The organism is Nocardioides sp. Root122 (genome assembly GCF_001425025.1).
GTDB lineage: Bacteria > Actinomycetota > Actinomycetes > Propionibacteriales > Nocardioidaceae > Nocardioides.
The window spans coordinates 187833-303175 of record NZ_LMDE01000010.1 but is presented as its reverse complement, the minus strand read 5'-3'; the positions used below and the strand labels follow the sequence as shown (position 1 = coordinate 303175).

Here is a 115343-nt window from a genome sequence, read left to right as displayed (position 1 = left end):
TCGACCGGCTCACCGGGCCGGGCGATGGCGCGGACCCTGTCGCCCCAGGTCTCCTTCTCCTCGACCAGGCTCACGCGGCCCGGGCGGCGCAGCTCGCGCCCCTCCAGCTCGTCGAGGTCCTCGTGCTCCACGAAGTCGCGCCGCACCTCGGAGCGGCGCGCCGACGTCGCCTCGCGCAGCGCGGCCGGCGTCGGGCTGGCCACGACGGTGTCCTCGACGTCGACGGCGGCGCCAGCCTCGACCACTTCGACGTCCACCTCGGCCTCGGCGACATCCACCGTGGCCTCGGCCGGCTCGTCGACGAGGCCCGCCAGGTCCGCTGCGTCCTGGTCGACCTCCGGCTCCAGCACCACGATCTGGCTGGCGTCGCGCGCCACCCGGCCCAGGGCCTCGGACAGGTCGCCGTCGGCGCCGACCACACGGGTCGACAGGCCGAGCGGGACGGCGAAGGAGGCGCCGTGCAGCAGGCGGGAGACGGTGGTGTGCCGCTTGCCGGCGCCCGTGAGCTCGGCCTCGATCAGCTCGAGGTTGTGCGGGACGACGACCAGTCGGCCGTCGCGCAGCAGGCCGCGGCGCGGCGTGTGCTCGACGTGGTGGACGGCCGTCCACGGCAGCCCGCGCCAGGTTCGGCCGAGACGGATCCGGATGCCCTGCGCGTCGGCGACCAGGAGCGGGGTGCGTGCGTCGACGAAGCCGGCCAGCCAGTAGGCGCCGAGCAGCCCCATCCCGATCGCGAACGCCCAGTCGAGCACCGCGCCGGTCTGGGTGGCCCGCGCCAGGTAGGCGATCGCGACCGCCGAGGCGGTCAGCCCCACGCCGGCAGCGATGCCGGCGTGACGGCGTACCTCGACGGCGTCGGGCGCGACGGTCAGGACCTCGCCGTTCCCCGCCGTGCGGTCCAGGTCGTGCGGGCCGTTCTCGTGCAGTGCTGCGGCGCCCATCAGGCTCCCCCCTCCAACGTGGCGATCACGGAATCGAGCTCGTCCGGCTTGACCAGGACGTCACGCGCCTTCGAGCCCTCGCTCGGGCCGACGACACCACGGCTCTCCATGATGTCCATCAGCCGGCCGGCCTTGGCGAAGCCGACGCGCAGCTTGCGCTGCAGCATCGACGTCGAGCCGAACTGCGTGGAGACGACCAGCTCGATGGCCTGCACCACGAGCTCCATGTCGTCGCCGATGTCGTCGTCGAGGTCGCGCTTGGACTCCTTCGGAGCCGTCACGTCCTCGACGTAGGTCGGCTCCAGCTGGTCCTTGCAGTGCTTGACCACGGCGTGGATCTCGGCCTCGGTGACCCAGGAGCCCTGCACGCGCACCGGCTTGGAGGCGCCCATCGGCAGGAACAGCCCGTCACCCTGGCCGACCAGCTTCTCGGCACCCGGCTGGTCGAGGATGACGCGGCTGTCGCCCAGCGAGCTGGTGGCGAACGCCAGTCGCGACGGCACGTTGGCCTTGATCAGGCCGGTGACCACGTCGACCGACGGACGCTGCGTGGCGAGCACCAGGTGGATGCCGGCCGCGCGGGCGAGCTGGGTGATGCGGACGACCGAGTCCTCGACGTCGCGCGGCGAGACCATCATCAGGTCGGCGAGCTCGTCGACGATGACCAGGAGGTAGGGGTACGGCGTGAGCGTGCGCTCGCTGCCCGCGGGCACCTCGACCTTGCCGGCCCGCACCGCCTTGTTGAAGTCGTCGATGTGGCGGAAGCCGAAGTTGGCCAGGTCGTCGTAGCGCATGTCCATCTCGCGCACGACCCAGGCCAGCGCCTCGGCGGCCTTCTTCGGGTTGGTGATGATCGGGGTGATGAGGTGCGGAACGCCCTCGTAGGCGTTGAGCTCCACCCGCTTCGGGTCGACCATGATCATCCGCACCTCGTCGGGCGTGGCCCGCATCAGGATCGAGGTGATCAGCGAGTTGATGAACGACGACTTTCCGGAGCCGGTGGCGCCGGCGACCAGCAGGTGCGGCATCTTCGCCATGTTGGCCACGACGAAGCCGCCCTCGACGTCCTTGCCGAGCCCGGCGACCATCGGGTGGTGGTCCGAGCGTGCGGTCGTCGACCGGAGCACGTCGCCGAGCGAGACGATCTCCTTGTCGGTGTTCGGGATCTCGATGCCGATCGCCGACTTGCCGGGGATCGGGCTGAGGATCCGCACGTCGGCCGAGGCGACCGCGTAGGCGATGTTCTTGGACAGCGCGGTGACCTTCTCGACCTTCACCGCGGGGCCGAGCTCGACCTCGTAGCGGGTGACCGTCGGGCCCCGCGTGTAGCCGGTGACGGTGGCGTCGATGCCGAACTCGTCCATGACCTGCATCAGCCGCTCGACGACCGCGTCGCTGGCCTTGGACCGCGCCTTGTGCACGGAGCCCGGCTTGAGCGCGGAGTTGTCGGGCAGCGAGTAGGTGATGTCGCCGGACAGCGCGAGCTGCTCCACGCGGGCCGGGAGCGGCGTGTGCGGAGGCGGCACGACCGCGCCGGTGTCGTCCTTGGCAGCGGCGGCGGCCGGCACGGCGGGCGTCACCTCGGTGGGTGCGTCGTCGGCGCCGTCGATCGGGTCGGCGAACAGGTCGATGCCGTAGTCCTCGACCGGCTCGACCTCCTTCTTCTTGCGGCGCTTGCGCAGCTCGCGGTCGGCCAGCACGGGGCTGTCGTAGGCCGGGTCGCCCATCCCGGGGTCGATCTCGTCGTCGAGCATCGAGCGGCGGCGCGTGCGGACCGGCTTGGTGGCCGCCTCTCCGTCGGAGGGCACCTCCTCGGCCGGCGTGCGGCCCAGGGCCTTGTCGCGCAGCTCGGCGAGCCTGACCGGGATCTGGTAGACAGGCGTGGCGGTGATGATCAGCACGCCGAAGGCGGCCAGCAGCACCAGCAGCGGCACCACGACGTACGACGTCTGCATGAGGTCGAGCAGCAGGCTCGAGGTGACGTAGCCGACCGCGCCGCCGGCGGACTGGAGGTTGGTGGCGTCGCCGAGGACCGGCTGCGGGTTGCCGTTGGCGATGTGCACGATGCCGAGCAGGCCCAGCGTGAACGCCGTCCAGCCGATCACCTGTCGGCCTGCGGGGCCGTTGCGCTCCGGGTCACGGAGCGTGCGCCAGCCCGCGTAGACGAGGAACAGCGGCACGAACCAGCCGACCTTGCCCACGGCCCCGGCGGTCACCGAGCGGGCGAAGTCCATCACTCCCCCGGGCAGCTGCCACCACACGGCGGCGGCCACGACCGTGGCCAGGCCGAAGAGGAAGAGCCCCACGCCGTCGCGGCGGTGATCGGGGTCGAGGTCGCGGGCGGACTGCCCGATCGACCGGGCGACCGCACCGACGGCGTGCGCGATGCCGAGCCAGACCGCGGCGACCCCCCGCCCCAGGGCTCCGAAGCCACGTGCGACCGGGCCCGGACCGTTGCGCACGGCACGCGGTGCCGGACGCGCCGCGGGACGGCGCGAGGACGCGCTCGAGCGGCTCCGGCTCTTCGAGGAGCTGGGGCGCTTGCTGGTACTCCGTGATCGGGTGCTCGAACCCTTGCTCCTGCTGGCAGAAGACGTGCTCGAGCTCCGCGACCCCGGCGGGGAAGACGTACGGGTCGCCATGCTGTGACCCTACGGCCAAGTCACACCAGCCACAGGGATCACAGCCGTGCGTGTCGTGCCGACGACGTCCCCCGGACCCACCGCCGCAGGCTCCGCCGGACGTCCTCCGCTCCCCGACCTCCGGAGTGGCGCGTGCGGCTCGCGCCCACCACCCCAAAGGCGGTGGAAGGGAACGAGGGCCGAAAAGTCTCCCGTGTGGCGCACGACTTACGGACAAAACCCCGCCCGTAGGTCTTCCCGGCGAACGCCCGGTGTCCTTAGGGTGGCCCAGATCACTCGGGAAGGGATTCCGGGTGCGAAGGAGAGGTCATTGCTTTGAAGCATCTCAACCGGGGCCAGGGGATCACCCTCGGCCTCGCTCTCATCGCCGCTGGGCTTGCCGCCCAGCCTGTGGTCGGCGCACAAGCCGCGCCGGCGAGCAAGACGGACCAGTCGGTCATCAGCCGACTCCGCGACGCCGCGTCGGGAACCGTCGACCTGCGGTCCAACCCGGCCACCGGCCGCGTCGGATTCGCCCGCGCCGAGGGCGCGAACGCCGACTTGATGCCCGCTGTCGCTGCGGAGGGTCAGCAGGGGGCCATCGACAAGGCGACCGCGTACCTCGCCGAGTTCGCACCTGCCTTCGGCGCCCGCGCTGCGGAGCTGAAGCAGACCGAGGTCTTCGCCAGCAAGTCCGGCTGGTCGGTGACCTTCACCCAGTCCTACAAGGGCGTCCCGGTCTTCGCCGGCGAGCTCAAGGCCCAGGTCGACCGCGAGGGTGACCTCACGGCCGTCAACGGCTTCGTCGCTCCCGCCCTCTCCCTCGACGTGACGCCCCGTGTGACCCAGGCACAGGCCTCGGCCCGCGCGATCGAGGCCGTCAAGGCCCGTCCCGCCGGCTACGAGGACGGCGGCCCGTCCGGCTACCAGAAGAACCTCGAGGTCCGCTCCGCCGACCTCGTCGTCTACCGCCAGGGCTCGCCGCGCGGCATCGACGGCAAGGCCACGCTGGCCTGGGCCGTCGAGGTGTGGAACAAGAAGACCGTCCGCGAGACCCTCATCCTCGACGCGTCGAGCGGCAAGCCGCTCAACCGCTGGTCGATGATGGCCGACGCCCTCGACCGTCGCCTCTACGAGGCCTACGTCGACGACAACGGCACTCCGGACAACCCGGACGACGACTTCGTCAACGCCGACCTCGTCTACTCCGAGGGCGACGACTTCCCGGGCACGCTCGACCAGGACCAGCAGAACGAGGTCCTCGGCACGGGTGAGGCCTACTGGCTGTTCCGCAACTCCTTCGGCTACAACGCCTGGGACGGCCAGGGCGGCCGGATGATCACGGTCAACAACGACCCGACCATCGACTGCCCCAACGCCAACTGGAACGGCGTCACCACCAACTACTGCTCCGGCGTCACCGGTGACGACACCGTCGCCCACGAGTGGGGCCACGCCTACACCGAGTCCACCTCGGGCCTGATCTACCAGTGGCAGGCGGGCGCGATGAACGAGGCCTACTCCGACATCTGGGGCGAGACCGTCGACATGCTCAACACCCGCATGAACGAGGTGGGCGAGACCAACTCGACCGACGGCCAGGTCAACCGCACCCCGGGCAACTGCTCGCAGTACACCCGGTCGCTCACCGACATGACGATCACCGCTCCGGCGTCGGTCGCCGGTCCGTGCGTCAACGTGCCCGCGTCGTTCGGCCCGGTCATCACCGAGACGCCGGTCAACGCGACCGCCGTCGTCGGCACCGACGCGGCCAACGAGGACGGCCCGACCACCACCGACGGCTGCAGCACCCTCACCAACGCCGCCGACATCGCCGGCAACTGGGTCTACGTCGACCGTGGCACCTGCCCCTTCGCCGACAAGATCGCCAACGCCGAGGACGCCGGCGCCGAGGGCATCGTGGTGGGCAACACCGCCACGGGCGCGCTCGGTTCCATCGCGGGCCAGTCCGACCTCTACGGCGTGATGGTCTCCTACGCCGACGGCCAGAAGTTCAAGTCCGCCGGCGCGCCGGTCGACTTCACCATCGCGGCCCAGGCCTCCGATGCGGACCCGACCCACCGCTGGCTCTCCGGCGAGTCGGACCCCGCCTTCGGCGGCGCGATCCGCGACATGTGGAACCCGAACTGCTACGGCGACCCGGGCAAGGTCTCGGACGAGGAGTACGTCTGCGGCTCGGAGGACTCCGGCGGCGTCCACACCAACTCCGGCGTGGTCAACCGCACCTTCGCGGTCATGGTCGACGGCATCGACGGCCAGGGCACCGGCATCGGTCTCGACAAGGCCGGGTGGCTGTTCTGGCACACCCAGACCAACTACCTCACGCCCACGTCGTACTTCCCCGACCTGGCCGACGGCCTCGAGGCCTCCTGCCAGGACCTGCGCGGCGTGACCCTGGACAAGCTGTCCCTGGGTGACCCCCAGCTGCCTGACGGCAGCGACGGCGGCGTCGTCGACCCCGAGGTCATCGTCGGCGGCATGACCGCGGCCGACTGCACCAAGGTCACGCAGGCCATCGCCGAGACCGAGCTGCGCCTCGACCCGACGGCCGAGTGCGACTGGCAGCCGCTGCTCCAGCAGGGTGCTCCCGAGCTGAAGTGTGGCGCGGGCACGACCACCACGACGACCTACTCGGAGGACTTCGAGGACGGTCTGGCCGGTTGGACCCAGGACGAGGAGCTCGGTTTCGACTTCTCCGAGGGCATCGCCTGGGAGGCCTCGACGTCGGCTCCCGAGCACACCGGTGGCGTGGCCTTCGGTCCCGACCCGGTCTCCGGCAACTGTGGTGCTCCCGGTGACCTGACCAGCCGCAACGGCCTGATCAGCCCGGCGATCACGGTGCCCAAGGGCACCACGCCGCGCATGCAGTTCGACCACTACATGGCCTCCGAGGCCACGTGGGACGGCGGCAACCTCAAGGTCAGCGTCAACGGCCAGCCGTTCGCGCTGGTCCCGAACGACGCCTACCTGTTCAACGCGCCTGCCGGCGAGATGGACCCCGACCAGGGCCCGATGGGCGGCGAGGCTGCCTGGACCGGCACCGACGGCGGCCAGCTGGGCGGCTCGTGGGGCACCTCCATCGTCGACCTGGCGAAGGTGGCCAAGGTCGGTGACTCGGTGAAGTTCCGCTTCGACATGGGCCGCGACGGCTGCAACGGCGTCGAGGGCTGGTACGTCGACAACGTGAAGGTCCAGGTCTGCGACACGCCGGCCCCGACCCCCACCCCGACCCCGACGCCGACCCCGGCGCCGGAGCCGGTCGAGTCGAAGACCCACATCAAGGTGAAGCCGAAGAAGCCCTCCTTCCGGGAGAACTTCAAGGTCGTCATCGACGTCGACGCCGAGGGGGCCGCGCCCACGGGCAAGGTCGTCATCCGGATCGACGGCAAGCTGATGGGCAAGGCCAAGGTCAAGGTCAAGAACGGCAAGGCCGTGTTCAAGATCAAGCGCGACTACAAGATCGGCAAGCACGTCATCCAGGCCAAGTACAAGGGCTCGGACACCGTGGACCACAGCAAGAAGCGCATCCGCTTCCGCGTGGTGCGTTGATCGACAGCTGAACAGCAGCACGACGAGGGCCCCGGCGGAGCGATCCGCCGGGGCCCTCCCGCATTCCGGGCCGCGGTCAGCGCAGTCCGGTGAGCCAGGGCAGCACGACCAGCACGGTCGGCAGCGCCAGGAGGGCCGCCGCCAGCGCGACGACCACGGCGGCCTGCACCGGGTGCGGCCGCTCGTCGCGCAGCACCTCGACCCGGGCCTGCAACGACCCCGCCGAGCCCAGTGCCCCGTGCGGCGCCGGCGACCCCGCCAGGGCGAGCAGGGCGGAGAGCAGGGCTCGCCGGTCCACGTGGCGTACGGCGGCCCGGTCGGCGAGGACCTCCACCAGCACCTCCACCTCGTCGCGGGCGGCGCCGCTGGCCACCCAGAGCGGGAAGGCGCGGTGCAGCACCGTGAACGCCTCGAGGACGAGGTCGTGGCGTGCGCGCAGGTGCGAGCGCTCGTGCTCGAGGACCGCGGCCAGCTCCGGCGGTGCGAGCCGCGTCAGCGTGGAGCGTGAGACCACGATGCGCGAGCCGGTCATCCCGGGGACGCAGTAGGCCACGGGCACGTCGTGCTCGAGGACGGACACCCCCTGGTCGAGGCTGGCGACCAGGTCGACCCGCTCGCGGTGGAGCCGGCGCATCCGGCGCAGCTCGGTGCCGGTCAGGTGCCCGCTCAGGAGCAGCCGGGCGGCGACCACGGCGGTGACGAGGCCGGCCGCGGCCGCCACCGCGACGTCGTACGCAGCCACGGGCGGCTGCCACAGCCGGTCCGTCGCGAGGGACAGGCCCGCGCCGAGGGCTGCCAGCACGGCGGCTGCGGCCGTGCTCTGCCACAGCAGCATCGAAGCGGCCGGCGTACGTCGCAGCTCGCGCCACCGCGACAGCGCCCAGGGCACCGGCCCCGCGAGCAGCACGGCGAGGGCCCCCAGCACGACAGGGGTCGGCACCGCGGGCGTCAGGAGAGGTCGGCCAGGGCGCGGCGCAGGGCGGCGAGATCGGCCTCGCTGGCCTCGCCCACGAAGGACACCAGCGCCTGGTCGCGGTCGGCCCCGGTCTCGTCGAGCGCCTCGCGCATGAGCTCGGCGGTCATCGCCGCGCGGGAGCGGCGCGGTGAGTAGCGGAAGGCGCGTCCCTCCCGCTCGCGCACCACGACGTCCTTGCGGGCCAGCCGGTCCAGGACCGTCATCACGGTCGTGTAGGCGAGGTCGCGGCCGGCCAGTCGGTCGTGGACCTCCCGGCCGTTGGCGGAGCCGAGGTCCCACAGCACCTCGAGCACCGCCTGCTCGAGCTCACCCATGCGGGACCTTGGACTCATGGACAGGAGTCTAGGGGCCCTGTCCGCGAAAGTACGACACGCCGTAGTATCTACTACGATCTGTAGTAACGGCTGCGCCGCGGCGCCGACCCCAAGCAAAGGTGTGCCCATGGACGTGCTCGACATCGCCCGCTGGCAGTTCGGGATCATCACCGTGTACCACTTCCTGTTCGTGCCGCTGACGATCGGGCTGACGGCCGTGATCGCCGGACTGGAGACGGCGTGGGTCCGCACCGGCAAGGAGGACTACCTCCGGCTGACGAAGTTCTTCGGCAGGCTCTTCCTCATCAACTTCGCCATCGGCGTGGTGACCGGCATCGTGCAGGAGTTCCAGTTCGGGATGAACTGGTCGGACTACTCCCGCTTCGTCGGCGACGTCTTCGGCGCCCCCCTGGCGATCGAAGGCCTGCTCGCGTTCTTCCTCGAGTCCACCTTCCTCGGCCTCTGGATCTTCGGCTGGGACAAGCTCCCTCGGGGACTGCACGCCGCCTGCATGTGGCTGGTGCACCTCGGCACGCTCGCCTCGTCCTACTTCATCCTGGCGGCCAACTCGTGGATGCAGCACCCCGTCGGCTACCGCTTCAACCCCGAGTCGGGCCGCGCCGAGCTGACCGACTTCTGGGCGGTGATGTTCAACAAGGTGCAGGTCGTGACGTTCCCGCACGTGATCTTCGCGGCGTACATGACCGCGGGTGCGTTCCTGCTCGGCGTCTCGGCCTACCTCTACATGAAGAAGAAGCACGAGGCCGACCGCCCGCTCTACCACCGCGCCATCCGCATCGGCGCGGTCGTCACGCTGCTGGCCGGGCTCGGCGTCGCGATCACCGGTGACCTCCAGGGCAAGGTGATGACCGAGGTGCAGCCGATGAAGATGGCGGCCGCCGAGGGCCTCTACGAGACCAGCTCGAGCTGCGCGCCGTTCTCGGTCTTCACCGTCGGCACCCCGGACGGGAAGGAGGAGAAGTTCTCGGTCACCATCCCCTGCCTGCTGTCCTTCCTCGGCACCGGCTCGGTCGACGGCACCGTCCAGGGCATCAACCCGCTCAAGGAGGAGTACGCCCAGAAGTACGGCACGCTCGACAGTGCGGACCCGGCCCAGCGCGACAGCGACTACGTGCCGGTCATCCCGGTCACCTACTGGTCCTTCCGCTTCATGATGGGCCTCGGGTTCTTCGCCGCCGGCGGTGCCGCGCTCATCCTGTGGCTGACCCGCAAGGGCCGCACACCCGGCGTGCGGTGGCTCGGTGTCCTCGGGCTGAGCCTGCCGATCGCGGCGACGCTCGCCTCCTCGTGGGGCTGGATCTTCACCGAGATGGGCCGGCAGCCGTGGGTGGTGTTCGGGCTGATGACCACCGAGTCGGGTGTCTCCCCCGGCGTCTCCACCTTCGAGGCGGCGACGTCGCTCGTCGTGCTGACCGCGCTCTACGCCGCGCTCGCCGTGGTCGAGGTGAAGCTGCTCGTGACCTACGTCAAGAAGGGTGCCGACCCCTACGTGGAGCCACCGGACGTCAAGGTCGGCGGCTCCGACGACCAGGACGCCCCGCTCACCTTCGCCTACTGACCCCACGCACCCCCTGGAGACACGAACACCATGGAACTCACCACCGTCTGGTTCGCACTCATCGCCGTGCTGTGGGTCGGCTACTTCTGCCTCGAGGGCTTCGACTTCGGCGTCGGCATGCTGCTCCCGGTCCTGGCCCGGGACGACACCGAGCGCCGGGTCATGATCAACACCATCGGCCCCGTCTGGGACGGCAACGAGGTGTGGGTGCTGGTCGCCGGCGGCGCCACCTTCGCCGCCTTCCCGGAGTGGTACGCCACCCTCTTCAGCGGCTTCTACCTCCCCCTCCTGCTGATCCTGGTCGGGCTGATCGTGCGGGGGCTGGCCTTCGAGTACCGCCACAAGCGCGAGGACGCGCAGTGGAAGCAGCGGTGGGACCTGGCGATCATCGTCGGCTCCGTCATCCCTGCGCTGCTGTGGGGCGTCGCGTTCGCCAACATCGTCGCGGGGGTGCCGATCGACGCCGACAAGGAGTTCACCGGCACCCTCTTCACCCTGCTCAACCCGTTCGGTCTGCTGGGCGGGCTGGTCACCCTGACCCTCTTCGCCACGCACGGCGCGATGTTCGTGGCGCTGAAGACCGACGGCGAGATCCGGCACCGGGCACGCGACCTCGCGGTGCGCATCGGCCTGGTGGCCGCCGTCCTCGCGGTCGTGTTCCTCGTGTGGACCCAGGTCCAGACCGGGACCGCCCTGACGGCCGTGGTCTTCGCAGCCGCCGCGGTGGCACTGCTGGCCGGCCTGGCCGCAGCGCGCGTCGGCCGCGAGGGCTGGGCATTCGTCGGCACGTTCGTCACGATCGCGCTCGCGGTCGTGGGCCTGTTCCTCGCGCTCTTCCCCGACGTGATGCCCTCGACGACGGACGCGGCGTACTCGCTGACCACGACCAACGCGGCGGCGACGGCGTACACGCTCAAGGTGATGACCTGGGTCGCGGTGATCTTCACCCCGATCGTGCTCGGCTACCAGGCGTGGACCTACTGGGTCTTCCGCAAGCGGATCTCGGTGCACCACATCCCCACCCCGGTCCTTGCGGACGCATCGCGGTGAAGCCCCTCGACCCGGCGGTGCTCACCCACCTCGAGCCCGCGAGGCGACCGCTCGCCGTGGTCGTCTCCGCGGGCGTCCTGGGCGGGTTGGCGACCGTGGCGCAGGCGTTCGCGCTCGGCGCGCTCGTGGTCGCGGCCGTCGGCTCGGGCGACTGGTCGTCCGCCGCGTGGTGGCTGGCCGGGTCGGTGCTGCTGCGCACTGCTGCGGCGTACGTCGGGCAGCGCGCCGCGGTCCGCGCGGCCGGTGACGTCTCGGGAGCGTTGCGCCAGCGGCTCCTCGACGCTGCCCGGCGCGTCGACGGCGTGGCCCCGGCCCGCCTGTCGGTGCTCGCGACCCGCGGCGTGGCCGGGGTCGAGCCCTACGTCACGCGCTACCTCCCCGCCCTCGTGCCGGCCGCCGTGCTGCCGGTCGTCACGCTCGCCGCGATCACCTGGCTCGACCCGCTGTCGGGCCTCGTCGTGGCGCTGACCCTGCCGCTCGTCCCGGTCTTCGCGATCCTCGTCGGGCTGACCACACGCGACCGCGCCCGCCACCAGTGGCGCTCGCTCGAGGCGTTGTCGGGCCACTTCCTCGACGTGGTGCGCGGGCTGCCGACGCTCGTCGCGCACCGCCGTGCCGAGGCGCAGGTGGACACCATCCGGTCGGTCACGCACCGGCACCGTCGCGCGACCGTCGACACGTTGAAGGTGGCCTTCGCCTCCTCGTCGGTGCTCGAGCTGGTGGCCACGCTGTCCGTGGCCCTGGTGGCGGTGACGGTCGGCCTGCGGCTCGCCTCCGGCACGGTCGACTTCCGCGTCGCGCTCACGGTTCTGCTGCTCGCACCCGAGGCCTACTGGCCGCTGCGCCGGGTCGGCGCGGAGTTCCACGCCGCTGCCGAGGGCACCGCCGCCCTGGCCGAGGCCGACGCCCTGCTCGCCCGCGCGTCCACCGGGCTCGCGGGCACCGGCCGCCCGCACTCCCCCGCCCTCACGCTGCGCGCCCTCGCCGTCGGGTACGACACCCCGCTGACCGCGCCGCTCGACCTCGACCTCCCCGCGCACGGACTGGTCGCGGTCGCCGGGCCGTCGGGGTGCGGCAAGTCCACGCTCCTCGCCACCCTGCGCGGCGAGCTGCCGGCGCGGTCCGGCGACGTGCTCGTCGGCGGCTCCCCCCTCGCTTCCGTCGACCCGTCGTGGTGGCGCTCCCAGGTGGCCTGGGCGCCGCAGCGGCCGTGGCTGATCGCCGACACCGTCGCCGCCAACGTGCGGCTCGGTCGGCCGGCGGCGAGCGACGACGAGGTGTGGGAGGCGCTGCGCAGCGTCAGCCTCGACGACGTCGTCCGTGCCCTGCCCCAGGACCTGCAGACGCCCCTCGGCGAGGACGGCGCCGGTCTCTCCGCCGGGCAGCGGGCCCGGGTCGCCCTGGCCCGCGTGGTGCTGGCCGACCGACCGGTCGTGCTGCTCGACGAGCCCAGCGCCCACCTCGACGAGGAGACCGAGCAGGTCCTGCTCGACACCGTCGCCCGGCTCGCGCGCACCAGCCTCGTCGTCGTGGTGGCGCACCGGGACGCGGTGCTCTCCGCGGCCGACCGCGTGGTCCGGCTCGCGCCGGCTGCCGCACTCGCCAGGGTGGCGGCACATGACGACGAATCGACCCGGGACGATGTCGTCCGCCGCCACCCTGCGCCGGCACCCGTCGCCGTGGCGGCCGAGGAGCCCCGTCCGCGGTGGGGCCTGCGGAGCGCGACCCTGCTCGGTGCGCTGTCCACCGCTTCCGGTGTCGCGCTCACCGCGACTGCCGGGTGGCTCATCACCCGCGCCAGCGAGCACCCGCCCGTGCTCCACCTGATGGTCGCGATCGTCGGCGTCCGGCTCTTCGGCCTGGCCCGACCGGTCCTGCGGCACGCGGAGCGGATCCTCAGCCACGACGTCGTCCTGCGCGAGCTCGCCGAGCGGCGCGCGCAGGTCTTCGCCGACCTGGTCCCCCTCGTGCCGGGCCGGCTGGGCCCGCGCCGGGGCGACCTGCTGACCCGGGTCGTCGACGACGTCGACGCGCTGCTCGACGAGCGGCTCCGCGTCCGCCAGCCGGTGGTCACCACGGCGCTCGTCGGCGGCGGCGCGGCACTGCTCACGGCGCTCGTGCAGCCTGCGGCGGGCGCCGTCGTGCTCGCCGTGGTCGCGACGGGTGCCGTCGCCTTCCTCCTCGGCCGCGCCGGCGCGGCCCGTGCGGAGGAGCGCGTGGTGGCCCGACGCGCCGCACTGGGCACCCGTGTCGAGGAGGTCGCCCACGGCCTGCGTGAGCTCGAGCAGTGGGCGGCGACGGACGACGCCCTGGCTGCCGTCCGCGCGGAGTCCACCGCCCTCTCCGAGGCCGTACGCCGCTCGGCGCGCGCGGTCGCGGGCGGCAACGCCCTCACCAGCGCGGCGGCGGGTCTCGGCGTCGTCGCCGTCGCAGCGCTCGTCCCGGCGGGCACGGTCTCCCCCGCGGTGCTCGCCCTCCTGCTGCTGGTGCCCCTGGCCCTGGCCGACGTGACCACCGGGCTGGCGGACGCCGGTGCCCTGTCGGTCCGCTCGCGCGCCGCGCGGCGCCGGCTGGACCAGCTGGTCGCGACGGCCCCAGCCGTCACCGATCCCACCGACCCGCAGCCCCTGCCCGCCGGGCACGGCCTCACCGTCACGGGTTCCATCGGCTGGGACGGGAGCCCTGTCCTCACGCTCGACGAGCTCACCGTGCGACCGGGCGAGCACCTCGGCATCACCGGCGCCTCGGGCACCGGCAAGTCGACGATCGCGGCGACGCTGGTGCGCTTCCTCGACCCCGTCGCGGGCGACGTACGCCTCGACGGCACCGACCTGCGCGACCTCGCGCTGCACGACGTACGCGGTGTGGTCGGGCTGGTCGACGACGACCCGCACGTGTTCGCCTCGACGGTGGCGGAGAACGTCCGCCTGGCCCGGCCGGGCGCCGACGACGCCGAGGTGCGCTCCGCGCTCGACCGTGCGTGCCTCGGGGCGTGGGTGGACGCCCTGCCCGACGGGCTGCACACGCACGTGGGCCCGGGGTCGCGCGAGGTGTCGGGCGGCGAGCGCGCCCGGCTCGCCCTCGCCCGAGCGCTCCTCGCCGACCCCCAGGTGCTGGTGCTCGACGAGCCGACCGCCCACCTCGACGGCGCGACCGCGCGCGAGGTGGCGACCGAGATGCTCGGCTCGGCGGCCCGTGCGGGCCGCTCGATCGTGTGGATCACCCACGGCACCGTGGGGCTGGACGAGATGGACCGGGTGGTGCGGCTCGAGGCCGGCGCGCCCGCGTCGGTCAGTCGACCGGCACTCGTGAGGACCTCAGCGGCAGGGTGAACCGGAAGGTGCTGCCCACCCCCAGCTGGGAGGTCAGCTCGAGCGTGCCGCCGTGCGACTCCGCGATGCGCTGGGCGATCGGCAGGCCGAGACCCGTGCCCGGGATGGACAGGGCGTTGGGGTTGGTGGAGCGGTGGAACGCCGAGAACACGTGGGCCTGGTCGGCCGACGAGATGCCGATGCCCGTGTCGGTGACCTCGACGCTCACCTCGTGGTCCGAGACCGCCATCGCCACGGTCACCGAGCCGTCCTCGGGGGTGTACTTCACGGCGTTGTCCACCATGTTGTCGATCACTCGCGCCAGCTCCTCCGGGTCGCCGAACACGACGACCGGGCCCAGCTCGGGCGTGGTGAAGGCGAGGCTGACGTTGGACTGCTTGGCGCGGATGCCGAGCAGGTCCACGCTGGCCTCGCAGAGCTCGGCGAGGTCCACCGCACGACGTACGGTCTCCCGGCGCCCCTGGATCCGGGAGTAGTGCAGCAGGTTGGAGACCAGCAGGCCGAGCCGTTGCGCGTTGCGGATGATCGCGTCGATCGAGCTCAGGTCGGGCTGGCGGTCGGCGATGAGCTCGGCGTGGCCGAGGATCGCGGTGAGCGGCGTCTTGAGCTCGTGGGAGATGGTGGCGATCAGCTCGCTGCGGTAGCGGGCGAGCTCGCGCAGCTCCTGCACCAGGCGCTGCTCGGTCTCCAGGACGCGCGAGGCGCGCACGATCTGGCCCAGCAGCCGGCCCACCTCCAGCACAGCGTCGGCCTCACCGGTCGTCATGGCCCGGGAGTGGCGGGCGAAGCCGAGGACGGCGTAGCCGACCAGCTCGTCCTGCGACACGAGCGGGCACACGACCATCCGGTCGGCGTGGATGGCACGCATCCGCTCCTGGAGCTGCTCGCGGCTGCGCGGCAGGTGCGGTGCGTCGGCGTCGTCGACGCCCAGCTCGATGAGGACGGGGAGCGTCTCCAGCGCCCGCAGGTCGTCACGCAGCTGCGGCACGTCGACCTCGGGCGTGAAGGGGCGCGGGGTGGCCGCCCCCAGCTCACGACCCTGCGCGTCGATCGGGAAGGTCCGGGCCCACACCTGTGCAGTGCCCAGGCACTCCGCCACGGCCGCGACGGCCTGGCCGAGCGCCTGGGCCAGGCCGTGCTGGGTGCCGGACCCGGCGACGGTGGTGAGCATCCGGTCCAGGCGCACCCGGTCGGTCAGCCGCTCGCGCTCACGCGCGTTGGACAGCGCCACCCCGGCCTGCACGGCGAACATCTCGAGCAGCTCGCGGTCGTCGATGCTGGGCACGCGGTTGTCGGCCGGCAGGTCGACGGCCATGTTGCCCAGCAGCTCGCCGCCAGCGGAGTAGAGCGGGGCATAGAGCGCGTGCTCGGGGTGCCACGCGTCGGGGTCCTGGGTGTCGGTCTCGAGCTCGGGGATCCACGCCGCGCGCAGTCGCTCCTCCGACATCCGTCCGGCCGGGACGAACCGCAGGATCCCCCACCGGTCGGCCTGACGGAACTCGTCGAGGATCTGCTCGGCCGGCGTGCGCCGGTTGAGGATCTGCGCGACCACCTCCGGCGGCCCGGCCACGTTGGTCATCACCAGCGTGTCGCCCTCCAGCCGGGCGATCGCGGCGACGCCGTAGCCGAGCACGTCGACGACTCCGTGGGCGATCTCCTCGAGGATGACCTCGGTGTCGGTGGAGGAGTTCACACGGCGCATCAGCTCTGCGAGGCGCCGCAGTGCTCCTTGGCTCGGCACCGACACCTCCTACCGCTGATGAAGATCTTCCGGGAGTCTAGGACCTCAGGCCTCGATCACCACAGGAATGATCATCGGACGCCGACGATGTGCCCGGCTGACCCAGCGACCCACGACACGTCGTACGGTCTGCTGCAGCTGGTAGCTGTCGTTGGCGCCGTCGGCCACTGCAGCGTCGATCGCGTCGATGATCGGCTGCTTGATCTCGTCGAAGGTGGTCTCGTCCTCGGCGAAGCCGCGCGCGTGGATCTCCGGCCCGGAGACGACCTTGCCGGTCACGGAGTCCACGACCACGATCACCGACAGGAAGCCCTCCTCGCCGAGGATCCGGCGGTCCTTCATCGAGGCCTCGGAGATGTCGCCGATCGTGGTGCCGTCGACGAAGACGTAGCCCACCTCGACCTTGCCCACGACCTTCGCGACCCCGTCGACGAGGTCGACGACGACGCCGTCCTCGGCCAGCACGACGTTCTGCACGCCGGTGGCGCGCGCCAGGTCGGCGTTGGCCCGCATGTGGCGGATCTCGCCGTGGACCGGCATCACGTTGCGCGGCTTGACGATGTTGTAGCAGTAGAGCAGCTCGCCCGCGCTGGCGTGGCCCGAGACGTGCACGAGCGCGTTGCCCTTGTGCACGACGTTGGCGCCGAGCCGCGACAGACCGTTGATCACGCGGTAGACGGCGTTCTCGTTGCCCGGGATCAGCGAGCTGGCGAGGACGACGGTGTCGCCCTCCTCGAGGTGCACGAAGTTGTGGCTGCGCTGGGCGATGCGGCTCAGCGCCGACATCGGCTCGCCCTGCGAGCCGGTGGAGATCAGCACCTGGCGCTCGGGCGGCAGGTCGGCGAGCTCCTTGGCCTCGACCATCACGCCCGGCGGCACCGTGAGGTAGCCGAGCTCCTGGGCGATCGCCATGTTGCGCACCATCGAGCGACCGACGTAGCCGACCTTGCGCCCGTGCGCGACGGCCGCGTCGAGCACCTGCTGCACACGGTGCACGTGGGAGGCGAAGCAGGCCACGATGATCCGCTGCGTGCTCTTGGCAAAGACCCGCTCGAGCACGGGCGAGATGTCGCGCTCCGACGTGGTGAAGCCGGGGACCTCGGCGTTGGTGGAGTCGGTGAGGAACAGGTCGACGCCCTCGTCGCCCAGCCGCGCGAACTCGTTGAGGTCGGTGATGCGACCGTCGAGCGGCAGCTGGTCCATCTTGAAGTCGCCGGTGTGCAGCACGACACCGGCGCCGGTGCGGATCACGACGGCGAGCGCGTCGGGGATCGAGTGGTTGACCGCGACGAACTCGAGCACGAACGGCCCGAAGGTGATCGTCTGGCCCTCGGCGACCTCGTACTGGGCGGTCTCCTTGAGGCGGTGCTCGCGCAGCTTCGAGCCGAGCAGGGCGAGGGTGAGCTTGGAGCCGACCAGCGGGATGTCGCCACGCTCACGCAGGAGGTACGGCGTCGCGCCGATGTGGTCCTCGTGGCCGTGGGTGAGCACCAGCGCCTCGACGGCGTCGAGGCGGTCCCGGATCGGGTCGAAGTCGGGCAGGATCAGGTCCACGCCCGGGTGGTGGTCCTCGGGGAACAGCACGCCGCAGTCGACGATCAGCAGCCTGCCGTCGTACTCGAAGACGGTCATGTTGCGACCGACCTCGCCGAGGCCGCCGAGCGGGATGACCCGGAGGCCGCCTGCGGGAAGGGGGCCGGGCGCGGTCAGGTCGGGATGGGGATGACTCAAGGAATTCCTCGGTTCGGTGTCGGGTACGTCGTTCAGATCAGGCCGGCAGCAGCCAGGCCGGTGCGCAGCGCGGCGACCTCGTCGTCGTCCAGCGCGACGAGGGGGCCGCGGACGCGGCGGTTGTCGATCACCCCGAGCAGCTCCAGGGCTGCCTTCGCGGTGGTCGCTCCGTAGTTGGGGACGCCCATCACGGCGTCGAAGGCCGGCAGCAGGCCGGTGTGGATGCGCAGCGCCTCGGCGTGGTCGCCGCGCACCCAGGCGTCGAGCATCGACGCCAGCTGGGTGCCGGCCGCGTGCGCGACGACGGAGACCAGGCCGACGCCGCCGTAGGCGAGGTAGCCCAGCGTGGCGACGTCGTCACCGGAGTAGACGGAGTAGCCCATCTCGACGAGCTGCGCGGTGCGCGGCAGCAGTCCCGAGGCCTCCTTGACCGAGACGACGTGGTCGTAGCCGCGCATCGCCTCGTAGGTCGGGAGCTCGATCAGGGTCGCGGTGCGGCCGGGCACGTCGTAGAGCATCACCGGCAGGTCGGTCGCCTCGATGACGGAGCTGAAGTGGTGGCGCAGCCCGACCTGACCGGGCTTGTTGTAGTAGGGGCTCACCAGCAGCACACCGTCGACGCCGACCTTGGCGGCCTGCCGGGCCAGCTCGACGGAGTGCGCCGTCGCGTTGGTGCCGACGCCCGCTATGACCGTGGCGCGGTCGCCCACCGCGTCGTGGACCGCGCGCAGGATCTCGGCGTCCTCGGCGACGGAGGTCGTGGGGCTCTCGCCCGTGGTGCCGCTGACGACCACGCCGTCGTTGCCGTTGTCGACGAGGTGCACGGCGATCCTCGCCGTCGCGTCGAGGTCGACGCTGCCGTCCTCGTGGAACGCGGTCGCCATCGCCGTGAGCAGGCGGCCGAACGGGGCGTTGGTACTCATGACCTGAAGGTTATCGCTCCTGCTCCGCCCCGTTGTCGGCGCCGAGCCGCATACTCTCGGCCATGGCGTACGACGAGGCGCTGGCGCGGCGCATCACGGACCTGCTCGACGGCGAGCCGGGGGTCACGTCGAGGAAGATGTTCGGCGGGCTCGGGTTCATGGTCGACGGCCACATGGCCGTGGCCGCCTCGCACTCCGGCGACCTGCTGGCGCGCGTCGATCCCGCGACCGGCGAGCAGTGGATCGACGGTGCGAGCGTCAATCCGATGGAGATGCGCGGGCGGCCCATGACAGGGTGGCTGCTCGTCGCCGCCGACGCGGTCGCCGACGACGCCTCGCTGGGGGTGTGGGTCGACCGCGGCGTCGCCTTCGTCCGGACCCTGCCGCCCAAGGAGACGTAGTGCCCGAGCTCGACCTCCCCGCCTGGCTCGACGACGACCAGCGGGGACGGTTGGCGGCGCTCGCCGAGCGCAACGCGGACGCGCACGGAGACGACCTCCTCGGGCTGGTGCTGAGCGGCTCCGCCGGGCGCGGCTACGCCACGGAGCACTCCGACCTCGACGTCGTGGTGGTGCTCACCGACGAGGCCGCCTCGACCCGGACGACCGTGCACGGCGCCGACCTCGACGAGGCCGTCGACTCCTGGACCGAGCTGGTCACCGTGCCGCCCTTCGGCTCCGAGGGCTGGTGGTTCCGCTGGTCCTACGCCTGGGCGCCGGTGCTGCTGGACCGCACCGGGGGCGAGCTGGCCGCCGCCGTGCACCGCCTGGCCACGCTGTCGGCCGAGGAGGCCGACGCGGTGCTGCTCGAGCACGACCGGCTCGACGGGTGGGTCAACTTCGCCTACCGCGCCCTGAAGAACGACCGCGACGGCCGGCCGCTCGAGACCCGGCTCGACGCCGCCGAGTCGGTGCCGTGGCTGCTGGACGTGGTGTTCGCGCTCGCCGGACGGGTCCGCCCCTACAACAAGTACCTCCCCTGGGAGCTGCGCACGCACCCGCTCGACGGGTGGCCCGCCGCCGAGCTGCTCGGCCTGGTCGAGCGGACCCTGGCCGGCGACGTCAGCGCGATCCGCGAGACCTTCGCGCGCGTGCGACCGGCGTTGGCGGCGTACGACGTCGGGCGGGGGCACACCCGCACGAGCGACATGGTCGCCGGCTGGGGCGAGGAGCTGGCGCTCTTCTCCTGACGGCGGTTCAGCGACCCCGGATGGCGGGGAGCACGTGGTGCTCGAGCATCGGGGCCAGGTCGTCGGGGTCGCCGTCGAGCGGCGTCCACCGCACCTCGGCGATCTCGGCCGCAGCGACCGGTTCGGCGTCCGACTCGATCCAGAAGACGGTCGAGTGCAGCGTGTGGCCCGGCTCGTTGGCCGCCTCGGAGTGGAACTCACCGAGCAGGTGCGCCTCCTGCACCGCGATCCCCACCTCCTCGAGGGTCTCGCGCAGCGCGGCGTCGCGCGCCGACTCCCCCGGCTCGAGCTTGCCGCCCACGAGCATGAACCGTTCGGTGCCGCGCTTGCGCACCGTCAGCACGCAGCCGTCGCGCACGAGCGCGACGGCGGCCACGACGATGTGGCGGTCCGCGGCAGGGGTCATGCGCCGAGCCTGCCACGCGGTCTCCGGACAGCACGCAGCCACCCTGACCGGGGCTTACCCGGCGGGCGGCTGCGTGGTGCTGCTCGCTGTCCCGTCAGCCGCCTCTCGGCGAAGGGCCGCTCGTAGCGGCAGGAATTGAGGCCCGGGGGCATGATGCGGGAACAGCTGCCCGTCCCAACGAGGTGGGCGCCCGGATCATTCCCGGCCCGGGCACGAGGACGCCACGCGCCCGCGACTACCGCCCCAGCGCGTGGCGTACGGCGTCGAGCGCGGCGTCGTCGGAGAGCCCGAGCGCGCGGACGGAGCCGACGTAGGCGGCCGCGGCCTCCCGCGCCGAGCGGTGCACCCCGCTGCCCGTGACGAAGGTGCCGGCGCGGCCCCGGGTCTCGACGACGCCCAGGGCCTCGAGCTCCTTGTAGGCGCGGGCGACGGTGTTGACGGCCAGGTCGAGCGACGCGGCGAGCGTGCGCACGGGTGGCAGCCGGAAGCCCGGCGCGAGGTCACCCGCGTCGACCTGTGCGCGGATCGCCTCGCGCACCTGCTCGAAGACGGGTGTGCCCGAGGCCGGGTCCACCGTGAGCGTCAGCGACGGGTCGGCGCTCATGCGGCGGGGGCCATCCGCTCGAGGAAGACCCGGTCGTAACCCTCGAGCTCCTCGCGAGCGGTCTCCACCCAGTCCCCGGCGGCGTACTGCGGGTAGTGCACGTCTCCCTCCGGCTCGAGGTCGACCTCCGTCAGCACCTGGTGCGTGGCGTGGGGCAGCAGGGCCGCGTAGACCTCTCCCCCGCCGGCGACCATCAGGTCGCCCTGCTGCTGCCCGGCGAGGTCGAGCGCCTCCTCGACGGTGTGGGCCACCAGCACACCCTCGTGCGCCCAGTCCGCGTGGCGGGTGAGCACGATCGTGGTGCGCCCCGGGAGCGGACGGCCGATGGACTCGAAGGTGGTGCGTCCCATCAGGAGCGTGTGGCCCCAGGTCAGCTCCTTGAACTGCGCCTGCTCGCCCGGGATCCGCCACGGGATGTCGGGGCCGTTGCCGATGACGCGGTTGCGGGCGTGGGCGGCGACGAGCACCACCCGCTGGTCGGGTCGGGTCACGGGACCGAGCCTACTGACGACCGGGTCTTCGGGCCCTGTTCCAGGAGCTCGCGCCGTGCCACGGTGGAGGACAGAACACGTCCCCTGGGAGGCTCCGATGAGCACAGAGCACGCGACATGCCCCGACTGCCACAGCCTCGTGGCCGACCTCACCGCCCACGAGAGGTGGCACACCCGGCTGGTGGCCGACGTCGCCAAGGCGGTGAGCCAAGCGCTCGAGCGCCACTAGCCGCGACCTACACCGCGATGGGGGCCTTGATGACGGGGTGCGGGTCGTAGCCCTCGACGGCGATGTCCTCGAGGTCGAACCCGTCGATCTCGGTGACACCGGGGTCGAGGACCAGCCTCGGCAGCGGGCGCGGCTCGCGGGTGAGCTGCAGCCTCGCCTGCTCGACGTGGTTGAGGTAGAGGTGCGCGTCGCCCATCGTGTGGACGAAGTCGCCGACCTCGAGGCCGGTGACCTGGGCGACCATGTGCGTGAGCAGGGCGTAGGACGCGATGTTGAACGGCACGCCTAGGAAGGTGTCGGCCGAGCGCTGGTAGAGCTGGCACGACAGCCTGCCGTCGGCGACGTAGAACTGGAAGAGCGTGTGGCACGGCGGGAGCGCCATGTCGTCGACGTCGGCGACGTTCCACGCCGAGACGATGTGGCGACGTGAGTCGGGGTTGGTGCGGATGCCCTCGACGAGGCGGCTGATCTGGTCGACGTGCCGGCCGTCGGGCGTGGGCCACGAGCGCCACTGGTAGCCGTAGACGGGTCCGAGGTCGCCGTCGTCGTCGGCCCACTCGTCCCAGATGGTGATGCCACGGTCCTGCAGCCACTTCACGTTGGTGTCGCCGCGCAGGAACCACAGCAGCTCGCCGAAGACCGAGCGGGTGTGCACCTTCTTGGTCGTCACCAGCGGGAAGCCCTCGGACAGGTCGAAGCGCATCTGGTGCCCGAACACGCTCAACGTGCCCGTGCCGGTCCGGTCGGTCTTCTCGACCCCCTCGTCGAGGATCCGCTGCAGCAGGTCGAGGTAGGCGCGCACGGGACGACTCTACGACGCCACGCCGGCGCCCCCTACGACCTGGGGACGCGCGCCTCGACGTACGCCGCCGTGGCGGGCAGCACGATCAGCCCGTCCTCCTGCAGGGGCTCGGAGAGGCGGTCGAGCTCGACGCGCATCCGGTCCCGCACCTCGGGGGTCTGGGCGGACCAGGCGACGCCGAGCCCGCCGACGCCGCCGGTCGGCGCGGCCCAGAAGTCGTCGGGGGCCACCCGCCACACCCAGTCGACCATCCGGGCGTCGGTGACGCGGGCGCCCGCGGCCGCCAGCAGCATCCCGAGACCGTCCGGGCTCCGCTCGAAGTCGACTCCGTCAGCCAGCCGGGGGAAGACGGGCTCGACGGCGCCGCTGGCCTCCAGCACCGAGCGGAAGAGCTGACCCTGCGCAGACGGCGCCGAGGTCCAGATGGTCGCGCGCACCAGACCACCGGGTGCCGCCATCCGGACGACCTCGTGCGCCGCGGCCGCGGGGTTGTCCACGTGGTTGAGCACGAAGTTGACGAGGACCGCCTCGAAGCCGCCGCTCGCCAGCGGCAGGTCGGGCAGGCCGGCCACGACCACGTCCTGGCCGAGCCGCCGGGAGGCGAGGGCAGCCATCTCCGGGTCGGGCTCGACCGCCACCACGTCCAGGGACGCGTCGCGGGCGGCTGCGGCGAGGGCGCCCGGCCCGCAGCCGATGTCCAGGACCCGCGAACCGGCGGGCAGGCCCGCCAGCATGGTCGGGATCGCCCCCGCGCACAGCCCCGCGAAGCTCCGCGCGTACGCCTGCGCCACACCTGTCCACAACGCTTCAGCCACGAGGCGCGACCCTACCCATGACCTGTCCCGCCCGTCTTTGCCGTTCCTGCACCCCGGAGCGCGTGCTCGGCATACGGTGGCCCCCGTTCGGACGCGCCGTGCGTCCGAACCGTGGGAGGGGGGCCTCGAGTGGGTGTTCCGGGTGTCGACGTGCCCGAGGTCAAGGACGTCGTCGACGTGATCGTCGCCGATCGTGGCTCGACCCTGGTCAGCTTCGTGGAGGCGGCGTCCGACCAGGAGGTCGTGCTCACCGTGGCGCGTGGCCGTGACGACCTGCGAGTGTCCCTCCCGGTCGGCGAGCGGTTCCAGATCCTGTGGCGCGGCGACGAGGAGCTGCGTTCGCTCCCCGTCGAGCTCGTCGCGCTCGAGCGCGGCGAGTCCCCCCTGTGGCGGGTCCGCCCGGTCGGGCCCGCGACGACGGGCCAGCGCCGGCACGCTGTGCGCGCACAGATGGACCGCACCGTCCAGGTGCGCGTCGAGGGCGTCCGCCTGATCGGCACCACCCTCGACGTGAGCGAGGGCGGCATGCGGGTGGTGTTCGGCGACGACGTCGACGCGCCGCCCAAGCCCGGCGTGGTCGCGGACGTGCAGCTGCAGCTCGGTCGCGGCGAGGTCGCCTGTGCCGCCGAGGCGCTCCAGCACTTCCACCGCGAGGACCGGCCGCCCGCCGTCAGCTTCCGGTTCATCGACCTGCCGAGCAAGACCGAGGACCTCATCCGCGGCGAGGTGTTCGAGGAGCTGCGCGTGCAGCAGCAGCGAGCTCGCGGGCTGATCTGAGGCGCCCCGACGAAGGCGTCGTGCTCCTGATCCCTCAGCGCAGTCGGATGGAGCCGTCGGCCTCGAGGATCGTGCGTGGCGCAGCGCACGCGCCGCCGGCCGTGCACAGCACCAGCGCCCGCCGGCCGGTCTCCGACTGCCGCACCTCGTCCTGCTGACCGGCCCGGCGGGAGGAGTCGAGCAGGTGCGCCCAGCCGCCGCCGGGGACCGGGGCGCTCTGCACCAGGACGTCGTACTCCCCCAGCGGGAGGTACGGCGGCGCGTCGGGGGGCTCGTCCAGCGTCCGCGGCGCGCGGTCGAGGTCGTGCACGTCGCCGTCGGCGTCGACGCGCACGACCTCCCCGGACCTGAGCACGGCGGCGGCGCCCGGTCCCCAGGCCACGAACGCCTCGACTCCGGGCAGCTCGACGACGACGTCCTCGAGGTGGAGCTGCCCCTCGGCGTACCAGACCACGGGGAAGGGGTTGGCCTCCTGCCGGACCTCGCGTGGCGGCGGGCGACCGGCCCACCAGGCCCAGCCGGCCACGAGCACCGCGACGCCGGCCAGCCAGGCCACGCCGAGTCGCGCGCGGCGGCGACGTCGTAGGCCACGCGCCTGCTCGGCCCGCTCCAGCCACGGCTCGGGCGGGTCGGTCGGGTCCGCTGGACGTACGCCGTGGGGCGCGGCCTCACGGGGGCGGGTCGGCAGCCCGGTGCGCTCGCGCAGCTCGGCCCACAGGGTGACGTCGACGTCCTCGTCGCGGGTGCGGCGCGCCCACGAGCGACGGCTCGCCAGCAGCACCTGCGCGACGGCCAGGCGGGCGGCGTCGGGGGCGACGCCCTCCTCCTCCAGCCCGGCGACGAGGTCGGGCCAGCGCGCGGCGAGGTAGAGCGAGAAGTCCGATCCGTCGGCCATGGCCACCTCCCTGCGTGCTCCCGATGTGCTTCGGAGCCGGGCCGCCGACGGATCGGGTCAGGCGCTGAGCGACATCGGGCCGTAGACCTGGCGGTCGTGCTCGAAGAGCGTCACCGCGGCGACGCCGTGCTCGGCCAGGTCGGCCCAGATCTCCCCGACCCACGACTCGGCGTCGCCCTGGTTGCCGAAGCGCTGGTCGGAGTAGGCGGCCACCTCGACCGCCTCACCGGAGGCGTCCTCGAGGCGCCACCACCACGGTCGCTCGGAGGAGGACGGCGGGCGGAACGTCGGGGGCTGGCCGGGCAGCACTCAGGACTCCTTCACCGACGGGTCGACGAACGGTGGCTTCACCAGCTGGAAGATCTCGCGTCGGCCGCGGATGTCGACGCCGACCTGGGCGTCCTCGGCGACCATGACCGGGATCAGCGCCAGGCCGATGCCCTTCTTCAAGGTCGGCGAGAAGGTGCCGGAGGTGATGTCGGCGAGCGGGACGTCCTGGGTGAGCGTCACGCCCATGCCGGGACGCGGGATGCCGCGCCCGACCGCGACGAGCCCGCGCAGCCGACGCTTCGGGCCCTCCTCCTTCACCTTCACGACCGCGTCGCGGCCCCAGAAGGCGTCCTTCTTCCAGCCGACCGCCCACGACAGGCCCGCCTCGACCGGGTTGGTGTCGAGGCCGATGTCCTGGCCGTGCAGGGGGTAGCCCATCTCGGTGCGCAGCGTGTCGCGCGCGCCCAGCCCGCAGGCGGTGATGCCGTGCTCCTCGCCGGCGGCCATCAACGCGTCCCACAACCGTCCGGCCGCGGCGTTCGCGACGACCAGCTCGTAGCCACGCTCCCCGGTGTAGCCGGTGCGGCAGACCACGACACCGACCGTCTCACCGGACTCGGTGCCGAAGTCGGCCTCCACGAACGACATGTAGTCGTGCCCGGTCGGCAGGCCGACCTTGTCCAGCACCTCGTCGGAGCGGGTGCCCTGGACGGCGAGCACGGCGTAGTCGTCGTGGTGGTCGACGACCTTCACCCCCTCGGGCGCCTCGGCCTGGAGCCGGCGCACGACCTCGGCGGTGTTGGCGGCGTTGGGGATGAGCAGGACGTGCTCGTCGTCGTGCCAGTAGGCGATCAGGTCGTCGACGATGCCGCCGGACTCGTCGAGGCACAGCGTGTACTGGGCCTTGCCGGGCTCGATCTTCGCGAGCTCGTTGGACAGCGTCGCGTTGACGAGGTCGACGGCACCGGGACCCGACACCATGGCCTTGCCGAGGTGGCTCACGTCGAAGATCCCGACCGACTCGCGCACGGCGGTGTGCTCCTTGACGACGCCCGTGGCGTACTCGAGCGGCATCGACCAGCCACCGAACTCGGCGAACTTCGCGCCCAGAGCCTCATGACGGTCGTGGAGCGGCGACTGCTTGAGCGTTCCTGCCATGGTGCGAAACCTACCGCAGCCGTCCTCCGCGGCAGCCTCCCCTAACATGCGGCGGGTGACCTCGTACGCACTCCGTGCCGCCAGCCCCGCCAAGACCCGCGCCGACGCCGTCGTGGTGGGAGTGGTCGCCGGTGACAAGGGCCCCCGACTCTGCGATGCCGCGGAGGAGGTGGCGAAGGCCTACGGCCGCCGGCTCCGGCCGTTCCTGTCGACGATGGGCGTGACCGGCAAGCCGGGCGAGGCCGTCAAGGCGCCGACGCGCGAGGAGGTCAACGCACCCCTGCTGGTGTTCGTCGGTCTCGGTGACGACCCGGCCGACCCGGTCGCCGTACGTCGTGCCGCCGGTGTCGCGGCCCGCAGCGTCTCCAACGCCGCGTCGGTCGCGCTCGCCCTGCCCGCCGACACCCCCGAGCTGGTCTCGGCAGTCGTGGAGGGCCACCGCCTCGGCGGCTACGCGTTCACCGCCTACAAGTCGCAGATGCCCGAGCCCGACGCGCCCAACGACGTCGTCGTGCTCACCTCCATCGCCCGGCGGGCCGAGGCGGTCGCCGCCCTCGAGAGCGCCCAGGTCCTGGCCGACGCCGTGACCCTGTGCCGCGACTGGGTCAACACCCCGCCCGGCGACTGCACCCCGCCGCTGCTGGCCGACCTCGTCACCGCTGCCCACAAGGAGGTCACCAAGGGCCGTGGCGCGCCGAAGGTGACGCTCGAGGTCTTCGACCACGAGCAGCTCGCCGACATGGGCTGCGGCGGCATCCTCAGCGTGGGCAACTCATCGGCCGCGCCGTCGCGGCTGGCCAAGCTGACCTGGGCACCCAAGGACGCGGTCGCCCACCTCGCGCTGGTCGGCAAGGGCGTCACCTTCGACTCCGGCGGCCTCACCATCAAGCCGAGCTCGAGCATGATGAACATGAAGGGCGACATGGCCGGCGCGGCCAGTGTCGTCGCAGCCACGCTGGCCATCGCCCGGCTCGGCCTGCCCGTGAAGGTCACCGCGTTCGCGCCCATGGCGGAGAACATGGTGTCCGGCACCTCCACGCGTCCCGGTGACGTGATCACCATGCGCAACGGCACCACGGTCGAGATCGCCAACACCGACGCCGAGGGCCGGATGCTGCTCGGCGACGCCCTCGCCCTCGCGGTCGAGGAGGAGCCCGACGTCGTCGTCGACATCGCCACCCTCACCGGCCACATGCAGCTCGCGCTCGGCGACAAGGTCGGCGCCGTGATGGGCACCGACGACGAGGTCGACGCCGTGCTGGCGGCCGGCTCCGCCGCCGGCGAGCAGCACTGGCCGATGCCGATCCCCGAGGAGATGAAGGAGCGGATCACCAGCTCGAAGGTCGCCGACCTGCTCCAGCACGACTGGGTGCGGTGGGGCGGCGGCCTCTACGCCTCGGCGTTCCTGCGCGAGTTCACCGGCGGGCTGCCGTGGGCGCACCTCGACATCGCCGGCAAGGAGATCAACACGGGCGGCCCCTACGGACACGTCCCCTCGGGCGCCACCGGCTTCGGGGTCACCACCCTCGTCGAGCTCGCGCGGACGCTGTCCGCGGGCCAGCAGGTGCAGCGGGGCTAGTAGCCCCGCGCCTTGCGCTCCGCCTTCTGGCGGGCGTTGTAGTCGCGCATCCGCTGCGGCACGCCGACGACCGCGGCGTCGTAGGACGGAACGCGGTGCTTGTTGGCGAAGTCGTGCGCCCACCTCACGCTGGGCACACGGCGTCGCGTCCACTCCCCGTCGTGCGCGACGAGCAGGAGCGTGACGTCGCTGACCGCGGTCCGCGGCTCCACGAAGCCCTCCACGCCCTGCCGGGTCGCGACGAACTTCTCCAGGTGGCGCAAGTCCTCGCCGTCGGAGGCCCGGACGGTCGTGGAGCCGGTGCGCGCAGCATCACGCGCCGGACGTCGGGTGCGCCCCTTGCGCCGGAATCGGTCGAACATGCCCATGGTGACCATTCTGCCGGGGCGGGCCCCACGACACCGGGAGTCACGCCGATCCGGCTCGGGATCCGGTCAGATCCACTCGGATCGACTCGGGACGGCCCGGTGTGGACAGGCGCGCGAAGAGTGCAAGGATGGGCGGCGCCGGAGATCAGCCGGGCATCGGCTGAGCGAACGACGTGTGTGGAGGGATATCTGTGGCGGACGGTGAGTTCGACGTACTCGTCCTCGGGGCTGGTTCGGGCGGTTACGCCTGTGCCTTGCGAGCGGCCCAGCTGGGGCTGAGTGTCGGACTGGTCGAGAAGGGCAACCTGGGCGGCACCTGCCTCCACGTCGGGTGCATCCCGACCAAGGCGCTGCTCCACGCCGCAGAGGTCGCCGACTCCGCCCGCGAGGCCGCCCAGTTCGGCGTCACCGCCACCCTCGACGGCATCGACATGGCCGGTGTCAACGCCTACAAGGACAAGGTCGTCGACCGGCTCTTCAAGGGCCTGACCGGCCTGATCAAGTCCCGCGGCATCACCGTCATCCAGGGCAGCGGCACGCTGACGGGCCCACGCGAGGTGACCGTCGACGGCACGGCCTACACCGGCAAGGCGGTCGTGCTCGCCTCCGGCTCCTACAGCAAGAGCCTCCCCGGGCTGGAGGTCGACGGCGAGAAGGTGCTGACCTCGGAGCACGCCCTGCGCCTTGACCGCGTGCCCGCCTCGGCCATCGTGCTCGGCGGCGGCGTCATCGGCTGCGAGTTCGCCAGCGTGTGGAAGTCCTTCGGCTCCGACGTCACCATCGTCGAGGCCCTCCCGCGGCTGGTCGCCGCGGAGGACGAGGCCTCCTCCAAGGCGCTCGAGCGCGCCTTCCGCAAGCGCAAGATCGACTTCCGCACCGCCACGTCCTTCAAGAGCGTCAAGGTCACCGACACCGGCGTGGCCGTGACGGTCGAGGGCGCCAAGGACGGCGAGAGCGTGATCGAGGCCGAGGTGCTCCTGGTCGCCGTCGGCCGTGGGCCGTCGACCGACGGCCTGGGCTACGCCGAGCAGGGCGTCGCGATGGACCGCGGCTTCGTGCTCGCCGACGAGCGCTGCCGCACCAACGTCGAGGACGTCTACGCCGTCGGCGACATCGTGCCGGGCCTGCAGCTGGCCCACCGCGGCTTCCAGCAGGGCATCTTCGTGGCCGAGGAGATCGCCGGGCTCGACCCGCGCCCGGTCGACGAGTCCGGCATCCCGCGGGTGACCTACTCCCACCCCGAGATCGCCTCGGTCGGCCTCGACGAGGCCACCGCGCGCGAGCGGCACGGCGACGCGGTCACCACGGTGACCTACGACCTCGGCGGCAACGGCAAGAGCCAGATCCTGCAGACCCAGGGCTTCGTCAAGCTCGTCGGCCTGACCGACGGTCCCGTCCTCGGCGTCCACATGGTGGGCGACCGGGTCGGTGAGCTCATCGGCGAGGCCCAGCTGATCTACAACTGGGAGGCGCACGCCGACGACGTCGCCCCCCTGGTGCACGCGCACCCCACCCAGAACGAGGCGCTCGGCGAGGCCCACCTGGCCCTGGCCGGCAAGCCGCTCCACGCACACTCCTGACCCCCAGCTACCCACACCCAGCGAGCGAAGGAACATTCATGGCCTCCGAAGTCACCCTCCCCGCCCTCGGCGAGTCCGTCACCGAGGGCACCGTCACCCGCTGGCTCAAGCAGGTCGGTGACACGGTTGCCGTCGACGAGCCGCTGCTGGAGGTCTCGACCGACAAGGTCGACACCGAGATCCCCTCCCCGGTCGCCGGCACCCTGCTGGAGATCAAGGCCAACGAGGACGACACCGTCGAGGTCGGCGCGGTCCTGGCCGTCGTCGGCGAGGAGGGCGAGTCCGCCGGCGACGCGTCCGGCTCCGCCGAGCCCGAGGCGCAGCCCGCCGACGAGCAGGAGTCGGAGAAGAAGGCCGAGCAGGAGGAGCAGCACGCCGAGGAGACCGGTGACCTGCCGGCCGGCGACGCCACGCCCGAGTCCGAGAAGGACGACGCCCCGGCCGAGTCCGAGCCCGCCGCCGAGCAGGCCGCGAGCTCCTCGGAGGGCTCCCCCGGCGGCTCCTCCGGTGGTGGCGGCGGTGGCGGCACCTCGGTGACGCTCCCCGCGCTCGGCGAGTCGGTCACCGAGGGCACCGTGACGCGCTGGCTCAAGCAGGTCGGCGACGAGGTCGCCGTCGACGAGCCCCTGCTCGAGGTGTCGACCGACAAGGTCGACACCGAGATCCCCTCCCCGGTCGCGGGCACCCTGCTCGAGATCAAGGCCGAGGAGGACGAGACCGTCGAGGTCGGCGCCGAGCTCGCCGTCATCGGCTCCGGCGACGCCGCGCCCGCCCAGCAGGACACCCAGCAGCAGGCCCCCGCCGAGGAGAAGGCCCCCGAGCCGGAGCCCGAGCCGGAGCCGGAGCCGGAGCCCCAGCAGGCCGAGCAGCAGCCCGAGCCCGAGGCCAAGGGCGAGGCGCCCAACGCCCCCGCCCCGCAGGGCGAGCCCGAGCCGCAGCGCACCGACGCTGCCGCGCAGCAGCCGGCCCCGTCGGCGCCCGCCGCGAGCGAGGGCGGCCGGGACCAGACGGCGTACGTCACCCCGCTGGTGCGCAAGATGGCCGACCAGCACGGTGTGGACCTGGGCTCCGTGCAGGGCACGGGCGTCGGCGGCCGCATCCGCAAGCAGGACGTCCTCGACGCCGCTGCCGCGGCCCAGCAGGCGGCGGCTCCTGCCTCGGCACCTGCCGCCGCTCCGGCTGCTGCGGGCGCTCCCCCGGCTGCCGCCGCCCCGACCTCGGCCGCACCGTCGCCGCTGCGCGGCACCACCGAGCCGCTGTCGCGCCTGCGCAAGGTCATCGCCTCGCGCATGGTCGAGTCCCTGCAGGGGTCGGCTCAGCTGACCCAGGTGATGGAGGTCGACGTCACCGCGATCGCCCGCCAGCGCGAGGCGGCCAAGGCCGACTTCCTGGCGCGAGAGGGCGTGAAGCTGACCTACCTGCCGTTCTTCGCCAAGGCCGCGATCGACGCGCTCAAGCTGCACCCCAAGCTCAACGCCGCGATCGACGCCGAGAAGGGCGAGGTGACCTACTACGACCGCGAGAACATCGCGTTCGCGGTGGACACCGAGAAGGGGCTGCTCACGCCGGTCGTCAAGGACGCCGGTGACCTCTCGATCGCCGGTCTGGCCAAGAAGATCGCCGACGTGGCCGAGCGCACCCGCATCAACAAGATCACCCCGGACGAGCTGTCCGGCGGCACCTTCACGATCACCAACCTCGGCAGCTTCGGGGCCCTGTTCGACACCCCGATCATCAACAGCCCGCAGGTGGCGATCCTCGGTCCCGGTGCCGTGGTCAAGCGGCCCGTCGTGATCGACGACCCCAACCTCGGCGAGACGATCGCGGTGCGCCACATGGTGCACCTGTCGCTGACCTACGACCACCGCCTGGTCGACGGCGCCGACGCCGGCCGGTTCCTGCAGGAGGTCAAGAAGCGCCTCGAGGCCGGCCAGTTCGAGGTCTGAGCCCAGCCTCGGTCCGCCGACCGTCCGTCATACGACCCCGCGCCCATGGGTGCGGGGTCGTATGACGTTCGGGGGGCCGGGAGGCGTACGGCGAGGTGCCCCGCACCACACGAAAACCGGAGGCGGGGCGTCGGACCCGACGTCTACGGTGGGGACCACCGTGACTGCCACAGACCTCACCGCGCACACCTCCGCGGCACACATCGATCCGTCACCCGCTCCGCCTCCCGGACGGGTCCCGGTCGACTGGCACCGCGTCCGTCGTCCACTGACGATCCTCTGCCTCGCACTGGCGCTCGTCGGTGCGGTCGCCGCGTCCCTGGGCACGGTGGTCGCCGGCCGCCTGGCCGACTCACCGACGTCGGACCTGGTGACCACGCTCGCGCTGTGCGTCGTCGGCGGGGCCGTCGTCGACACCGCCGCGCGCACCATCTGGGGCGTGGTCGTCGACCGCGCCGAGGGCCAGCTGCGCGCCGACCTGATCGACGCCGCGATGGCGCAGCCCCTCTCCGAGCTCTCGGAGCAGGCCGTCGGTGAGGTGCTCGACCGCATCGACGACGACACGTGGGAGGTCGGCCAGCTGATGCGCTGGGGCGTGTGGATGGCGATCCGCACCGTCCTGTCCACCGGACCGCTGTGGCTCGTCGCCGGCCTGACGTGGTGGCCGTCCGCCGTCCTGTTCCCGCTGTGCGGGGTCGCGGTGTGGGTCTTCATCCGCCACCTGCTCCCCCAGATCGCCGAGCGCAAGGTGCTGGAGGAGGCCGCCTGGACCGACCACGCCGCCTCGACCGAGGAGGGCATCGCCGCCCGCGACGACGTCCGCACGTCCCTCGGCCAGCCCCACGTGCTCCGCCGCAACGCCGAGCTGGCCGCCGAGATCCACCGCCGCCTGCGCCGGGTGCTGGCCATCGAGGTCAGCGTCACCCGCCGCAGCGGCAGCCTGCTCCACGCCGTGCTGGCCGCCACCGGGCTGATCGGAATCGCGCTGGTCCTCCACGGCGACCTGTCCACCGCACGGCTCGTGACGCTGTTCCTCGTCACCACGATGTTCGTCGGCCAGGTCGACATGCTCGCGCGCCACCTGCCCGACCTGCAGGAGGGCATGGGCGCGGTGCTGCGCCTGCGGGGGATGCTCGCCGTCCCCGCCGAGCCCGTCGGCGGTGCGTCGCTGCCGCACGGTCCGCTCGACGTGGAGTTCCGTCACCTGGCCTTCTCCTACGGCACCGGCACCTTCGCCCTCCGCGACGTCGACCTGACCGTCGCCGCGGGGCACACCTGCGCGCTCGTCGGACGCACCGGCTCGGGCAAGTCGACGCTCGCCTCGCTGCTCTCCCGTGCGGTCGAGCCGCCGCGCGGCACGGTCTTCCTCGGCGGCACCGACGTCTGCGACCTCGACCTGCAGCAGCTGCGTGCCGCCGTCGGCGTGGTCACCCAGCGCACCGAGGTCCTCGCCGGCAGCCTGGCCGACAACATCACGCTCTTCGGGGGCGCGCCCCGCAGCCAGGTCGAGGCGGCCGTCGACGAGCTCGGCCTGACCGACTGGGTCGCCGGGTTGCCCGAGGGGCTCGACACCCTGCTCGGTCCCGGCGGCACCAGCCTCTCGGCCGGCGAGGAGCAGCTGGTGGCGTTCGCCCGCCTGCTGGTGCGCGACGTCAGCGTCGTCGTGCTCGACGAGGCCACCGCCCGGATGGACCCCGTCACCGAGGCACGCGTCGTGCGCGCCGCCGACCGACTGATCCGCGGCCGCACCGGCATCCTCGTCGCCCACCGTCTCTCCACCACCGAGCGCGCCGAGCAGGTGGCCGTGCTCGAGTCCGGCCGGGTCGTGCAGCAGGGCACCCGCGCGCACCTCGCCACGGCGGACGGACCGTTCCGTCGCCTGCTCGAGGCAACCGCCCACGAGGTCGCCGTCGAGGAGCACCACACCGACGCTGCGATCGGCACCGTGCGCCGCAGCACCACTGCCCCGCCGGCACCCCACGTCGAGCCGCCGCTCGGCCTGATGCGGCAGGTGTGGCACTGCATCCGGCTCAAGCCCGAGTGGGGCCTCCTCGGCGCCGTGCTGTTCCTCCTCGCCTCCATCACCGGCGCCTATGGCGCGGTCACCGGGTTCGTGTGGGGCCACGTCGTCACGGGTCTCCAGCGGGGCGAGACGCCGGGGCTGATGGCGCTCGCCCTGGTCGCCTCGCTGATGATCGGCCCGCTGCTGCTCTCGCAGGCGTTCTGGACCTACCCGCACTGGTGGGTCGAGGTCCGGATGCGCGTCCGGGCGGCGGTGCTCGCCGGTCAGACCGACCAGCACCGCCTCGTCCGTACGCCTCCGGGCGAGGTGGTGGCCCGCGCCATGGACGCCGACCGCATCGCGCGCTACACCGATCGCTGGGTCGACTTCGTCAACGGTCTGCTCGTCGCCGCCCTGACCGCGATGATCGCCGGAACGTGGCTGGCCGGCGCCGTGCTGCTCACGGTGATGGTCGCCTCCGCGCTGGCCTCCTCCCTCGGTCGCCGCGTCGCCGGCCGCTCGGCGGCTGCGTCGTCGTCGGCGCGTGCGCGGTTCGGGCAATCGCTGGTCTCCACGCTCGAGTCCATCCGCACCGTCAAGCTCGCCGCAGCCACGCCCCACCTCCACCGGCACCTCCGCGAGGTCGACGGCGGGCGTGTCGACGCCGCGGTGCGTGAGCACCGGGTGCAGTCGCTGCTGGACGGCGTCCCCGTCGTGATGGTCCAGTGCGGCGTGGTGGCGGCCTGGGCCGGCCTGCTCACGGGCCGGTGGGAGCTGGCCACCGCACTGCTCGTGGCCAACGCGGTCAGCGGCTTCGACTGGTTCGGCCGGGTCGCCGGCGCCGTCGTCACCGAGGCGCCGGGCACGCGCGCGTGGATGCACGCCACCAGCGCCCTGGCCGGCGGCGGCGACCTGATGGAGCTGCCCGGCGGCATGGACCTGGTGGCCGGCACCGCGTCGGCACCGGCCCGCCCCGAGCCCGACCCGCTGCGCACGCTCGCCCTGCGCGACCTCGCCGCGGTCCACGACGACGGCACCCTCGGCGTCCAGGAGGTCGACCTCGAGGTCCGCGCGGGCGAGCTGCTCCTCCTGCTCGGCCAGGTCGGGTCGGGGAAGTCCAGCCTGCTCGGCGCCCTCGCCGGGCTGGTCAGCACGACCGGCGAGATCCGGTGGAACGACCACCTCGTCGACGACGCGCAGTCCGACCTGCGTCCCGCCCGGGTGGCCCACGTCGCCCAGGTGCCGCGCGTGCTGTCGGGCAGCTTCACCGGCAACGTCGGGCTCGACCACCCGACGCGACCGGTGATGCCCTCGCTCGAGGCCGCGCGCATGGGTCGCGACGTCCGCGAGGCCGGCGGTCCCGACTCGCTGGTGGGGCACCGCGGCGTACGCCTCTCCGGCGGCCAGGTGCAGCGGCTCGCCCTGGCGAGGGCCCTCGCCACCGAGGCCGACGTTCTGCTCGCCGACGACGTGTCGTCCGCGCTCGACGCGGCCACCGAGATCGAGCTGTGGGAGGCCCTGCGCTCGCGGGGCGCCACCGTGATCGGCGCGACGAGCAAGGCCGCCGCGCTCGCCCAGGCCGACCGGGTCGTCGTGCTCGACGCGGGTCGGGTGGTCGACCAGGGGCCGTGGGACGAGCTGTCCTCGCGGTGGGGCCACCTGGCCGGCTGACCCGTCCCCACGCCTCCCCACCCCGTCGGCGTCGTGCTGCTTGGTGCGCATGGTTGGGTGGTCCCATGCGTGTCGTGATTGCCGGAGCGTCGGGTTTCCTCGGCACCCACCTGACCGAGCACCTCCGGGTGCACGGCCACGAGGTCACCGCGCTCGTGCGCCGCGACCCGGCCTCGGCCCAGGAGTCGCGGTGGGACCCGCGTGCCGGGGAGGTCGACGCCGAGGTGGTCGGCCGTGCCGACGCCGTGGTCAACCTGGCCGGGGCGAGCATCGCCGGCAACCCGCACTCCGACAGGTGGGCAACCGAGGTGCGCGAGAGCCGGGTGTCGACGACCGGCCTGCTCGCCCGCACCATCGCCGCCGCGGAGCGGCCACCGGCGTTCATCGCCGGCAACGGCATCGGCTGGTACGGCGACCACGGCAGCGCCCCGGTCACCGAGGACTCCGACAGCCTCGGCGACGCGTTCCTCACCGGAGTCACCCGCGAATGGGCCGCCGCGACCGAGCCGGCGCGCGAGGCAGGCGCCCGCGTGTGCATCCTGCGCACCGCCCCGGTGATGGACCGCACCTCGCCGCCGCTCAAGCAGCTGAGGCTGCTGTTCAAGGCCGGATTGGGTGCGCGGCTGGGCTCGGGCGAGCAGTACTTCCCGATGATCTCGCTGCGCGACTGGATCGGTGCGGTGAGCTACCTGCTGGTGTCGCGCGACGTCAGCGGGGCGTTCAACCTGTGCTGCCCGACGACGCCCACCAACGCGGAGTTCACCCACGCGCTGGCCAAGGCCGTGGGCCGCAAGGCGTTCCTCGCCGCCCCGGCGCCGGTGCTCAAGGTCGCCGCGGGCGACCTGGCCTCCGAGCTGCTCGGCTCGGTCAACGCGCGCCCGGCGGCTCTCGAGCGGGCGGGCTACGACTTCGAGGACGAGGACGTCCGCGAGGTGCTGGCCTCCGCGCTGGCCTGACCGGCGCTCACCCCGTCCGGCCGAGCACCTCGGCCACCAGCCACCGCTCCCCCGGCCGGACGAGCACCACGCGTCGCGACGAGGCGCGGTCGGCAGGCAGCGCGACCGGCGTCGGCCCGCCGACCGCAGCGCCTCCGGAGACCCGGTCGGTCACGTCGAGCACGAGCCGTCGCGACGAGCGCCGCACCACCTCGAGCGCGAGCACCTGCGTCGTCAGGCCCTCCACCCGCAGCCCCCGGGAGACGTAGTGGCGCAGCAGCCGCACGTCGGCGTCGGCGGTGCGGGAGCCGGCGACGTACAGGCGGCGCAGCCTCCCGGGGTCGCCGGACGCCCAGGCGGCAGCGCGGCGCCCGTCCCACTGCGCGAGCACCGCTGCCGGCCCCGGGGCCGAGCCCGCCGCACCTGAGGTCGTACGCCGATCCGCGGACGCGCCTCGCGGCACCTCGGGTGCAGGGTCCGGGCGGGCCACCCCGACCACGAGGGTCGCCACCACGCACGCGGCAGCGACAGCGGCCAGGACGGGGAGCAGGCGTCGGGGATCCACCCCGCCACCCTCGCCGATCTCGCGGGACCGCGTCGTCGTCCATCCACAGGCTCGGGCCGTCAGGCGTGGGCGTAGGGTCGGTGGCATGCCGCTGGAGCACGAGCTGGAGTTCGAGGTCGCCGGTCTCGGCGACGCCGCCGTCGACTACCTCGCCGCCTGGGAGCTCCAGCGCCGCGTGCACGAGACGGTCGTCGACGGCACCCGCTCCGACACGGTCCTGCTGCTCGAGCACCCGCCAGTGTTCACCGCCGGCAAGCGCGCCGACCCGCACGAGCGCCCCCTCGACCCGGGCGGCGCCGACGTCATCGACGTCGACCGCGGCGGCAAGATCACCTTCCACGGCCCCGGCCAGCTGGTGGGCTACCCCATCGTGAGGCTGCCCGACCACGTGAAGGTCGTCGACTATGTACGCCGGGTGGAGGAGGCGCTGATCGCCGTGTGCGCCGACCTCGGCGTCACCACTGCGCGGGTCCCGGGTCGCAGCGGCGTGTGGCTGCGCGCCGACGAGCGCGGCCCCGAGCGCAAGATCGCCGCGATCGGCATCCGGGTCAGCCGGGGCGTGACGATGCACGGCTTCGCCCTCAACTGCGACGTCGACCTGGGGTGGTACGACCGGTTCGTCCCGTGCGGCATCGCCGACGCGGGCGTCACCTCGCTCAGCGAGGAGCTCGGCCGCGACGTCACCGTCGCCGACGTGATGCCGGACGTGCGCCGCCACCTGGCGACGTACCTCGCCTGGGATCCCTACGAGGCGACGCCCGACTACGAGGCACGACCCGAGCCCGGCCGCGCACCGCGCATCGAGCTGGTGCGCCCCGGCGCCTGACGCCGCCGGGACGTCAGTCCCTCTGGTCCTCGGCGAACCGCTCGTGCGAGTGGTGCTCCTCGGCGAGGCGGCGCAGCGTGGTGAGCACGCTCGCGAAGACCACCTGTCCCACGATCATCTCCTCGAGCAGCCCGACGCGGTCCTTGTGGTCGTCGAGGTTGGCGATCTCGTGCCGGGCGAGCCGGTCGGCCATCGCGACGTAGGGCGCGATCTCGGCGGGGTCGCGGGGGTGGGTGTCGAAGCTGCCCACCATCTCCAGCGTCGCTGCGAGGTTGTCGCGGTCGACGGAGTCCTCGCGGACCCGGTCCCAGCCCGCGTGCGCGATGATCGCGTCGGCCATCGCCCTCGTCTCCGCCCGTCCCGGCCCGGGAGCCGGTGGCGTGGGCGCGAGGGCGTCGGCCGCGACGGCGAACAGGTCGTGCACCGTCCCCCGGGTCTCCGCAGCGGCCACCAGGCGTTTCAGCCCCTCGACCGGTACGTCCCCCACGTCGCGCAGGACACGCAGCAGCCCGAGGCGGCGCACGTGCCGGTCGTCGTACTCCGTCAGGCGCGGGGTGCGCTTGTCACCCTCGGGCAGCAGCCCCTCCCGCAGGTAGTACTTGATCGTCGGCACCGGCACCCCGGTCCGCTCCGAGAGCTCGGAGATCCGCACGACTCAACCCCTTGACCGGCCTGTTGGATAGTGTCACTGTCGTCGAAGACAGTATAACTATCCAAGGAGTCGTCATGGCCGAACCTGTCTCCCGGCGTGTCCCCCGCGCCTATGCCTCCGCCCGCGGCCGCGCCCCGAAGGGCGTGCGCGACGGGCAGTACGTCGCCGACCCGCCGACAGGCGACGTCGTGGTCTTCATCATCGGGATGCGCATCAACCGCCTGCGCAGGGTCCGCAGCTGGTGGCCCTCGTTCGTCGGCATGCCCCGGATGCTCCGCGAGCTCGCGAAGGCGGACCGCGGCCTGCTCGGCGTCCACACCTTCTGGGCCGGACGGGTCTTCCTCACCGTCCAGTACTGGCGCAGCGCGGAGGAGCTCGGTGCCTACGCCCGAGACGCCTCGATGTCCCACGCCCCCGCGTGGGGCGCCTTCAACAAGCGCGCGGCCGCGACCGGCGACGTCGGGATCTTCCACGAGACCTACGTCGTCCCGAGCGCCCGGGTCGAGAGCCTCTACGGCAACATGCCCGCCTTCGGGCTGGCGAACGCGGTCGGTTCGGTGGAGCGCGGGCGGGGCCACCTGACGAGCGCCCACCAGCGGCTCGACACCACGCAGCCGGACTACGTCGAGACCCCCGCCTGAGCGGGACGGAGACCGGTCGGGGCTGATTGGGGGCCCTCGGCGCCGGGTCGTAGAGTGGCGGGGTGACGACCGCTCCCGCCCCTGAAGGACGCAAGCTCCTCCGACTCGAGGTCCGCAACGCCGAGACCCCGATCGAACGCAAGCCGGAGTGGATCAAGACCAAGGCGAAGATGGGCCCGGAGTACACCGCCCTGCAGAACCTGGTGAAGTCCGAGGGCCTCCACACCGTCTGCCAGTCAGCCGGGTGCCCCAACATCTTCGAGTGCTGGGAGGACCGGGAGGCCACCTTCCTCATCGGCGGCGACCAGTGCACCCGCCGCTGCGACTTCTGCCAGATCGACACCGGCAAGCCCCAGCCGCTCGACCGCGACGAGCCGCGCCGGGTGGCAGAGTCGGTGCAGCAGATGGAGCTGAAGTACGCCACCATCACCGGCGTCGCGCGCGACGACCTCCCTGACGGTGGCGCCTGGCTCTACGCCGAGACGGTCCGAGCGATCCACGAGCTCAACCCCGGCACCGGCGTGGAGAACCTGATCCCCGACTTCAACGGCAAGCCCGACCTCCTCCAGGAGGTCTTCGAGAGCCGCCCCGAGGTGCTCGCGCACAACGTCGAGACCGTCCCGCGGATCTTCAAGCGGATCCGTCCGGCGTTCCGCTACGACCGCTCGCTCGACGTGATCACCCAGGCGCGGGACTTCGGCCTGGTCACCAAGTCGAACCTGATCCTCGGCATGGGCGAGACCCGCGAGGAGGTCAGCCAGGCGCTGCGCGACCTGCACGAGGCCGGCTGCGAGCTGATCACCATCACCCAGTACCTCCGCCCCTCCCCGCGCCACCACCCCGTCGAGCGGTGGGTGAAGCCCGAGGAGTTCGTGGAGCTCAAGGCCGAGGCCGACGAGATCGGCTTCGCCGGAGCGCTCTCGGGTCCGCTGGTCCGCTCGTCCTACCGCGCTGGCCGGCTGTACGGTCAGGCCATGGACGCGCGCGCCGCTGCCGCCGTCTGACCCGCACCACCCTTCCTCCTCCACCACCGGATCCACTGGACAAGGCCACCTCATGTCGACCCCCGAATCCACGCCGACGTCGCGCCGCGCGCAGATCATGCAGACCTACCAGATGGCCAAGCGGTCCGACCCGCACCTGGGCCTGATCATCCTGGGCGTCTTCGTGCTCGGCGCCGCCGTCGGCTTCGGACTGATGTGGCTCCTGCCCGGCTCGGGCGTGCTGTCGCTGATCATCGCGATCGTCGGCGCACTGCTCATCGGCATGCTGTGCGCGCTGCTGGTCTTCGGCCGCCGCGCCCAGCGGGCCGCCTACCAGCAGATGGAGGGCCAGCCGGCCGCCGCCGCGGGCGCGCTGCAGATGCTGCGCCGCGGCTGGAAGGTCGACCCGGTCGTCGGGTTCACCAAGCAGCAGGACGTCGTGCACCGCGTCGTGGGTCCGCCCGGCATCGTCCTGGTCGGCGAGGGCTCGAGCCCCAGCCGCGTGAAGCAGCTGCTCGTCACCGAGCGCAAGAAGCACGAGCGCGTCGCCCACGGCGTGCCGATCCACGAGATCGTCGCCGGTCGGGGCGAGGGCGAGGTGCCGCTGCCCAAGCTGGTCCGCCACGTCCAGAAGCTCGGCCGCTCGGTCAAGCCGGCCGAGATGACCGACATCCTCCAGCGCCTCAAGGCGCTCGACGCCCAGCGCGGCAAGCTCCCGCTGCCCAAGGGCCCGGTCCCGACCTCGATGAAGGGCATGCGCTCCCAGCAGCGCGGCCGCTGACCTACACCGCCACCGTCCGCGTCCCCGCGGCGAGGTCGTGCAGGCCACGACCGTCGAAGGTGAGCAGCGGCGGGACGAGCAGCGCGACGAGCACGCTCCGCAGCACGGCCCGCAGCAGCGAGACCGGCCGCGACGGGTCGTCGTGGCGCACCACCCGGACGCCGGTCAGCAGCTTGCCGAACGAGCCGCCCTTGAGTGCGGTGAAGAACGCCGACTCGACCACGAAGAGCCCCATCGTGCCGAGTCCGTTGGGGTTGCCGGCAAAGACTCCGACGGCGACCAGGCCCTCGACCACGGCCAGGCAGGCCACCCAGTCGACGACCAACGCGAGGATGCGGCGTCCCCAGGTCGCGGGCGTCAGGTCGGCGGGCGCGTACGTCGGGTCGGTCTGTGGCACGCGCCCAGCGTAGGTGGCTCCTGCACGCCGGCCGTGGCCGACCGCTCGAGCCCGACTCTCGCAGCCCCCGTCGCCTCCCCCGCAGGCGACGAGGACCCCGGCCGTCGCGCCCCACAGCTCCGTCGGCCAGTACCCGAGTCGTGACCGACGGTAGAACGTCGTGGGGTTTCGCGCGAGTAACCCAAAGGGTGGATTTCGCACCCCTGGGGCGGGTCCGGACCCTCCACTCCCCGGACGACCTGTAACACGCCCGAAACAATCGGGATACGGTCAGGAAACTGCTCCCCTCTAGCGTGGGGGCACGGTGCAACGAGGCTCCGCTCCCGAACGCTGCAACTCGACGCGCGCTGGTCGCCGTCAAGGAGGAACCGAATGTTCAACAACTCCGATGAGCTCCTCAAGTTCGTCAAGGACGAGGGCGTCGAGATGATCGACGTCCGCTTCTGCGACCTGCCGGGCGTGATGCAGCACTTCACGGTGCCGGCGTCCTCGTTCGACCAGAGCGTCTTCGACGACGGCCTCGGCTTCGACGGTTCCTCCATCCGCGGCTTCCAGGCCATCAACGAGTCCGACATGTCGCTGTTCCCGGACCCGACCACGGCGTACCTCGACCCGTTCCGCCGCTCCAAGACCCTCAACGTCAACTTCTTCATCCACGACCCGATCACCGGCGAGGCCTACAGCCGCGACCCGCGCAACATCGCGCGCAAGGCGCTGGCGTACCTCGACTCGACCGGCATCGCGGACACCGCGTACTTCGCCCCCGAGGCCGAGTTCTACATCTTCGACAACGTCCGCTACAGCACGGGCGTCAACGAGGGCTACTACCACATCGACTCCGTCGAAGGCTGGTGGAACTCCGGCAAGGACGACGGCCAGAACAAGGGCTACAAGACCCGCCTCAAGGGCGGCTACTTCCCCGTCGAGCCCTACGACCACTACAGCGACCTGCGCGCCGACATGGTCAAGAACCTCGAGGCGTGCGGCCTGCTCGTCGAGCGCGCCCACCACGAGGTCGGCACCGCCGGCCAGGCCGAGATCAACTACCGCTTCGACACGCTGCTGCGCGCGGCCGACGACGTGATGAAGTTCAAGTACCTCATCAAGAACACCGCGTGGGAGCAGGGCAAGTCCGTCACCTTCATGCCGAAGCCGATCTTCGGCGACAACGGCTCGGGCATGCACGTGCACCAGTCGCTGTGGAAGGACGGCGAGCCGCTGTTCTTCGACGAGACCGGCTACGCCGGCCTGTCCGACATGGCCCGCTGGTACATCGGCGGCATCCTGGCGCACGCCCCGTCGCTGCTGGCCTTCACCAACCCGACGGTGAACTCCTACCACCGCCTGGTGCCCGGCTACGAGGCCCCGATCTCGCTGGTCTACTCCTCGCGCAACCGCTCCGCCTCGGTCCGCATCCCGATCACGGGCGCGAACCCCAAGGCCAAGCGTGTCGAGACCCGCTTCCCCGACCCCTCGGCGAACCCCTACCTCGCCTTCTCGGCCCTGATGCTCGCCGGTCTCGACGGCGTGCAGAACAAGATCGAGCCCGCCGCGCCGATCGACAAGGACATCTACGAGCTGCCGCCGGACGAGATGGCCGAGATCGACCAGGTGCCGACCAGCCTCGGCGCCGTGCTCGACGCGCTGGAGGAGGACCACGACTACCTCACGGCCGGCGGTGTCTTCACCGACGACCTGATCGAGACGTGGATCCACTTCAAGCGGACCCAGGAGATCGCCCCGGTCCAGCTGCGCCCGCACCCCCACGAGTTCGAGCTCTACTACGACATCTAGTTCCGCGTGGGTGACGCCCACCGGCTAGGCGCCTGAGAACGGCCCCTGACCTGCGAAGACACCTTCCAACGTCTTCCAGCGTCAGGGGTCGTTTCTCGTTCGTTTGCGGCCTCAGCGCGGCCCACGGCCGGCATGGGCTGCTCGCGAGCCAGCGTTCCGCGTTCGTCTGCTCGGGCAAGCAGCACCAGGTCGGCAACGAGCCGGTCGACGCGGTCCAGCTCGCCCAAGACCTCACGGTTCGCCTCGTCCCAGTCCTGGGTGCCCGGGTGCAGCGCCGCGATCTCGTGGACAGCTCGAATGGTGGCCAGCGGGCTGCGCAGCTCGTGGGAGGCGTCGGCCACGAACTGCCGCTGGCTGGCGCTGGCGGCGTCCAACCTGCTGAGCATGGCGTTCATGGTCTCGGCGAGGCGACTGATCTCGTCGTGCGATAGCCCACAGCGAGCAGCCCCCCGACGATCGCAGTCGACTCACTGACCAGTTCCAGACTCTGGGCGACCAGGATCGTTACTGGTCCGTCCGGGGTCGACGCACCTCGAGCGACTTCATGTCCCACACACTCTGCACGATCGCGGTCTTGGCCAGCACCTCACCCGGATGGCGCGTCGTCGGTGGCCTGGGCATCGGGGGGCTCGCCACGGCGAACGCCGACTCCGGCGAGACCAACTGAGTGATCGATCCCCCGTCGATCGCCATCGTCGAGCGACGGGGAGACGGTCGAGGATGCGGTCTCGTGCCTAAGCGGCCGTCGGCGAACCGGGGAGCTTCAACCGAAATGTTGCGCCAGGCTGCGTGACGACCAGGTCGAGGGTGCCGCCGTTCCGCTCGGCGAGCTCGCGGGCGATCGACAGACCCAGTCCGCTGCCGTGACGAGGCCGAGCGGTGTCGGCCCGATAGAAGCGGTCGAAGATCCGGTCCCGGTGCTCCGCCGCTACTCCAGCTCCGTCATCCGCGATGAGCAGCTCTGCCCACGGTCCGGAGCCGACATCGGCGACCTCTACGGACAGCTCTATCCGACTGCCAGCGTGGGCGAGAGCGTTCTCCAGCAGGTTGCGGGCGATGCGGCGGACATCACCCGGGTCCGCGTACGCCGGCGCGGCTGAGACGGCGGAGGTGTCCACCTCGACGGCCCCGCCCACCCGGGCGCGCGCTGCTTCCTCGAGGACCACGCTGTCCAGGTCCATCAACACGGCTGCGGGGCCTGTGCTGGCGTCCATGGAGGCGATGACCAGCAGGTCTCCTACCAGGCGCTCCATGTCGGCGGTTGCGCCCAGCACCTCGTCGCGCAGGCGAACGGTGTCGACAGTGTCCGGCGTCGTCAGGGCCACTTCGAGAGCGACCCGCTGCGCGGCCAGGGGGCTCTGCAGGTCATGAGACACATCGGCCACGAAGTCACGCTGCCGCCGCGCGGCCGTGTCGAGACGCTCGAGCATCGCGTTCATCGTCGCGGCAAGACGGCCGACCTCGTCGGGGACCCCGTCACCGGCCACGCGTGCGTCGAGGTTCTCCTCCGAGATGCGGTCGACCTCGGCCCGGATGCGGTCCAGGCGTCCGATCACCCGGCCCAGGACCAGCCAGATCGCCACCCCGAGCAGGGCCACGACGACGGGAACGCCGACACCCAGGGCCCAGCGGAGAGCTCGGGACGCCTCGGAGACCGTCTCGAGACTGTTGCCGGCATACACAGTGACCGTTCCGGCCGGGCTCGGGCCGGAGGCGTACCAGAACCGGTAGGTCTCGGTCTCCGTGTCGTCGGGCGCCGGGAACGTGCTGGTCTCGGCGCGTGCGCCGGGATGAAGCGCTGCTACCGCCGGCGCGCCCATGACATTGGGAGACGCGGCAACTACGGTCCCGTCCGCCAGGACGACCTGAGCCACACCGTTTTCGTCGACGTTGCGCAGCGTCGCCGGGAGGGCCCCGCGGCGAGCCAAGGTCAGCAGGTCGCCGACACGGGATCGGGACAGCTGGTCGGAGGTGGCGGTCATCCGGCTCTCCAGCGTCGAGACCAACAACACCGAGCCCAACGTGAGGAGCACGGCGAACACCACGGTGCCGAGCACCGTGGCGCGGGCTCGCAAGCTCAGTCTGCCCATCATCTCCCGCGTGCCGTTCCCGGCTGCGCCAGGTCGTCGACGACCCGGTAGCCGACCAAGCGGACCGTCTGAAGGGATGCTCGCTGGAACGGCTCGTCGATCCGCTGCCGCAGCTGGCGTACATAGACCTCGACGATGTTGGGATGTCCGTCGTAGGCGAAGTCCCAGACGTGCTCCAAGATGGTCGTCTTGGACAGGGTGTGGTCGGCGTGGCGCATCATGAACTCAAGCAGGGAGAACTGCTTGGGAGTCAGGTCGACCAGTGTGTCCCCTCGCCATACCCGGTGGAGCGCTGGATCGAGGCGCAGGTCTCCGACCTCCAGCACGGTGGGCCGCTCGCGGCTGTCGCGCCGCAGCAGCGCCCGTAGGCGTGCGGTGAGCACCATGAAGGAGAACGGCTTCGACAGGAAGTCGTCGGCCCCTGCGTCGAGCGCCCGCGCCTCCTGCTCCGGCCCACTGCGTGCAGTGAGCATCAGGATAGGAGTCCAGTCCCCTGACTCCCGACGCCGGGCACACAGGGCGTCACCTGTGAGGCCGGGCAGCATCACGTCCACCACCATCGCGTCGTAAGTGTTCTCGCTCGCGTACCACTCACCGTCGGTGCCGGTCAGAGCGACATCCACCGCGTGGCCCTCGGACTCGAGCCCACGCCGCAGCGCGGCCGCAAGCTGCTTGTCGTCCTCGACGACCAGTATGCGCACCCGGCCAGCATCTCAGCCGCCGCTGAAGCCCCGCTGAAGTCGGAGTCAGCCGGGCGCTTCAGGGTGGCTTCAGCACGAGTCGTGCAGGCTGGTCCCGACCTTGGAGGATCGAGAGAGGAGAGTCATGCGCAAGCGAACGATCGTTGCCGCGGCCGGAGTGGGTGCCGCCCTGGCGGTCACCGGTGGTGGTGTTGCTGTGGCGACCAACGGCGGGGACGACGGCCCGGTGAGCCACCAGTACACCCAGGAGCAGGCCGACGCCGCGACCTCGGCTGCGCTCGAGGCGACAGGTGGTGGTACGGCGAACAGCGTCGAGACCGACAACGAGAACGGCGCGACCTACGAGGTCGAGGTCACCAAGACCGACGGAACCACGGTCGACATCCGCCTCGACGAGAACTACCAGGTCGTCGTCATCGAGGGCGACAGCGAGTCCGGCAGCAACTGATCCACCCCGCCACAGCAGGGGTGCGGCCTCAGCCGCACCCTTGCGTCGTGGTGGTCCACACCCGCGGAGGTCCGTCCCATGAAGCTCTCGCCGCACCGCCTGCCGCAACTCTCGTCCCCGGTCGCGCCACCGCCGGCCAGGGGGCACCGGCGATCAAGACCCACTGCTGCGGTCTTCGCCGCGTGCCTCCTTGCGGTGTCCGCACCGCTCCCCGGGTGCGGAGGCTCGTCGTCGAACCCGGGCACGGACTCAGGATCGGGGACGGTGAAGGAGTACAGCCCAGCCGGCCGCCGTCGACCTGCGCGGACTCACTCGTGTCGAGCTCGCCCTAGCAGCCATCCTCGCGCTGGCGGCCGCGATCGGCCTGACCGCCGGAGCGCTCATCGGGTGGGCCATGAGCCTGATGCTGGTCAAGGTGCTCTCCGGGGTGTTCGACCCAGCCCCAGCAGCTCTCGCGATCCCCTGGACCTACCTGACATCCATGGCCATTGCGGCTCTCGCCGCCGTCGCGGCACCCAGCTTCGTTGGTTCACGACTCAGTGCCAGCGCCACTGTCGCGGATCTGCGCGAACGCGACTGAGGCCGGTCAGCGGGCCACGCGCGAGCACCGTTCACGCAGGGTTCAGCAACGGCCTTGGACCATGGGCCCATGCCTGTGATCGCGCGCCGTAGGCAGCAGAACGAGTGTGCTGTGCACCCTCGCGCACCGTGGCTGAGCAGCACGATGGGGGGCCGGGCTGGCGTTCAGGTTGGCCGGTTGCGCCAACTAGGACGGTCGGTGGGCCTGGCGACGGTGACCGCCCTGCTGGTTGCGGGCTGCGCAACGAACGCTGGCCCGCCCCAGCGGTCGGATGCGGCGAAGGACGCGCCATCCTCACGGGCGACCGGACAGGCGACGAAGGTCAGCAAGATCGTGGTGTTCATCGTGGAGAACCACTCACTGGACCAGATGCGTGACCAGATGCCGTTCACCTACGGTCTGGCATCGACCTATGGCCGGGCCACCGGCTACGCCGCGATGACCCACCCCTCGTTGCCCAACTACCTCGCGATCGTGAGCGGGTCGACTCAGGGCGTGACCGATGACCGCAACCCCGAAGTCCGCGCCCTGCACGGTCCTACCGTGCTCGGGCAGGCAGTGCGCGCGGGCCACACGGCAGCGGTGTACGCCGACGGCATGCCCGGGAAGTGTGCCTTGACCGACGGGGGGTCACGGTACGCCGTCAGGCACAATCCATGGACCTACTTCCTCGACGAGCGCAGCCTGTGCCGGCAGTACGACGTCCCTCTCGACGCCCTGTCGGCAGCGGCCAGCCGCGCCCGACTCCCGACGGTCTCGCTGGTGATCCCCAACCTGTGCAACGACGCCCACGACTGCTCCCTGGCCTCGGCAGACGCCTGGCTCTCCAACCAGGTCACGCGGCTGCTGAAGGGTCCTGACTGGAAGTCCGGCCACCTGACCATCGTGGTGACCGCCGACGAGGATGACCGCCACCACGGCAACCATGTCCTGACCATGGTGGCCAATCCCGCTCTCCACGGCGTGGTCGTGACCAAGCCGCTGAGCCACCTCTCGCTGTCCCGGTCGCTCTCGGAGGTCAGCGGCAGCGTCCCCTTGAACCGGGCGGACGGTGCCCCCTCCCTGCTCGGCGCTTTCGGGCTGAAGACGGCGTCCTGACGAGTCCTGGCGCCGGTTCCGAGTCCCGTGATTCAGGTGAGAGTCAGGACGTGACCGTCATGGTTGCCCGCATGAGTACCGACACCGCCACCCGCCGTCTGGCGAACAAGGTCCCCGAGGTCATCGTCTGGTTCTGGGTCATCAAGATCCTGTGCACCACCGTCGGGGAGAGCTTCGCCGACTACATCAACGAGACCCTCGGCTTCGGTCTGACCAACACCACACTGCTCTTCGGTGCCGCACTGGTCATCGCGCTGGTCCTCCAGTTCCGCAAGACGCGCTACGTGCCGTGGATCTACTGGCTCAGCGTGGTGCTGATCAGCGTGGTGGGCACCTTGCTCACCGACAACCTGACCGATGCGCGCGGTGTGCCGCTGTGGATCAGCTCGACCGTCTTCTCGGTCCTGCTCGCCGTGGTCTTCAGCGTCTGGTACGCCCGCGAGCGCACCCTGTCGATCCACTCCATCAACACAACCCAGCGTGAGGCCTGGTACTGGCTGGTGGTGCTCGTGACCTTTGCCTTGGGCACCGCCGTCGGCGACTGGACGCTAGAACTCACCGGCTGGGGTCCGGGGCCCTCGATCCTGCTCCCCGCGGGCCTCATCGCAGCCGTCTTCCTCGGCTGGCGAACGGGCCTGATGGGTCCGGTGCTGTCCTTCTGGCTGGCCTACATCCTCACCCGCCCGTTGGGTGCCAACATCGGCGACTTCCTCGCCGCGCCCCGCGCCGAGGGCGGACTCGGCCTCGGCACCTTGTGGACCTCGGTCCTGTTCCTGAGCGCCATCACTGCCACCGTGGCCTACCTCAGTGTCACCAACGTCGACCGTACGGAGGAAGAGCCTCGGCTCCTCGAGGCCCGACCCACCGCCTGACCACAAGGAGAAGACCCGTGAACGACACACACCCTCGCCGCGTACTGATCGTCACCGACACCGCTGAACCCACCCCCGAGCTGGTCGAGGCGATCGAACACCGGACGGCACAGACCCCTACGCAGTTCCGCGTCGTCGTCCCGAACCCCGCCCGCGCCGAGGTCCACCTCCTCCACCCCGAACGCCACGACAAGGCAGCCGCAGCCGAGCAGGTGCTGCGCGCCGCGCTCCCCGAGCTCGAACGAGCCGCCCGAGGCCACGTGGTCGGCTCCGTCTCCGTCCAGCACGACCCGATGGACACCGTAAAGCACGTCCTGCACGCCGAACCGATCGACGAGATCATGCTCGCGGTCCATGAGCACGCGCTCGCGGCCCGTCTGCACCAAGACCTCCCGCACCGTCTGGGCCACCTCGGCGTCCCGGTCACCGTGGTCGGCCGCGGGGTCAGCGGCGACGGAGCCCGCGCCGGAGCCAGCTGAGCGGACCCCGACACACGGGACGCCGATCGGCGCCCACGGCGAGTTCGTCCCAGCCGTCCCACTCGGCGCGGCGGGACTCGGCCCCTCAGCCGGCGGCGGGGAGCGTCACGGTGAACCTGGCTCCTCCGCCGGGGGCGTCATCGACTGCGACCGACCCGTGCACGCCCGTGACGACCCTCTCAACGATCGCCAGCCCCAGACCAGCGCCTCCTTCGTCGCGGGCACGTGCGTCGTCGAGGCGGACGAACCGGCTGAAGACCCGCTCGCGTTCGGAGACAGGGATGCCTGGGCCGTCGTCGGCGACCACGAGGCGCACCCTGCCCTCCACCTCGCCGAGGGACACCTGGACGCGTGTGCGGGCGTGGCGTACGGCGTTGCTGAGCAGGTTGCGGACCACCTGACCCAAGAGGACCTCCTCGCCGCGGACCTGTCCTGCCCCGACGCCGGTCGCATCGATCTCCGGCCCGTGGGTGGGTCGGGCGCGCTTCACCTCGGCCAGCACCACGTCATCGAGATCGACCAGATGGCCCGTGGCTGGATCCCGGTCCTCGAGCCTCGCCAACGTCAGGAGCGCAGCCACCAGCTCCTCCATGCGCCCTTCCTCCGCAAGGATCTCGTCGGTCAAGGTCACGACGTCGGCCTGGTCGGGGTGCCGGCGCGCGACCTCGGCGAGCTGCCGGATCACGGCAAGCGGCGAACGCAGCTCATGTGAGGCGTCGGAGGCGAACTGACGCTGGGCGCGTTGGGCCGAGCCGATGCGCTCCAGCATCTGGTTCAGCGTCGCGGCCAGGTGCGAGATCTCATCGCCCCCTTGCGGCACCGGTAGCCGTCGGTCCTGGTGCGCCGTGGTGATCTGGGCGGCCTCCCGACGCATCGACTCCACCGGCCTGAGTGCCTGTCCCACTGCCAGCCACACCGCAGCGGCCACCAGGGCAAGGCCCAGCGGCATGGCAACGGTCACCAGCGTCTCCGCCGTCCTCCTCGCCTGCGCAAGCTGCTCCTGGGAGTGCGCAACGGTGACGAGCTCACCGGACGGAGCGACGGCGGCGACCACGACATAGGTGTCGTCGAGCCCACGCACCCGGACGGAGGTGGACACTCCTGCTGAGGCCCGTAGGCGCGTCGAGACCTTCGGATGGTCACTCCCGATGATGTCGCCTGTCGGTGACAAGATCTGCGTGATCACGTCATCGCGGTCCGTGACAGCGGCCTGTGCCGGGGTGGAACCGTTCTCGAGCTGGGCGGTGATCGTCTCGACCTGTTGGCGGGCCGAAGCAACCAGCGCACGCTCGAGGTCGCGGTGCAGCGATGCCACGAAGAGCACCCCACCAACGACTCCGACGACCAGGGCGACGCTGGTCGCGGCAAGGGTGACGCGCACCCGCACCGGAGCCAGCACGCGTCGCCACCGGCGTCCCTGGAGCGCCTCCGGTTCCATGCGGTTCATATGACTTCCGGAACCCGGAGGCGATATCCGGTCCCCCGGAATGTCTCGATGTCGGCGCACGCGAACGGCTTGTCAACCTTGCGTCGCAGACGTCCGACGTAGACCTCGACGATGTTCGGATCGCCCTCGAACGCGAAGTCCCACACGTTCTCCAAGATCTCCGCCTTGGTCAGCACATCCCCTGCGCGGCGCATGAAGAAGGCCATCAGCGCGAGTTCGCGCGAGGTCAGGTCGATGGGCTGACCAGCCCGCGACACCGTCTTGCGGGCCGGGTCGTAACGCAGGTCGCCGACCTCGAGGATGGTCGGACGTTCTCCGGCCCCACGACGCACCAGCGACCGCATCCGAGCCAGCACGATGTCGAAGCTGAACGGTTTGGTGACATAGTCATCAGCGCCCTGGTCGAGGCCCTCGACCTCGTCGAGCTCCTCGTCTCGAGCGGTGAGCATGAGAATGGGCGTCCACACCTCCCGCTCGCGGAGACGCCGGCAGACCTCGTAGCCGTTGAGAACCGGCAGCATGACGTCGAGCAGGATCACGTCGTAGCTGGTCTCCTCGGCGTACCAGAGCGCCTCCCCGCCGTCCGCGGCCACGTCGACGGCGAAACCCTCGGCTTCCAGCCCCGCCCTGAGCGACGCCGCGAGCCGCACCTCGTCCTCGACGACCAGCACCCTCACCAGCCCGCTCCTTCCGTACGCCCCACACGATCCACTCCACACCTGGATCCTGTCAGCCTGCTGACAGGATCGCCCGACATGTGGGCGCCGACCGACGGCGGAAGGTCACTGACCTGAAGCTTGGACAGTCCGTCAGCGGTGATTGACCGAGACGAGGACGAAGGACTCGTTGCCGCCAGACATGTCCTTCTCGCGGACGATGCCGAGACCGCGAGCGTAGAGCTTCAAAGAGAGCACCTCCTTCTCCAGCCGGGGCCACTCGAAGCTGCGCACCAGGTGATGAAGCGAGCCATAGGGCACCGTGGTCGAGGCGGTGCGTTGCACGATCCACGCCTGGTCCTCGGCGTGGATCGTGCAGCGGGCGCAGCCGTTCCGCAGCCCTGACAGCGGCTGCCGTCATGGGGCGGTTCTCGCGCGTGCGGTCGTCGTGATCGGGCCGTTCCGGGGACCGCGCGATGTTCGCGAACACCGACGAGGTGTCTGCGCTGATGTCAGTCCGGCCGCTGGGCCAGCACGGCAGCGTGGTCGGAAGCAGTGCGGACGAGTGAGACCGCAGTGGCTGCGACCGCGCCGAAGACGTCGTCGACCTTGCGGCTCGACCCAAGCGTGCCGGCCGGGTCGTCGCGACGGCCGTACCACGCGGACACCAGCCCGGGGAGCTCGAAGCCGTCGAAGTTCGAGTCGCCCACGGCGATGACGACGTCACCGTCGGCCAGGCGTCGGGCGACCAGCGCGCCGAGGCGCCTGGTCTCGCTCCGGTGGCGGCCAACGAGCCGCGGACGGTCCGGACGGTAGGTGCCGCGCGACTGCACTCCGGGGACGAGGTGGTAATCGATCACGCTCGTCGCTGAGTCGGTAGCTCGGTCGAGGAGACGCACCAGCGTCGTCGCTCGTGGCGGCAGGATGCGGATGGGTCTGGCGTCGCGATCTGCGAGGCCCGCGTTGGCGACGAAGCGCAGACCGTGCCCGAGGAGCACGAAGCGGTCGCGACGGAATCCCACCGCGTTCCCGCCGTAGAGCGGCGCGACCCATCCGTAGGCGTCGTGGGCTGCAAGGACCGTGCGACGTGTGAGGCCCCATTCCTGCAGGCCGACGACATCGGGACCGTGGTCGAGGACCGAGGCGAGCGCCTCCGCCGCGCGGTCACGGTCCAGACGATCCAGGATGTTCGCAGTCGCGACGAGCACCCAGCCACAGTAGGGCGCTGGGCCACGTGCGATCACCGGCGTCCGCGGCGGCGCTTCACGCTCACTTCACGTGCATTTCTCTAGCGTCCGTCGCGCGAACGATCCGGTTCGCAGGATGGAGGTCGAGGTCGTGCTCGTCAGCTCAGGGCCCGTGGTGTGGGCGCGTGCTCAGGTGGAATGGTTCGTCGCGGTCAACCACCTGGCCCGCGCGACTCCGTGGTTGAACGCGCCGGCCCGGTGGTATGCCGAGTACGGCGTGGTCCTCTGGCGGTGGCGTTCGTCCGCGTGTACATCGGCGCGCACTTCCCCGTCGACGTAGCCGCCGGCCTGCTGGTCGGTGCGGGCATCTCGGTCACAGGCTTCCTGCTGCTCAGACCTGTCGGGACGAGGTCGGTCGGGCTCCTCTCCCGCACGTGGGCCCGGCCGCTGCTGACGGCGGCGCCAGCGGCAGACGCCTGACGAAGGGTTGCTGGCAAGGCGGTTGGTGACCGTCGGCGGGGTTGTGCGCAACACCCCTTCGTCGTTGACCAGACCCGACATGGCCCGCGACGGGGCTTCATCTGCCCTTCATCGAGGTCGTCCTACGGTCGGCCCGTGCCTGCCCCGCTCACCCACGCTGCCCGACCTTCACAGGTCAGCCAGGCCGCGCGAGGTATGCGTGACCCCGCTGGACGCGACTGGGCCACAGCGGGGCTGTTGGTCGCCGCGCTCCTCGCGATCGCCGCATGGCTGCCGTTCCTCGACCGCCCCTTGACCTCGGACGAGAGTGGGTTCCTGCTGCTGGCACGCCAGTGGCATCCCGGCAGCTCGTTGTACGGCGACTACTGGGTGGACCGACCGCCGCTGCTGTTGTGGTTGTTCTCGCTGGCCGACCACCTTGGTCACACACGCGCGACGACGCTGGGCGTGATCAGTCCGGGGGTCAAGGTCGTCGGCGCCGCCGCCAGCGGAGCCGCCGTCGCCCTCACGGGTGTGCTGACCAGCCTGATCGCGCCGCACGCGTCTCGGTCGCGTCACCTCGCCGTGGCACTGGCGGTCGCGCTCCTGTCGAGCCCCCTGCTCGGCATGCCGGAGACGGACGGCGAGCTGCTCGCGCTCCCCTTCGTGCTGCTCGGCATGGTGTGCTCGGTCCTCGCACTTCGCCGGCCGTACGAGCACCCGACTGTGGTGGTCGCCGCAGCGGCTGGCGCGTCGGCCATGGCGGCGGCCCTGGTCAAGCAGAACGTCGTCGATGTCTTCGTCTTCGCGGGTGTGGCGGTTGTGGTGCTGCGCGGTCGGGTCGAGCGGCCGGGCGCGCGGGTGGCGGGGTTCGCGGTAGGGGCCTTGGCTGTCCTCGGCACGGCACTCGCTGGCGCATGGATTCGGGGCACATCGGCCACTGGGTTGTGGGACGCCATCGTCGTGTTCCGCCTCGAGGCATCAGCGGCGATCGGCTCCTCAGCCTCTCCCGCGACCACCGAGCGTCTGACCCGGCTGGTGGAGGCTTTCGTCGCCAGTGGCGCGGCAGCGGTACTGGTCCTCGCCGCTGGAGCGGTCCTCGCGCACCTGCTGGGCAGCCGTCGCACCGAGCGAGCCGAAGGCACTCACCCGACCGCGCTCTTCGCGTACCCCGTCGCGGCCCTGGTCGGCTGGGAGCTGTTCGGAGTCATGGTCGGCGGCAGCTACTGGATGCACTATCTGGTCGGTCTGGTTCCCGGCCTGGTCGCGCTCGTTGCCATCGCTGCGGACATCGCCGTCGGACGGACGTCGCAGCGCGTGCTGCGGCTGGTCGTGGCGTACACAGCGGCCGCCACGGTGGCCGTGTGGGCGCACCACGCGACGGCCACCGTCACAGTGTCACCCGATGACCAGGTGATGGGATACCTGCGCGAGCACGCCCGAGCGACGGACGGTGTCGTCGTCGGGTTCGGGCACCCGGACATCGTGGCCGGCAGCGGACTTGCGAGCCCGTACGAGCAGCTGTGGAGCCTTCCGGTGCGCGTCCGTGACCCCCAGGTGGTTGAGCTGCGCCACGTCATGGCCGGGCCCGCCGCTCCTCGATGGGTCGTCGCGGCTGGGACCAGCCTCGACACCTGGGGGCTCGACGCGGCCGGCGCGACCGACGCACAGCACTACCTGCAGGAGCACTACGTTGACCGAGTGGAGTACGGCGACTGGCACGTCTGGCAGCGCCGGGAAGGGGGCACCCGATGAAGATCCTGGTTGCGGAGGACGACGTGCGACTCGCCGGACTGCTCGAGGAGTCGCTCGAGGAGGCGGGGTGGCAGGTCGAGGTCGTGCACAACGGCCGCGTCGCCTACGACCGGCTCCTCGGTGACACCAGCTTCGACGTCGTGCTGCTCGACTGGATGCTGCCCGGGATGGACGGCGTCACCGTGGCCAAGCGGCTGCGAGGCATCGGGCTGGCGACCCCGATCCTGATGCTCACGGCCCGCGGGGACGTGCGTGACCGGATCGACGGGCTCGATGCAGGAGCCGACGACTACCTCCCCAAGCCCTTCGACCTCGACGAGCTCCTGGCCCGGTTGCGCGCGCTCTACCGTCGCGGGGGGCTGGGACTCGAGGCACCGGTGCAGGTCGGGGACCTGGTGGTGGACCCCGGGGCCCGCCGTGTCGCGCGGGGCGGCGTCGAGGTCACCTTGTCCACCCGCGAGTTCGACATCCTCTACCTGCTCGTGTCACACCCCGGGCAGGTGGTGACCCGGCTGATGATCCTCGACGAGGTCTGGGACGGCGAGACCGACCTCCGCAGCAACGTCATCGACGTGCACCTCGGGGCCATCCGGGCGAAGATCGACAAGCCTTTCGGGACCGACACCATCACGACGCTCCGCGGGGTCGGGTATCGGCTCGAGGTCCCCGGCGGTTCCCGGTGAGCCGTCTCCGGGCCCGGTTGTCCCGCCTGCCGCTGCGCGTACGCCTGGTCGCCGGCTTCTCGGCCGCCAGCCTGGTCGTGCTCGTGGCCGCGGGAGCGTTCGTCTACTGGCGCGTCGAGTTCGCCCTCGACCGCGGCCTGGACACCGAGCTCGCCCAGGCCAGCCGCACGGTGGCCGCCCTCGTCACCCCCGACGGCCAGGTGAGCGACCGGGTGGCCGCCGACGCCACAGGAGTGGCGTGGCAGGTGATGGACGGCGACGGCACCGTGCTGGCCCACGGAGGGCCGGCCGGAGCCGCGAGCCTGCTCAGCTCCCGGCAGCTGGACCGCGTCACCTCGACCCCGCGCACCTTCGACGTCGGTGACTTCCTGCCCATCTCCCCGCAGCCGTACCGCCTGCACGTGGTGCGGCTACCGTCGACGCCACACCTCTACCTGCTCGTCGGTGTCCGACGAGACCATCGCGACGAGGCGCTGCGCGAGCTCCTCGGTCAGCTCGCCCTGGCTGGCATCGGCGCGCTGCTGGTGACGGCGCTGGTCGGTGAGCGACTCGCGCGAGCCGCCCTCCGTCCGGTCGAGCGGTACCGACGGCGTGCGGCGCAGATCGCCGACGGGGACATGTCGCTGCGGCTGGACGTACCCCCGATGCGCGACGACGAGATCACCCGCCTCGGTCACACCTTCAACGACATGCTCAGCACGCTGGAAGGTGCCCTGGACCGTGAGCGGCAGTTCGTCACCGAAGCCAGCCACGAGCTGCGGACCCCGATCACGCTGCTGACCAGCCGCGTCCAGCTCGCGCTACGACGGTCTCGCAGCCCCGAGGAGCACGAGCGCGTCCTGAGCGAGCTCAAGGTCGACCTCGACCGTCTTGCCGAGCTGTCCGAGCAGCTGCTGCAGGTCGGCCGGGCCAGCGGCCCACATCCCGCCGGACACTGCGACCTCGTGACCGTCACCAGTCGCACGATCAACGAGCGCCGTCTCGCAGACCCCGCGCACGCGGGCGATCTCACGGCGAGCCTGACCGACCGCCGACTGGCGGTCCCTCTCGCCGACTTCGAGGCGGAGCGGGTGATCACCAACCTCCTCGACAACGCGACGGCACATGGCTCACCGCCCGTCGCGGTGAGCCTCGACGAGCCGTCACCCGGCTGGGCTCGGCTGACCGTCACGGATGCCGGGTCCGGGATCCCGACCACCCTCCTCGCCACCGCGACCCACCGCTTCGCACGCGCCGAGGAGGCACGGGCACGCCCGGGCTCTGGACTCGGGCTGTCCCTCGTCGACGCCCTCGTCACCGAGGCCGACGGGGAGCTGCGCCTGTGCCATGACGGACGGCACGCCTCCACCGGTCGCCCGGCCGCGCCGAGATGTGCGCACGGCCCGGAGATGACCGTGACAGTGCTCCTGCCGACAGTGCTCCTGCCGACGGAGCCTGCCGGTGCCGAGCGCACGACTCGTGCCTCCGCGGTGGACCCGTGACCGCCCTGCAGGAGGCCAGCGCGCCTCCGCAGGCGACGCCGGCCCCGTGGTGGGGCGCGGCGCGGCTGTGGGTGGTCGTGGGCATCTTCGTCGGTGTCGGCGTCGTCCGATCGGTCCAGGTCGGCATCCCGTTCCGCGACCCGGACGGAGCCTTCCTGGCGAGCCGGATCGCGGTGACATCGCTCGTGCTCGTCGGTCTGGTCGCCCTCGACGGACTCCTGCGCACCGACCGCCGCCGGACCCTCCGACGGGTGTGGTCCACCGTCCGCGAGCGGTGGACGGCCGGCAGGATCGCCCTCGCCTGGACCGCACTGCTCGCGTACCACCTGACCTACTTCACCTACCACAACCTGAAGAGCTGGGACGTCCTGAACGCCCCGCGTGACGCGATGCTGACCGAGTGGGACCACAGGCTGTTCCTCGGGCACAGCCCGGCCGTGCTGCTGCACGACCTCCTCGGCCAGCACACGGCGGCGTGGGTGCTGGTGGCCTGGTACGAGGCCTTCGGGACCCTGGTCATCCTCGCCTTCCCGGCCGCCGTGGTGCTGGCCACGCGGATCCGCGACGCGATCGTCGGGATCGCGGCCTTCGTCTGGGTGTGGATCCTCGGCACGGCGACCTACTACCTGATCCCGTCACTGGGTCCGTTCCACGCGGAGCCCGGTGACTTCGCCGGCCTGCCACGCACGGTGGTCCAGAGCAACCAGGTGCGCTACCTCGCGCAGCGTGACCACCTGCTCGCGCACCCGCTCGCGTCCGACGCGTTCGCCCAGGTCTCGGCGTTCGCCAGCCTGCACGTCGGCGTCACGGCGACGATTCTGGGGCTCGCGTGGTGGCACCGTCGTCGTCGTACCACCATCGCGCTCGCCGTGTTCCTGGCCGGGACCATGGTCGCCACTGTCTACCTGGGCTGGCACTTCGCCGTCGACGTCCCCGCCGGGCTGGCGATCGCCGCCCTCGCGTGGTGGCTCGCGCCCCGTACGGTGGGCGTCCGCGGCCGCCCTCCGGTCCGGGGGCCGATCGGACCCTGAGCAGGCGCGATGCGCCGACGACGCCTTCACCTGCCCTTCATCGTGCGCTGCCTACGGTCGCGTCATGCGCTGCGCGATCGTCATTCCCGCCTACAACGAAGCACTTGCCGTCCCGAGGCTGCTGGCGGACCTCGAGGCTGTCCGGTCGGGCGTGCCGGAGGCGGCCGTCCTGGTGCTCCGGTGGAGAAGCGATGAGGTGTTCGGACGTGCCCGTGCGCGCATGACCGACGCCGCCCCGGTCACCACCTCGTCCATCTGGACGGCGGGTGACCGGTGATGGCTACGGACGACCCACCGGTATTGCCCGGGCGACGCGGCACGTGGCGCAGGTCCGCGTGGAGTCGACGCCTGCGCTTCCTCGCCACGTGGGCCGCGGCTCTTGCGCTCCTCGGCGTAGTGCTTCCTCGGACGCTCGACGTCTCGTGGCACGGGGTCGTCCCAGTGCTGAGGGCAGTGCACTGGCCGGGCATCCTCGCACTGTCGGCCGTGTGGCTCGTCGGACTCGTCGTGCACTCGTTCGTGCTGACCGCCGCCGCCCCGTCGCTGACCCACCGTCGAGCCCTCACCCTCAACATGACCGGCAGCGCCATCGCGAACGTCGTCCCTCTCGGAGGGGCGGCGGGCGTTGAGCTGAACCGGCGGATGATGAAGGCCTGGGGCATCGACACCCGCGGATTCACCGGCTTCACCTTCCTGACCAACGTGTGGGACACCGGGGCCAAGCTCCTCCTGCCCATCCTCGGCGTGGTCGTGCTCACGCGGGCAGGCGAGACCGTGACGCCGACTCTGCGGGACATGTCACTCGTTGCTGCTGCCGGCTTCCTGGCGCTGGCGCTCACCGCTGCCGTGGTCCTGCGCAGTCCCGGCGCCACACGACGTGTCGGACACGGAGTCGAACGGATCCTGCGCCGAGGGTTGCGCATGCTCGGACGGGACCGTCCGCTGAACGTCGCGACGGCCCTCGACGACATCCGCGCGCAAAGCGCAGACCTGGTGGCCCGGGGCTGGCTGAGGATGTCGCTCGGCATCGCGGGTTACGTCGCGCTGCAGGGCGTCCTCCTCGGCCTCTGCCTCCAGCTCACCGGCGCGGGCCTCACCTGGCCGGAGGTGCTCGCCGGCTTCGCGGTCGAGCGGCTGCTCACCGTCGTACCGGTCACGCCGGGCGGTGTCGGGACCGCTGACATCGGTCTGGTCGGCACGTTGCTCGCACTGGGCGGCGACCCGACGAGGGTCGCCGCGGCCGCCGTGCTCTACCGGCTGTTCGTCTTCGCCGTCGAGATCCCCGTCGGAGGCGGGGTCCTCGGGATGTGGCTCGTCGGCCAACGCCGGCACCACCCCCGGCAGGCGGACCCCGGACCGTTGTCGCCGCCACGGATGGTCGCGCACGTCACCGACGTCTTCCTCCCCCGCCTGGGCGGCATCGAGACGCACGTCGACGACCTCGTCCGACACCAGAGAGCGGTGGGCGTGGATGCACATGTCCTCACGGGCACGCGGTACACGGCACCCGACCCCGCCTGGGTGCACCGCACGACGGCCGCGGAAGCGCGGCGCGCCGTCGCCGGCTACGACGCCGTCCACGTCCACGTCTCCCTGTGGTCGCCGTACGCCGTCGCGGTTGCGAGAGCCGCGATGGCGGCGGGCATCCCCACCCTCGTCACGGTCCATTCCATGTGGACCGGTGCGGGCGTGCTGCTGCGCCTCGCCGCTCTCGCCTCCCTGCGTCGCTGGCCGGTGGTGTGGTCGGCCGTCAGCGTGGCTGCCGCCGAGACACTCCGCCGCTCGCTCGGCGGCGTGGACGTCGCCGTGCTCACCAATGCCGTGGAGGTCGCGGACTGGACCCTCGAGTCCTCCACCGTCGGCCACGAGCCGAGGACCGGGGTGCGCCCCCTCACGCTCCTCAGCGTCATGCGTCTGATGCCGCGCAAGCGCCCTCTCGCGCTCCTCAGGATGTTCGTGCAGCTCCGTCGGCTGGTGCCCCGTCAGGACCTCCGCCTCGTGATCGTGGGCGACGGGCCGCTGCGTCTGAAGGTCGAGCGCTACGTCCGTCGCCACGGGTTGTCGGACGCGGTGCGCGTCACGGGTCGCATCCCGCGGGAAAAGGTCATCTGGGAGCTGCGCGGCGCCGACGTCTACGTCGCTCCCGCGCCCAAGGAGTCGTTCGGCATCGCCGCGCTCGAGGCGAGATGCGCCGGGCTGCCCGTGGTCGCCCGTCGGAGCAGCGGCGTCACAGAGTTCATCAGGGACCGCATCGACGGCCTCCTCGTCGACGACGACACCCAGATGGTCGTCGCGCTCGCCGAGCTGACCAACGACGACGACCTACGAGCTCGGATCGCTACGCACAACGCCCGGGTCCAGCCGACTCACGACTGGAGCGAAGCCCTCGACCGGACCGACGTGCTCTACCTGCGTGCGGCTGAGCGCACGGCGCGAGGGGTTCGCGGTGCGACCCCACTGGACCACCCGGTCGCGGCCGGAGCGTGACGCCGTGACCACCATCGTGTCGCTGCACGCCCACCCCGACGACGAGGCACTGCTCACCGGCGGTTGGCTCGCCCAGCGCGCCGCTGCCGGGGACCGGGTGGTCATCATCTTCGCCACTGATGGGAATGCCGAGCTCGCCTCGACCGACTCGCGGTGCGTGGCGACGCTGGGGCACCGTCGTCGTGCCGAGGCCTCAGAGTCCGCTCGGGCGCTGGGCGTGGCACGGGTGAGGTGGCTCGGCCACGCGGACTCAGGCATGGCCGGATCGCCCTCTGCCCTGCCTGACCGGTTTGTCCACGTCCCCTTGGAGCGAGCCGCTCGCGCCGTCGCCGCGGTCCTCGATGAGGAGGACGCCGACGTGCTCACGGGGTACGACGCCAACGGCGGCTACGGGCATCCCGACCACGTCCACGTCCACCGGGTCGCGCGGCGGGCCCAGCAGCTCGCTGCCCGCCGCCCACGGCTCCTCGAGGCGACGATGGACCGCACGTGGCTGGTGCGACTCCTGCGGGTGGTCCGCCCCTTCCGGGGACTGCTCCCCGGGGTCAGCATCCCGGGAGACGACATCTTCACCGAGCCGTCGGCGCTGCTGATGCGCATCGATGTCCGCGACGATCTCGACGCCAAGCTGGCCGCACTCGCCGCCCACCACACTCAGGCCACCGGTGGCGTGCGGACGATCCGTCTGCTCCTCGCACTCCCCCGTCCCCTCGCACGGCAGGTGCTCGGCACCGAGTGGTTCACCGAGGTCCGACATGACTGATCGGGTCGCGACCATCGTGCTCTCACTGCCTGGTTGGGCCGCGCTCGTCGTGGTGTTCGCCCTCCCAGCACTGGAGTCCTCCGCCTTCGTGGGCTTCGTCTTCCCCGGCGAGATCGCGCTGCTCCTCGGCGGTCTGCTCGCCCAGCAGGGCCATGTCGCGCTCCCGGCCGTCCTGGCGGCTGGATTCGTCGGCGCCGTCGTCGGCGACAGTGTCGGCTACGCAGTGGGCCGCCACTACGGACGACGGCTCCTGGACGGCGTCCTGGGCCGGTTCGTCAGGCGCGACCACCTCGACCGGGCCGAGGGCCTGCTGACCCACCGGGGTGGCCGCGCCGTCTTCCTTGGTCGGTTCACCGCCGCGCTGCGGGTCGTGGTTCCGGGAGCGGCCGGGATGGCTCACATGCCGTACCGGACCTTCTTGTCCTGCAACGTCGCCGGAGCTGCGGGTTGGGTGACCTTGTCGGTACTCCTCGGCTATCTCGGCGGAAGCAGCTGGCAACACATGGCGCACACGGCGTCTCGCATCGGGCTCGTGGCACTCGCGGTGTTCGTACTGGTGATTGTCGGAGGCGCATTGTGGCGTCGCTCCCAGAACGCGTAGCCGATGTCGAGAAAGTGCTTTCACGCCCTCTTCATCGTCTGGGACTCGCGGTGGCTGTCCCGCGCCCACGTCGCGCGGGCAGAGGCCTTCTTCGAGCGGCACGGCGCGAAGGCAGTGCTCCTCGCGCGGTTCGTCCCCGTCATTCGCACGCTCGTCCCTGCAGTGGCGGGCATGGGACGGATGCCCGCTCGCCGGTTCACTGCCTACAACGTCGCGGGGGCACTGGCGTGGGCGGTCGGCATCATGGTCGCCGGCTTCTTCCTCGGTGGGGTGCCGCTGATCGCCGGCCACTTCGAGATCCTGGTGCTGGCAGTGGTCGCCGCGTCCCTTCTCCCGGCACTGATCGGGGCGCTACGTCGGATCCGTCCTCTGCGACGGCGAGCAAGCCACCAGGTCGCGTGCAGGTACGTCGCCGGAGAGTCCAGGACATGAGCACCGGAGAGGTGGTCGTCGTGTCGGGCAGCTACGGCGCCGGCCATGACGCCGCCGCAGATGCACTGGCCCACCAGCTGCGGGACGCGGGACACGTCGTACGCCGACTCGACATCGCGGAGGAGATGCCGTGGAAGATCGGCGGGCTGCTGCGGTGGGCGTACTTCAAGCAGCTGCGGTTCGCACCCCGAAGCTGGGGCGTGACGCTGCGTCGCCTCGAGCGTGACGGCCTCGTCCTCCGAGTCGTCCGGCTGGTGTTCGCGGTGCTGGGCCGCCCCCTCATCACCGAGGTGACGGGCGCGACGCTCGTGGTCTCCACCCACCCGTTCGCCAGCCAGGTCCTGGGCCAGGCACGCGCCGACGGCCGACTCACCGCGCTCCCGTTGACCGTCGCCACGCCCCGCTGCAGTCGGCGCCTGCCAGCGCAGCCACCCGTTGCGTCCGGCCGGATTGCATCATGGAGCCCGGAACAGGTCGGAAAGTAGGCATGTGCTGAGGCCCCCTTGCGATTGAGGTGTGATTGCGCCAGCCCCGCAGGGGCGCTCGGATCGCGGCAAATCAGTTGTTGCCCGCGGAACGGCCACGCAGACGTTCTAACCGCCGTGTCGTTGCCATGATTCGCGTGGTCTAGCAACAGTCGACGTCAGTGGCGGCTCCGGCCTGCGATCCTGCCGATCAGTGCCGTGAAGAGTGCGACGGCCGCCGCCGCGACGAATGCGGTGGGGAAACCAGAGCCGGAGTCCCGCAGCGCGATGGCCGTGAACGCGGCGGTGCCGAGTGCGGCGCCGACTTGGGTTGCGCTGCTGGCCAACCCCGAGGCCAGGCCGGCATGAGCGTCAGGGACGGCCGAGGCGATGACCATGGTGGTGGGGGTGAAGCTGAGCGCGACGCCGGTGGCGACCAGGAGGAGTCCCGGGAGCACGCCCACCAGGTAGCCGCCTCCCACGGGCGCGCAGGCAAGCCACAGATGTCCGCCCGCCAGGACCAGGAGGCCGGAGATGAGGCTGCGGCGGGCACCGAACCTGCGCAGGACGCGAGGCAGGAGGACGAGCGAGACGACGAAGCCGGTCAGGGATGTCGGCACCATGGCCAGTCCGCCGGCTTGGGGCGACATGGCGAGCGCCTGTTGCAGGTAGAGCGCGACGAGCACGAATGTGGAGGCTCGGGCAGCTCCGCCCAGGACTGCGAGGGCGACGCCGATCCTCAGCATCGGGGAGCTGAACAGGTCGAGCGGTACCAACGGCTCGGGGGCGCGGCGCTCGGCATGGATGAACACGGCCGTGAGCGCGACGGGGGCCAGCACTCCGACAATGACGAAGTCCGTCCAGTTGCCCGACGCGAGGCTGAGCGCCCCGTCGACAAGCGCGACGACCGCTGCGGTGATGCTGACGGCTCCGCGCAGGTCGACGTGGTGGCTCGCGCGTGGCTTGCTGTCGTCGAGGACACGTCCCGCCACAACGACGGCCAGCAAGGACACCGGGACGGTGACCAGGAAGACCGATGACCAGCCGAACGTACCGGCCAGAAGTCCGCCAGCGGCGACACCAGTGGCGCCACCCAGCGCCGACGCGGCACCCCACAGACTCATCGCCCGTGCCCGGTGCTCGCCCGGAAAGTTGACGAGGAGCAGCGCCATCGAGGCCGGGCTCAGACACGCTGCCCCGGCACCCTGCACGATCCTGCCGGTGATGAGCATCCACTCGCCGGCGGACGTCGCTGCGACGAGTGTGCCCCCGGCGAACAGGACCGAACCGATGGTGAACATGCGGCGCCTGCCGACCTGGTCAGCGACGCGCCCGCAGAGCAGGAGAAGCCCGCCGAAGGTGAGCACGTAAGCGTTCACCACCCAGCTCAAGCTGATCGCACTCAGCGAGAGCGATGCCTGGATCGAGGGCAGCGCCACGTTGACGATCGACGTGTCGAGCATGACCACGAACTGGGCGGAGACCAGCAACGCCAGGGCGAGCCCCCGGCGGGACCGGCTGGGCCCACCAGGCCGAGTGCTCGAACTGGCGCTCGCGATGCCGGTGGGAGGGACGGCTGGAGGGGTCGTACTCGTGGTCATGGCTGTCACCTCGGTCGTGGGTCGTCTCCGTCCACGGTCGGGGCGAGGTGCCTTGCCTCGCACCGGGGAGATCGCCGGGATTGCGCGACCTGACGTTTCGCGGCGCCCTCCCGCCAACGCTCCTCGCTGGGCTGCCAGCTCGCGTGAGGCACCGACTACCGGAGTCGATGCCGTCGCCCCGATCGGCAGGCAACCCGGCGGAACTCCCGGCGCGAGCCACCCGCCTCCGGACGGACGCTCGGGTCACCGGCATCACCGAGCCGGCATCACCCTTTCCGAGGAGAACGCCATGAGCCAGTCGCATCACTCCACGACGGCGTCGCCGCCCGTCGGGCACGCCGGGCACCACGGCCACCCACACCACGAGGCCCCGGGCCACGACGTACCAGCTGTGCGGCGTCCCTGGACGGTGCTCGCGCTCATGCTGGCCGCACAGATCATGGTCGTGCTCGACGTCAGCGTCGTGAACGTCGCCCTGCCCAGCATCGCCACCGACCTGCACCTGTCCTCGAGCAACTACCAGTGGCTGATCAGCGCCTACGTGCTGCTCAGCGGCGGGTTCCTCCTGCTCGGCGGACGCGTCGCCGACCTCTTCGACCGACGCCGGGTGTTCCTCACCGGCCTCACCCTGTTCACTGCCGGCTCCTTCACCGCCGGCTTCGCCGACACCGCGCTGACCCTCATCGCGGCTCGAGGCGCCCAGGGTGCCGGCGCAGCCCTGCTCACCCCGGCAGCCATGTCCGTCGTGATGGCCACCTACTCAGGCCGCCAGCGGGCCACCGCCCTCGCCATGTGGGGCACCGTGGCCAGCATGGGCATCGCCGCCGGCGTGCTGTTCGGCGGCATCCTCACCACCGCCTTCGACTGGCGCGCCGTGTTCTTCATCAACGTCCCCATCGGTGTCGCGGTCGCTGCGGGTGTCCTGGCCAAGGTCCGCTTCGCGCCCACCCGCGCCGCGGCCCGCCGCCAGCTCGATCTGTCCGGGGCAGCGCTCCTGGTGACGGGCCTGCTCACACTGGTGTATGCCGTGGAGTCCACCACCAGCCACGGCTGGACGGCACCCCACACGCTCGTCGCGGCTGGCCTGGCCACGATGCTGCTGACCGGGTTCATCCTCAACGAGCGCAAGGTTGAGAGCCCCATCGTCCCGCCCGGCACGTGGCGCATCCGGTCCCTGGTCTCGGCATCCACCGTGATGGCGGGCGTCACTGGAGCCGTCGTCGGTGCCATCTTTCTCAGCTCGTTGTACCTGCAGCAGGTGCTGGGCTCATCCGCGCTCGTCACCGGCCTGCAGTTCCTGCCGCTGGCTGCCTTCATCACCCTCAGCGCCGCCGTCGCATCGAAGGCTCTGCCGCACCTGGGCGCGAAGAAGCTCATCATGGTTGGGCTGCTGATCGCCACCGCCGGTGCGCTGGTGCTGTCGTTCGTCGACTCTGACCCCTCCTACCTGAGCGACGTGCTGCCTGGCTTCGCGCTGCTCGGCCTGGGCGTCGGTCCGATGTTCGTCGCCATCTCCGTTGCGGCGATGAGCGACGTCGCGTCCGAGCAGTCCGGTCTTGCATCGGGCCTGCTGATGACGGGCCACGAGATCGGTGCTGCCCTCGGCGTGGCCGCCCTCACGGCGGTCGCCGGCGACCTCACCACGCGCGCGGGCATCACTGCCGGCAGTCAGGACGCGTTCCTCGCCGTGGCCGTCGGGCTCCTCGCCCTGCTCGTGCCGACGTTCCTGCTGCCCGCTCACGACCCGACCCAGGCCCCGAGCGGCCACGGGCACGGCCGCGGCCACGGGCACTGACCCCTCGACCGGCCCCTCGCCGGTCCATGGACCCAGCGGTTTCCCGGCGCGACCAAGCGCCGGGGAGACCGAGGCTCAAACCCCGAACCCACGAAGCCCTCCCCCGACCACCACGCGACCACCACCCGGCCGGCGCACGGCCACTCGACCAAGGAGCCACCATGACGAACCTGCTCAACGACACCCCCGGCACCGCCGACACCCACGCTGTTGCGGCTCCGACCAAGCCCGTTGCGGTGCGCGCACGCGGCCTCGTCAAGTCCTACGGCACCGGGCCTGCGGCCGTGCAGGCCCTCGACGGAGCCGACCTCGACATCCACACCGGAACCTTCACCGCCATCATGGGCCCGTCCGGCTCCGGCAAGTCGACCCTGATGCACGCCCTCGCCGGCCTCGACGTCCTCGACGCCGGCCAGGTACTCATCGGAGACACCGACCTCACCGACCTCGGCGAGCGGCAGCGCACGTTGCTGCGCCGCGACCGCTTCGGGTTCGTCTTCCAGAGCTTCAACCTGCTTCCCGCGCTGACCGCGCAGGAGAACATCACCCTCCCGCTCGACCTCGCGGGACGTCGCCCGGACCCCGAATGGATGGCTCGACTGGTCGACACCCTCGGCTTGGGTCAGCGCCTGCAGCACCGCCCCTCCGAGCTGTCCGGTGGACAGCAGCAGCGAGTCGCGGTCGCCCGGGCCCTGGTCACCCGCCCGGAGATCGTGTTCGCCGACGAGCCGACCGGCAACCTCGACACCCGACACGGCCAGGCATTGCTGCGCTTCCTTCGCGACGCGTGCGACGACCTCGGCCAGACCATCGTCATGGTCACCCACGACCCGCTGGCAGCCGCGCACGCCGACCGGGTCGTGCTCCTCACCGACGGCCGCGTCATCGAGGAGATCGCCGACCCCACCGCCTCGGCCATCGCCGACCGGATGCTCCAGCTCGACACCGAGGCGGACGACCGCCCCCACACCGCTGCTTCCAGCACCGACACCCTCCAGGAGGGCTGACCCATGCTCCGCCTCGTCCTCAAGCAGACCATGGCCCACCGCGGCCGGCTGCTGCTCACCTTCGCCGCCATCACTCTCGGCGTCACGTTCGTCGTCGGCACCCTCGTGCTCACCGACACCTCCCGCAAGGTGTTCGACGACCAGTTCCGTGACGCCAGCACCGAGGTCGACATCGTCATCCGCGACGCCGTCGCCTTCGACGCCGCCATGGGTGTCGAGGTCGAACGCGACCCCCTCGACCCCCAGCTCGCAGCCCGCACCGCCACCCTGCCCGGCATCGATCAGGCCATCCCTGTCGTCAAGGGAACCGGACTCCTCATCAGCGACGACAAGGCGATCGTGCCCGCGGGCCCCTCCATGCTGAGCTCGTGGACCGGCGTCGACGGGTTCACCCTCCGCGAGGGTCACGCACCCGGCGGCGCGGACCAGGTCGTCATCGACGCCGCCACCGCAACCGCACACGACATCACCCTCGGCGACACGGTGCGCGTCCAGGCTGACCGTGAGGCCGACCTCCGGGTCGTCGGACTCGTCGGCTTCGGCGAGTCCGATGGCCTGCCCGACACCACCGTCGCCCTCACCAGCCTGCGCACCGCCCAGCGGCTCCTGCGACTCGGCGACGGCATCTCCCAGATCGACGTCATCGCAGCCGACGGGACCGCCACCTCGAGCGTCGCCGAGGACCTCCGCGCCGACCTCGGCGCCGACGTCGACGTGGCCGCCAGCCAGGACACGGCCGCCGCGAGCGCGGCAGCCGCCAAGTCCCAGCTCGGCTTCATCACCGGCGCACTGCTCGCGCTCGCCGGAGCGGCGCTGGTGATCGGTGCGTTCCTCATCGCCAACACCTTCTCCGTGCTGGTCACCCAGCGCACCCGCGAGCTCGCTGTCATGCGCGCAGCCGGAGCCACCGGCCGCCAGGTCATGACCTCCATCCTTGGCGAGGCGACCGTCCTCGGCATCGCCGGCGCCATCGCCGGCACCGGCACCGGACTCCTCGCAGCCACCGGGCTCCGCTCCCTGTTGGACGCCGCCGGCGCCACCGTCCCGGACGGCCCGACGGTCCTGTCGGCTCGCACGCTGATCGTGGCGCTGGCCGTCGGGATCGGCGTCACACTCATCGCCGCCTTCGGTGCCGCGCGTCGCGCGGCCCGCATCTCCCCGGTGATGGCCATGCGCGAAGGCGCTCTCGGCACAACCGGCGGTCGGGGTCGTCTCCGCTCCGGTGTCGGCGTCGCGTTCACGGCCGCGGGAGTCGCCGCGCTCAGCGTCGGCGGCGCCACCGAGTCGATGCCGGCACTCGGCGCCGGCACCGCCGCGCTGGTGGCCGGGATGGTCGCCCTCGCCCCGATGGTCGCACCCGCCGTGGTGAACCTGATCGGCCGCGGAATGATCGCCCTCACCGGCCGGAGCGTGCCTGCGGGTCTGGCTCGAGAGGCCGCCCGCCGGGCGCCGCGGCGCACCGGAGCGACCGTGATGGCGCTGGCGCTCAGCCTCGCACTGGTGGTCTTCGTCTCCGTCGTCGGTGCCTCGGTCCGCGCGGCTCTGCAGTCCGGGTTCGACGAGGCCATCACCGCCGAGCTCGTGGTGGAGAGCGCACGCGGTGAGATGCTCGGCGGCCTCGAACCCACGACCCTGAAGAAGGTCGAGGACCTGGACGAGGTCGGCACGGTCTCGCCCCTGCGGTTCGGTCACTGGAAGGACTCCGGTGCCACCCGCGCCCTCACCGCGTTCGACCCGACGACGATCGACGACGTGACCGACGTCGACATGGTCGAAGGCAACCTGACCGACCTGCGCGACGGGGTGGTCATCACTGAACGCCAGGCAGCCGAGCGCGGCCTCAACGTGGGCGACACCCTCGCCATGACGTTCGCCCGCACGGGCACGCTCAAGGTGCCCGTCGTCGGACTCATCGACGACGACGACGCGAGAGCGTTGAGCACCGACTACCTGGTCTCGCTCGCCAGCTACCGCGACTGGTTCACCGAGCGTGTCGACGCCACCCTCCTGGTGCGCCCCAGCTCCGGAACCAGCGTCCACGATGCCCAGGTCGCGCTTGAGGACGCCCTCGAGGGCATGCCGACGGTCGAGGTACGAGACCAGGCCAGCGCAGCCGAAGCCCGCACCGCATCCCTGGACGGCATTCTCACCATGATCACCGCCGTGCTGATGCTGACCGTGCTCATCGCCATGCTCGGCATCACCAACACGCTGGCACTGTCCATCATCGAACGCACCCGCGAGCTCGGCCTGCTCCGAGCCGTCGGGATGACACGGCGTCAGTTGCGCACCATGATCCGCACCGAGTCCCTGCTCATCGCCGTCGCCGGCCTGCTCGTCGGAACCACGATCGGCGTCGCAACCAGCGCCTTGTTCGTACGCGCCATCGCTCAGGGAGGCGACCTGCACCTGCGGGTCCCCACCACCGGACTCGCGCTCGTGGCTGCCGTGGGCCTCGTGGTCGGAGTCGTCGGCGGACTCGCGCCCGCCCGCCGCGCCGCTCGGCTGGAGGTGCTCACCGCCATCCGCGAGTGACCAGCGCCGCTCACACCGCAAGCCCCCAATGCAGCCGGGTTCTGCACCAACCCCACGCCCCCTCGGGTGCAGAACCCGGCGTTCTTCCCGGCGCGACAACAGAGTCGCAAGACCCAGAGTCGACACCACCCAGAGAGCCGCAACACCCAGAGCCACCACCGATCACAGGCCCGATAACAGTCGGGGACCCGAGAGAGGCGGCTCCGACCGAGACCCACCCAGGAGGACCCCATGACCGACCAGCTGAACGCCTACAGCACCGTCACCATCCGCCGCGCCAGCGAGAAGGACGCCGACGACGTCCGCACTCTGCTCATCGAGCTCGCCACGCACGAGAACTCCGCCGACGCCGTCCACGCCACCGTCGAGGACTGGCGCCGCATGCTCGCCGACCCGTCCGTGGTGGTCCTCCTCGCCGTCACCGCCGGACAGCCCGTCGGGTACGTCAGCGGCACCCGTCAGCTCAACCTGTGGCAGGGCCGTGACATCTTTGCCATGGACGACCTCTACGTCCGCCCCCAGGTCCGCGACCGCGGCATCGGCGGGCAGCTCATGGCCGCCCTGGCCCAGCACGTCAGCCCCGAGCAGTCCCTCATCACATGGGGCGTCAACCAGGACAACGACGCCGGCCAGCGCTTCTACCAGCGACTGGGAGCCACGCTCCGCACCAAGGTCGTCGCCGCCTGGCGACCCGACGCCTACACCCGCTACCTGCAGGGCCAGGCATGACTGCCACCGACGCACCCCGGCTACTTCTGCGCGAGCTCAGCCAACGCGACACCCACACCATCCAGGCGCTGCTCGAGGCTGACGCGGACTACGCACGCCGCGTCACCGGGGCCCCGGCAAGCCCGCACGCGGCGGTCGACCTGCTCGAGGAGCGGCCACCCGGTCTGCCGGCTGAGCACAAGGTGGTGCTCGGGGCGTACGACGACACCGGTGACCTGGTCGCTGTCATCGACGTGCTGCGCGGGTGGCCCGACGCGCACACGGCACACATCGGACTCCTCCAGACCCATCCCGACCACCAACGGCGCGGTATCGGCCGACGCACCCACGACCTGCTGCTCGACTGGGTCGCCCGCTGGCCCGAGATCCAACGTCTGCGGGCCACCATCGTCGCCACCAACGCCCCGTTCGCCGACCCGTTCTGGACCACGATGGGCTACCGACCGGGCGAGACAGCCACGCCCTACCTGGCCGGTGAGCAGCCGACCACCGCGCTGGCATGGACCCGTGACCTTCCCAACAGTCCGAGCCCGGAACGCTTCGCCGACGTCGGTGACGTGACGCTGTGCTACCAGACCTTCGGCGACCCGGCGTCACCCACGATGCTTCTCATCATGGGGCTGGGCTTCCAGCTGGTGCACTGGCCCGACGCGTTCTGCCGGCAGCTGGCAGATCAAGGACTTCACGTGGTCCGGTTCGACAACCGCGACGCGGGACGCTCCACCCACCTGCCCGGCGGGACGTACACGCTTGACGACATGGCTGACGACGCCGTGGGGCTCCTCGATCATCTCGGAGTTGCGACCGCGCACGTCGTCGGAGCCTCGCTCGGCGCCATGGTGGCGCAGTTGATGGCGATCCGACACCCGGACCGGGTGGCCTCGCTCGCATCACTGATGTCGACGTCCGGCCAGCGCGGGAAGGGCCGCACCTCACCGCTGATCTTCCGTCACCTCCTCGCCCGCCGCCCACGTACGGAGGAAGAAGCCGTCGAACGCCGGGTCCGGATCTTCCGGGCCGTCGGGTCCACCGGACTCGCCCAGGACCTCGACGAACTGCGACGGGCGACAGTCGAGGCGTTCCGACGCGACCCCGACGCCCGCGACGGCCGCCGAAGGCAGCACCGGGCCGTGCGGACCGCTTCGGACCGCACTCGCGCGCTCGCGCGCCTCGACGTGCCCACCGTGGTCATCCACGGCAGCGCCGACCCCATGTGCCACCCCTCCGGCGGGCGCGCGACCGCCGCCGCCATCCCCGGCGCTCGACTCGAGATCATCGAAGGCATGGGCCACGACCTGCCCCCTGCCGCCTGGCCGCGCATCATCACCGCGCTCGCCCACAACGCCCGGACGGCCGACCCCCAGCCCGGGGGATCCCGATGATGCGCAACACCCCGCGGGCCTTCGTCGGGACCGTGATGTTCCGCCTGGAAGACCCGCCCGACGTTGGGGTCTGTGAAGCAGTCGAGCGGCAAGTGGGCGACCTTCCCGGTGTCAGCTTCTGCGACGTCGACGAGGCGGCCGGGGTCCTCATCGTCACCGCTCGCGAGCCGGTGGAGCGCGCCGAGGTGCTGGCAGTCCTGGACCGGCTCGACTGCCGGGTGGCCCAGTGACCGACACACCCGCAAGAAACCTCACCGATCCAGGGGAAAGCTGCGGCAGCAATCCTGTTCCGGTGCCGGGCCGTCTCGGTAAAGTGCCGCCGTGCTGAGGGGACGGGAGGCCGAGCAGTCAGCATTGCGCGCGCTCATCGAACGTGCCGCAGCCGGCGACGGAGCCGCGCTGGTCCTCCGCGGCCAGCCGGGCGTCGGGAAATCCGCCCTGCTCGACGACGCGGTCACGGCCGCCCGGGACGCGGATGAGGGCACGGGTGTGACCGTCCTCCGCACGCGCGGTGTCGAGTCCGAAGCTCCTTTGCCCTTCGCTGCGCTGCACCGGCTGCTGCGTCCGGTGCTCGAGCGCCTCGACGACATCCCAGCCCCCCAGGCGCGCGCGCTGCGCGCCGCCCTCGGTGAAGAAGCCGAAGGTGCTGGCGACCGACGCCTGGTCTACCTCGCCACATTGAACCTGCTCTCCGAGGTCGGCGGAGACCGACCCGTACTCGGAGTCGTCGACGACGCCCACTGGCTCGACGACGCCTCCGCTGCAGCGCTGCTGTTCGTGGCACGACGACTCGAGGGCGAAGCGGTTGCCTTCATGTTCGCCATCCGTGACGACGAGGCCGGCGCCTTCGACACCCCGGAGCTCACGACCATCACCATCACTGGCGTCGCCGCCACCGCTGCCGGGGAGCTCATCGCCGACCAGGCCGCCGCTCCGATCGCTGCGCATGTACTCGAAGAGCTCCTCGAAGTCACCGACGGCAACCCTCTCGGTCTCATCGAGCTGAGCGGTGCGCTCACCCCAGACCAGCTCACCGGACACCAACGCCTCCCCGAACGCCTTCCGCTCACCGAACGGGTCGAGCGCGCGTTCCTGGACCGCTACCGCAAGCTCGATGCCGCAGCCCAGACCGTGCTGCTGGTCGTCGCCGCCGACGACTCCGGCCACCCCGCCATCGTCGCCCGAGCTGCGGCCGCCCTCGGCGCACCCGAGGAAGCGTTCGACACCGCCGAGGAGTCAGGACTGCTCCGCGTCAGCACCGAGGGGCTGATGCTCCGCCACCCGCTCGTACGCTCCGCCATCTACGGAGCCGCCACGAGCTCTCGGCGCCGTCAGACCCACCGGGCCCTTGCCGACGCCTTCGCAGGAACCGCTCACGAGGATCGTCGGGCCTGGCACCTGGCCGCGTCCGTCGATGGCCCGGACCCCGACGTCGTCGCAGCGCTCGACGAAGCCGCACAGCGCTCCAGTCGCCGTGGCGGCCACGAAGCCGCCGCCGCAGCATGGGCCCGGGCCGCGGAGCTCACCCTTGACCCCCACGAACGCGCCCAACGCCTGCTGAACGCCGCCGGAGCCAACCTCGCCGCCGGACGCCCGCTCGAGACCGACCTCCTCACCCGTGCTGCGCTCGTCGACGCCGACGACCCGCTCCTGCGAGCCGACCTCCTGCAGCTCCAGGGCCAGGTCGAGTGGAACACCCGCTCCCTGCACGACGGATACCGGATCGTGTGCCGCGCAGCGGCCACCGCCGCGCCCCACGACCCGGCCCACGCTCGCATCCTCGCGATGCTCGCCTCGGCGCTCGCCTCGTTCGGCGCCCACGCAGTCGACACCCCTTCCCCCTCCACCATCGTCACCGCGCCCGCGCCCGACGCGACCGTGGAGGAGCAGGCGGCCGATGCCCTACTCCGCGGGTTCACCGCCGTCATCGACAACGACTGGGCCAGCGCCGCCACGGCGTTGCGGCGCGCATGGGACCTCCCGCTGCCGGCCACAGCACCGGGCCTGATTCACGCCAACCTCGCCATCGCCACCATGCACCTGGGCGACGACGAACGAGCCATCCGGCTGCACGACCTACAACTCCAGCATGCGCGCGACGCTGGCGCCGTGAACATGATCGAGCACGCCCTGACTCGCGGCGTCGTGTTCCGCATCGCCACCGGGGCGTGGAGCGAGGCCTTCAAGGCCGCCCAGGAAGCTCTGCTTCTGGACCGCAACCTCGGACTCGACGAGCTCGCGGCGTTCCCGCTCGCCGAGCTCGCGGTCATCTCGGCGCTCCGCGGCGACCCGGCCGCCCCCCAGCACCTGCGCGACCTCGACGCCGAACTGGAACGACACCCGCCGCACGGCGCCACGACCGGCCTGGTGCGCGGCCTGGCTCACTGGGCCGCAGCCCGTCAGCTCGACGTCACACCCGCCACGGCCCTGCACCACCTGCAGCAGATCGACCTGCCCGTGGCCCGCTGGCTGACCGCGCTCGACCGCATCGAGACCGCCGTACGTGCCGAGCGCCGAGACCTCGCCGAGAAGTGGCTCGACGAGATCCGCTGCTTCGCCGAAGGAGCCGACATGGCGTGGGCCTGGGCCACCGTCCACCACGCCAGAGCCGTCCTCGGACACGGTGACGCCGAGGAGCACCTCACCAGAGCGTTGGACTGGCACGCCACGTCTCCTCGCCTGCCCGCACGCGCCCGCACCCAGCTCGCCCTTGGCGAGCACCTGCGCCGTCACCGCCGCCGTACCGCGGCTCGCGTCCCGCTGCGTGAAGCGCTCGACACGTTCGAGAGCCTCGGCGCTGCCAGCTGGGCCGAACGCGCACGCCAGGAACTGCGAGCCTCCGGTGAAACTGCCCGCCGCGGCACCAACCTCGTCGCCAGCGACCTCACCCCACAAGAGTCACAGATCGCCGCCCTCGTACGAGAAGGGCTCAGCAACAAGGACGTCGCGGCGCGGCTCTTCATCAGCCCCCGCACGGTCGACTTCCACCTCCGGAACGTCTACACGAAGCTGGGCATCACCTCACGTACTGAGCTCGCGGCACTCACCGGCGACCTCACCTGAAACGCACCGGTCCCCACCCCTCCTCGCGGCGCCACGTGCCGGTCCACGGTCGCGGACCGGGTCGGACCCGGCCCGCGCTCCGCGGATGCTCCCCGGCGAACTCCCCGGTGATTTCCCCGGCGCGACCGGCCCTGCCCGAAGAACACGATGGTGCCTCCACCAACCACCGAGGAGACCGTCATGACCGCCAACCTGCTCATGCACACCGCCGCCAACCACGAGATCCGCCGCCGGCTGCAGGAAGCGGACGAAGCTCGACAGTCCCGGCTGGCGCGGGGACCCCGCCGCTGGCCCACCCGCCCGCGCGGACGTCGCTGACCCCATCCCGGCCGACGCGGCCGCCTCACAGGAGCCCGACGTGACCCGCACCCGCCCACCTACCCCGACCGCCACGTCCTTGCCGCACACCACCGCACTGATCGTGGTCGACGCGCAGCGTGGCTTCGACGAGACCACGTACTGGGGCCCACGCAACAACCCCGACGCCGACCCGAACATCGCCGCCCTCATCACAGCCTTCGCCGCCGCCAGGGAGCCGATCGTCTACGTCCGGCACGCCTCCGCGGACCCGCACAGTCCAGTCCACCGCGATCACCCCGGACACGCGTTCAAGGACTACCTCGAGCAGGTCAGCCCCAGCCTGATCGTGACCAAGAGCGTCAACTCGAGCTTTCACGGCACCCCCGACCTGCACGCATGGCTTCAACGTGAACGCGTGACCGGGCTCGTGGTGTGCGGCATCACCACCAACCACTGCTGCGAGACAACCGCTCGCGTGGCCGGCAACCTCGGCTACGACACGATCTTCGCCTTCGACGCGACGCACACCTTCGATCGCGTCGGGCCGGACGGCCGCACTCTGACGGCCGACGCCCTCACGCACGCCACCTGCACCAACCTTCATGGGGAGTTCGCCACGGTGATGACCACCGCCGCCATCGTGGCGAGGTGCCGCTCGGTCGCGGCGTACCGCAGGGCACCCGCCTCGCGCGACACCGTCACGCCATACGACGAGGGACTGGCAGCGGTGCGGGACTCCGTCTGGATGTCGGTCGAATCGCCGACTGGGGCCCGAATCGCGTTGCAGCACGCGCGACCCCCGGCGACCATCAGCGTTGTGGCGGACGACAGCGACGTTGAAGTAGCCAGAGACAAAGGCCCTCTCAGCCAGTGGGAGGCAGCGCGGATCTGGGCGGCCTCCACTGCTCGGCGCGACGACAAGCCCGAACCCGCCCCCGTGGAGTCAGCATTGCCGATCATCGAGCGAGGTTTGCGTGCTCCCGGCTCGACGCTCCATCTGGCTCTCCGTGGCTCCGATGCGGTCGGCTTCGCTGTCGTGGTCCCGAGCGAGGACGGCCTGGAGATCCTCTACCTCGGGGTTGACCCCAACGCTTGGGGAGCCGGAGTGGCAGGCCACTTGCTGTGCGATGTCACGGACCACGCAGTGGAGACGGCGCGCAAAGCGGTGGACCTTTGGGTCTACGACGACAACACACGGGCCGTGGAGGTGTATCGGCGACATGGGTGGCTCGAAACGGACGAGGTCCGCATCCATGCGACGTCCGGACGACGCGAACAGCGTTTCGTCAGGAACGTGGCAGAGCATGTCGACGAGCTCGAGCACGGCTGAGCGGCAGAGCCCTGCTCCACAGCTTCAGTGACGATGCGGGTGTACCTGCTGCAGGGAGTATCAGATGTTCACCAAGAGGACAGGGCAATCACTCCGGCGGGTGCGTACCGCCTGCACCCCGCGGATGCCACTCATGGCAGTTCTCGCAGGTCAGGGCAGTGAAGCCGTCACTACTGCGACATCTGAGCGCGTCCGTCGTACGAAGAGGCCCCGGTCCCCCTGTGGGACCGGGGCCCCGGGCGTGTGTGCGACGACCACACCGCCTCACCCCGCCGGGACGTAGCGCCGGTACTCCACGGTGAACGTCGCCACGTCGTAGGAGTTCTCCGGTGACGTGATGAAGGTCCATGTCACCGGCAGGTCCATCGCCGGCAGGAAGGGGTCCCCCGTGAGCGACACCGACCTCCACTGGGCGGTCACGGTTGCGTCGCCGGGTCCGACATCGATGCCGTCGAGCCTGCCCTGATCGGGGGACCCCGGCACCGTCGGGCCGCCGGTCGCGGTCACCCGATAGGTGTCAGCAGGTGACTCGGCGAACGGGACGTCCATGCCGAAGTATCCCGCTGTACCCCACTGCCAGGACTCCGTGGCCGGGCGGAAGCTCAGACCATCGGGGAACCGCTCGCTGGGCACCGGCCCGGCACTCTCACCGCAGCCGTTGCATCCCCCGAACTCGGGGCTGTAACGACCGGCCCGGGCAGCAGCCACGGTGGCGCTCCAGATCTCTTCGGCGAGCTGTTCGTGGGAGACCCAGACGTCCTGGCGGTCCCGACTCCGGTTGCCGGCGGGGTCGGACACCACCACCTGGACGACGTATCCGCCGGGCGGCAGGAGTGCACCACCGTCGCGTCGTCCGTACCAGTCGAAGACCGGGGTGTACGAGTTCCGGATGACGCGACGCCACACCAGCTCACCCGCCTGCGTGCGGATCTCGAGGCGCGACCGCGCCAGCAGGCCGTCGTCCCAGAACAGCTCCTCGTCCCAGGCGTTCCACCCATCGCTGAGCCACATCAGCTGAACGCGATCAGTCACCACCGACGCCCGGGGATACACGGTCGGCCGAGTGGCGACCAGCCTGCCTGACAGCTGGGTGTCCACCTGGATGGCCGATCGAGCCGTTTCTCTCCGGGGCCCGGTCACTGCTGTCGACGTCGCCGAGAAGGTGTTGTCACGCACCCTCCTGCCGCCGTCGGTCCTGCCGTCCCAGGTCCAGGAGTGTCGACCTGCGGACAGCGTCCCCAGCCGGGCGCGCCGCACCAGGGCCCGCCGTGGATTGCGCACGGTGATCGTCACCCGCGCCGGGGCGTCCAGCCTGAAGCGAATGCGGCCTCGATCCTTCCGATGGTCGCCGTCGGGTGAGAAGGCGACGTGGTCCGTCGCCGTGATCAGTGTCGTCCCCGCGTCTGGACGCTGACGAGTAGACGACCTCGCGTCCGTGGCGTTCGCCGGCGACACCACGGCGAGTGCGAGACCCGTCGCGATGCTGCTCAGCACAGCGGCAACCCGTCGTCCCGGCCCCGTGCTCCGCATCATGCCCCACACCTCCGGTCCGTCCGACCCACGCGGGCGTCTGACCACTTCCAGCCAAGCGCGGCGGGCACCCTGGCAACAGGGCCGGACGGCTCCCCCTACCCCAGGTGGTCCCGGGACTCCGCCACGGAACGCTGATCCGCGCCGGAAGCGCTGCCCGCGGATCCGCGGCTGGCCAGGCGGCGTCCGGCGGGAGCAGCGAGTGCCCGTCGACCATCGGTCTCTTCCTGACCACCCCTCTCGGGACGGTCAGGAGCCGAGGAGCTCCTCCATGGTCGCGATCTCGGCCGTCTGGGTCGTGATGACCTGGCCGGCCAGCTCGACAGCGTCCTTGAACTGGCCGTCCGACTGCTCGGTCTGCGCCATCTCGACCGCGCCCTCGTGGTGCTCGATCATCATGTCCAACCACATGTCCTGGAACTCGGCGTCGGAGGAGTTCTCCAGTTCATCGAAGTCGTCGGCCGTCATCATGCCCGGCATGTCGTCGTGACCCATGTCGTCCATGTTGTCGGACATGTCGTCCATGTCGTGGCCGCCGTTGACGTGGTCGCGCATCGTCGCCGGCACGTCCTCGCCCCACGTGGTGAGCCAGTCCGCCATCGTCTCGATCTCGGGACCCTGGGCCTCCCGGATGTCCTCGGCGAGAGCCTGGACCTCCGGGTCGAGGTCACGGTCCAGGGTCAGGTCGACCATCGAGAGCGCCTGCGCGTGGTGGGTGATCATGTCGCTGGCGAAGGTGACGTCGGCATCGTTGTGCTCGGTCGTGCTGACCTCGGCCTTGGTGGCCGCATCCGAGCTGTCGTCGCCACAGGCAGTGAGGCCGACGCCGAGGGCGAGGGTCAACGCGAGGGCGCCGAGGGCGCGCGTACGGGTCGTGGTCTTGCTGTGCATGAGGTTCTCCTGGAAGGTCAGGTGGCGTGTTCGGGCAGGCAGGGGCGCGACACCCGACTGGAACGCCGAGCCGGACGTGCAGTTCAGGCTCAGCGGTGGCGGGTGGTCGCCGGGCCTGTCAGCACCTGATGACGGAGAACTGCCACTCGTGGGGCGGGCCGGTTCCGCGCACCCGCTGCAACGCCCGTTCGCGCACGGCAGCGGGCTTGAACGCGGCCGGCAGCAGCAGCCGGAGGACGCCGGCGGCGAGGACCACGAGCAGCGTGAGCGCGGCGGCGGCGAGCATGACGACGCACAGCATGACGGTGCTCACCATGTCGCGCCCCGAGCCGCCACCGCCGGCGGTGCTGGCGGCAGTGGTGTGACCCTCGTGGGAGTCCCCCACTTCCATCGCGGTGTCGTGGCCCGATGGCATGCCGCTCATCGGGCTCATCGCGATCATCGAGCTGGTGTGCGCGGCGCTCGCGGTCCTGTCGGTGGTCGCGGCGGGGGCGCCGTGGCTGGGCAGGGCGTGCATGCCGAGGATGCCGACGACCAGCGCGGCAACGAGCGCGGCCAGTCCCACACGGCTGGAGGGCCGCGCAGCCGTCGACACCCGCAGCTGCCTGCGGGTGACGGCGGTGGGAAGCACGGGCTTCATCGCTTCTGATGGTACGGAGCGGCTGGTGTCACGCAAGCCTCTGGGTCCGCAGTCGCAGCGCGTTGACGATCACACTCACCGACGACAGCGCCATCGCCGCCGCGGCGATGACCGGCGACAGCAACCACCCGAACACGGGGTACAGCACACCAGCCGCGATCGGGATGCCCGCGGAGTTGTAGCCGAAGGCGAGCCACAACCCGATGCGAACGTTCTGCATCACGGCGTGGGAGAGCTGACGTGCGTGGGCGATGCCGTTCAGGTCGCCTCGCAGCAGGGTCACCCCGGCCGACTCCATCGCCACGTCGGTGCCGGTGCCCATCGCCAAGCCGACGTCGGCGGCCGCGAGCGCGGGAGCGTCGTTGACGCCGTCCCCGGCGAACGCGACGACGCGGCCCTCGGCGCGCAGCTTGTTGACGACGTCGGCCTTGTGGTCGGGCAGCACCTCGGCCTCGACGCGGTCGATGCCCAGGTCGCCAGCGACCGCGGAGGCGGTGACCACGTTGTCGCCGGTGAGCATGATGACCTCGATGCCCTCCTTGCGCAGCGCCGCCAGCGCGGCCGGGGTGGTCTCCTTGACCTGGTCGGCGACACCGATGACACCAGCCGGGGTGCCGTCGACCGCGACAAGTACGGCGGTGGCCCCGGTGCGTCGCAGCCGGTCCGCGGACTCGGACAGGCTGGCCGGGTCGACGTCCCGGGACGTGAGGAAACCGGCGGTGCCGATGAGGACCTGGTGTCCCTCGACGGTGCCCAGGACGCCCTTGCCGGCGGGTGCGTCGAAGTCAGCCACCTCCGGCAGCCTCGTCACGCCCGTGGACTCGGCGGCCTGAGCCTTGTCGACGATGGCGCGGGCGAGCGGGTGCTCGGAGGCGTTCTCGACCGCGGCCGCGAGCCTCAGGAGCTCCGTCTCGGTGTGCCCGGTGTACCCGTCGGCCAGCTCGACGGCGGTCACAGCGGGCTTGCCTTCGGTCAGTGTGCCGGTCTTGTCGACGACGACGGTGTCGACCTTCTCCATCCGCTCCAACGCTTCGGCGTTCTTGATGAGGACACCCATCTGAGCCCCGCGACCGACCCCGACCATGATGGACATCGGTGTGGCCAGACCGAGGGCACACGGGCAGGCGATGATGAGGACGCTGACCGCGACCACGAGCGCGTGGGTGAGCCTCGGGTCGGGGCCGACGAGCGCCCAGACCGCGAACGCGAGCACGGCGATGCCGATGACAGTGGGCACGAACACGGCCGACACGCGGTCGACGGTGCGCTGGATGGGTGCGCGGGAGCGTTGGGCCTCGGCGACCATCTGCACGATGCGCGACAGCATCGTGTCGCGACCCACCGCGTCGGCTCGGATGAGGAGCGCACCGGTCTGGTTGAGGGTGCCGCCGATGGCGTTGTCACCCACCGCCTTGGTGACCGGCATCGACTCGCCGGTGACCAGGGACTCGTCGACGGCGGACCTGCCGGCCTCGACGAGACCGTCGACGGGGACCTTCTCGCCGGGGCGGACACGGAGCAGGTCACCCAGCTGCACCTGGTCGAGGGTGACCTCCTCGTCGGTGCCGTCGTCCCGGACGCGGCGGGCCGTCTTCGGGGAGAGGTCGAGGAGCGCCTTGATGGCACCCGACGTCGCCTCGCGCGCGCGGAGCTCGAGGACCTGACCCAGCAGGACGAGGGTCGTGATGACGGCAGCGGCCTCGAAGTACACGTCCACCGCGCCGTCCATGCGGAACGCCTCCGGGAAGATGCCCGGCGCCACCGTCGCGACGACGGAGAACAGCCACGCGACGCCGGTGCCCATCGCGATGAGCGTGAACATGTTCAGCTTCATCGTCCGGACGGAGGCCCAGCCGCGGGTGAAGAACGGCCAGCCGGCCCACAGCACGACCGGTGTGGCGAGCACGAGCTGGGTCCAGGCCGACTCCGTGGCGGTGACGTTGTCGTGGAGCCACGGGACGAGGTCGCGGCCCATGCCGAGGATGACGACCGGGATGGACAGCGCCACGCCGAACCAGAACCTGCGGGTCATGTCTCGCAGCTCCGGCGACGGACCGGAGTCGACGGTGACCATCACCGGCTCGAGCGCCATCCCGCAGATCGGGCACGACCCGGGCCCCGGCCTGCGGATCTCAGGATGCATCGGGCAGGTGTACTCGACGACCTCGCCCTCACCCGGCGTGGGCGGCTCTCCTCCAACCTGGCTGCCGTGCGCATGGTGCTCGGCGTGACCGTGGTCGTGACCGGCATCGTGCGACCGCCGACCCGCGTACTGGTCGGGGTTGGCGACGAACGTGTCCTTGCAGCCGGCCGAGCAGAAGGAGAACTGCTCACCGTGGTGGTCGACCGTGTGCTCGGTGGCACGAGGGTCGACGCTCATCCCACACACCGGGTCGTTGACCTGGTGCGTGGTGGTCATGTCCGGGCGCGGGTCGCTGGTCATGTCCACAGTGTACCCCCGGGGGGTATGGCTGGATCCCGACCGACGCCGGCCTCGGTCGCCTGAAGCAAGTCGACCACGTCCTGCGTGGCCACGAGGGTGGCCGCATGCTGGACGAACACCACGGGAAGGCGGGCGTTGCCGAACGCGTCGACGAGGTCCGCGATGTTCCGACCCGCGTCGCGGTTGTTGCGGCGCCCCCATCTCGGGTCGTCGAACGCATCCCGGGCGTCGATCACCACCGGTGCGGTGTCAGGGCGTCGTACGCCGTCCATGTCGGCTCCTCGCGCTCGGGTGGACGCTGGGTGGCGCCGTTCCCGTCACGATGGACAGGGTTGCTGTCGCGCTGCTGTCCGCTTCCTGTCGCCGTGGGCGCTGATGTCTTCAGGACGCCATGAGGGACAGCAATGCCGCCAGGTCACGACGCTCGTGCGGCGGCGCGGGCCGGGCCGCCGATGCACGGACGTCGGCCGCCTCCACGAGCAGCCGCCTCGCCTCGTCCTGCTCGCCCCCCGCCGACCTCAGGCGTGCCAGGCTCTCGAGCGAGGTGGCGACGAGCCCCGGCTCACCGACCGCCCGGCCGACAGCCAACGACTGCTCGAACCGGAGGACCGCGTTGTCCAGGTCGCCGTCGGCCTCGTCGCAGCGTGCGAGGCCGGCCAGGGACAACCCCTCAGGCACCGGCGTCCCCAGGACCGCGAACCCGGCCATCGCCGCGTCGTACGCGTCCCGTGCTGTCGGCCAGTCCTCGTGCACCTGGGCGACCAGCGCCCGGCCGTACGTCGCGAGCACCTCCCCCGCCCCGTCGCCGACCTGCCGTGAGGCGGCGGCAGCGCGGTCGAAGAGGTCGCTCGCAGCGGCGACGTTGCCCAGGTGCAGCTGTCCGACCCCGAGGTCGGCGAGCGCCCACTGCACGGTGTTCCACAGTCCGGCGTTGGCCGCGACGTCGATGGCCTCCTCCAGGACGCGGGCGCTCTCCTCGTAGCGGCCGAACTGACGCAGTCCCCAGCCCAGGTGGTAGAGCACGGCGGAGAGTCCCCACGGGTCGTCGAGGCGGCGGAAGGAGGAGGCCGTTGCCCGCCCGAGGGGCACGGCGCCGGCCTCGTCGCCGGTCTTGAGGGCCGTCTCCATGCGGACGAAGCCGATCACCGCGCTCCCCCATGGGTCGCCGTCCTCGTCGAACTGGGCCTCCGCCTCGCTCAGCAGTCGTTCGCGCTGCGCGGGCTCGGCGCCGGTCACCCACTGGACTGCGAGCAGCACACGAGACAGAGCTGCACGGGATGGCTCACCGAGCTCGTCGAACAGCAGGAGGCTCTCACGTGCCGTCTCCTCACAGCGCGGGCTGGGGTGCACGAGGCACGCGCGGGGGCGTTCGACGAGCGAGACCGCCTGCAGGGCGCTCGCTCGAGCCGATGGGCTGCCGTCATGGGCGGCGAGGAGCCGGCCGAGGACTTCCCGGCCCTCCATGTGCCGACCCAGGTGCCAGAACAGGCCCAACGAACCCGCCATCGACAGCGCCGCGTCCGGATCGCCGCCGGGGCCTCCGAGCCAGGACAGGGCGGCACGGATGTTGGGCTGGTCGGCGCGCAGCGCGTCGAGGGTCGAGCGCTGACCGTGGCCCCGCAGCGACATCTCCGAGTCCATGGCCAGGTCGCGGAAGTGCTCGGCATGTCGGCGAGCCAGGTCGTCGGTCCCGCCGCGGGCGACGAGCCGCTCGGCGGCGTAGTGCCGGATCGTCTCCAGCATCCGGTAGCGGGTGGTGGGACCGGGCTCGACGACCACCATCGACCGCTCGATCAGCCGGCCGACGACGTCGAGCACCTCGCCGGACCCCATCGCAGGGTCGGAGACGATCTCCTCGGCTGCGTGGAGGGTCCACCCTCCCTGGAAGACGGACAGGCGCTCGAAGACCTTCTGCTCGGCCTCTCCCAGGAGGTCGTAGCTCCAGTCGACCGTCGCTCGCAGCGTCTGCTGGCGCGCCTCGGCGGTCCGGGTGCCGGAGGTCAGGAGCGTGAAGCGCTGGTCCAGCCGACCGGCGATGTCGGCGGGTGACAGCGCCGACGTCCGCGCGGCAGCCAGCTCGATCGCGAGGGGGATCCCGTCCAGCGATCGGCAGATCCGTCCGATCGCCGCCAGGTCCCTCTCGTCGAAGACCGACCCGGGACGCACTGCCCGGGCCCGCTCCACGAAGAGCTGGGCCGCTGGGAAGTCGAGCACCCGGCCGGGAAGGACGTCGTCCGCCGGGGTCTCGAGGGGCCCGACGGAGACCTGCACCTCGTCGGGCACCGCGAGAGCCTCCCGGCTGGTGGCCATCACGGTGACGTGCGGGCAGCGGCCCAGGACGTCGTCGACGAACGACGCGACCGCATCGACGACGTGCTCGCAGTTGTCGACCATCAGCAGGAGCTGCTTGTGGCCCAGGAAGTTGATGACCCGCTGCCGGACGTCACGGTCGCCCGCCGCGCCGTCCATCGGCACTCCCAGCGCGTCCGCCACGGCCATCGGCACCTGGTCGGGATCGTTGATCGCCGCGAGACGGACCCCGAACGCGCCGTCCTCGAAGTCGCCGGCCACGCGTGCCGTGGTGGCCAGCGCGAGGCTGGTCTTGCCGGCCCCTCCCGGGCCGATGAGCGACAGGAGCCGGGTCTCCCCCACCAGCCCGGCGAGGGCGTCGAGCTGGGCATCTCGACCGATCAACGGCCGGACGACGGTCGGGAGGTTGGTGGCCCGAGCCGCCTCGGTCGAGCGCGGCCGCTGGGTCGGTACGACGACCGGTGCCGGCGGTGCCAGGTCGGTGGGGCCGCCCAGGGACGGCTCCTGCCGCAGCACCCGCTCGTGGAGGGAGCGGAGCGACAGCGACGGCTCGAGCCCCAGCTCCTCGTCGAGCTCGTCCCGGGTGCGGGCGAAGACCTCCAGCGCGTCCGCCTGCCGCCCACTGCGGTACAACGCGACCATCAGCAGGCCCGCCACCGCCTCCAGCGTCGGGTCCGAAGCCACGACGGGCTCGAGCTGGGCGACGACCTCGGCGTGCCGCCCGAGGGCCAGCGCCACCTGGGCCCTCTCGGTCATCGCCGCGATCTTCAGCTCGGACAGGCGCGCCGCCTCGGCGATCGCCCACTGCTCGGTCGAGAAGTCGCTCAGGGGGTCGCCGGACCAGAGCGACAGGGCGTCGTCGTAGCGCGCGAGCTGCTCTGAGGTGTGCCTGTCCGGAGCGCCGGTCGCGTTGCACGCCCGTGCCTCACGGAGCTGCTGCTCGAACACGTGAGCGTCGACCTGGGCCGGGTCCACGTCCGCCCGGTATCCCACGCCCTCACGTGCGACGACGTCCTCCAGGCCGACCGCCTTGAGCGCGCGGCGCAGCTTGGAGACCCGGATCTGCAGGGCGTTCATGGGGTCGACCGGCAACGTGGATTCCGACCACAGCCGATCGACCAGGAGGGTGGCCGGGACCGTCCGCCCGGGCGCCAGCAGGAGCTGCGCCATGAGCGCGCGCTCAGCAGCCCCCGGAAGCTTGGCCGCCTGGCCGTCGACGGTCATGCCCATCGGCCCGAGCAACCGGAACTGCGCCTGAGCCATGTCCCTCCCATCGTGACGTGCTCATGGTCCCGCTCGCCCGCCGTGCTCGCAATCGCGGCGGGGCCCCGGATGGCGCGGAGGGTGGTCGCGGTCGCTGGGCCCGCCTCCGACCTGACGGTCAGGATGCCTCGACGGTGAAGGGCACGGTCACCACGTCGCCGTCGGCGAGGCGGAACTGGCCCCACATCCGGTAGAGGCCCGGGGACTCGAACTCGGCGTGGACGTCGAGCTCGGGTCCGAACTCCTGACCGGGCACGGCGAACACCGGACGTCCGTCCTCGTCCTCGACCTCGGCGTGCTCGTGGGCGAAGGTGAGCGCGTCACCGCGCATCACCACCACGTGGCCCGCTGCCGCGAGGAACGGCCGGAGGTCGTCGACCGGGCGGCCGGTGCGCGCGTCGGTGAACGAGAAGTGCAGGTCGTTCCGCTCGCCCACCTCGGGCTCGCCCTCGAGCTCCACCCGTACGCCGTCGACCTCGACGACGCGCTCAGAGACCACGAGCGGCTCGGGAGCAGGAGCGGCCCCACCGACGGTCACGACCTGGCGCTGGTGGACGTCGGCCATCTCCCCACGCTGCCGGAACTCCGTGTTGACCACGTAGCGGCCCGGCGTCGGGAACGTGAGCTCGACGTCCAGCTCACCAGGACGGCCCGTCGGCTCGGGGTGGACGTGGGCGAAGGTGCCCAGGTCGTCCCTCGTCGCGATCAGGTGCATCCACGCCTCGTGACTGCGGGTCACGTCGGTGACGGGCTCCCCCGTGGTCGCGTCGACGACGGACGCCGTGACCGTGGTCGGCACGCCGGCGCGGACGTCGCTGGGAACCTGCAGCTGCACGGAGAGACCGGCTTCGATGGCCTCGGTGGGCGGGACCTCGGCGGTCATCATGGTGCTCATGGCCGGCCGCATCGGCATGCCGGTGCCCTGCATCCAGGCGAGGGTGCCGTTCATGCCGCGCTCGGCGAAGTCCATCCGACTGACCGCGGTCAGCCCACCGCCGATCGCCAGGGCCACCGTCGCGACCCCGGCGAGGTAGGCGTACTGGCCGACACGGTGGCGCAGCGGCGGCGACAGGATCTCGGCCACCGAGCCGGGCCGGCGGAAGCGTCGGAGCCGGAGTGCGTTGCTCAGCACGCTGACCGAGCTCATCACCATCGCGGCGGAGGCCAGCACCGGGTCGAGCAACAGTCCGTCCCAGGCGTACAACGCACCGGCCGCGACCGGGATGAGGAGCACGTTGTAGCCGAACGCCCAGACGAGTCCCTGGCGCATGGTGGTCACGGTGCGCCGCGAGAGGGCGATGGCCGAGACGATGCTGCGCAGGTCGCCGCCGATCAGGGTGATGTCCGAGGCGGCGATGGCGACATCGGCACCGGTGCCGATCGCGATCCCGACCTCGGCCTGGGCGAGGGCGCCGGCGTCGTTGATGCCGTCGCCGGCCATCGCGACGACGTGCCCCTCGGCCTGCAGCCGGGCCACCTGCGCGGCCTTGTCGGCCGGCAGCACCTCTGCCATGACGTGGCGGACTCCGACCTGAGCGGCGACCGCCTGCGCGGTGGCCGCGTTGTCCCCGGTGATCATCCACACCTCGAGGCCGAGTGCCTCGAGCTGGGCGATCGCCTCGGCGGACTCGGGCTTCACGGTGTCGGCGACGCTGATGACCGCCGCGGCCTCGTCGTCGACGGCGACGTACATCGGCGTCTCACCGCGCTCGGCGGCGCGGGCCGCGACCTCCTCCAGCTCGGCGACGTCCGTGCCGGCCAGCCCCATCAGTGCCAGGTTGCCGACGCGGACCCGACGTCCCTCGACGACGGCGTCGATGCCGTGCCCCGGGACGGCGTCGAACGACGTCACCTCGGCGAGCTCCGTCCCGGTGTCACGGGCGCGGTCGACGATCGCCTGTGCCAGAGGGTGCTCGCTGCCGGCCTCGGCGGACGCCACCAGACCGAGCACCTCGGCCTCGCTCCACCCCCCGCGGGTGGTGATCCCGGTGAGGGCGGGACGTCCGTGGGTGATGGTGCCGGTCTTGTCGAGCACGACAGCGGTCAGCCGGCGCGCCTGCTCGAGCGCCTCGCCGTTGGAGATGAGGATGCCGAGCTCGGCGGCACGGCCGGTGCCGACCATGATCGCGGTCGGCGTGGCCAGGCCGAGCGCGCACGGGCAGGCGATGATCAGCACGGCGATGGTGGTGCTGATGGCCATCGTCAGGTTCTCGGTCTCCGGGCCGAAGACGGCCCACAGGACGAAGGTGAGGGCGGCGCCGAGGATGACGGTCGGCACGAACACCGATGACACCTGGTCGGCGAGCCGCTGGAGCGGGACCTTGCTGCCCTGGGCGTCCTCGACCAGGCGGATGATCTGGGCCAGGGCGGTGTCCTCACCGACGGCGGTGGTGCGGATCAGCACGGACCCGGTGGTGTTGATCGTGGCGCCGATCATCGCGTCGCCCGTGGACTTGTCGACGGGAAGGCTCTCACCGGTCAGCATCGACTCGTCCACCGTGGTGGTGCCGCTGGTGACGACGCCGTCCACCGGGACCTTCTCCCCGGGCCGGATGCGTACGACGTCACCCACGACCACCTCCTCGACGGGGAGGTCGACCTCGACGTCGCCCCGCACGACGCGGGCGGTCTTGGGGGCCAGGCCCATCAGCGCGGAGACGGCCTCGGCCGTGCGCTTCTTGGCGCGCGCCTCCATCCACTTCCCCGCGAGCACGAGCGCGACGATGATCAGCGAGGTCTCGTAGTAGACGTGGAGCGGGAGGCCCCAGCTCTCGGCCAGTCCCGGCCAGAGCGTCACGAAGGTGCTGTAGCCGTAGGCCACGCCCGTTCCGAGCGCCACCAGGGTGGTCATGTTCGTGGTGCGGTGCCTGGCTGCCGCCCACGCCGACGCGTACAGGTCGCGGCCCGCCCAGAACTGCACCACGGTGGCGACGACGAAGATCGCCGGCATCAGCCAGTCCATGGTGTCGATGTAGAGCGGCACGTACATCAGGCCCATCAGCCCGAGCCCGGTGGTCAGTGCCACCTGCCACTTGCGCTTCAGGCGGTTCAGCGCGCGGTCCCGCTCCTCCGCAGCCTCGACGTCGCCACCACGCTGCTCGGGTGTGGCCGGCTGCTTCCCGGTGTGCCGAGGCGTGGCGGTGTACCCGGCCTTGGTGACAGCGGCGGTCAGGCCAGCCACGTCGATCGCGCCGGGGGCGAACCTGACTGATGCGACCTCGGTGGCGAGGTTGACCTTGGCCTCGGCCACGCCGTCGAGCTTCAGGAGCGACTTCTCGATCCGGCGTACGCAGGAGGCACAGGTCATCCCGCCGATGTCCAGCGTGCAGGTCTCGTAGGCCTCGTTCGGCTGAGGGCTCGCGGCCGGGCGTCGGCCCGCGTCTGCGGGTGTCGTGGCGTGGGTGGTGGTCATGGGTGCTCCAGGTGGTGGGAGGAGTGGTGCTCCGAGGTTCAGCGGCGGGGTTGTCGTCCCCCTGTCCAGCGGTTGTCCTGTGGGTCGGCGGGCGGCGGGCACTGGAAAGCCGCGCTCCGGAGGGGCAGGGGGCTCCGCCTCCGGAGCGCGGCGGCTCGTCAGACCAGCTGGTAGCCGGCCTCCGCCACTGCCTCACGCACCTGCTCGGTGGTGACCGGCTCGCGTGTGGTCACGTGGACCTTTCCCGAGGCGAGGTCGACGTCGACCGCGGACACGCCCTGCAGAGCGCTGACCTCCTCGGTCACGGAGCGAACGCAGTGGTCGCACGTCATGCCGACGACGTCGTAGGTCTCGGTGGTGCTCATGGTGGTTCTCCTTCTCTAGGTGGCGCCGGCCGTCGGGGCCGGACGTGGTGGGACCGTCAGACCGTCGCGGGCTGCTCGTCGGTCTCGGTGGTCGCGGGTGAGGCGGACCGCAGCCAAGCCCTCGCGACGAGAGCACCTGCGGCCGCGATCGCTGCAGCGCCGAGCAGGCCGGCGGAGAAGCCGTCCGTCTGTGCGGCCGCGTCACCGACGCGGTCGGCGCCGAACGCCGAGGCCAGGGCCGTCATGGCCGCGAGCCCGAGGGCAGACCCGACCTGGTAGTTCGTGCTCACGATGCCGGACGCCAGACCACCCTCCTCGGGCGCGGCCGAGGACAGCGCCAGGCCGAGCGACGGGATGAACGCCATCGCCATGCCAGCAGCCGTCACGAGCGACGCGGGCAGGATGTCGGAGACGAAGCTGCCGTCGGGCCCGATGAACGACAACCAGACGAGACCGATCGCGAGGACCGCGAGCCCGGCGACCGTCATGGTCTGCGGACCGAACCGGCCGATCAGGCGCGGTGCCACCGCGATCATCCCGACCATGATCGTGATCGTCAGGGGCAGCAGCGCGGCGCCGGAGGCGAAGGCACCCAGGCCGAGGACCTGCTGCAGGTAGAGGTTGACGAAGAAGAACATCGGGATCCAGGCGGCGCCCAGCATGAACTGGGCGAAGTTCGCTGCTGCGAGGTTGGGCGCACGGAAGATGCCCAACCGCATGAGCGGTTCACGCCGCTTGGCCTGCAGCAGGACGAAGACGCCCAGCAGGGCGATGCCCGCTGCTCCCGACAGGAGCGTCACCGGCGAGGTCCAGCCGGACTGCGGGGCAGTCACCACCCCGAACACCAGCGACGCCAGGCCGCCAGTCACGGTGACGGCGCCGGCCACGTCGAGCGATCCGGGCCGGGTCGCGCCCTGCGGCATCACCCCACGCATCGTGGCCAGGACGACCGCGGCAAGTGGCAGGTTGATGAAGAAGACCCACGGCCAGCTGGCGTACTCGGTGAGCACCCCGCCGAGGAAGACACCCGCGGTGCCGCCGGCAGGAGCCGCGGCGCCGTACAGGGCCAGGGCCTTGGTCAGCTCGCCCGGGCTCGCACCGAAGATCGTGAACAGCAGCGTGAGCGCGGCCGGCGCGATCAGCGCCGAGCCGGCGCCCTGGACGGCGCGGCCGACCAGCTCGGTGGTCGGGTCGGCGGCGAGGCCCGCCACCAGGGAGCCGGCGGCCAGGATCGCCCACCCGGCGCCGAAGACGCGGCGGGCGCCGAACAGGTCCGACAGGCGCCCGCCGAGGAGCAGGAGGCCACCGAAGGCGACGACGTAGGCGTTGAACACCCAGGTGAGGCCTTCGGGGCTGAAGCCGAGGTCGCGCTGCATCTCGGGCAGCGCGACCCCGATGATCGAGGTGTCCATGATGACCATGAACTGGGCCGCGGCGATGAGCCCCAGAGCCAGCCAGCGTCGGCTGCTCGGGGCCCCCGCGGGCGTGTGGGTGGAAGACATGCTGATGCCCTTCTGTGAAGTGGGTCGAATGGATGGCGTGCCCCCGCGGTGCGATCCCCGGCAGGGGTGCCGTGCAGGTGACGTTCGGTGCGAAGGTTGCCGGCGGGTCCTGTCCCGGTGCTGTCCCGCCGCTGTCGCGGTCACGGTGCTGGCCCCGCGGGAAGGTCAGGCCCTTCGCACGACCGGCCGGTAGGTCGTCCCCTCGAAGGCTGCGAGCACGTCGGCGTGGGTCATGGAGCCGACGAGGTGGACGGTCGAGTGCACGGGATCGGCCACCACCCGCTCGACGCCGGTCACGTCGCGCAGTCGCGCGGTGACCTCACGTACGCAGCGGCGGCACGACATGCCGCTCACGGTCAGCTCCATCTCGTCCATCTCGTTGCCAGCTCACTTCCCGAGGCATCAGTCCTGTCGTGGTGAGCCGAGCGTGCGCTCGGGCGCTGTCCACTCGCTGTCCGTGCGGACAGCGATCGAGCAGGGCTCCCCCCGGCCGGACGGCACTGCTGGATGCAGCCCACGTGCCCGCTGTCGCCTGGTCCGCTGCGCGGACAGCGCTCGGACAGAGAGGCGCAAGCCCGCGGTCGCAAGGTCGTCCCAGACACCACGACGTTTCTCGGATCACACGAAGGAAGTGGACGACATGGCTTCATCAATCACCATCGAGGAAGAGACCGGGACCTACCACGCCCGTCCCCGCCGACAGCACAACGGCTACTACGCCGGCGACTTCTCCGGACAGCCGCTCCGGCTGCTGACGTACAAGGACGGCCAGTACCAGACGGTCGTCGTCCGGTCGGCGTCGTGAGCGCGACCGGCCTGGAGGCCTCAGGAGTACGGCCCGGGCGCCGGTGCGAGAGCACGCACCCCGAACCACGACCCACCACCTCAGCCCGAAGGAGCACGGCCATGACCACGTACCACCTCCAGATCAACGGCTCGTCCGACGCGGCCCGAGCCCGCCGACTCGAGTCGCGCCTCCGCCGGCTGGGCGGCGTCACCGACGCAACGGCAGGCAGCACCGGAGACGTCGTCGTCCGTGGCGGAGGAGGACTCCTGCCGCTCATCACCCGCGCGCTCACCGGGGCCGGCTACGAGGTCGCCTCCGACCGGGCCGCACACCGGAACCCGTCCGTCACCCGCTGGTACCGCCAGGGCTGGCTGACCGACTCCATGCGCTGAGCCAGACCGAGAGAAGGCGAGACCGATGCGCGCGATGACCTCGACGACCCGGCCCCGGACCGCGAGCAGGACCCCCGGATCCGCTCCGGCCTGCTGGTGCGGACAGGAGCTCGACACCGTCCGCCACGGCCACTGCCCCCGGTGCGGGCGCAGGCGCCCCACCTTCCCGTCCTGACGTGGCCGCACCCGTCGACCGCACAGCAGCCGTGATCCCCGAGGAGACCCGATGAGAGCCGCAGTAGTCGGCACCGAGCCGAACGAACCACCCGTGCGTGTCACGGACGTGCCCCGCCCCCACGCCAGGGACGACTGGGCCGTCGTACGCCTGGAGCGCGCCAGCCTCAACCGTCTCGACGCCATGATGCTGGACCAACGGACCTCCGAGGCCCCTGGCGCCGTCTTCGGCTCGGACGGCGCGGGAGTCATCCACGAGCTCGGCGCCGATGTCCCCCCTTCTGCCGGCTGGTCCGTCGGTGACCAGGTCGTCATCTCGCCCTCGCTGCACTGGGGGCGGGACGAGCGCGTCCCGTCCTCCGAGTACGAGATCCTCGGCTCCCCCACCCACGGCACCCACGCCGAGTACGTCGCGGTCCCGGCCGCCAACCTGCACCCCAAGCCCCAGCACCTCAGCTGGGAGGAGGCAGCAGCGCTGCCCATGGCCGGCCTCACGGCGTGGCGGGCGCTCGTCAGCCGCGGTCGCCTCACGGAGGGCGAGACCGTGCTGGTGGGGGCCGCTTCGTCGGGCGTCGGCACGGCAGCCGTCCAGATCGCCGCCGCGGCCGGCGCCCGGGTCGTGGCCGTCACCGCCTCGCGCGCCAAGTCCGACGAGGCTCTCGAGCTCGGCGCTGCCGTGACGGTCGACCGCACGGCCGGCGACGTCGTCGCGCAGCTCCGGGCCGCCACGGGCGGCCGCGCCGACCTGGCGCTGGACCCGACCGGCAACCTGTGGGGCCCGTTCGTCGAGAACCTCCGGCCCGCCGGGCGGCTCGTGGTGGTGGGCAAGATGGCCGCAGCCGTCGCGACCCTCGACGTCCAGTCGGTCTACTGGAAGCAGCTGGACGTCCTCGGCTCCTCGATGGGCAGTCCCCAGGACTTCGCGTCGCTGCTCGCCCAGGTGACGACCCACCGCTGGGCGCCCCGCGTGGACAGCGTCCACCCGCTCACCGACATCGACGCCGCCTACGCGCGCCTCGATGCGGCCGACCGCGTCGGCAAGGTCGTCCTGGACGTCCGCGCCTGATGCACGGCACGCACACCACACACCCGGGACCACCTGACCACCCGTTGCGCCCGCACGCCCTGGGCCCCGAGACCGACTGACCAGACAGGAAGCCACCATGACCACCTCCAGCAGCCCCGGCTCGTGGGGCGCCGCGATCACCACGGCGGTCGCTCCCGTCGCGTGGGGGACGACGTACGTCGTCACGGCGCACCTCCTGCCCGACGGACGTCCGCTCTTCGCAGCCGTCACCCGCGCCCTCCCGGCCGGGCTCATCCTGCTGGCCGTGTCCCGACAGCTCCCGCACGGCCGGTGGTGGTGGCGTGCCCTGGTCCTCGGACTGCTGAACTTCGCAGCGTTCTTCCCGCTGCTCTTCCTGTCCGCCTACCGGCTTCCCGGCGGCGTCGCGTCCACCGTCCAGGCCGCATCCCCTCTGGTGGTCATGGCTCTCGCGTGGCTCGTCCTGCGGGAGATCCCGGGCCGACTCCGCGTGCTCGGTGGAATCGTGGGGCTGGTCGGAGTCGGGTTGCTCGTCCTGCGATCCACCTCCTCTATCGACACCCTCGGGCTGCTGGCCGCCGGTGGTTCGGTCCTCAGCTCTGCACTCGGCTTCGTCCTGGTCCGACGATGGCCAGCCCCTGTCGACACCCTGACTCTCGTCAGCTGGCAGCTCGTCGTCGGCGGGGTCGCACTCGTGCCGCTCACCCTGGTCGTCGAAGGACCGCCGCCCGCACTCGACCTCTCCGCAGTCGGCGGGCTCCTCTGGCTCGCAGGGGTCGGCACGGTCCTCGCCTACGCGTGCTGGTTCCGCGGCTTGGCGCGCCTCACCGCAGGGACCGTGTCGCTGATCGGCCTGCTCAACCCCGTCGTCGCCACGTCACTCGGGATCGTCGTCTCGGGAGAGCCGTTCGGTGCGGTGACCATCGTGGGCATGTCCCTCATCGCAGCGGGTGTGCTGCTGGGTCAGCCGGCCCTCGTGAACCGTCGGCGCGCCACCCGTGACCGCGTGCCCCCCCTCCCCTGCGCGGGCGACGACGGCCACGCGGCCGCCGCGCACGTCCCTGCCGCCACGCCCGCGACCCGCGCCGCGTGACCCCTTTGAGAAACGAGTCCCCGTGATGATCGAGATCGAGCACCTCACCAAGCGCTTCGGCAGCACGCTTGCCGTCGACGACATCAGCTTCACCGTCCGTCCCGGCCTCGTCACCGGGTTCCTCGGACCCAACGGCGCCGGCAAGTCCACCACCATGCGGATGATCCTCGGCCTGGACCGCCCGACCGGCGGCACCGCGCGCGTCGATGGTCGGTCGTTCGTCGACCTTCCCTCCCCTGTTCGGGCCGTCGGTGCCATGCTCGACGCCGGGCAGGTCCACCCCCGTCGTACGGCGCAGGCTCACCTGACCGCGATCGCCGAGACCATCGGTGAGGGGCGCGTCCGGGTGCACCAGGTGCTCGACCTGGTCGGCCTCACCGACCAGGCGCGACGTCGAGTCGGAGCGTTCTCCCTCGGCATGCGCCAGCGGCTGGGGATCGCCGCCGCGCTCATCGGCGATCCCGGGATCATCGTGCTGGACGAACCGATGAACGGGCTCGACCCTGACGGGATCATCTGGGTCCGGTCGCTCCTGCGGCGGCTGGCCGACGAGGGCCGCACGGTCTTCGTCTCCTCCCACCTCATGGGCGAGATGGCGCAGACGGCTGACCACCTCGTCGTCGTCGGCAGGGGGCGGCTCGTCGCCGACGTACCGACCCAGCGGCTGCTGGGCGGCCAGGCGTGCGTCGTCCGCGTCCGAGGCCCGGAACCGGCGCGCCTCGCACGGGTGCTCACGGACGCTGGAGCAACCGTGGAGCCCGCCGGCGACTCCGCGCTCCACGTGTCGGACCTCGAGCCCGCACAGATCGCCCGCCTCACGCTCGACCACCGGCTCGAGGTGCATGAGCTCGTCACCGAGCGCCGCTCCCTCGAGGACGCCTTCCTCGAGCTCACGCACGACGCCACCGACTACCGCGCTGACCACACCACCGAGAGGACGGTGACCCGATGAGCGACTCGATGCTCACCCCGGCCCCGACGCCCACCCGACACATCCAAGGCCCCTCGATCGGGCGGGTCACCAGGAGCGAGACCGTCAAGCTCAGGACCATTCGCTCCCACATCGTCCTGCTCACCACGGCCGCTCTGTTCCTGCTCGTCCTGGGACCCGTCCAGGCGCTCGGGCAGGTGATCGCACCCCAGGGCGCCCAACCCATCACCGACCTCGGGGCCGCCACGTCCGTAGCACTCAACGGCGGAGTCACCGCGGCGTTGCTCCTGGGGGTGCTCGGAGTCCTCAGCGTCACCTCGGAGTTCCCCACCGCACTCGTACGGACCACCTTCTGGGCCGTCCCGAGACGGGGCCTGGTGGTCCGCGGGAAGGCCGTGGCGTTCTCGGGGCTGGTCCTCCCGCTCGTCCTCGTCGGCGCCGCCGTCGCCCTCGAGGTGTCACGAGTGATCCTCGGGCGCATCGGCTCCCCCCTGACCTGGGCCGAGCCGGGCACGTGGTGGGCCGCTGTCGCCATGTCCCTGTACGCCGTCGGCTGGGGCCTGCTCGGCCAGGCACTGGGATGGATCCTGAGGTCCGCCGTCGGTGCCGCGTTCGCGCTGCTCGGCCTGATGTTCGTGCTACCGATGCTCGTGTCGCTGCTCCCAGGGCCGGCGGCGGACGCCGTGCTGCCGCTGCTGGCCTCAGAAGTCGGCTCCGCGATGATGCGTGTCGACCAGACCGGCCCCGGGCTGGCCCCACCGGTCGCGGCTCTCGTCTGGGTCGGCTGGATCGCGGCCGGCCTGGCGCTGGCGACCGTGACCGTCCGTCGGCAAGACGCGTGAGGCCGCCGCCATGACCTCGACCCGCTCACCCCTCACCGACCGGACCACTCCGCGTCCCGGCCAGTCCCTGCTGAGGTTCTCGGCCGTCGCACTCCCCGCGGGGTGGGCCTTCCTCAGCGTCCCCCTCCTCACCGGCTGGCCGGTCGCCCCCTTCGTCCTCGCGACGCTCTTCCTCGGCATGGTGCCGGTCGCGTTGCTGCTGACACGTCGCGGGCAGCACACCACCGTCCGCAGCCTCTTGCGCGACTGCGTGCGCCTGCCCCGCCCCGTCGCCTGGCTCGTCCCGGCCGCGCTGCTCGTCCCGGTCGGCACCCGGCTCGGGGCGTCCCTGACCGGCGGTGGCGAGCCGCTCACCACGGAGCTCCTGGTGGACCTGACCGTCAACGTCCTGTCCAGCCTCATCATCGTCAACCTCTGGGAGGAGATGGTGTGGGCGGGCTTCGTCCAGCGCACCGCAGCCCGTGCATTCGGCTTCGTGCGCGGGGCCCTGATCACCGCGGCGTTGTTCGTGGCGATCCACCTGCCCCTCGCGCTCTACGGCGTCGACGACGCGGCGGATCTCGGCCGCAACCTCGCCGTCATGGTGGCCGCCGGTGTCGGCATGCGGCTCCTTGTCGGAGCCCTCGACGTGTGGGGCAGCGGCAGCATCCTGGCGATCGCCGTACTGCACGCGACGTTCAACGCGACCTCGGACCTCGTCGACGCGAGCCACGACTGGATCAGGTACGTCGTCACGCTCGGCTTCGGCCTGATGGTCCTGCTCGCGCCGGCGCTCCGTCGCAGCGACACGGGGACGGAGGGGCTCCGATGACCGTCGAGGTCCTGCGCTACGCCGCGTTCCCCGAGGACGGTGCGGGAGGCAACCCTGCCGGCGTCGTCCTGGGCGCCGCGTCCCTGAGCGACCCTCAGATGCTCGCGATCGCGAAGGCCATCGGCTACTCGGAGACCGCCTTCCTCAGCCCCACGTCAGGATCCGACCCGTCGCGAAGGCGGGTGCGGTACTTCAGCCCGCAGGCCGAGGTCGACTTCTGCGGCCACGCCACGATCGCGTCCGCAGTGGCCATCGCGGAGAGGTATGGCGCGGGGCCGCTCACCCTGGAGACGAACGTCGGCGTCGTGCCGGTCTCCACGCGCCGTGACGGCGTGGAGGTGACCGCCACGCTGACGTCGCCGCCGACCTGGACCCGTCCCGCTGGGCAACCGACGGACGAGGCCATGGGCGCCCTACGCCTGGGCTCCGACGACCTCGACCCCACCTACCCGGTGCACGTCGCGTTCGCGGGCAACACACACCTGATGGTGGGCGTTCGGGACCGATCCGTGCTCGATGCGCTCGACTACGACTACGGCGCGCTCGAGGGGCTGATGGCTCGCGAAGGCTGGACGACGGTGCACGTCTTCTGGGCCGAGGACCGCCACCTCTTCCACGCCCGCAACGCCTTCCCGCCGGGCGGCGTCCGCGAGGACCCCGCGACCGGAGCTGCCGCCGCGGCCTTCGGCGGCTACCTCCGCCACCTCGCCCTGGTCGACCTCCCGTCGAGGGTCGTCGTGCTGCAGGGTCGCCAGATGGGCGCGCCGAGCCGGCTCCTCGTCGACCTGAGGAGCGACACGGACACGGTCGAGGTCACCGGAACGGCACGACGCCTCGGCCTGACGCCGTACGACGACCAGGACCTGCCATGAGGACCTTCACCGTCCTCCCCGGCCGGCCGCACACCTGGCCCGGCATGCCTCCGGCCGCCCGCACCGTCACCGAGTTCCTCTCGCGGGTGCGCGTCACAGGCGACGCCGCGGCCGCCGAACAGCTGATGGGCACGTCCGTCCCGGCCCACCAGCACCTCGCCGAGCGCGACGAGACCGTGGTGCGCACACCGCGTGAGTACGCCGCCCACGTGCGGGACATGCTCGAGGACCACGGCCCGTTCCGGTTCGAGGTCGACGAGCTGCTCGTCGAGCAGGACCACGTCTTCGTCCGCTGGCTCCAGCACGGACGCCTGACCACCGGCGGCCCAGACGCCCCCGGGCGCCCGCTGCGCGAGGCAGGCTCCGCCGTCTACCACGTCGCCCACGGACGCATCCAGGAGTACTGGATCCAGCTCGACCGCCTCGGCGATCAGCTCCAGCGCTGAGTTCCCGCTACACCCACCCATCACCGACAGGAGAACAACCATGACGCACGACCAGGTCCAGCAGTCCCCCACCCGCTCCATCGACGGCCACGTGCTGCCGGCCGCGGGCGTCTGGGAGATCGACCCCGGACACACCGACCTCGCCTTCGTGGGCCGCCACTTCATGGTCACGAAGGTCCGCGGCCGCTTCACCGACGTGACGGGCCGCGTCGTCATCGCTCCGCAGATGGCCGACTCGTCCGTCGAGGTGACGATCGGCATGGCAAGCGTGGAGTCCGGGTCCAGCGACCGGGACGACCACATCCGGTCCGCAGACCTGTTCGACGTCGAGCGCCACCCCACGGCGACCTTCGTCAGCCGGAGCGTCGAGTGGAGCGGTACCTCCGGCACCGTCCACGGTGACCTGACCATCCACGGCGTCACCCGCCGCGTCCCCCTCACCGTCTCCTTCGAGGGCCACGTCAGCGACCCGTGGGGTGGCGACCGCGCCATCTTCTCCGCGCGCACGGCGGTCAACCGCGAGGACTTCGGCATCACCTGGAACATGGCGCTGGAGGCAGGCGGCCTCCTCGTGTCCAAGGACGTCCGGATCGAGATCGAGCTCGAGACGGTCCTCGCCTCCCAGTGACCAACGACGGGTGCGAGGCGTCGACCTCGACGCCTCGCACCGCAAGCCCCTCCTCACGCGACCCGAGGACCGCCATGACTTCTGCCCCCGTCATGAACGAGCGCGAGGTACCCCCGGCACGCCGCGGCCACCACGAAGACCCCAAGCCTGACCCGACAACGCCCGCGGACAGTCGCACCCACAGAACAACCGAAGGAGCAGCCATGACCCGCACCACGACCCGGCACTGCCCGCTGGACGCCGCCGTACGTCTTCGACCGGTGCACCTGTCCGACTGGCCCACCATCCATGAGTGGGCCCGCCGACCCGACGTGACCCAGTACCAGATGTGGGGACCCAATCGGGCCGTCGAGACACGCGAGTACGTCCTCGCGGCGATCAGGGCTGCGAGTGAGCTGCCGCAGGTGCGTCACGTCCTGAGCGTCGTCGCGCGCGACCGCACCGTGGGCCTGGTCGAGCTCACGGTCACCGATCAGGGGCGAGGGATCGCCGACCTCGGCTACGCCGTGCACCCCCGTGCTTGGGGACGTGGTGTCGCCACCGCTGCCGCACGACTCGCGGTCCGGTTCGCCTTCGACCAGCTCGGGTTGCGCATCGTGCATGCGACGTGCGACACCACCAACGCCGCATCCGTCCGGGTCCTGGAGAAGCTGGGGATGCGGCTCGAGCAGACCATTCCGCACCACATCTGGCTCGGCAGCCGCTGGCGTGACACGTACGTCTTCTCACTCCGTGCAGAGGACGCCATGGCCGCTGCGCCCGCGAGGCACCGGACGACGCCTGAGCTGGTCGCCTGATGACCAGCAGCAAGGTGCGCGCCACGGCCGCCCCATCGTGGATGGCGCAGCATGCGACCATCGTCTTCAGCCTCACCGCCCTGGTGGCCTCCTACACCGCCCTGGGCCTGATGATCCTGGTGGACCGTGGCGTCCTGCCGGGCAGGTCCATCCCCTCGCTGATCGGCTGGGACATGGAGGAGGCATCCAGCCTGGTGCTGGTGCTCGTCCTCGTCGCCACGACGTTCTCCATCACGCGCCTCGCCGAAGGAACCGCTGGCGTCAGGGCGCTGGCCGCGCGGATGACCCGCTGGCGCCTCGGATGGCGGTGGTGGCTGACAGGTGTGGCGGCCGTGCCAGCAGCCACGGTCGGCCTGGCGGTCGCGCTGGGAGACCACGTGGTCGCTCCGACACCCATGACCTTGCTCAGCGAGCTCGGCGCCGCAGCGGTGGGCCTCGTGCTGATCAACGTCGCAGAGGAGACGACGTGGGCGGGATTCCTCCAGACCCGGCTCGAACGCGCACACAGCCTCCTGGTCGCGGCGGTGCTCACCGCCGTGCCGTTCGCGCTGGTGCACATCCCCATCCGCGTGGTGGCGCGAGAGATCGACAGCCCCACCGAGCTCGTGCCGCAGCTCGCGGTGCTCATGGTGCTGTGCACCATCATCCGGGTGCTGCTCGGCGGAGTGATGCGCGGCGCCGGCAACAGCATTCTCGTCGTTGCGGCGACCCACACGTCCTTCAACCGCTCCAACAATGTGGACGGAATCGCCGCCGATCTCCTGGTCGGGCAGGCGCGGCCCTTGGCCGCGCTCGCAGCGGCGATCGTGGTCGCGGCACTCATCCTGGTTGCACTCAGAGGACGGCTGGGCATGACCGAGCGCCTTCGGCTCGACGCGTCCGAGGTCGCCGCCCCCCGAAGCTCGAGGCGGGGCACCGCTGAGCCGACATCTGAGCCACACCTCGATCGGGGCCCTGCCCGCCGTTGAACTGCGGCGGAGCGGGGGTGTCTTCGCCGCGTCGAGCTGCGCGTGGACACGTGGGGCCCAGAGGCCCGTGCGGGTCCCGAGCAGTCGAGGTCCAAAGACCCTGTGCGGCCCCATCGCGGACGCGTAGATTGATTCCTACGAACCCCCACGGGGATCGTGACGATTCGGAGAAGAACGTCCACACGGAGGGAGACCTCCGCGGCGACAGGGTGACGCTGACGCCGGGACGGGACCGACGTGTCGCCGATCGGCACCGTCACCGCTACCGGTCACCAGAAGGGCCCTTGTGACTCATACCCACGAGGGCCCTTCGCCTGTCCATCGACAGCCGGTCCGCAAGAGAAGAAGGTCCGTCACCCGTCGATCCGTCGGACCCTGCCGCCCGACCGGGGTGGGCCGCACGCTGGAGCGATGGATCCCGTGACGCCTCCTGTGCACCCGTCCGCCGACGAGCTGCTCGGCGCGCTCGGCCACGCCGTGATCGCGACGGACGTCCACGGGACGGTCCTGTTCTGGAACGACGCGGCCGAGCAGCTCTACGGCTGGCCCGCGGCCGACGCAGTGGGGCGCGACATCACCGAGGTCACCGTCCCCACGGTCTCCCGCCAGGCAGCGGTGGAGATCATGACGGCCCTGCGGGAGGGACGCCCGTGGTCCGGCGGGTTCCCGGTGCAGCGTCGCGGCGGCGGCGTGCTGCACGCACTGGTCACCGACAGCGGCGTGTACCGGGACGGTGAGCTGATCGGCATCGTGGGCGCCTCGCTCAACCTCGCCGACGCCGTCCGGCACCTGATGGAGCGCTCGAGCGATGCCGCGGTCCTCATCGACGGCCAGCACGTCGTGACCTACGCCAGCCCGGCGGTCGCGAACCTCTTCGGCTGGGCGGTCGACGGTGTCGTGGGCACGCCCCTCGCGGACCGCATCCATCCAGAGGACCGCGACGACTTCGAGGAGCTGCTGGCCGCCCGCCCGACGCACGCCGAACGGGTCGGCGAGCTCCGGGTCCGCACTGACGAGACCTGGTCCTGGGTGGAGGTGGCGGTGACCGACCTGTACACCGAGCCCGGGTCGCACAGCGTGGTCTGCAACATCCGGCGCAGCGAGCGGCTGGCTCGGATCGAGGAGCGCGAGCGCATCCTCGAGGCAGTCCACTCGGAGGTGCTCCAGGACCTGTTCGCGGCCGAGCTCGAGCTTGATCGCGCCCTGACCCGCGCGGCGCCTCCGGTGGCGCCGCGCATCGCGGCCGCCCGCGACGACGTGGCACGGGCCATGTCGATCCTCCGCGAGGTCGTCAAGCCGTAGCCGCCGGAGGATGGCAGCCGCGGGGCGTCACTCGGCCCGGACGAGCAGCGACCGCCAGGCGTCGCCGACCGACGATGCGAGGACGTCGACGTCGGGAGTGCTGGTCGCGTCGGCCGTGATGCCGAACGCCAGACGGTCGCCGTAGCTGAGCACGGCGAATCCCAGCCGCACCCGGTCCGCGATCGGCACGACCGGCAGCAGTTGACGGACCGGACGGCCGAGACAGGTCAACGGGGTCCGCGGGCCCGGCACGTTGGTCGTCACCGTCGAGATCTGCTGCTGGGGCAGTCGAAGACCCCACCGCAGGCCGCGGTCCAGGACGGGGAACGGCACCAGGCCGGCCAGTGCCTGCAGCACGACTCCGGCCTCGGGCTCGTGGGCCCGACGCAGGCCGGCCACGCGCTCGTGCACCGCCAGCACGCGCGCGACCGGGTCGTCGTGCTCGACCGGCAGCATCGACAGCATGAGCGTCACCTCGTTGCCGGGACGACCGGCGGTGCCCGGTGCTCGCGACGACACCGGCAGCAGGGTGCGGAGGGCGTGTGCGTCGGGCTGCCGTCCGCGCTCGAGCAGCAGCTCGCGCAGGCCGCCGCTGATCGCCGAGAGCACGAGGTCGTTGACCGTGACGCCGAGCTCGCGTCGTACGGCCTCGCTCTCGGCGATGCCCACCTCGGTCCAGGCGTAGCGTCGCGCTCCGTCGAGCGGACCGAGCAGGCCCTCGCGCGTGACCGGCAGCAGTGCGGTGCCGAGGGCGAGGGCCCCCCGGGCCGCGGCCACCAGGTTCCGTCCGGGCACCCCGGGCGCCGTCCCGGGCGAGGTCGGCGGCGGCTCGTCGGCCGGCCCCTCGAAGTCGAACACGACGCGGTAGAGACCCGTGCCGGACACCCCGTCCGCGAGGGTGTGGTGCACGCGGGAGAGCAGTCCCCAGCGCCCGTCGGGCAGCCCAGTGCACACCGTGACGTCCCAGAGCGGTCGGTCGCGATCCATCCGCTCCGCCATGGCCGCGGCCATCAGTGCCGCGACCTCCGCCCGGCCGCCCGGGGTCGGGACCTGTCGCACCGTCACGTGCCGGGCGAGGTCGACGTCGGGGACGTCCTGCCACGACGGCGCCCGCAACCCGAGGCGGCTGGGCACGATCCGCTGCTGGTAGCGCGGCACCGTCGGCAGCCGTGAGGCGACGAGGGCACGGACCTCGTCGGCGTCGGGCACCGGTCCGTCGATCACCGCCAGTGAGCCGATGACGAGGCAGGAGGTCGGGTCGACGTCCTCGGCAGCGAGAAAGGCGTACGACAGTGGGCTCAGTCGTTCCATCGCGACCTCCTTGTGCTCACCAGTCTGGTGCTCGCGCGGGCGTCGGGCCGCGGCCAACCGTCCCTGATCGGGTGGGACCTACGACCCTCACGCTGCCGAGCCCGCAGCCGGGAACATGGGGGCATGAGCGGTGGACGGCACGTGGTGCGTCCCGTGGACGACGTCTGGCTGGCGATGGACCAGCCGGACAACCTCATGGTGGTCGAGGGACTGATGGTCGTCGACGGCGAGCTCGACCGCGACACCTACGTCCGGCTCCTGAGCGAGCGCGTGCTGGACAGGTTCCCCCGCTTCCGCCAACGCGCCAGGCACGCCTGGCTGCCGTGGCCGGGCCAGTGGTGGGAGGACGACCCCGACTTCGACCTCGACCGCCACGTCCAGGAGGTCCGGCTACCGGCACCGGGCGACGACGCAGCCCTGGAGGACCACGTCGCGTCCCGCCTCTCCCGCGCCCTCGACCGGCAGCACCCGCCGTGGGAGGTGCACCTCATCCAGGGGTACGCCGGTGGCACGGTGATCTACACCCGGTTGCACCATGCGCTGGCCGACGGCACCGCCCTGTTCCGGGTCGTGCTCGCCCTCGCGGACGAGGAGCCGGCGGAGGACCAGACCGAGGAGCCGGACGGCGATGGCCCGGACCTCCTGCACGTCGCGCGGTCGGCGCTCCACGCCCTCCCCGGGGCCGGCCGGCTGCTGAGGACCCCGGTGGTCGCGGAGCACCTGCTCCTCGCACGCCGGCCGGCATCACCGCTCTCGCTGCCGCCGCACCACGGCAAGCGGGCCGTGTGGACCCCGTCGATCGACGTGACCGACCTGGCCGGGGTGCGCCGTGCGACCGGCACGACGGTCACCGACATCGTCATGTCTGCCCTGGCCGGCGCGCTGCGCCGGTGGCTGCTCGCCCACGGCACCGCTCCCATGATCGACGACCTACCGACGATGGTGCCGGTCGACCTGCGCGGCTCGGCAGCGCTGCGGGCCGACGACCTGGGCAACCAGTTCGCGCTGGTGCTGCTCGACCTGCCCGTCGGGATCGACAGCGCGCTCGGACGGCTGAACGAGACCTCAGCGCGGATGCGCGCCATCAAGGACTCGCCCGAGGCGTGGCTGACCTACGGCCTGCTGGAGGGAATGGGCCTGATGCACCCGCGGCTGCGCGTCCTCGCCACCGACTTCTTCGCCCGCAAGGCCACCGGTGTCACCACGAGCGTGCGCGGCCCCGACCAGCCGCTGCACCTGGCCGGACTGCCCGTCACGCGGCTGTGGGCGTGGGCGCCGATGTCGGCCGACCAGAGCCTGTCGACCTCCATCGTGGGCTACGCCGGCAGGATCCACGTCGGCTTCAAGGTCGACGCCGCCACCGTGCCCGACCCGGAGGCGCTGGTCGCCGGCCTGCAGGCGGAGCTCGCGGAGCTGATCGCGCTCGCGCCCCCGCAGTGAGCGTGGCGGAGCCGGCTGGCCCGGGTGACTGGCTTCACCGACGTCCCGACGCTCGCAGGTCGCCGGCTCGAGCCGCCAGGAGCCATGCCAGGAGGTGGCTGCGGGTGTTGCCGTCGTCGATCGCGGAGTCGGGAAGCCTGCGACCGATCGCCAGTGCCCGCTGTGGATCGGCGAGCCCGAGGTACATGGTGAGGTAGTCGCCGAACATCGTGTCGAACCCGTGGGCAGACGCCTCCGCCACGTTGGCGCGCACGCGCTTCGGAGAGATCCGAGCCTGCGCGAGCGTCGAGGGCATGGGCAGCAGCTGGATGCCGAGGATCGCCGACGGCTCACCGCTGAACCAGGTGGCCCACTCGCGCTTGCCGCCCCAGTTGAGCGAGACCATCGAGTGCTCGAAACCCTTCGGAAGGTGTCGCGGCTCCAGCCAGTACGCGCTCGCGGAGGCCGTCTCGAGGCTGAGCTGCCACGTGGCCTGGCGCGCGAGCCCACGGTGGCCGTCCGCCGCGGCCCAGGCCGCCAACCCGTTCCAGGCGTTGACGGCCTCGGAGCTGGACTCCTGGTTGTTGCCGTCGGCGAACTCCGACCTCCCGGCTGCCCACGAGTGGCCGGCGTACGGGTCGAAGCTGCGCAGTGCGGGGATCGCGCCGTTCGTCGCCGGCGAGGCGATGTCCTCCGCGAGCGCAGTGAGGGTCGGGCGCCACCGGTCCAGCAGCCGCGGCTCCCCCTCCCCCAGCAGCGCCGCCGCCGTGAGGAAGTAGCCGTAGTGGAAGTGGTGGTCGTTGAACTCCTCGGACCCGAACGAGGCACTGCGGCCCACCACGCCCTTCCAGGCGCTGTCGTAGGCGAAGCACCGGGTCCCGCTCGCCGGGCAGTCGTCGTCGCCGCTCAGCCAGTCGTCCAGCTCGGAGACCGCACGCTCGCGCATGGAGCGCGCGGCGCCGTCGGCGCCGACGTCCTCGGCGAGCCTGGTGAGCTGCGCCATCCGTTGGACGTCCTTGCCACCGAAGTAGGTGTCCTCACGCGACTCGCCGCGGGCGAGCTCCTGCGCCACGTCCGCGACCACCTGCGTACGCAGCTCCTCGCGTGCCGCGCCTCCGAGGCCGCCCAGCGGCAGGGTCGCCCGGGGTCGCACCGCCGGCACGCCGGACACCAGGGTCCGGGACCGGACCAGCCGGAGCGGTCCGTAGACCGAGTCGGTGCGACCCACGACCGCCGGACGGTGGAGCACATGGTGCGGCATGGCCGCCAGCACGGTGCGCTGGCCGCCGGGTGTGTCGTAGCCGATCCGGGTCCGGGCCTGTCCCCCGCGGACCTGGTGGTCCACGGTCGTCCCGTGGACCGGCACGGCCCCGCGAGCGAGCTCGGCGAGCGTGCCGTCCTCGCGGGCGGCGAACACCAACAGGGTCTCCCCCCGCCCGATGCTCACTGTGCCGTCGGGGGCCGTGACCGACCGACGGCTGCCGTCGGCGCGGGCAACGGCGAGTCCGTACGTCGTGTCGCCGACGGCCGTGGCCAGCCATCGGCCCCCGTCGCGCGCCTGCAACCCCGGAGGGACGGTGACGTCCTGGTCCTCGAGCGCCGTGTAGCCGGCGTAGGGCCAGCCCTCGGCCAGGTCGAGCTCACCGACCGGGGCGCCCGACGACGTGTAGGTCGACGTCACCGAGACGGGGTCGGCGCGCGTCGCGGTGAAGGCGTCGGCGGGCAGGCCGATCCGCACCTCGGGGGCGAACGGAGCGGTGATGGTGCGCGCCGAGGCCGACACCCGGGGCAGCCCGAGGGCGACACCGGTGTCGTCCGCCTGCACGGCCAGCGGCATCGCGAAGACCGGCTGCGGATCGGCACCGAGGAACATCCCCGAGTACCACCTGTTGGTCGGCGGCGGGAGGTCGTCGTCGACGCGCAGCGAACCGGTCGACCCCTCCGAGTGGGGCAGACGCGCCGCCGCCGGGGTCCACGAGGACGGCGCCTGGTCCCCCACGCGGGTCCATCCCGACGTCGAGCTCGACGAGAACGGCCGGAAGGAGACGTCGGCGGCAGAGGAGCCACCGCGGAAGAGGGCAGTCGTCCCGGCCACGACGAGCGCGATCACGCCGACGACCGCGGCGACGGAGATCCAGGCACGGTTCCTCATCCGGCACCTCCCGGGGTGAGCAGGCCGGCCACGAGCGTGCGCAGCGACTCGCCCAAGCCGTCGCGGCGAAGCGTCACGTCGACGTCGACCGGCGTGCCAGAGGCGAACATGCCACGGTTGTCGAGGTCCGGGGACACGACGCGCAGCCGGGTCGCGGCGCTCTCGCCGTCGGTGCGGACGCCGACACGGTCGATGTCGGCCGTCATGGCCCGGTCGTCCGGAAGACGAACGGTCACCTCGTCGGCACCGCGAACCAGCGCGTACTGCTTCGGGGTGAGCCGGAAGTCGGCCTGGACGTAGCTGGTGCCCTGCTCCTGCACCTGGGCGAGCGTCGAGTTGGCGGCCACGTAGGCGCCCTCGATCGGCTGGACGTCCGAGACCTTCCCCGCCGACGTCGCGCGGATGACGACCTTGCTCCTGCCGCGGATGTCATAGGGCGACTTCGCGGGGTCGACGGCGTCCTTCTCGATCTCGCGGGCCAGCTCGGTGCTCCGGACCACGAACAGGGTGTCGCCCTTGCCGACCTGGTCCCCGACGTCGACCTTGCGCGCGACCACGGTGCCCGCGTAGGGCGTCCCGACGGTGTAGTCATCAGTCTTGACGGTGGCGCTGACGTCGTGGACGGTGCTGATGCGGTGGTTCATGCTCAGCGCCAGCGCGGCGACCGCGCCGACGACGAGCAGGATGCCGAACAGGTACTTCAGACGGGTGAGGAAGTTCATCGGGGGCCTCCAACGAGGGTCGTGGACGGGTCGGACGTGCGGGCGACGGACGCGGGCGCGGGGGCGGCGACGGGCGTACGCCGCCGACGACCACGTGCCTCCCGGCGTTCCTGGCGCTCCTCGCGTCGAGCGGTACGGCGGGTGGCTCGAGCGGTGCGCGCCTCGCGATAGGTGATGACGAGGAAGATGCCGAGGACGATCGTGTTGAGTGCGTTCCAGGCCAGCGCGACGTTGAACGAGCCGGTCACCTGCGTCTTCCACGCGCCCACGACGGTGGTGAGCAGCAGGAAGACGAACACCAGCACCTGGGGGAAGGTGTAGGTGAACGGCGACCGGGCGCCGCCGGCACTGCCGGTGACGTGCCACTGCCGCTCGCGCCGGGTGATGGCGTTCCACATCGCCTGCACGTAGATCGGGAACGACGCCGAGGCCAGCATCAGGGTCTCCCAGCGGAAGGAGCCCATCGTGTAGAGCGCCACCACGACCTGCATGAAGTAGAAGCCCGCGTAGTACATCAGCCAGGTGCTCGTCGGCACGCCCAGCGCGACCGGGGTGAGGTCGAAGTAGATCTGCAGCGGCGGCACCGCGAGCAGCAGCGCCGGGGCGATGCCGTTCAGGTAGAACGTGGCGGTCGTGAGGTACTGGATGCGCTGGTCGGTGGTGAGGTTGCGCTTGCGGCTCAGCGGGTTGTGGCGCAGCAGGATCTCGAAGGCGCCGGTCGCCCAGCGCAGCTGCTGCTTGCTGTAGGCCTCGACGGACTCGGGGGTGTCCCCCACCGCGAGCACCGCGCCGGTGTAGATGGAGCGCCAGCCGCGCTCGTGCAGGTGGATCGAGGTCCAGATGTCCTCGGATTTGGACTTCTGGTAGATCCCGCCGATGTCGGCGACGGCGTTGCGCCGGAAGACCACGTTCGTGCCCACGCAGAACGCGGCGTTGAAGCGGTTCTTGCCCGACTGGATGAGGGAGTAGAACACCGACTGCATGTAGCCCGAGCCTCGGGACAGCACGGTGTGCAGGTTGCCGTAGGTCTGCGGGGTCTGGACGAAGGCGACCTTGTCGGTGGCGAAGTAGGGCAGGGTCTCGTGGAGGAACTCCGGCCGCGGCGCGAAGTCGGCGTCGAACACCGCGAAGAACTCGCCGTCGGTGATGGACAGCGCGTGGTTGATGTTCCCGGCCTTCGCGCCGCTGTTGTCGGGACGGCGCACGTACTCCGCGCCGAGCTCGTGGGCGAGGTCGCGCACGTCGTCGGAACGGCCGTCGTCGAGCACCAGCGTCCGGTGGCGTCCGCGGATCGCGAGCGCTGCTGAGACGGTGCGCCGGATGACGTCGAGGTCCTCGCCGTAGGTCGTGACGAAGACGTCGACCGACGTCGGCGCCTCGTTGACCCGCATCGGCCACTGGCTCGGGGTGTCCTCCGTCCCCTGCGCCAGGATCTGGCCGGGGTCGAAGAGATTGCGCTTGGCCTGGTGGTAGGCGAAGTCCCGGGCGTCGTAGCCGCTGGACAGGATGGTCCACAGAGCGAGCAGCGCCTGGGCGATCAGCCAGGTCTCGGCGGTCACGACGAGCGCGAACGGCAGCAGGTCGCCGTGGTGCGAGGGCCGGAAGATGAAGCTGGCATAGGCCAGCACCCCGATGGTGGCCAGCAGGACCAGCATCATCAGCGAGGGCGAGCTGGACCTGGTGGCGTCGCGGGTGTGGTCGGAGCTGAGTCCTTCGGTGCCGGGCGCGGGCCTCAGCAGTCGTTCGAATTCGGCGGTGGTGATGATGATCTCCTTCGGGGGGACACTGCCCGAGCGCAGCGAAGGGTGTCGGCCGTGAAGGCCGGATGTCGGGTGGTGGCAGGGATGCCACGAGCGCCCGACTGCGTGAGCGGGCGCAGGCCGAGACGGGCGCACGTCGGATGACCGACCCTGTCTCGACACTCGCATTGGATCGTTCCAAACGAGCGCGAACCGGCCACTATGCGCGGTCGCGCCGTGCCACGCAAATCGGCCCGTCGACAGCCGGCTGAGCCTCTCGTCCCCCGTCGCTACCTCGTCGTCTCACCGCTGGTCAGCGGGAGCGAGCCGCTCCGAGCTCCCGCTCGTCATCAGGTCGACGACGGCCCGCTGGTCCAGCTCGCCGACGGGCCTGACCCCGACCAGGCGGCCGAGGCGGAGCACCGCGATCCGGTCCGCCACCTCGAACACGTCGTTCATGTTGTGGGAGATCACGATGACGGCCAGGCCGCGGTCGGCCAGGCGGCGGATCAGGTCGAGCACGACCGTGGTCTGGGCGACGCCCAGCGCCGCGGTCGGCTCGTCCATGATGACGAGCTTGGAGTTCCACAGCACGGACTTCGCGATCGCGACCGACTGTCGCTGCCCTCCTGAGAGCGACGCGACCGGCTGCCGGATGGAGCGCACGGTCGTCACCGCCAGCCCCCGGAGCGTGTCCGTGGCAGCGGCCTCCATGTCCTCCTCCTCGAGCAGCCCGTGCCGCAACCGCTCGCGCCCGAGGAACATGTTCTGGACGATGTCGAGGTTGTCGCACAGCGCCAGGTCCTGGTAGACCGTCTCGATGCCGAGTGCGGCCGCTTCCCTGGGGTTGTGCAGCTCGACCTTCCGACCCTGCCACAGGATCCGGCCGCGGTCCGGGCGGTGGATCCCAGCGATGCACTTGATCAGCACCGACTTGCCTGCCCCGTTGTCGCCCGCGAGGGCGGTCACGGCGCCGGCAGGGATGTCGAGCGTCACGTCGTCCAGCGCCACGACCGGGCCGAACGACTTGCCGAGGTGCTCGAGGCGCAGCAACGGCGTGCTCCCTGGGGACAGCGCCCCAGACGCTCCGATGGTGTGCTGTTCCGTGGTGGTCATGGCGTCCTCCTGGTGGTGGGTCCGGGCACCGCTGGTCAGACCCGCGGCACCGCGCGCGGTCCGACGCCGTCGGCCTTGCCCACCATCGGCTCGTCGGTCGCGGCGCGCATCTCGCGCCGCAAGAACGCGCCGAGGTCGCCGATGGTGCTCATGAGGGGTGCGGGGAACACGACCGTCGTGTTCTTGTCCACACCGATCTCCACGAGGCTCTGCAGGTTGCGCAGCTGGAGTGCCAGGGGGTGGGCCACCATGGTGTCCGACGCCTCGCCAAGCGCGGCGGCCGCAGCCGACTCGCCCTCTGCCGCGATGATCTTCGCGCGCTTCTCGCGCTCCGCCTCGGCCTGGCGCGCCATCGCCCGCTTCATGCTCTCGGGCAGCTGGATGTCCTTCAGCTCGACGAGGGTGACCATGACGCCCCACTCGGTGGTGGTCCGGTCGAGGATCTCCCGGATGCTGACGTTGATCCCGTCGGTCTCGGCCAGCGCCTGGTCGAGGCTGTGCTGGCCCACGACGTTGCGCAAGGTGGTCTGGGCGATCTGGTCGACCGCCACCGCGACGTTCTCGATGGCCAGCACGGCCTTCTCGGCGTCCGTCACGTGGTAGTACGCCACGCCTGCGACGTCGATGCTGACGTTGTCCCGCGTGATGATCCCCTGCGACTGGATCGGCATCGTGATCGTGCGGAGCGACACCTTCCTCAGCACGTCGACGAACGGGATGATGAAGCGCAGCCCGGGCTCGCGGACGCCGCGGAGGCGGCCGAACCGGAGGAGCACCCCCCGCTCGTACTGCTTGACCACGCGGATCGACATCCCGAGCACGGTCAGGGCGAGGACCGCCACGACGACCAGGACGGCAAGGACGATGTCCATGATGAAGCCTCCACTCCTCGGTCCTCAGACCGACACCTACCTGCACCAGTCCCACCACGGCGACGACGGACAGCACGCCGACGAGTGCGACCAGGGACTTCTCCAGGAGGCATGACCTCCTGACTCCTACTCTGCTCCCCGCCACCCGTCCGGGGTCAGGGCCGCGGGGCACCGGGGAGCGGGTCCTTCGTCCCGTCCCGCCTGCGGACCGCTGTCGACCTGCCCGGACCCGAGGGACCTTCGGCGCTGTCGTCCGGCGCACCCGACGCGGAGGCTGGGGTCATGGCAGCAGGGTCGACGTCCGACTCGTGGGCCGCGGTGCGCGAGACGCACTCCGGCTGCGTCGTCCTCCTCGGCGATCGGGCCTTCAAGCTCAAGAAGCCGGTCGCGCTCGGGTTCCTGGACTTCACCGACCGCACCACGAGGCGACGCGTGTGCGAGCACGAGGTGTCGCTGAACCGACGTCTCGCGCCCGACGTCTACCTCGGGGTCGGGAACCTGGTCACCCCGGACGGGGTGGCCGAGCCGGTGGTCGTGATGCGACGGCTGCCGGAGTCGGCGCGCCTGTCACGGCTGGTCCGCGAGGGTGCGGACCTGACCACGGACGTCCGGCGGATCGCCCGCGTGCTGGCCGCGTTCCACAGCGGCGCCGCCCGGAGCCCCGAGATCGCGAAGAACGGGAGCCGTCAGGCGATCCTGTCGCGCTGGGACGCCAGCTTCGAGCAGACCCGTCCCCACGCCGGCACCATGCTCCCAGCCGCACTGCTGGACGAGGTCGAGACGCTCGTCCACCGCTTCCTGGCCGGCCGCGACGAGCTGTTCGCCGACCGGATCCGCCGGGGCGCCGTGGTCGACGGGCACGGCGACCTCACCGCCGACGACATCTTCTGCATGGCCGACGGCCCCCGCCTGCTCGACTGCCTCGAGTTCGACGACACGCTGCGCCATCTCGACCGGCTCGACGACGTCGCCTTCCTCGCGATGGGTCTGGAGGCCCTGGGTGCTCCGGAGCTGGGGCAGGTCCTGCTCGACGACTGGGCGGAGCTGGTCGGCGATCCCGCCCCTCCCGCGCTCGTCCACCACTTCGTCGCCTACCGGGCATTCGTGCGGGCGAAGGTCGCCTGCTTCACCGGCGCGCAGCTCGATCGTCCGGCGTCCGACCAGGTGACGACCTACGCCACCATGGCGCGCGACCACCTGCGCAGCGGCGCGGTCACCCTGGTGCTGGTCGGCGGCCCTCCCGGCGTCGGCAAGACGACACTCGCCGTGCACGTCGCCGAACGCCTCGGCATGGTCGCGATCAGCAGTGACCGCCTGCGCAAGGAGGCCGCCGGCATCGATCCGCAGACCCCTGCGGCAGCTGCCTTCGCCTCCGGCATCTACAGCCCGGTGCACACGCGCGCGACGTACGCCGAGATGCTCCGCCGTGCCGGATTGCTCCTGCACCGTGGCGAGTCCGTGGTGCTCGACGCGTCGTGGACCGATGATGCCGAACGCCGTCTGGCAGCGACGACCGCGGAGCTCGCCCACGCCGACCTGGTCTCGTTCCGCTGCCACCTCGACCGTGCAGTCGCCGCAGCGCGCATCCGCGGCAGGGCCGGCGCCGGGGCCTCGCACCGCTCCGACGCGGACGAGGCGACTGCCGAGCAGCTGCGGCGGCTCGACGACCCGTGGCCGGACAGCATTGCGATCGACATGCGCCCGTCGCCGGCCGCCTGCGCCGACGAGGCATGCGCCCGGCTGCGGCCGACCCGCGCTCCCGCCACGCTCCTGCGACGCCGTCCGCGCCTGGCGCCCGGCTGACGCGTGACCCGGGCCGTCGTGGGACCAAGGTCCCACCCGACCGAGCCGCATGCCCGGTGCGGGCGCCGGTCCCGCGGAGGCACCATGCTCGTGGGTCGGCGCACGGGCGCGGGCCGTCTCGAAGGAGCCACCATGCACACGCGCACGTGGAACGTCACCGTCAACCTCTACGAGCACGAGGACTCGACCCGCGCCGAGGCCATCCTCCACACCGACGCCGGCCCCGACCTGCGGCACGAGGCGACGGCCCGGCGGCACCCTGGCGACCGGGACGTGCCCGAGATCGGCGACGAGCTCGCCGCGTGCCGGGCGCTCTCCGGACTCGCCCACGCCCTGCTGGACGCGACCATCGCGGACGTCGCGGCGAACGACCCGTCCGGCGGTGAGCCGCACATCAGCGCCGTGTCGGCCGACCCCGCTCCCGCAGCGGACGCGTCGTAGGTCCACTCGCTCGGAAGCGGCGCCCGAGCGAGGACCATCGTCCCCCTGCTGCAGGCCCTTCGACCGGACCGCGCACCCGGTCGGTGCGCGACGCTCGAGACATGAGCACATCATCGTTCCCGAACCACCTCACGGGTTCCGTCGTGGTCGGCATCGACGGGTCCCCGCACGCCGCACGCGCGCTCCGGTGGGCGGCGGACCAGGCAGCCCTGGAAGGCCGCAGTCTCGCAGTGGTCGCCGTGGGCGAGACGGCGACACGGTCCGTGGACGACGCCATCGTCGTTGCGCACGCGCTGCACCGCGACCTGCCCGTCCTTCCCGTGGTCGAGTCCGGCGACCCGCGACAGGTCCTGCTGGAGGCCTCGGACCGGGCGCACCTGCTGGTCATGGGATCGCGAGGGCGCGGCGCCGTGGCGAGCCTGCTCCTGGGCTCGGTGAGCTCCGCGGTGAGCGCGCACGCGGGCTGCCCCGTCGTCGTCTGCCGACCGGAGGCCGAGGGCGACCGGCGGCTCGGCATCGTCGTCGGGGCCGACGGCACGCGAGAGTCGTTGCCGGTCCTCGAGTTCGCCTACCGGCAAGCCTCCCTGCGTGGGCTTCCCCTGACGGTGCTCCACTCGTTCTGGGACGCAGCCGTCGCCGTCGCGCAGTACGAGGAGTCGCGCGGCCGCGTCGCCGTCCAGCCCGACCTCGAGCACCTGCGGGCCTCCCTGTCGGCATCAGCCGCTGGTCTCGCCGAGACCTACCCCGACGTGTCCGCCACCTTCACGCTGCGCCACGGGTTCGCCGACGAGGCGCTCAGCCCCCGTCACGGCGGATGGGACATGGTCGTGGTGGGTCGCCACCCGATGACCTCGATGGACCGGCTGCTGACCGGGTCCGTCGCGACCGCCGTGCTAGAGCGCGCCCACGCGACCGTGGCAGTGGTGCCGGAGGCAGCCCCCGACGCGGAGACCGATTGATGCGGGCCGGGTCAGGTCTGCGGCGAGATCTCGTCCGCGTCCAGTCCCCAGTCCTGATCGCCGCGGTGCCGCTCGACCGGGACCACCATGACCGGCCCCTGCGCCTCCCGCAGCAGGGTCCGGGCCACCGATCCGAGGTGCTCACCGGCCCAGCCATGTGCGTGCCGCCCCACCACCACCAGCGACGCCCGACGCGAGTGGTCGACCAGCGCCTCGGTGGGCCACTGGTGGGCGACCTCGAGCTCGACGTGGACGTCGGGGTGCAGCGCGCGCAGCCCGAGCACCGCCGTCGCCAGCTCACGGAGCTGGCGCTCGCGCCACTCCGCAGCGACCCGCGCGCTGATGATGTCGTCGTAGGCGGGGTCGAGGCGCCACGAGTGGAGGACCCGCAGCGGTGCGCCGCTCGCGGCTGCCCACTCGAACGCTGCGACGAGGGCCTGCGGGGGTGTCCCACCCTCGTGCACCCCGACCACCACCTCGCCGATCGACGCGCCCGCTGCAGGACGCTCCCAGTCCTCGGGGACCGAGATCACAGGACACGCGCAGTGGGCAGCGGCACCGTTGGCGGTCGATCCGACGAAGAGCCGGTCCATCAGGTGTGCTCGCCGGTGCTGGACCACGACGAAGCGAGCCTCCCGCGCCAGGTCGACCAGGACGCGGGACGGAGGGCCGGCCACGACGAGGGTGCGGAACGCCACGCTTCCCCGGGTCAGCGCGTCGGACTCCTGTCCCGGTCCGGCACGACGGCGACCACGCAGGGCGATCGCTCCACCAC

Annotated in this window: 105 protein-coding genes and 2 pseudogenes (2 of these 107 cut by a window edge); 61 read left to right on the top strand and 46 right to left on the bottom strand. The window is 71.6% G+C overall.

The features are described 5' to 3' along the window. Positions 1-941: the 5' portion of a helix-turn-helix domain-containing protein gene (locus ASC64_RS10575; RefSeq protein ID WP_056907500.1), read on the bottom strand. 754 nt of this gene lie to the left of the window's left edge; 941 of the gene's 1695 nt are visible here — the first part of the coding sequence; the start codon lies at positions 939-941; its stop codon lies beyond the left edge, outside the window. Then, positions 941-3583 carry a DNA translocase FtsK gene (locus ASC64_RS10570; RefSeq protein WP_082550373.1) on the bottom strand — a complete coding sequence of 881 codons (2643 nt, stop codon included), beginning with the start codon at positions 3581-3583 and terminating at the stop codon, positions 941-943. The genes ASC64_RS10575 and ASC64_RS10570 overlap by 1 nt, the downstream gene beginning before the upstream one ends. 315 nt (positions 3584-3898) lie before the next feature. Between ASC64_RS10570 and ASC64_RS10560 the strand changes: the two genes are divergently transcribed. Continuing rightward, positions 3899-7132 (top strand): M4 family metallopeptidase, encoded by a 3234-nt coding sequence (locus ASC64_RS10560; protein ID WP_056907497.1) that lies wholly within the window; start codon positions 3899-3901, stop codon positions 7130-7132. A gap of 76 nt (positions 7133-7208) precedes the next feature. Here ASC64_RS10560 and ASC64_RS10555 read toward each other — a convergent pair whose 3' ends face one another. Together ASC64_RS10555 and ASC64_RS10550 are read right to left on the bottom strand one after the other, a co-directional pair. Next, positions 7209-8072 (bottom strand): M56 family metallopeptidase, encoded by an 864-nt coding sequence (locus ASC64_RS10555; RefSeq protein WP_082550372.1) that lies wholly within the window; start codon positions 8070-8072, stop codon positions 7209-7211. A gap of 8 nt (positions 8073-8080) precedes the next feature. Further along, a complete protein-coding gene (locus tag ASC64_RS10550) occupies positions 8081-8440 on the bottom strand; it encodes a BlaI/MecI/CopY family transcriptional regulator (protein ID WP_056907495.1) in 360 nt (119 codons plus the stop codon). A 109-nt stretch (positions 8441-8549) separates the two neighbouring features. On the opposite strand from ASC64_RS10550, the gene ASC64_RS10545 reads away from it, so the two are divergent. Genes ASC64_RS10545 through cydD form a run of 3 tightly spaced genes read left to right on the top strand, consistent with a single transcriptional unit; the run spans position 8550 to position 14383 of the window. Continuing rightward, entirely contained in the window at positions 8550-10001 is a 1452-nt protein-coding gene (locus ASC64_RS10545) for a cytochrome ubiquinol oxidase subunit I (protein ID WP_056907494.1), read from the top strand. Between the two features lie 30 nt (positions 10002-10031). Beyond that, positions 10032-11051, top strand: a complete 1020-nt coding sequence (gene cydB / locus ASC64_RS10540) for a cytochrome d ubiquinol oxidase subunit II (protein ID WP_056907493.1) — start codon at positions 10032-10034, stop codon at positions 11049-11051. Beyond that, positions 11048-14383: a thiol reductant ABC exporter subunit CydD gene (cydD, locus tag ASC64_RS10535; RefSeq protein ID WP_056907492.1), complete on the top strand. Its 3336-nt coding sequence runs from the start codon at positions 11048-11050 to the stop codon at positions 14381-14383. Before cydB ends, cydD begins: the two co-directional genes overlap by 4 nt. Here the strand turns inward: cydD and ASC64_RS10530 are convergent. The 3 genes from ASC64_RS10530 to dapA are packed head-to-tail and all read right to left on the bottom strand — an operon-like array spanning position 14343 to position 18778. Next, the gene (locus ASC64_RS10530; RefSeq protein WP_156385128.1) at positions 14343-16124 is read right to left on the bottom strand and encodes a GAF domain-containing sensor histidine kinase; all 1782 of its coding nucleotides are present in this window, start codon (positions 16122-16124) and stop codon (positions 14343-14345) included. The genes cydD and ASC64_RS10530 overlap by 41 nt on opposite strands. Positions 16125-16169: 45 nt before the next feature. Beyond that, a complete protein-coding gene (locus tag ASC64_RS10525; protein ID WP_056907490.1) occupies positions 16170-17855 on the bottom strand; it encodes a ribonuclease J in 1686 nt (561 codons plus the stop codon). 32 nt (positions 17856-17887) lie between these two features. After that, on the bottom strand, positions 17888-18778 hold the full coding sequence (gene dapA / locus ASC64_RS10520; RefSeq protein WP_056907489.1) for a 4-hydroxy-tetrahydrodipicolinate synthase: 891 nt from the start codon (positions 18776-18778) through the stop codon (positions 17888-17890). A 62-nt stretch (positions 18779-18840) separates the two neighbouring features. Between dapA and ASC64_RS10515 the strand changes: the two genes are divergently transcribed. After that, on the top strand, positions 18841-19179 hold the full coding sequence (locus ASC64_RS10515) for a TfoX/Sxy family protein (RefSeq protein ID WP_056907488.1): 339 nt from the start codon (positions 18841-18843) through the stop codon (positions 19177-19179). Next, the gene (locus ASC64_RS10510) at positions 19179-19967 is read left to right on the top strand and encodes a nucleotidyltransferase domain-containing protein (RefSeq protein ID WP_056907487.1); all 789 of its coding nucleotides are present in this window, start codon (positions 19179-19181) and stop codon (positions 19965-19967) included. Before ASC64_RS10515 ends, ASC64_RS10510 begins: the two co-directional genes overlap by 1 nt. A 7-nt stretch (positions 19968-19974) precedes the next feature. On the opposite strand, the gene ASC64_RS10505 is transcribed toward ASC64_RS10510, so the two are convergent. The 3 genes from ASC64_RS10505 to ASC64_RS10495 form a co-directional block, all read right to left on the bottom strand. After that, entirely contained in the window at positions 19975-20373 is a 399-nt protein-coding gene (locus ASC64_RS10505; protein ID WP_056907486.1) for an NUDIX hydrolase, read from the bottom strand. 235 nt (positions 20374-20608) lie between these two features. Next, on the bottom strand, positions 20609-20977 hold the full coding sequence (locus ASC64_RS10500; RefSeq protein ID WP_200937670.1) for a GntR family transcriptional regulator: 369 nt from the start codon (positions 20975-20977) through the stop codon (positions 20609-20611). After that, a complete protein-coding gene (locus ASC64_RS10495; RefSeq protein ID WP_056907485.1) occupies positions 20974-21468 on the bottom strand; it encodes a dihydrofolate reductase in 495 nt (164 codons plus the stop codon). Before ASC64_RS10495 ends, ASC64_RS10500 begins: the two co-directional genes overlap by 4 nt. 97 nt (positions 21469-21565) lie before the next feature. Here ASC64_RS10495 and ASC64_RS22995 point away from each other — a divergent pair, with 97 nt between their 5' ends. Continuing rightward, complete coding sequence (locus ASC64_RS22995; RefSeq protein WP_268788235.1) at positions 21566-21697, top strand: hypothetical protein; 132 nt, start codon at positions 21566-21568, stop codon at positions 21695-21697. A gap of 7 nt (positions 21698-21704) precedes the next feature. On the opposite strand, the gene ASC64_RS10490 is transcribed toward ASC64_RS22995, so the two are convergent. Continuing rightward, complete coding sequence (locus ASC64_RS10490) at positions 21705-22499, bottom strand: thymidylate synthase (protein WP_056907484.1); 795 nt, start codon at positions 22497-22499, stop codon at positions 21705-21707. 32 nt (positions 22500-22531) lie between these two features. Beyond that, complete coding sequence (locus ASC64_RS10485) at positions 22532-23314, bottom strand: class I SAM-dependent methyltransferase (protein ID WP_156385126.1); 783 nt, start codon at positions 23312-23314, stop codon at positions 22532-22534. 150 nt (positions 23315-23464) lie between these two features. On the opposite strand from ASC64_RS10485, the gene ASC64_RS10480 reads away from it, so the two are divergent. Continuing rightward, complete coding sequence (locus ASC64_RS10480) at positions 23465-24091, top strand: PilZ domain-containing protein (protein WP_056907482.1); 627 nt, start codon at positions 23465-23467, stop codon at positions 24089-24091. A gap of 34 nt (positions 24092-24125) precedes the next feature. On the opposite strand, the gene ASC64_RS10475 is transcribed toward ASC64_RS10480, so the two are convergent. Genes ASC64_RS10475 through gcvT form a run of 3 tightly spaced genes read right to left on the bottom strand, consistent with a single transcriptional unit; the run spans position 24126 to position 26414 of the window. Beyond that, positions 24126-24986 carry a hypothetical protein gene (locus tag ASC64_RS10475; protein ID WP_056907481.1) on the bottom strand — a complete coding sequence of 287 codons (861 nt, stop codon included), beginning with the start codon at positions 24984-24986 and terminating at the stop codon, positions 24126-24128. 57 nt (positions 24987-25043) lie between these two features. Beyond that, positions 25044-25295, bottom strand: coding sequence for a hypothetical protein (locus tag ASC64_RS10470; RefSeq protein WP_235563659.1), 252 nt, complete (start codon positions 25293-25295; stop codon positions 25044-25046). After that, positions 25296-26414, bottom strand: coding sequence for a glycine cleavage system aminomethyltransferase GcvT (gcvT, locus tag ASC64_RS10465; protein ID WP_056907480.1), 1119 nt, complete (start codon positions 26412-26414; stop codon positions 25296-25298). 55 nt (positions 26415-26469) lie between these two features. Here gcvT and ASC64_RS10460 point away from each other — a divergent pair, with 55 nt between their 5' ends. Continuing rightward, positions 26470-27993: a leucyl aminopeptidase gene (locus tag ASC64_RS10460; protein ID WP_056907880.1), complete on the top strand. Its 1524-nt coding sequence runs from the start codon at positions 26470-26472 to the stop codon at positions 27991-27993. Here the strand turns inward: ASC64_RS10460 and ASC64_RS10455 are convergent. After that, entirely contained in the window at positions 27990-28361 is a 372-nt protein-coding gene (locus ASC64_RS10455; RefSeq protein ID WP_056907879.1) for a hypothetical protein, read from the bottom strand. The genes ASC64_RS10460 and ASC64_RS10455 overlap by 4 nt on opposite strands. 173 nt (positions 28362-28534) lie before the next feature. On the opposite strand from ASC64_RS10455, the gene lpdA reads away from it, so the two are divergent. From lpdA to ASC64_RS10435, 4 genes are all read left to right on the top strand, one after another. Further along, the gene (lpdA, locus tag ASC64_RS10450; RefSeq protein ID WP_442937945.1) at positions 28535-29941 is read left to right on the top strand and encodes a dihydrolipoyl dehydrogenase; all 1407 of its coding nucleotides are present in this window, start codon (positions 28535-28537) and stop codon (positions 29939-29941) included. 38 nt (positions 29942-29979) lie between these two features. Next, a complete protein-coding gene (gene sucB / locus ASC64_RS10445) occupies positions 29980-31887 on the top strand; it encodes a 2-oxoglutarate dehydrogenase, E2 component, dihydrolipoamide succinyltransferase (RefSeq protein WP_056907479.1) in 1908 nt (635 codons plus the stop codon). 160 nt (positions 31888-32047) lie between these two features. Further along, entirely contained in the window at positions 32048-35560 is a 3513-nt protein-coding gene (locus ASC64_RS10440) for an ATP-binding cassette domain-containing protein (protein WP_056907877.1), read from the top strand. Positions 35561-35625: 65 nt separating this feature from the next. Continuing rightward, positions 35626-36516 (top strand): TIGR01777 family oxidoreductase, encoded by an 891-nt coding sequence (locus ASC64_RS10435; protein ID WP_056907478.1) that lies wholly within the window; start codon positions 35626-35628, stop codon positions 36514-36516. A gap of 7 nt (positions 36517-36523) precedes the next feature. On the opposite strand, the gene ASC64_RS10430 is transcribed toward ASC64_RS10435, so the two are convergent. After that, complete coding sequence (locus ASC64_RS10430) at positions 36524-37060, bottom strand: hypothetical protein (RefSeq protein WP_156385123.1); 537 nt, start codon at positions 37058-37060, stop codon at positions 36524-36526. An 85-nt stretch (positions 37061-37145) separates the two neighbouring features. On the opposite strand from ASC64_RS10430, the gene lipB reads away from it, so the two are divergent. Then, entirely contained in the window at positions 37146-37886 is a 741-nt protein-coding gene (gene lipB, locus ASC64_RS10425; protein WP_056907476.1) for a lipoyl(octanoyl) transferase LipB, read from the top strand. A 13-nt stretch (positions 37887-37899) separates the two neighbouring features. Here lipB and ASC64_RS10420 read toward each other — a convergent pair whose 3' ends face one another. Further along, positions 37900-38538, bottom strand: a complete 639-nt coding sequence (locus tag ASC64_RS10420) for a MerR family transcriptional regulator (RefSeq protein ID WP_056907475.1) — start codon at positions 38536-38538, stop codon at positions 37900-37902. A 74-nt stretch (positions 38539-38612) separates the two neighbouring features. On the opposite strand from ASC64_RS10420, the gene ASC64_RS10415 reads away from it, so the two are divergent. The 3 genes from ASC64_RS10415 to ASC64_RS10405 all read left to right on the top strand — a co-directional run bounded on the left by ASC64_RS10415 (position 38613) and on the right by ASC64_RS10405 (position 40943). Then, entirely contained in the window at positions 38613-39179 is a 567-nt protein-coding gene (locus ASC64_RS10415) for a DUF4188 domain-containing protein (RefSeq protein WP_082550369.1), read from the top strand. Positions 39180-39241: 62 nt separating this feature from the next. Next, complete coding sequence (lipA, locus tag ASC64_RS10410) at positions 39242-40183, top strand: lipoyl synthase (RefSeq protein ID WP_056907474.1); 942 nt, start codon at positions 39242-39244, stop codon at positions 40181-40183. 52 nt (positions 40184-40235) lie between these two features. Further along, positions 40236-40943, top strand: coding sequence for a DUF4191 domain-containing protein (locus tag ASC64_RS10405; RefSeq protein ID WP_056907473.1), 708 nt, complete (start codon positions 40236-40238; stop codon positions 40941-40943). A gap of 1 nt (position 40944) precedes the next feature. Here the strand turns inward: ASC64_RS10405 and ASC64_RS10400 are convergent, their stop codons facing one another. Beyond that, positions 40945-41340, bottom strand: a complete 396-nt coding sequence (locus ASC64_RS10400; protein ID WP_056907472.1) for an RDD family protein — start codon at positions 41338-41340, stop codon at positions 40945-40947. A 372-nt stretch (positions 41341-41712) separates the two neighbouring features. On the opposite strand from ASC64_RS10400, the gene glnA reads away from it, so the two are divergent. Further along, a complete protein-coding gene (gene glnA / locus ASC64_RS10395; RefSeq protein ID WP_056907471.1) occupies positions 41713-43134 on the top strand; it encodes a type I glutamate--ammonia ligase in 1422 nt (473 codons plus the stop codon). Here the strand turns inward: glnA and ASC64_RS23155 are convergent. The 3 genes from ASC64_RS23155 to ASC64_RS10375 form a co-directional block, all read right to left on the bottom strand. Next, on the bottom strand, positions 43131-43520 hold the full coding sequence (locus ASC64_RS23155; RefSeq protein ID WP_442937964.1) for a histidine kinase dimerization/phospho-acceptor domain-containing protein: 390 nt from the start codon (positions 43518-43520) through the stop codon (positions 43131-43133). The genes glnA and ASC64_RS23155 overlap by 4 nt on opposite strands. A gap of 348 nt (positions 43521-43868) precedes the next feature. Beyond that, complete coding sequence (locus tag ASC64_RS10380; RefSeq protein ID WP_235563658.1) at positions 43869-45191, bottom strand: sensor histidine kinase; 1323 nt, start codon at positions 45189-45191, stop codon at positions 43869-43871. Positions 45192-45223: 32 nt separating this feature from the next. After that, positions 45224-45925: a response regulator transcription factor gene (locus ASC64_RS10375; RefSeq protein ID WP_056907467.1), complete on the bottom strand. Its 702-nt coding sequence runs from the start codon at positions 45923-45925 to the stop codon at positions 45224-45226. A 124-nt stretch (positions 45926-46049) separates the two neighbouring features. Between ASC64_RS10375 and ASC64_RS10370 the strand changes: the two genes are divergently transcribed. The 5 genes from ASC64_RS10370 to ASC64_RS10350 all read left to right on the top strand — a co-directional run bounded on the left by ASC64_RS10370 (position 46050) and on the right by ASC64_RS10350 (position 49402). Next, positions 46050-46373 (top strand): PepSY domain-containing protein, encoded by a 324-nt coding sequence (locus tag ASC64_RS10370; RefSeq protein WP_082550368.1) that lies wholly within the window; start codon positions 46050-46052, stop codon positions 46371-46373. A 394-nt stretch (positions 46374-46767) separates the two neighbouring features. Continuing rightward, positions 46768-46953 (top strand): hypothetical protein, encoded by a 186-nt coding sequence (locus tag ASC64_RS22500; protein ID WP_056907465.1) that lies wholly within the window; start codon positions 46768-46770, stop codon positions 46951-46953. Positions 46954-47022: 69 nt separating this feature from the next. Next, entirely contained in the window at positions 47023-48051 is a 1029-nt protein-coding gene (locus ASC64_RS10360; RefSeq protein WP_235563657.1) for an alkaline phosphatase family protein, read from the top strand. Positions 48052-48122: 71 nt separating this feature from the next. Continuing rightward, positions 48123-48923, top strand: a complete 801-nt coding sequence (locus tag ASC64_RS10355) for a COG4705 family protein (RefSeq protein WP_056907463.1) — start codon at positions 48123-48125, stop codon at positions 48921-48923. A 17-nt stretch (positions 48924-48940) separates the two neighbouring features. Beyond that, on the top strand, positions 48941-49402 hold the full coding sequence (locus ASC64_RS10350) for a hypothetical protein (RefSeq protein WP_056907462.1): 462 nt from the start codon (positions 48941-48943) through the stop codon (positions 49400-49402). Between the two features lie 85 nt (positions 49403-49487). On the opposite strand, the gene ASC64_RS10345 is transcribed toward ASC64_RS10350, so the two are convergent. The 4 genes from ASC64_RS10345 to ASC64_RS10330 form a co-directional block, all read right to left on the bottom strand. Beyond that, on the bottom strand, positions 49488-50849 hold the full coding sequence (locus tag ASC64_RS10345; RefSeq protein WP_082550366.1) for a HAMP domain-containing sensor histidine kinase: 1362 nt from the start codon (positions 50847-50849) through the stop codon (positions 49488-49490). Further along, positions 50846-51526 (bottom strand): response regulator transcription factor, encoded by a 681-nt coding sequence (locus ASC64_RS10340; protein WP_056907460.1) that lies wholly within the window; start codon positions 51524-51526, stop codon positions 50846-50848. Before ASC64_RS10340 ends, ASC64_RS10345 begins: the two co-directional genes overlap by 4 nt. 132 nt (positions 51527-51658) lie before the next feature. Next, entirely contained in the window at positions 51659-51850 is a 192-nt protein-coding gene (locus ASC64_RS10335; RefSeq protein WP_056907459.1) for a hypothetical protein, read from the bottom strand. Between the two features lie 167 nt (positions 51851-52017). Next, positions 52018-52713: a hypothetical protein gene (locus ASC64_RS10330; protein ID WP_056907458.1), complete on the bottom strand. Its 696-nt coding sequence runs from the start codon at positions 52711-52713 to the stop codon at positions 52018-52020. Positions 52714-52983: 270 nt separating this feature from the next. On the opposite strand from ASC64_RS10330, the gene ASC64_RS22760 reads away from it, so the two are divergent. From ASC64_RS22760 to ASC64_RS10275, 11 genes are all read left to right on the top strand, one after another. After that, complete coding sequence (locus ASC64_RS22760; protein ID WP_056907457.1) at positions 52984-53172, top strand: hypothetical protein; 189 nt, start codon at positions 52984-52986, stop codon at positions 53170-53172. 237 nt (positions 53173-53409) lie between these two features. After that, positions 53410-54906 (top strand): hypothetical protein, encoded by a 1497-nt coding sequence (locus ASC64_RS10320; RefSeq protein ID WP_235563656.1) that lies wholly within the window; start codon positions 53410-53412, stop codon positions 54904-54906. Continuing rightward, the gene (locus ASC64_RS10315; RefSeq protein WP_056907455.1) at positions 54903-55589 is read left to right on the top strand and encodes a response regulator transcription factor; all 687 of its coding nucleotides are present in this window, start codon (positions 54903-54905) and stop codon (positions 55587-55589) included. The genes ASC64_RS10320 and ASC64_RS10315 overlap by 4 nt, the downstream gene beginning before the upstream one ends. Then, a complete protein-coding gene (locus tag ASC64_RS10310; protein ID WP_082550365.1) occupies positions 55586-57070 on the top strand; it encodes an ATP-binding protein in 1485 nt (494 codons plus the stop codon). The genes ASC64_RS10315 and ASC64_RS10310 overlap by 4 nt, the downstream gene beginning before the upstream one ends. Continuing rightward, positions 57067-58101 carry a phosphatase PAP2 family protein gene (locus ASC64_RS10305; protein WP_056907454.1) on the top strand — a complete coding sequence of 345 codons (1035 nt, stop codon included), beginning with the start codon at positions 57067-57069 and terminating at the stop codon, positions 58099-58101. The genes ASC64_RS10310 and ASC64_RS10305 overlap by 4 nt, the downstream gene beginning before the upstream one ends. A gap of 64 nt (positions 58102-58165) precedes the next feature. Next, positions 58166-58378, top strand: coding sequence for a hypothetical protein (locus ASC64_RS10300; protein ID WP_056907453.1), 213 nt, complete (start codon positions 58166-58168; stop codon positions 58376-58378). After that, positions 58378-60588 (top strand): glycosyltransferase, encoded by a 2211-nt coding sequence (locus tag ASC64_RS10295; protein WP_082550364.1) that lies wholly within the window; start codon positions 58378-58380, stop codon positions 60586-60588. Before ASC64_RS10300 ends, ASC64_RS10295 begins: the two co-directional genes overlap by 1 nt. A gap of 4 nt (positions 60589-60592) precedes the next feature. Beyond that, positions 60593-61351 carry a PIG-L deacetylase family protein gene (locus tag ASC64_RS10290; protein WP_082550426.1) on the top strand — a complete coding sequence of 253 codons (759 nt, stop codon included), beginning with the start codon at positions 60593-60595 and terminating at the stop codon, positions 61349-61351. Then, positions 61344-61952 carry a DedA family protein gene (locus ASC64_RS10285; protein ID WP_056907451.1) on the top strand — a complete coding sequence of 203 codons (609 nt, stop codon included), beginning with the start codon at positions 61344-61346 and terminating at the stop codon, positions 61950-61952. Before ASC64_RS10290 ends, ASC64_RS10285 begins: the two co-directional genes overlap by 8 nt. Before the next feature lie 3 nt (positions 61953-61955). After that, positions 61956-62384: a VTT domain-containing protein gene (locus tag ASC64_RS10280; protein ID WP_056907450.1), complete on the top strand. Its 429-nt coding sequence runs from the start codon at positions 61956-61958 to the stop codon at positions 62382-62384. Next, positions 62381-62869 carry a hypothetical protein gene (locus ASC64_RS10275; RefSeq protein WP_056907449.1) on the top strand — a complete coding sequence of 163 codons (489 nt, stop codon included), beginning with the start codon at positions 62381-62383 and terminating at the stop codon, positions 62867-62869. Before ASC64_RS10280 ends, ASC64_RS10275 begins: the two co-directional genes overlap by 4 nt. Before the next feature lie 158 nt (positions 62870-63027). Here the strand turns inward: ASC64_RS10275 and ASC64_RS10270 are convergent, their stop codons facing one another. Then, positions 63028-64449: an MFS transporter gene (locus ASC64_RS10270; protein WP_056907448.1), complete on the bottom strand. Its 1422-nt coding sequence runs from the start codon at positions 64447-64449 to the stop codon at positions 63028-63030. A 289-nt stretch (positions 64450-64738) separates the two neighbouring features. Between ASC64_RS10270 and ASC64_RS10265 the strand changes: the two genes are divergently transcribed. The 10 genes and pseudogenes from ASC64_RS10265 to ASC64_RS21665 all read left to right on the top strand — a co-directional run bounded on the left by ASC64_RS10265 (position 64739) and on the right by ASC64_RS21665 (position 76590). Beyond that, a complete protein-coding gene (locus ASC64_RS10265; RefSeq protein WP_082550363.1) occupies positions 64739-66244 on the top strand; it encodes an MFS transporter in 1506 nt (501 codons plus the stop codon). A 161-nt stretch (positions 66245-66405) separates the two neighbouring features. After that, positions 66406-67251 (top strand): ABC transporter ATP-binding protein, encoded by an 846-nt coding sequence (locus ASC64_RS10260; protein WP_082550362.1) that lies wholly within the window; start codon positions 66406-66408, stop codon positions 67249-67251. Positions 67252-67254: 3 nt separating this feature from the next. Beyond that, entirely contained in the window at positions 67255-69786 is a 2532-nt protein-coding gene (locus ASC64_RS10255) for an ABC transporter permease (RefSeq protein ID WP_056907446.1), read from the top strand. Between the two features lie 231 nt (positions 69787-70017). Then, a complete protein-coding gene (locus ASC64_RS10250; RefSeq protein WP_156385122.1) occupies positions 70018-70515 on the top strand; it encodes a GNAT family N-acetyltransferase in 498 nt (165 codons plus the stop codon). Next, positions 70512-71897 (top strand): alpha/beta fold hydrolase, encoded by a 1386-nt coding sequence (locus ASC64_RS10245; protein WP_162245789.1) that lies wholly within the window; start codon positions 70512-70514, stop codon positions 71895-71897. The genes ASC64_RS10250 and ASC64_RS10245 overlap by 4 nt, the downstream gene beginning before the upstream one ends. Beyond that, positions 71894-72127, top strand: coding sequence for a hypothetical protein (locus tag ASC64_RS10240; protein ID WP_056907445.1), 234 nt, complete (start codon positions 71894-71896; stop codon positions 72125-72127). Before ASC64_RS10245 ends, ASC64_RS10240 begins: the two co-directional genes overlap by 4 nt. A 91-nt stretch (positions 72128-72218) precedes the next feature. Next, positions 72219-72635: pseudogene (locus ASC64_RS23150) on the top strand (ATP-binding protein); the annotation flags it as partial. Between the two features lie 393 nt (positions 72636-73028). Continuing rightward, the gene (locus ASC64_RS10230; RefSeq protein ID WP_235563646.1) at positions 73029-74960 is read left to right on the top strand and encodes a helix-turn-helix domain-containing protein; all 1932 of its coding nucleotides are present in this window, start codon (positions 73029-73031) and stop codon (positions 74958-74960) included. Between the two features lie 180 nt (positions 74961-75140). After that, positions 75141-75278, top strand: a complete 138-nt coding sequence (locus ASC64_RS22010) for a hypothetical protein (protein ID WP_156385121.1) — start codon at positions 75141-75143, stop codon at positions 75276-75278. A gap of 40 nt (positions 75279-75318) precedes the next feature. Further along, a complete protein-coding gene (locus ASC64_RS21665) occupies positions 75319-76590 on the top strand; it encodes an isochorismatase family protein (protein ID WP_082550360.1) in 1272 nt (423 codons plus the stop codon). Between the two features lie 264 nt (positions 76591-76854). On the opposite strand, the gene ASC64_RS10220 is transcribed toward ASC64_RS21665, so the two are convergent. The 11 genes and pseudogenes from ASC64_RS10220 to ASC64_RS10175 form a co-directional block, all read right to left on the bottom strand. Then, the gene (locus ASC64_RS10220; protein ID WP_235563643.1) at positions 76855-77622 is read right to left on the bottom strand and encodes a hypothetical protein; all 768 of its coding nucleotides are present in this window, start codon (positions 77620-77622) and stop codon (positions 76855-76857) included. 120 nt (positions 77623-77742) lie between these two features. Next, positions 77743-78120, bottom strand: a pseudogene (locus ASC64_RS23145) (FlgD immunoglobulin-like domain containing protein); the annotation flags it as partial. Positions 78121-78369: 249 nt separating this feature from the next. Beyond that, positions 78370-79011: a DUF305 domain-containing protein gene (locus ASC64_RS10215; protein ID WP_056907441.1), complete on the bottom strand. Its 642-nt coding sequence runs from the start codon at positions 79009-79011 to the stop codon at positions 78370-78372. Between the two features lie 118 nt (positions 79012-79129). After that, a complete protein-coding gene (locus ASC64_RS10210) occupies positions 79130-79651 on the bottom strand; it encodes a hypothetical protein (RefSeq protein ID WP_056907440.1) in 522 nt (173 codons plus the stop codon). Between the two features lie 28 nt (positions 79652-79679). Continuing rightward, on the bottom strand, positions 79680-82094 hold the full coding sequence (locus tag ASC64_RS10205; protein ID WP_056907439.1) for a heavy metal translocating P-type ATPase: 2415 nt from the start codon (positions 82092-82094) through the stop codon (positions 79680-79682). Further along, positions 82091-82366 carry a hypothetical protein gene (locus ASC64_RS10200; RefSeq protein ID WP_156385120.1) on the bottom strand — a complete coding sequence of 92 codons (276 nt, stop codon included), beginning with the start codon at positions 82364-82366 and terminating at the stop codon, positions 82091-82093. Before ASC64_RS10200 ends, ASC64_RS10205 begins: the two co-directional genes overlap by 4 nt. Before the next feature lie 109 nt (positions 82367-82475). Then, on the bottom strand, positions 82476-85667 hold the full coding sequence (locus ASC64_RS10195) for an AfsR/SARP family transcriptional regulator (RefSeq protein WP_056907437.1): 3192 nt from the start codon (positions 85665-85667) through the stop codon (positions 82476-82478). A 118-nt stretch (positions 85668-85785) separates the two neighbouring features. Further along, positions 85786-89079, bottom strand: a complete 3294-nt coding sequence (locus ASC64_RS10190) for a heavy metal translocating P-type ATPase (protein ID WP_056907436.1) — start codon at positions 89077-89079, stop codon at positions 85786-85788. Between the two features lie 158 nt (positions 89080-89237). Then, entirely contained in the window at positions 89238-89444 is a 207-nt protein-coding gene (locus ASC64_RS10185; RefSeq protein ID WP_056907435.1) for a heavy-metal-associated domain-containing protein, read from the bottom strand. Between the two features lie 56 nt (positions 89445-89500). Then, positions 89501-90946, bottom strand: a complete 1446-nt coding sequence (locus tag ASC64_RS10180; protein WP_056907434.1) for an MFS transporter — start codon at positions 90944-90946, stop codon at positions 89501-89503. A gap of 165 nt (positions 90947-91111) precedes the next feature. Beyond that, complete coding sequence (locus ASC64_RS10175; RefSeq protein ID WP_056907433.1) at positions 91112-91321, bottom strand: heavy-metal-associated domain-containing protein; 210 nt, start codon at positions 91319-91321, stop codon at positions 91112-91114. A gap of 265 nt (positions 91322-91586) precedes the next feature. Here ASC64_RS10175 and ASC64_RS22005 point away from each other — a divergent pair, with 265 nt between their 5' ends. From ASC64_RS22005 to ASC64_RS10115, 13 genes are all read left to right on the top strand, one after another. Continuing rightward, on the top strand, positions 91587-91751 hold the full coding sequence (locus ASC64_RS22005; protein ID WP_156385119.1) for a hypothetical protein: 165 nt from the start codon (positions 91587-91589) through the stop codon (positions 91749-91751). Positions 91752-91852: 101 nt separating this feature from the next. Then, on the top strand, positions 91853-92125 hold the full coding sequence (locus tag ASC64_RS10170; protein ID WP_056907432.1) for a hypothetical protein: 273 nt from the start codon (positions 91853-91855) through the stop codon (positions 92123-92125). Between the two features lie 268 nt (positions 92126-92393). Further along, on the top strand, positions 92394-93365 hold the full coding sequence (locus ASC64_RS10165; protein WP_056907431.1) for a zinc-binding dehydrogenase: 972 nt from the start codon (positions 92394-92396) through the stop codon (positions 93363-93365). Between the two features lie 97 nt (positions 93366-93462). Continuing rightward, positions 93463-94437 carry an EamA family transporter gene (locus ASC64_RS10160; RefSeq protein ID WP_056907430.1) on the top strand — a complete coding sequence of 325 codons (975 nt, stop codon included), beginning with the start codon at positions 93463-93465 and terminating at the stop codon, positions 94435-94437. 25 nt (positions 94438-94462) lie between these two features. Further along, a complete protein-coding gene (locus ASC64_RS10155; protein ID WP_056907871.1) occupies positions 94463-95389 on the top strand; it encodes an ABC transporter ATP-binding protein in 927 nt (308 codons plus the stop codon). Next, positions 95386-96210 carry an ABC transporter permease gene (locus ASC64_RS10150; RefSeq protein ID WP_056907429.1) on the top strand — a complete coding sequence of 275 codons (825 nt, stop codon included), beginning with the start codon at positions 95386-95388 and terminating at the stop codon, positions 96208-96210. The genes ASC64_RS10155 and ASC64_RS10150 overlap by 4 nt, the downstream gene beginning before the upstream one ends. A gap of 10 nt (positions 96211-96220) precedes the next feature. Then, complete coding sequence (locus ASC64_RS10145) at positions 96221-97021, top strand: CPBP family intramembrane glutamic endopeptidase (protein WP_056907428.1); 801 nt, start codon at positions 96221-96223, stop codon at positions 97019-97021. Next, positions 97018-97893 (top strand): PhzF family phenazine biosynthesis protein, encoded by an 876-nt coding sequence (locus tag ASC64_RS10140; RefSeq protein WP_056907427.1) that lies wholly within the window; start codon positions 97018-97020, stop codon positions 97891-97893. Before ASC64_RS10145 ends, ASC64_RS10140 begins: the two co-directional genes overlap by 4 nt. Beyond that, the gene (locus tag ASC64_RS10135; protein ID WP_056907426.1) at positions 97890-98339 is read left to right on the top strand and encodes an ester cyclase; all 450 of its coding nucleotides are present in this window, start codon (positions 97890-97892) and stop codon (positions 98337-98339) included. The genes ASC64_RS10140 and ASC64_RS10135 overlap by 4 nt, the downstream gene beginning before the upstream one ends. Before the next feature lie 40 nt (positions 98340-98379). Beyond that, complete coding sequence (locus ASC64_RS10130; protein ID WP_056907425.1) at positions 98380-98967, top strand: YceI family protein; 588 nt, start codon at positions 98380-98382, stop codon at positions 98965-98967. A gap of 203 nt (positions 98968-99170) precedes the next feature. Beyond that, positions 99171-99764, top strand: a complete 594-nt coding sequence (locus tag ASC64_RS10125; protein ID WP_056907424.1) for a GNAT family N-acetyltransferase — start codon at positions 99171-99173, stop codon at positions 99762-99764. Then, positions 99764-100732 carry a CPBP family intramembrane glutamic endopeptidase gene (locus ASC64_RS10120; protein ID WP_056907423.1) on the top strand — a complete coding sequence of 323 codons (969 nt, stop codon included), beginning with the start codon at positions 99764-99766 and terminating at the stop codon, positions 100730-100732. Before ASC64_RS10125 ends, ASC64_RS10120 begins: the two co-directional genes overlap by 1 nt. A 411-nt stretch (positions 100733-101143) precedes the next feature. Further along, entirely contained in the window at positions 101144-102034 is an 891-nt protein-coding gene (locus ASC64_RS10115) for a PAS domain-containing protein (protein ID WP_082550356.1), read from the top strand. A 27-nt stretch (positions 102035-102061) separates the two neighbouring features. On the opposite strand, the gene ASC64_RS10110 is transcribed toward ASC64_RS10115, so the two are convergent. Next, positions 102062-103345, bottom strand: a complete 1284-nt coding sequence (locus ASC64_RS10110; RefSeq protein WP_056907421.1) for a wax ester/triacylglycerol synthase domain-containing protein — start codon at positions 103343-103345, stop codon at positions 102062-102064. A gap of 123 nt (positions 103346-103468) precedes the next feature. Between ASC64_RS10110 and ASC64_RS10105 the strand changes: the two genes are divergently transcribed. Beyond that, positions 103469-104785, top strand: a complete 1317-nt coding sequence (locus ASC64_RS10105; protein WP_082550355.1) for a wax ester/triacylglycerol synthase family O-acyltransferase — start codon at positions 103469-103471, stop codon at positions 104783-104785. Between the two features lie 34 nt (positions 104786-104819). On the opposite strand, the gene ASC64_RS10100 is transcribed toward ASC64_RS10105, so the two are convergent. From ASC64_RS10100 to ASC64_RS10075, 5 genes are all read right to left on the bottom strand, one after another. Further along, entirely contained in the window at positions 104820-106916 is a 2097-nt protein-coding gene (locus tag ASC64_RS10100; protein ID WP_056907419.1) for a glycosyl hydrolase, read from the bottom strand. Then, on the bottom strand, positions 106913-107638 hold the full coding sequence (locus ASC64_RS10095; RefSeq protein WP_056907418.1) for an HlyD family efflux transporter periplasmic adaptor subunit: 726 nt from the start codon (positions 107636-107638) through the stop codon (positions 106913-106915). Before ASC64_RS10095 ends, ASC64_RS10100 begins: the two co-directional genes overlap by 4 nt. Then, positions 107635-109296, bottom strand: a complete 1662-nt coding sequence (locus ASC64_RS10090; protein WP_056907417.1) for a glycosyltransferase family 2 protein — start codon at positions 109294-109296, stop codon at positions 107635-107637. Before ASC64_RS10090 ends, ASC64_RS10095 begins: the two co-directional genes overlap by 4 nt. A gap of 384 nt (positions 109297-109680) precedes the next feature. Continuing rightward, complete coding sequence (locus ASC64_RS10080) at positions 109681-110493, bottom strand: ATP-binding cassette domain-containing protein (RefSeq protein WP_056907415.1); 813 nt, start codon at positions 110491-110493, stop codon at positions 109681-109683. 35 nt (positions 110494-110528) lie between these two features. Further along, complete coding sequence (locus ASC64_RS10075) at positions 110529-111365, bottom strand: SPFH domain-containing protein (RefSeq protein WP_235563641.1); 837 nt, start codon at positions 111363-111365, stop codon at positions 110529-110531. 282 nt (positions 111366-111647) lie between these two features. Between ASC64_RS10075 and ASC64_RS10070 the strand changes: the two genes are divergently transcribed. From ASC64_RS10070 to ASC64_RS10060, 3 genes are all read left to right on the top strand, one after another. Beyond that, positions 111648-113168, top strand: coding sequence for a bifunctional aminoglycoside phosphotransferase/ATP-binding protein (locus ASC64_RS10070; protein WP_056907414.1), 1521 nt, complete (start codon positions 111648-111650; stop codon positions 113166-113168). A 132-nt stretch (positions 113169-113300) separates the two neighbouring features. Next, positions 113301-113609: a DUF1876 domain-containing protein gene (locus ASC64_RS10065; protein ID WP_056907413.1), complete on the top strand. Its 309-nt coding sequence runs from the start codon at positions 113301-113303 to the stop codon at positions 113607-113609. 101 nt (positions 113610-113710) lie between these two features. After that, entirely contained in the window at positions 113711-114568 is an 858-nt protein-coding gene (locus ASC64_RS10060) for a universal stress protein (RefSeq protein ID WP_056907412.1), read from the top strand. Between the two features lie 11 nt (positions 114569-114579). On the opposite strand, the gene ASC64_RS22335 is transcribed toward ASC64_RS10060, so the two are convergent. Continuing rightward, positions 114580-115266 (bottom strand): universal stress protein, encoded by a 687-nt coding sequence (locus ASC64_RS22335; protein WP_056907411.1) that lies wholly within the window; start codon positions 115264-115266, stop codon positions 114580-114582. Positions 115267-115277: 11 nt separating this feature from the next. Then, positions 115278-115343 carry the final stretch of a universal stress protein gene (locus ASC64_RS10050; protein WP_056907410.1) on the bottom strand. Its footprint extends 798 nt past the window's final position, so only the last 66 of its 864 coding nucleotides appear in the window; its start codon lies off the right edge, out of view; the stop codon is at positions 115278-115280.

Coding starts and splice junctions, on each gene's coding strand:
- ASC64_RS10570 (WP_082550373.1), bottom strand. CDS start 3,583: ATGGCGACCCGTACGTCTTCCCCGCCGGGGTCGCGGAGCTCGAGCACG.
- ASC64_RS10550 (WP_056907495.1), bottom strand. CDS start 8,440: ATGAGTCCAAGGTCCCGCATGGGTGAGCTCGAGCAGGCGGTGCTCGAG.
- ASC64_RS10545 (WP_056907494.1), top strand. CDS start 8,550: ATGGACGTGCTCGACATCGCCCGCTGGCAGTTCGGGATCATCACCGTG.
- cydB (WP_056907493.1), top strand. CDS start 10,032: ATGGAACTCACCACCGTCTGGTTCGCACTCATCGCCGTGCTGTGGGTC.
- dapA (WP_056907489.1), bottom strand. CDS start 18,778: ATGAGTACCAACGCCCCGTTCGGCCGCCTGCTCACGGCGATGGCGACC.
- ASC64_RS10515 (WP_056907488.1), top strand. CDS start 18,841: ATGGCGTACGACGAGGCGCTGGCGCGGCGCATCACGGACCTGCTCGAC.
- ASC64_RS10505 (WP_056907486.1), bottom strand. CDS start 20,373: ATGACCCCTGCCGCGGACCGCCACATCGTCGTGGCCGCCGTCGCGCTC.
- ASC64_RS10500 (WP_200937670.1), bottom strand. CDS start 20,977: ATGAGCGCCGACCCGTCGCTGACGCTCACGGTGGACCCGGCCTCGGGC.
- ASC64_RS22995 (WP_268788235.1), top strand. CDS start 21,566: ATGAGCACAGAGCACGCGACATGCCCCGACTGCCACAGCCTCGTGGCC.
- ASC64_RS10475 (WP_056907481.1), bottom strand. CDS start 24,986: ATGGCCGACGGATCGGACTTCTCGCTCTACCTCGCCGCGCGCTGGCCC.
- gcvT (WP_056907480.1), bottom strand. CDS start 26,414: ATGGCAGGAACGCTCAAGCAGTCGCCGCTCCACGACCGTCATGAGGCT.
- ASC64_RS10455 (WP_056907879.1), bottom strand. CDS start 28,361: ATGGGCATGTTCGACCGATTCCGGCGCAAGGGGCGCACCCGACGTCCG.
- sucB (WP_056907479.1), top strand. CDS start 29,980: ATGGCCTCCGAAGTCACCCTCCCCGCCCTCGGCGAGTCCGTCACCGAG.
- ASC64_RS10435 (WP_056907478.1), top strand. CDS start 35,626: ATGCGTGTCGTGATTGCCGGAGCGTCGGGTTTCCTCGGCACCCACCTG.
- lipB (WP_056907476.1), top strand. CDS start 37,146: ATGCCGCTGGAGCACGAGCTGGAGTTCGAGGTCGCCGGTCTCGGCGAC.
- ASC64_RS10415 (WP_082550369.1), top strand. CDS start 38,613: ATGGCCGAACCTGTCTCCCGGCGTGTCCCCCGCGCCTATGCCTCCGCC.
- ASC64_RS10405 (WP_056907473.1), top strand. CDS start 40,236: ATGTCGACCCCCGAATCCACGCCGACGTCGCGCCGCGCGCAGATCATG.
- glnA (WP_056907471.1), top strand. CDS start 41,713: ATGTTCAACAACTCCGATGAGCTCCTCAAGTTCGTCAAGGACGAGGGC.
- ASC64_RS23155 (WP_442937964.1), bottom strand. CDS start 43,520: ATGCTCAGCAGGTTGGACGCCGCCAGCGCCAGCCAGCGGCAGTTCGTG.
- ASC64_RS10370 (WP_082550368.1), top strand. CDS start 46,050: ATGCGCAAGCGAACGATCGTTGCCGCGGCCGGAGTGGGTGCCGCCCTG.
- ASC64_RS22500 (WP_056907465.1), top strand. CDS start 46,768: ATGAGCCTGATGCTGGTCAAGGTGCTCTCCGGGGTGTTCGACCCAGCC.
- ASC64_RS10360 (WP_235563657.1), top strand. CDS start 47,023: ATGCCTGTGATCGCGCGCCGTAGGCAGCAGAACGAGTGTGCTGTGCAC.
- ASC64_RS10355 (WP_056907463.1), top strand. CDS start 48,123: ATGAGTACCGACACCGCCACCCGCCGTCTGGCGAACAAGGTCCCCGAG.
- ASC64_RS10345 (WP_082550366.1), bottom strand. CDS start 50,849: ATGAACCGCATGGAACCGGAGGCGCTCCAGGGACGCCGGTGGCGACGC.
- ASC64_RS10315 (WP_056907455.1), top strand. CDS start 54,903: ATGAAGATCCTGGTTGCGGAGGACGACGTGCGACTCGCCGGACTGCTC.
- ASC64_RS10300 (WP_056907453.1), top strand. CDS start 58,166: ATGCGCTGCGCGATCGTCATTCCCGCCTACAACGAAGCACTTGCCGTC.
- ASC64_RS10295 (WP_082550364.1), top strand. CDS start 58,378: ATGGCTACGGACGACCCACCGGTATTGCCCGGGCGACGCGGCACGTGG.
- ASC64_RS10285 (WP_056907451.1), top strand. CDS start 61,344: ATGACTGATCGGGTCGCGACCATCGTGCTCTCACTGCCTGGTTGGGCC.
- ASC64_RS10280 (WP_056907450.1), top strand. CDS start 61,956: ATGTCGAGAAAGTGCTTTCACGCCCTCTTCATCGTCTGGGACTCGCGG.
- ASC64_RS10275 (WP_056907449.1), top strand. CDS start 62,381: ATGAGCACCGGAGAGGTGGTCGTCGTGTCGGGCAGCTACGGCGCCGGC.
- ASC64_RS10270 (WP_056907448.1), bottom strand. CDS start 64,449: ATGACCACGAGTACGACCCCTCCAGCCGTCCCTCCCACCGGCATCGCG.
- ASC64_RS10265 (WP_082550363.1), top strand. CDS start 64,739: ATGAGCCAGTCGCATCACTCCACGACGGCGTCGCCGCCCGTCGGGCAC.
- ASC64_RS10260 (WP_082550362.1), top strand. CDS start 66,406: ATGACGAACCTGCTCAACGACACCCCCGGCACCGCCGACACCCACGCT.
- ASC64_RS10255 (WP_056907446.1), top strand. CDS start 67,255: ATGCTCCGCCTCGTCCTCAAGCAGACCATGGCCCACCGCGGCCGGCTG.
- ASC64_RS10250 (WP_156385122.1), top strand. CDS start 70,018: ATGACCGACCAGCTGAACGCCTACAGCACCGTCACCATCCGCCGCGCC.
- ASC64_RS10245 (WP_162245789.1), top strand. CDS start 70,512: ATGACTGCCACCGACGCACCCCGGCTACTTCTGCGCGAGCTCAGCCAA.
- ASC64_RS10240 (WP_056907445.1), top strand. CDS start 71,894: ATGATGCGCAACACCCCGCGGGCCTTCGTCGGGACCGTGATGTTCCGC.
- ASC64_RS22010 (WP_156385121.1), top strand. CDS start 75,141: ATGACCGCCAACCTGCTCATGCACACCGCCGCCAACCACGAGATCCGC.
- ASC64_RS10215 (WP_056907441.1), bottom strand. CDS start 79,011: ATGCACAGCAAGACCACGACCCGTACGCGCGCCCTCGGCGCCCTCGCG.
- ASC64_RS10210 (WP_056907440.1), bottom strand. CDS start 79,651: ATGAAGCCCGTGCTTCCCACCGCCGTCACCCGCAGGCAGCTGCGGGTG.
- ASC64_RS10205 (WP_056907439.1), bottom strand. CDS start 82,094: ATGACCAGCGACCCGCGCCCGGACATGACCACCACGCACCAGGTCAAC.
- ASC64_RS10200 (WP_156385120.1), bottom strand. CDS start 82,366: ATGGACGGCGTACGACGCCCTGACACCGCACCGGTGGTGATCGACGCC.
- ASC64_RS10195 (WP_056907437.1), bottom strand. CDS start 85,667: ATGGCTCAGGCGCAGTTCCGGTTGCTCGGGCCGATGGGCATGACCGTC.
- ASC64_RS10190 (WP_056907436.1), bottom strand. CDS start 89,079: ATGACCACCACCCACGCCACGACACCCGCAGACGCGGGCCGACGCCCG.
- ASC64_RS10185 (WP_056907435.1), bottom strand. CDS start 89,444: ATGAGCACCACCGAGACCTACGACGTCGTCGGCATGACGTGCGACCAC.
- ASC64_RS10180 (WP_056907434.1), bottom strand. CDS start 90,946: ATGTCTTCCACCCACACGCCCGCGGGGGCCCCGAGCAGCCGACGCTGG.
- ASC64_RS10175 (WP_056907433.1), bottom strand. CDS start 91,321: ATGGACGAGATGGAGCTGACCGTGAGCGGCATGTCGTGCCGCCGCTGC.
- ASC64_RS22005 (WP_156385119.1), top strand. CDS start 91,587: ATGGCTTCATCAATCACCATCGAGGAAGAGACCGGGACCTACCACGCC.
- ASC64_RS10170 (WP_056907432.1), top strand. CDS start 91,853: ATGACCACGTACCACCTCCAGATCAACGGCTCGTCCGACGCGGCCCGA.
- ASC64_RS10160 (WP_056907430.1), top strand. CDS start 93,463: ATGACCACCTCCAGCAGCCCCGGCTCGTGGGGCGCCGCGATCACCACG.
- ASC64_RS10155 (WP_056907871.1), top strand. CDS start 94,463: ATGATCGAGATCGAGCACCTCACCAAGCGCTTCGGCAGCACGCTTGCC.
- ASC64_RS10150 (WP_056907429.1), top strand. CDS start 95,386: ATGAGCGACTCGATGCTCACCCCGGCCCCGACGCCCACCCGACACATC.
- ASC64_RS10145 (WP_056907428.1), top strand. CDS start 96,221: ATGACCTCGACCCGCTCACCCCTCACCGACCGGACCACTCCGCGTCCC.
- ASC64_RS10140 (WP_056907427.1), top strand. CDS start 97,018: ATGACCGTCGAGGTCCTGCGCTACGCCGCGTTCCCCGAGGACGGTGCG.
- ASC64_RS10135 (WP_056907426.1), top strand. CDS start 97,890: ATGAGGACCTTCACCGTCCTCCCCGGCCGGCCGCACACCTGGCCCGGC.
- ASC64_RS10130 (WP_056907425.1), top strand. CDS start 98,380: ATGACGCACGACCAGGTCCAGCAGTCCCCCACCCGCTCCATCGACGGC.
- ASC64_RS10125 (WP_056907424.1), top strand. CDS start 99,171: ATGACCCGCACCACGACCCGGCACTGCCCGCTGGACGCCGCCGTACGT.
- ASC64_RS10120 (WP_056907423.1), top strand. CDS start 99,764: ATGACCAGCAGCAAGGTGCGCGCCACGGCCGCCCCATCGTGGATGGCG.
- ASC64_RS10115 (WP_082550356.1), top strand. CDS start 101,144: ATGGATCCCGTGACGCCTCCTGTGCACCCGTCCGCCGACGAGCTGCTC.
- ASC64_RS10110 (WP_056907421.1), bottom strand. CDS start 103,345: ATGGAACGACTGAGCCCACTGTCGTACGCCTTTCTCGCTGCCGAGGAC.
- ASC64_RS10105 (WP_082550355.1), top strand. CDS start 103,469: ATGAGCGGTGGACGGCACGTGGTGCGTCCCGTGGACGACGTCTGGCTG.
- ASC64_RS10100 (WP_056907419.1), bottom strand. CDS start 106,916: ATGAGGAACCGTGCCTGGATCTCCGTCGCCGCGGTCGTCGGCGTGATC.
- ASC64_RS10095 (WP_056907418.1), bottom strand. CDS start 107,638: ATGAACTTCCTCACCCGTCTGAAGTACCTGTTCGGCATCCTGCTCGTC.
- ASC64_RS10090 (WP_056907417.1), bottom strand. CDS start 109,296: ATGATGCTGGTCCTGCTGGCCACCATCGGGGTGCTGGCCTATGCCAGC.
- ASC64_RS10080 (WP_056907415.1), bottom strand. CDS start 110,493: ATGACCACCACGGAACAGCACACCATCGGAGCGTCTGGGGCGCTGTCC.
- ASC64_RS10075 (WP_235563641.1), bottom strand. CDS start 111,365: ATGGACATCGTCCTTGCCGTCCTGGTCGTCGTGGCGGTCCTCGCCCTG.
- ASC64_RS10070 (WP_056907414.1), top strand. CDS start 111,648: ATGGCAGCAGGGTCGACGTCCGACTCGTGGGCCGCGGTGCGCGAGACG.
- ASC64_RS10065 (WP_056907413.1), top strand. CDS start 113,301: ATGCACACGCGCACGTGGAACGTCACCGTCAACCTCTACGAGCACGAG.
- ASC64_RS10060 (WP_056907412.1), top strand. CDS start 113,711: ATGAGCACATCATCGTTCCCGAACCACCTCACGGGTTCCGTCGTGGTC.